Genomic DNA, 115,343 nt, shown 5'->3' with positions numbered 1-115,343 from the left:
AGCATGTATTTATTATTTAACATTAATTATCAGGTTGAAAGTAGTATACCTATAATGAATATAGTATAAATAATGTACTTAGGAGATTTTGTTACTGTAATAAGATTATGGCCAATATCCTATGATTTCTTTAATTTCTAATATGTGCTTGTTAGCAATAGATGCTGCTTTGTTGTTGCCTGATATGATGATGTTATAAAGTTGTTCTTTATCGTCAAGCAATTCTATTACTTTATTTCGTATTGGAGCAACGTTATGAATGAGTAATTCTGTTAAGTGTTCTTTGAATTGCTTTGTAGTAAAATTTTCGATATCAATACATGCTTGTTCTATATTAATGTTTAAAAGTGTAGCGTATATACTGACAAGGTTTTTTACTTCAGGTCTACTATCTAAACTAGTAAAATTGAACCCTATCACAGAATCAGTGGTTGCTTTGCTTATTTTTTTTGAAATCGTGTCATTGCTATCATATAAGTTAATGCGTGTATAGTCTGACAAATCAGATTTACTCATTTTTTTCTTCCCATTTCTTAAATTCATGATTTTTGCGGACTCTTGTATAATCAATGGTTCTGGGATTTGAAAGTATTGTGTATTGTATGTAGAGTTAAAGCTTATTGCAATGTCTTTAGTTAATTCTAAATGTTGCTTCTGATCAATACCTACCGGTACAACATTTGCTTTATATATTAATATATCAGCAGCCATTAATACTGGATAGCTGTATAAGCCTAAATAGGATGTTGATGCATTGTTGCGACTTTTTTCTTTAAATTGAGTCATTCTGTTCAATTGTCCCATTGGAGTTATACAACTAAATATCCAAAACAGTTCTACATGTGCATGTATGGATGATTGAGTAAATAAAACTGATTTATCTGGGTCAATACCACATGCTAAGTATGTTGCTAACGTATTTATAGTGTTTTGCTTTAATTCGGTTGGATTATAACTTTTAGATGTTAAAGTATGTAAATCAGCAAGAAAGAAAAAACACTGATACGAATTTTGCAAAGACACCCAATTACGTATAGAACCTAGATAATTTCCAAGATGTATACTACCACTGGGTTGTATACCAGATAAAACAACAGGCATAGACATTATCCTTTTAGTAACCGAATGTTATATTATATAGTAATTTATACAATTATGCATATATTATTTAATACATAGAAATGTGTAATTGATATGCGTTAGCACGGTAAGAATAGACGTACACCATGATAAATTATGGCTAGTCACCCTTCTTAGATATTATTACTGAAGCTGCACGTAATAGCTTATCTTTTATTATGTATCCAGGTTGTACTACATGTAGAATGGTATTATCATCTTTTTCATTATCAGTCATCTGGGATACGGCTTTATGAAACTGAGGATTAAATTTTTCTCCAATAGGATCTATTCTGGTAATATTATGACGTTCTAGAGTATTTAGTAATTCCTTATAAGTCATCAGTACCCCTGTATGGATACTATCATCTTCCTTTAAGTTTTTTAGAGATGTTTCTAAATTATCACAGGAACTTAATAAATCCCGAGCAAAGTTAGAAATTGCATATACCGATGTATCATCTATATGCTTTTGCATGATCCGTTTAACATTTTCTTTATCAGCAACCGCTAAACGAAATTGGTTTTGAAAATGTGCTAATTGCTGTCTTAATTTATCTAATTCCGATAAATCTTCATGCAATTTCTCTTTCTTCTTTAATCCCGCTGTGAATTTTCTTTGCGGATTTGCTTGAGTTTGATTAGATTGAACTTGCTCATCAGGTTTTTCATTAGGTTGAGGGTTGTTGTGTTGTGGACTTTTTGTATTGCTATCGCCGTTATCACTCATAATTCTAAACTTGTTTATAAACTCTAGGAAATATATAGTAACATTATAAGAAAATATCAAGAGTTATGAGTTTTATTAGTATGGTTTTTCTATGTTGTTAATATTTTATGATACATTGCGATAAGAAGTTTATGTCTTTGGCACTGAGGATTGCAAGACGTGGCCTTGGCAATGTATTTCCAAATCCAACAGTTGGATGTATAGTGGTGAATTGTGGAATAATAGTAGGGCGTGGATATACGCAGGTTGGTGGCAGACCGCATGCAGAAGTTATAGCATTGGATAATGCTGGACATCTAGCAAAAGGTTCTACTGTGTATGTAACTCTTGAACCATGTTCTCACTATGGGCAGACAGGACCTTGTGCATTGAAATTGATAGATGCTGGTGTAAAGCGAATGGTAATAGCTGCTATGGATCCTGATGTACGTGTATCTGGAAATGGTATAAAATTATTACGTGATGCAAATATAGATGTAAAGTGTGACGTCATGTATGAAGAAGCACGAGAATTAAATATTGGATTTTTCTATAGTAAAATCAAGAATAGGCCTTTTATTACAGTGAAGTTAGCATCTACTTTAGATGGGAAAATAGCATTAAAGAATGGTAATAGTAGATGGATTACAAATGAGCTAACTCGTAATTGGGTACATAAGCAACGGTCTATGTATGATGCGATTATGGTTGGTAGTAATACTATTGTTCAGGATAATCCAATGCTGAACACTAGAATTCCTGGTTTAGAGTGTTATTCCCCAATAAGAATAGTAATTGATCGTTTTGGGAAAGTTTGTGATTATCATAATATAATAAAAACTTCTGATGTTATTCCTACGTATATTTTGACAAATGACACTTCTAAAACAAAGTTGGGTAAAGCTAGTTATCTAATAGTTGAGAGTGGAGATAATTTCTTAAAAAGTGCAATGAAGATGCTTTCTATGAAGATAGGTATTACTCGATTGTTTGTTGAAGGAGGTGGTATTTTAATTACAGAATTGCTTAAAAATCAATTAATTGATAAAATTATATGGTGTAGATCAAATAAAATTTTTGGTAATGATGCGATATCATCTATTGGTGATCTGAATATATTGACGCTACAGCATGATTATAGTTATAGAAAAATAAATACATTGTATTTTGGGGATGATATCGTGGATATTTTAGAATGTTGTGAGTAAGTTAAAATCCTGAGATTAGTATAGTGTTGATAGTTGTTTGATTTCATAGGACACGAAATGTATCAAAATTTCAATACTTTGGTGGTTTTGTATGATTTCAAGAAAAGTATATATTATATTTTGAAAGTGATATTGTAGCTACTTAGAATGTTGTGAATGGGTAGTATTCTTTGCTCGTGATGTTAGTAGTTATATATTCAAGGTATACTTTAAATATATAAGAATTTCAAAGCTTAATATCTATAGTTCGTAACGGTATATTGTGATTCTTATTACTTTTTTAAAATACTTTTATAGAACTAATGCAGCGCGTATTTTTGATTATATCTTGGTATATGTGGTAAAAATGTTTGTGATCTTAAAGTAGGCGAAAATGTTATAGGAAATATGTTTTTTACTTTGTGTTTGTACGTTGTCTGGTGTATAGTTTATAATGTTATTATGATTATAGTTGGTATTTTATTAATTATATGCCACGTGTTATATTAAAATGAGGATAAATATGTCACAGATATCTAATGAGCTACCTAATTCTTCTCAAGAGGTTCAATTGCCTGATGTTGATGATGTAAAATCAATTAAAGTCAATATTGATCCGTATGAGTTAGGGTTACTATTAGCAGGTTTTTTTAGTGCAATGGATTCTTTCTCTTATGGTTGTCCGCAGTATCATCATTGCCATTATTATGATTGTTGTTATGATCCTGGTTATTATTTTGATTATGCTGCTGGTAGTTGTTGTGGGAATCCTAAAATGCAGGATAGTTTAGCATAAGAATATCCAGAGGTACAAGATAATTATTAGCTTCCTAAAGTCATAGGAAAGTAGCTCTTGTGTTGTATATAGTGAGTTGTTGGTTGAGCTTTACTATATGGTTATAACTTTCTTCGTATGAAGTTATTGTTCCTTGAGTTATTTGGTGGTTTTAGTCTTTAATTCTATAGTTATTTTTTGTTATGTATTTTATGCTGTTTTGGGTCTGTACGGTTCCTTTTTTACTGTTTTTTATAAGTTTAGTGATTGTAAGAGTAAAGCTTATGGTTTATATGTAATGCAGTATAAATATTTGAAGTGACTTTTTTAAATAATGCTGTGTTGTGTATGTAGTTTTTTAGTGCTTTAACATGTATGATATAGCTTCATGTGTGTGTGTTTTTTGAGTTGGCATTATTGTATTGTGGTTTGAAATCGTAATAAATTCCATAATATGAAGCTTATGTTATATGCTATTGTAACATTTATTGAAAGCTTTTTATAATTCTTTGGAGTACTTTTTTCTTAATTAATCAATGTAACTTTGATGTATGATGTAACCAACAGGTGAAGTAGTAGTAAACTTAAATTATAGCAGTCTTTGAATTTATTCTATTTTTAGTAATTCAATACAGTTTGGATAGGTAATATATAAATACTAAAGAAAAGACTTGGTTCAATTTTGGATGAAGTTGTATCCTGATATGATATAAATGTTTTTAGAGTTTGTGGATTTCTTGATGATTCGTATAGTGCTGATGTATTAGTATAAAAACAGTGAAAAAAAGGACTTACTTTTGATTTCTAAACTGTGCTCCAATTAATTATAAGTCTGTGAGTTTATTTTTTTCTTGGTGACTCAATGAAGCTTTGATGAACGATATAAATAATGGGTGAGAATGAAAAGGACTTGATTTAAATTCTGGATGAAATTGCACTCCTATAAACCATGGGTGATCTTTTAATTCTATAACTTCTATTAAACTGTCATTGTTATTGTTTGATTTACCTGTAAAAATTAGTCCATGCTGCTCTAATAAATCCTTATATTGTAAATTGAATGTGTACCTATGCCTTCTTCTTTCATTTATTACTGATTGTTGATATATTGAAAAAATTTTAGAGTTTGAATCTAAATAACATGGACATGAACCTAATTTCATGCTTCCGCCCAAGAAATTTTGCTGTAATTCTGGCAATTGATGTATTACAGGGTTTTTACAATATAGATTAAATTCTGTGGAGTTAGCATCTTCTAAATGAACTACATTATTTGCGAATTCAATTATAGCAAGCTGCATTCCCATACAGATACCTAAAAATGGGATCTTATTAACACGTGTATGAGTTATTGCTGTAATCTTTCCTTTAACTCCATCATCACCAAATCCTCCAGGTATTAATATGGAGTCAACATTATCGAATACATGTATTTCATCACTGTCTAATGAGCGTGAATCTATCCATTTAATGGATAGTTTTACCTTGTTGTGAATTGATGCGTGTTCTAGAGCTTCAATTAATGACTTATAAGCATCAAGTAGTTTGATGTACTTTCCTATTATTGCTACGTTTATTGTCTTTGTTAATGTATGTGAAATGTTTAATATATTTTCCCATTTTCTTAAGTCTGGTTCATGTGAATTAATATTAAAATGGGTTAGTATTTGTGTGTCTAAATTATAATTGTGATAAGAAATAGGTAGTTCATATATGTTTTTGACATCTAATGCAGGAATAATATTTGTTGGTGAAACGTTACATAGATTTGCTATCTTATCTCTTTGCTCTTTTGATAAAGGGATTTTACTACGGTAGAGTATTATATCTGGTTGTATACCTACAGAACTTAATTCTTTTACAGAGTGTTGGGTAGGCTTTGTTTTCAATTCCATTGCTGCATCAATATATGGAACCAAAGTCAAATGAACAAATACAGTATTATTTTTACTAAGTTTGTAGCCAATTTGTCTTATAGATTCAAGAAATGGTTGACTTTCAATATCTCCTACCGTACCGCCTATTTCACATATGACGAAATCTAATCCATCAACATTATGTAAAATAAAAGAATTAATAAGATCAGTAACATGTGGGATAATCTGTACTGTTTGTCCTAGATAATCCCCCCTTCTTTCTTTTTTTAATAAATTGTGATATACTTTACCAGTGGTTATATTGTCATTTTTTGTTGTTTTGACTCCAGTAAAACGTTCATAGTGCCCTAAGTCGAGATCTGTTTCCGCACCATCATCAGTTACAAAAACCTCACCATGTTGAATTGGACTCATTGTTCCAGGATCTATATTAAGATAGGGATCTAATTTTCGCAGGCAGACCTTAAATCCTCTGGCTTGTAATAATGCCCCTATGCTGGCTGCAGCTAACCCCTTACCTAGAGAAGATACGACACCTCCAGTAACAAAGATAAACCTAGTTGAAGTTTGATTCATATACCTTCATATCCCTTACTGATTAAATGGTATGCTATCCTCATTGTTATGTTCTGCAGCCGGTAGGTTATGTACCTTACCCATGTCAACGATTTTTCTGACAATAGATTCCTTATGTACGCTTTTAGCATTTATACCAACCAATAGGATTGTATTAATAATAAAAGCAGTAGCAATAATAACTGTAAGCTTAGTAATGAAGCTAGAGGATGACCCAGTTGTAAACATTGAATCTAAACTACCTTGTGCACTTCCAAATCCACCTAAATTATCAGATTCTGGTGGTTGTAATAATATTAAAATTACTAATAAAAATACTAATACTAATTGTATAACTGTAAAAACCATATAGAAACAATAACGATACTAAGTACATATATAATTGATTTATACATTGTTTATTATTTTGAGTCAAGGATTGCAGAGGTTATAGAAAATATAGTTTTGTATTAGTAATATTAATTTAGGAAGATACATTATGCATCGATGTGTATAAATTGGTGTTTTTTTAGTGTTTCAGTGAGATATTTTTATTGTATCAGATGGATAATATAGTATAGTCCTTAAAGGTTTTAGTGCTATATTAATGCATATTATAAAAAATTAATAATCATATAGTAGAGTTGCTTTATAAGTATTCTTGTTTGTTATTACAATAGATTTACTATGTGTTAGAATTCAAAGGTATGCAAATGGTTAGTTGATATGGATAACCAAAAATATGTAAATATTTTTCTTGAAGCAATAGCAGCGGAAAAACATATATCTCATAATACCTATCAGAGTTACAAAACTGATTTATTTGGGCTTTGTGAATTTATTGATAGAGATAACCTTCTGTTAACGAATACTGATATCAATGAATTACAAAATTATGTCAGGTTTTTACATAAGAAAGGATATAAAGCAAACACTGTATCGAGAAAAATATCTGCTATTAAAAATTTATATAGATTTTTATATAAAGATAATATAATTGAAAATGATCCTACTTTATATCTAGATTCTCCTAAATTATCTCGCTCTCTTCCAAAAGCTTTAAGTCTTGAAGAGGTCAGTATATTACTTGATGTTGCTGCTTTAGATGTCTCTCCTGATGGAAGAAGGGTCAATGCTATTATTAATATACTATATTCTTCAGGTGTGCGGATTTCTGAGTTAGTATGTTTAAAATTTCGTGAAGTAAAGGAAGCGTTAGATCATGGTAATTCAGAAATATGTCATATGAGGATTCAAGGTAAAGGAAAGAAAGAGAGGATGATATTACTAAATCTCGTTGCCGTGACAAGTATACAGAAATATATGGAGGTTTATGAATGTTTTGTTCCTAACAAATATAAACTATCACAGTGGTTATTTCCTGGAACAAAATTTGATAATCATGTAACAAGGCAAAGGGTAGGTCAACTACTGAAAGGTCTAGCCGTAAATGCTGGTATTGATGCTACTCGCATTTCTCCTCATAAGCTTCGACATTCTTTTGCAACCCATTTGTTAAATAATGGATCAAATATTATTTTTATACAAAAGATGTTAGGGCATGCTAATCTAGCAACTACGCAAATATATACTCATATTGCGAGTGAAAAGCTAAAAAATGTACTACTAGAATTTCATCCATTAAGTGATGGATAAAGGTTATATGTGTATTGAGAGGTAATGCTAAAAATTGTTTATATGGCTTGCCGGTGAAGTGGCTAGCCTTATTGAAGGTGACATATGACTTTAGAGCTAATATGTTCAATAAATTGAGCTATAGTATTATATATATTACATACTTTTGATATTTCTTGTCAGTAATAAGCAATTTTTAGGTTAATAATGAATATATTTTTTATTTAGGACTGCATTCTGTATTAAGATAGGAGATATTAGTATTGCTGTTTATTTTATTGTTAAGTTTAAGTTATTCTTGATAGTGGAAACACGTGATAAGATTTTCTAGGTTCAGTTTAATATTAATAATGTATAAATTCTAAAAGTTATAAAAATTGAAATGAATATTAAAATCATTATCTATTTTATTGCTGAAAATGTGACTGTATTTATTATGTTAAGTCTAACTAATTAATACTTTGGATTTTACTTTGTTGGAACTTTAGGTTTATGTAATGATGTATAAATTCTAAAAATCAGTAAAAGATTTAGATGAAGGAAGTTATAGAGATGTTGTCTTTTAGATGCATTGAAGCCCTAGTTTATTTTGTTAGAATCTGCTTAATTAGTATTATAAGTCCCTTAACATGCCTGAGCTTATCTCAACAACGCGACATGCTTTCTGGGCTAAACTGTGATTATGTGTAGCAAGAAATATGGCAATACTTTTTTCTTTTGCGTACTCTTGTAATAAAGAAAATATTTCAAGTGCAGTACTGTTGTCTAAACTACCAGTTGGTTCATCTGCTAGAATTATAAAGGGACAATTGATTAAACTTCTTGCTATTGCAACCCGTTGTCTTTCTCCGCCAGAAAGTTGTGATATTGACATTGAAAATTTATCTTGTAAGTTTACACGTTTCAAAATTTCCAGGGCATTTTTTTTTGCAATAGATCTACTTTGACCTATGATAATTTGTGGTAGCATCACGTTTTCTAGTACTGAAAACTCCTGTAGTAGATGATGAAATTGATAAATGAATCCTAAAAAATGACGACGTAAGTAAGTTTTATCTTTATCTGAGGTTTTGTTTATACACTCTATGTTGTTTATAAATATACTCCCTGAAGCTGGAGTGTCTAGTAATCCAGCAATGTGTAGCAATGTACTTTTGCCAGAACCTGATTTGCCTATTAAAGCAACAATTTCTCCCTTCTTTATTTGTAAAGTTGCATTTATTATAATGGGTATTTCATTATCTTTTCCAAAAGATTTGCTGATGTTAGATAAAGCAAATACTATAGACATGTCTTATCCTATTACAGTTCTATTTCATGATACTAACATGTATATATTGCTAAGACTATTAATAATACCATATATTCATAATGGTGTGGTTGGATTTGTGTTGATATTTATGATGTGGTAGTCTTAATTTAAATTACGCCTATGCTTATAGATTAGTTAATGTAATTTTAGATAATAAATAGCTTATTGATATGTAACGGCTTGATTACATTTAGTATGTTATGAAGAATATTAATTAAAGCAGTAATAGTGTTATTTTTAACTGTTGTAGTGCCAGTTTGCAAAGGAGTAACTTATAAAGTTTTTTGAAAATATGTAAGTATTGTATGTACCATTAATGAAAAGTTGCAATTGGTAAAATATTCATTTAATGAGTACGTGTCCTTGTATCTTAATATATGGTAGTATCAGTACATATCTGTTTATTACTTATTAAAGGCTTATTGATGTCAATGATGTTTTGTTAAAAGCTTGACATATTGTGTTGTCTATCAGTATACAGATAAGACTTTAGAAGAAGTGTTATTGAGTGTTTTTTATGGTAGATCTTAAAAATAGTGGCTTTGATGAAAAGAAAAAAGAAGCCCTTGAATTCCATTGTAAGGATTCAAAGCCTGGAAAAGTTTCCCTATTACCTACTAAACCTTTATTAACACAGAGGGATTTATCATTAGCATATTCTCCTGGTGTTGCAATACCTTGTTTAGAAATAGCTAGAGATCCTGATTTAGTATATGAGTATACTGCACGAGGAAATTATGTCGCTGTGATCTCAAATGGTACAGCTGTACTTGGATTAGGTAATATAGGACCTTTAGCATCAAAGCCTGTTATGGAAGGTAAAGCTGTTTTATTTAAGAGATTTGCTGATATTGATGCAGTGGATATAGAAGTTAACACTTCTGATGTAGATGAGTTTATTAATGCCGTAAAGTATTTAGGATTAAGCTGGGGAGGCATAAATTTAGAAGATATCAAGGCTCCTGAGTGTTTTATTATCGAAAAGAGATTAAATGAAATAATGGATATCCCAGTATTTCATGATGATCAACATGGTACTGCTATTATTGTAACTGCTGGACTTATTAATGCTCTTGATATTACAGGTAAGAGCTTTAAAGATATTAAAATAGTAATAAATGGTGCTGGTGCTGCAGGTATTGCATGTCTTGAAATGATAAAATTGATAGGTGTTCCTGCTGATAATATAACTTTGTGTGACCAAAATGGGGTGATATATAAAGGTAGACAGCTTGGAATGAATGAATGGAAAGAAAAGCATGCAATTGAAACAAAAGATAGGTCTTTGAAAGATGCATTAGTGATGGCTGATGTATTTCTTGGATTGTCAGTTAAGGATGTTTTAAGTAAGGATATGCTGCTGTCTATGAATAAAGATCCTGTCATTTTTGCTTTAGCAAATCCAGATCCTGAAATTAATCCTAATATTGCACGTAAGATTCGACCTGATGCCATTATAGCTACTGGAAGGTCGGATTATAATAATCAGATTAATAATGTAATGGGATTTCCTTATATATTTCGAGGGGCATTGGATGTGCGAGCTAAAGCGGTTAACAATGAAATGAAAGTAGCTGCAGCAAATGCAATTGCTATGTTAGCACGTGAATATGTTAGCGATGAAGTATCTGATGCTTATGGTGGTCGTAAAATGAATTATGGAAAGGATTACATTATACCTACTCCGTTTGATCCTAGATTGATCACTATAGTATCTCCTGCGGTTGCAAAAGCTGCTATTGATTCTGGAGTTGCTAGGAAAAACATAGAGAATTGGGATGATTATACTAAGCAACTAGCATCGAGATTGTCATTAACTTCTAATGTACTTAATATGATGTATAGTGCTGTTAAATGTGATCCTAAAAGGGTTATTTTTTCAGAAGGGGAAGAAGAAAAAATAATTAAGGCTGCTGTACAGTGGCGTAATCAAGGATACGGATTGCCTATACTTGTAGGGCGTATTGATAAAGTGCGAGAAGCATTTGACCGTTTGGGTATTAAAGATACAGAAGGTATAGAGATTGCAAATGCAGCAATTTCTCAACGAAATGATGAATATACAGACTATTTATATAAGAGATTACAACGTAAAGGGTATTTATATAGGAGTTGTGTCAGAGATGTAAAGACAGACCGTAATGTTTTTGCAGCCTGTATGCTTGCATGTGGTGATGGTGATGTGTTAATTACTGGGGTGACAAGAGGATATTCTGCTTCTATTAATGATGTACAAAAAGTAATAGGTTCTCAGGGTGTTGTATTTGGCTTGTCAATAATTGTGATGAAAGAACGTACTATATTTGTTGCAGATACTGCTATACATGAATCTCCAACTCCAGAGCAAATTGCTGAGATAGCAGTTCAAGCATCTATGCAAGCTAAGAAAATGGGATATGAACCTCGTGTTGGCTTTATTTCTTCCTCAAATTTTGGTAGTCATTCTCAGGAAGATGCTAAAAAGATGAGAAAAGCTATAAAAATTTTAGATAGTTACAATGTTGGTTTTGAGTATGATGGGGAAATGTCTGTTGATACTGCACTTAATTCAGAATTATTAACATTATATCCTTTTTGTAAGTTAACTGGTGAAGCGAATATTTTAGTGATGCCAACTCTTCATAGTGCTAGTATATCTTCCAAGCTATTACAAAGAGCTGCTGGAGTGTCTGTAATAGGCCCTATTTTAATTGGGTTGGAAAAGCCTGTACAAGTTGTACAAATGTCTTCTTCTGTTTCTGAAATTCTTAATCTTACTGTGCTCGCATCTTCAGTGAATAATACTGTAGGTATATGATATATAACTCTATTAATTATTTATTAAGTGTGGCTATTTATTAGATTATGCTTTTCCTGATATTTTTATACATGATTAATATTATTTGTGATAAACAAAGAGTAAATATTATTTTGGGTCGTTAATGAGATTTTTAATATATTCTGGTGGAGTTATTTTAATACTTCTGTTGTTTTTAATAATTTCTCCTTTCTTTATTAATTGGAATTCTTACTATACATCGCATGTGCTTAAACAAATAGAAGATATATCAAGTGATATAACTGTAAAAGGGGTAGGGGGCATTACCGGAAAATTGATTTCTCCTAAAATTGTAATTAATAATTTATATATAGAAGGTCATAACAAACTGTTAAATCAGAAATCAGCAATATTGGTTGATCAGCTTGAATTAAAAATATCATTGTTATCTTTATTACTATTTTCTCCTAAAGTTGATGCGATTACTATAGATGGATTAAATATTTCATTGGGAAATCTTATAGATCTATTTTCTTCATATCGACGTAAGAGTTTTAATGTAAAAGCATTTAATATTGTTAATAGTGTTGTTAATACAAACTATGATGGTACATCTTTTAATAGTAAATCTATATCAATTAAAAATGGTACTATAAAAACGGTTAGTGGTGTAGAGGTAGTGAGTGGTTTATTAGGTATTGGTAAAGGTGATTATAACTTAGTTGCTAAGATATCACGGGATGGGGAAGATAATAGGATTAATGTGAATGTTTATTCTCAATTAACGAAAGTAACGTTATCTGGTATGGCTAGTGATAATGAATTTGATGGTATGGTGTTAGCTCATGGGGATGACTTTTCACAGTTTATTAATGATATTTCGGAAACAAATAAGACTTCTATCTTTTCTTTTATTAATTCACATGAAAAATTCTCTTTGTCTAGTAATATTAAATTATCAGGTAAGGCTTTTGCATTAAATGATTTCAAAATATCTACTGACAGTGTAGAAGGTATAGGAAAAGTCATTTGTTCAAATTATGCATCGTGTGATGGTAACATTGATTTTGCAAGGATTGATATAGATCGTTTATATGGTTTTAATCGTGAAGATGATGTATATAAAAGAGATTCTCGTATCCTTGATTACTTCAGTACATTAGTATCTGAAAATTTAAACTATGGTATCAAAGCTAGTGCTAAAAAAATAAAATACCATGGCAAAATATCTACTAATTTAATAATAGACTTGGCGATATTACAAGGAAAAGTTAATATTAATAAAATGACAGCAATGTTACCTGGAAATAATAATGTATTATATATTGAAGGTAATGTTGGTAGTAATGGTTTAATTTCTAATTTTCATGGCAAACTTAAGATAATTGGAGATGACTTTTGCTCGTTTGCTAAGTGGTTATTTCCAATGCAGATTGATTCAAAGGCTAGTGGTGGATTTTCTATACAAAGTGATTTGTATATAGCTCCTAGGGTATTTTCTTTATCTCATGTTGAGATGTTAACTGAGAATTTTGGGGATGTGAAAGGACAATTAAAAATAAAATATGATAAGAAAAGTAGCTCTGTTATTGGTGATGTTGAGATACGTAATATTGATTTTGATCAATATACAATAGATGAGGAATTAAAGATAGAAAACTTTATGCCGATGAAATGGTTAAAGAACATAAAGTATAAAATAAATGTTGGTACTAGTATTAGTGATTTTGTTATTCAAAAACAGAAAGTTAATAATCTGAGCTTTTTAGTAAATGTAATGCAAGGTAAGTTTGGCATTGATAAAATACGCTTTCATGGTGCTGATGGATCTGATCTTAATGGATTTATTAAAGCTTCTATTGGACTTCAAGATTTAAAGCCAAAGATATTAGTTGATCTTAAAGGGAATAAATATAATGCTGCTTTTATAAAATTTCCTTCTTTGATACGCAATGTTTTTGATGAATCAAATAAAGTAACTAATATAAAATGGTCAAATGAAGATCTAAAATTCTATGGATTGGAGTATGTGGATGGCAATATTGATATCAATATTGAAAATCTTGTTTCTAGAGATAATACCTTAGTTGATTTTGTATTGTCATCTAGTTTGAAAGATAATTTGATGTCTATTAACAAGCTTATGTTTAAAGTAGATGACGGATTTGTGTCAGCTAGTGGTAAGGTAGGTATGGGATCTAATACTTCTTCATTATCTGCTGTTGTATCTATAGCTAATGTTGGAGTAAATAATTTGCTCAAGTATATAAATGTTAATGAAGTTACTGGAAATGTCAGTATAAGTGGTAGCATTCAAACTCAAGGGAGAACTTTAATTGATTGGATTAATGCCTTAGATGGTAAGATGGAAATAGTTGCTAAGGGTATAAATGTTACTGGAGTGGATTTCAACAAATTTATTGTAGAATTATTAGATGTTCAAAGTAAATCAGATATTGCTGCATTAACTCAGATTGGATTATACAGAAATAATACAGTATTTAATTTTATTAATGCTGGAGCCAATATAAAGAGGGGTAATATTTTATCTTCCTTGCAATTTGCAATTGATAATGCTAGTGGCGTAGCAGCTGCAAATATTTCTTTATTACAATTTGCTCTAATGTCTAAAGTTAGACTATCATTTATGCGTCCAGGTGTATCTTCTCCTTCTAATATAGATATGTCATTGCATGGTCAATTATGGCAACCTAAGATAAGTTTTAACGTTAATGCTCTATATGAAGAGATTGTGAAGGGGATTAGTCAATCTGTATCAACGTATGATGAAGCAATGTATAATGAAGACTGATTGCAGTTTCTAAGATTAGATTATCATTTATGTATCCAAGTGTATCTTTCTCCTTCTAATATAGATATGTCATTGCATGGTCAATTATGACAACCTTAAAATAAGTTTTAATGTTAATGCTCTATATGAAGAGATTGTGAAGGGGATTAGTCAATCTGTATCAACGCATGATGAAGCAATGTATAATGAAGACTGATTGCAGTTTCTAAGATTAGATTATCATTTATGTATCCAGGTGTATCTTTCTCCTTCTAATATAGATATGTCATTGCATGGTCAATTATGACAACTTTAACGTTAATGCTCTATTGAAGAGATTGTGAGTAGAGGTAATTAATGTGTACAATTGTAATGAAGAACTCATAAGTTAATAATTACTTTTGAAAAATACAAATATGGTTATTTCTATGTATGTGGTTAAATAATGTTAAGAATAATTTGTGTAGAATAAAGATTTGATCTAAGTTAAAAGGCTATTAAACTTTATAAGCTGAGTGTGAAAATTAGCCTTAGACTATCATATGTGATATTTTATGAAAAAGCAAAGTAAAATGAAATTGTTGGGATCATTACTTTTTCAGAAATTTTATTGATAGCGTTAATTAGGATAATGGTAGAACTATTTCTAGTACTATGTTTTAGGTAAATCTGCCACTTGTTTATTAATGTTAGGTAAACTGGACAATAATAAAAAAATGAATAAAATGATATGTTGACTGAATGTTAAGTTGTATTGTTAATATATATTTTTGTTGTTCTAATAATATTTTCCTGTAATTTTAGTACGATTTTATCGTGTAATAATATTATTATGTCTGTAACATTAATCTCGCATAGTATAATTATTTATAATATATATGTTTTTTATCATATCTCTGTGAAAGTAAAATTTGGAGTAAACTTTTGTTATAAGGTGATTGATTTTAGAGTATGAAAAGGTGATAAGTTCTAATGTTTGAGTTTCTATAATTCAATGCTTTCTAGTATTTTTAGTCTAATGTAAATCTCAACTGTTGATATAAGTAGGAAGATTTGAATACTATCAGCTTCTGTAAGTCTTAAATTTAGATAGTGTAAATCTTGACAGTACTAATATTAACATGATTAGTGTAGCAAATTGGATAGTAATGAATTTATTCAAATATTTAGAATATATAGTTCCTTCACTGATGTGGTAGGGTAAATATGAATCAATTATGCCTTCTGTCATTATAGGTAGAGAATCAATAATTCTTCCATAACTATCTATTACAGCAGAAATACCACTGTTTGCTGCTCTTATGGTAGGTAATCCATTTTCGATGCTTCTTACACGATTGATTTCTAAATGTTGATAAGGTTGAGAACTTATACCAAACCAACCATCATTTGTAATGTTAATAATCCATTGTCCCTTTGTACACCTACGTACAACCTCATTGCTAAAAATGGATTCATAACATATTAAAGGTATAAAAGGACTCTGATTATTTAACGATATAGATTTTTCTTTGTTTGTTCCTGGGCTATAATTAAGCTTGTCTGTGATGTCTTTAGGAATCAGATTTTTTAATATAGATGGTATGAATTCTCCAAATGGAACAAGGTGTAGTTTATCGTAATAGTTGATTATTTGTCCATTATCATTAATAACAAATAATGTGTTATAGAGTTTGTTGTTTGCAAATCTTGTGCCTCCAGCAATTAAGAATTTTGGGATGGTAAACTTAAGGTAGTTTTGTATTGAACTATTGTTTGTATCAGTTAAGAATGGAAAGGAATTTTCTCCCCAAACTACATGTGTTCTTGAATTTAGACCATATTTGCTGGTTAAGCGTAGATATGTTTGAAATATATCATATTCCAATTCTTCATTTCCATTCCAATGACTTTCAGTATTTCCTTGTACTATGCGTATGGCTATATCATGATTATATTTCTGTTCCTGATTGTTTAATAGTCGATTGCTTCCGTAAATAAACATGCTCACTAATGTTAGTAATGCAATGATGCATGAAGAAGTGCTTTTATCTCTTATACATACTCCAGCAGCTGTACTACAGAATATAGCAAGGAATTCCATACCATATGTTCCAAGTAATGAAGCAGTTTGCAACATTTCTATAGAGAAAGACCAAGAATAGGCAAACAAATTCCAAGGTACTATGTATCCTAATAACATTCCAGCAATAGTGAAAGATAACGAGAATGTTATTAATCCAAGTAATTTTTTGTAATTAACTATATAACTAATTGCTGCGGCTGTGGCAAACAATAATGATAGAGATGCTGAAAGGATAAGGGTAAAAGGTATCAATGGCCAAAAGATTTTGCTTTGAATAATTAATGGTACATTAACCCAATATGAACTGGCAGTAAAATATCCAAAACCAAACCACCACCCACAAAGAAAAGCTTGTTTTGTGCTTTGGGTTTGTGATAACACGATATAGAATCCAGAAAATGCTATAAGCAAAGCAATGAACATATGGAAAGGTGCCATAGATATAGCTCCCATCACTCCTAACATCATTGCTAGTGTATAGTTGTATTTTTGAAAATTACCTTTTATCAATTTGATTGCCCTGAATTAATACCTAAAGTATACTAAAAAAGACTAGTATACTGACTATTGTAAATATTTTTTATGTTATGTAAAGCATAAGACTTTATTTATGTTTATTGATAAATTGAAAAAATTAATGTGCACTTATTAAGTGTAGATGAGATAAATGGTATGTACAAATATGATACTAGTATTTAACTGTAGAAAATTTTTACTATGATTTAAATTTAGTTAATACTTAATACATCACTATACGTAAATTATATATTGTTATTTTTAATACTGTAAAATTGTTGGGTTGGATGCAGCAATTTACGATGTTGTAACATGGATTCTTTAAAATTTCATGCTGCTAAAAGACGAAATATCTCTACATGGTTTTGCTATAAGAAGTTTTACTTAGGTAAAAGTGTGGCTGTCGAGTAATAAGTATTTTGAATTGTAAATAATTTATATAAGGATGTTTTATAATGCTAATTTTTGTTTGTTAATTGTGTTGATAAATGAACATATTAAGGGTGAAACCCAACAATTTATTGTGTATCCTCATATAAATCAGTTAATTGTTATTATTTTACAATAAAGGCGCTTGCCTTTTTGATAATATTTTAGTAGGTTTGTCAATCATATATTATTGAATTTATGGGTATATGTGATGATTAGTTCGTTACCTGTTTTACAGGTTGTTATACCTTTACTTTCCGCAATAGGATGTGCGTTATTGAAAGATGCTAAATTAGTTAAGGTAGTATCCACTGTTGTAGTATTAATATCTTTCTCTATTGCAGTGATGCTGTTTTTTCAAGTATATCCTGGTGGCGTTATTAAGTATAGCATAGGTGGATGGGTAGTGCCTTATGGGATAGAACTTGAAGTAAATGTATTTAATTCGACAATGCTTCTTTTAGTTGGGTTTGTTGCTATGATGAGTATTCTATATAGCATATATCCTAATACCAAAGAAATAAACGTTAGCACTATACCGAGTTTTTATTCTATATTCTTGTTATGTTTTAGTGGCTTTTTAGGCATATTAGTTTCAAATGATGTTTTTAATATTTATGTTTTTCTAGAGATATCATCTATTTCTTCATATATTTTGGTTGCAATGGGTAAGGATAAGACAGCTTTAGTAGCTGCATTTGACTACTTGGTAATAGGTACTATTGGAGCAACGTTTTATTTAATAGGGGTAGGTTTTTTATATGCTATTACTGGAACCTTAAATGTTGGGGATTTATTTTTAATAATTCAAGATAAATCTTTGGCAACAAATAAAGGGATACAAGTTGGGTTGTTATTTATAGCAATAGGTTTGTTTATTAAAGCAGCTCTATTTCCGTTCCATAAATGGTTAATACAAGCTTACAGTTATGCTCCTACTTTTGTTTCGGTATTCTTTTCTGGTGTTTCTACTAAAGTAATAATCTACCTTATAATAAAAGTAATATATGATATTTTTAAAGCTCAATTGGTTCTATTAATTTTACCTTTTAATGTTGTGTTTATGGTTTTTGCTGTGTTATCAGTGATTTTTGCATCTATATTTGCAATGTTAAGTAATAATATGAAAAAAATTTTTGCATACTCTAGTGTAGCCCATTTAGGGTGCATTATATTTGCTGTAGGTTTGAATACTTACTATGGTTTAATAGCTGCTGTAACTTATATAATCAATCATAGTTTAGTGAAGTCAGCATTATTTATGGTCATGGGTAGTATTTCTTATAATTGTGGTAGTCTTGATCTTAAGGATTGTGTAAACGTGTGGAAAAATATGCCAAAGATTGCGTTGCCATTTGTTATTCTGTGTATAAGCCTTATTGGAATGCCAATAACTTCAGGGTTTATTTCTAAGTGGTATATTTTTGATGCAGCGATTAAATCTAATTTTTGGTTGGGTGTAGTTGTTTTGCTTGTAGGATCTGGCTTATCTGTGGTATATGTGTGGCATATAATTGAAGCAACATGTTTCAAGTCATCTGATAAACAAGTGAAGAAATTGTTTGAAATTCCTAATGTTATGGTGCTGTGTATTTGGGTAATGGCAATTTCTTCGATTATCCTGGGATTATATCCAGCACCTTTAATGCTAATTTCTAATAAAATAGCAGAATCACTGCTGTATTAAAATCTAATGTAATTCTAAAAAATAAAGCCTGCGCTTATATTTTAGCAATTTCTGAAAGTGTAGTACAAACAACGTTCTTTTTAATAAAATTTATTTTTTCTTTGTATGTATTTAAGGATCTGACAGATGTAATTGTTTAAAATTCCTGTTATTATGGATGCTTAAATAATGACAATTGCTTCTGTTATTCTTGTAGCATATATTAAATACCTTTAATGTGTATTCATGATAATACTCAAGAAAATCAAGCAGACCTAAATGTTGTATTTATTAATTAAAAAAATATACTAAAGCAGCATCTTTTATGAAAGGTAGCTATCTGTGCTTTCCTTGTGTTTTGGCTTCAAATACTTGAGATACTGATTCAACGATAAAAGAGCAACTTCCTTTACTATGTTCAGAACTATGTTCTACTACATAATTTCTTTTGTATGGTTTATAAGCGGATGATCCACTACTACTAGTGTTAGTATATGTTGATTTTTTGTATTTAGATTTATTTCTTGTTTTGCGTTTTAATAAATAAGCTGTACCTGCAAATAATATCAGTGCTAATAAAACAACATAACTTAGATTGTCAGTAATGTAAGACAACATATAATAAAAGTAACTCATAACCACTATACCTATTACACACTGCTTATATGATAGCATTAAGTGATTGTTTTGAATAGTGTTTAATAAGTGACACAACAAAAATTTATTGCATTATTGAGAGGAAGCTTTTTTTGTTGCATTCTTAATGCAAGCGATGTGCTGATTTAATATTTTTAACTTATAGCAGATTTTCTGCTGTTATTTAATAAATTGGGTAAATAATTTTGTAAGAATGACATTAAGATTTAAATCTGAATTTGTATGTTCAATAAATCCTCCAGTAGAGATGTAATCTTGATTTGAACCAAGTGCAATATCAATGTGTCTTTTTCCTAGGAGATTAGAGAGTGATAAAGATGCTGAACTGTCTGAAGGTAGTAGAATATTCTTTTGTATACACATTGTAACTGTAGGATTGTAGGTTGTATCAAGTGATATTGACGTTACTGTGCCTATTTTTACTCCAGATAATGTTATATCATCTCCCATGTCTAGACCATCTACACTTGGAAAATGTGCTTTTACTGTGTAACAGTTGTGTGAAATAGTATTATAAGATAACTTTTTGAATGCTATGATTCCAATAGATATTGCAGCTGCTAAAACAATAAGTCCTGCAAAAATTTCAATGACACTAGATCGATACATGAGACTACCAATAATATTTAACGTTATCTTGTATTATAGGGGCAAAAAATTTTGTTAGGATGATAAGCATAACGAGTACCAGTTAGATTTGGAAAGTGTAGATTTTTTGGAGATTTTGGTACCTGATTATCCGTATAATGCAACCACATATGCCATAGTGCAGGAACTTTTGTTGGATCTGCTTTACCATTATATATTACCCATCTTTTTTCAATTCCATTTGCTATTGTAATATAGTAGCTATTACCTAAAATATCCTTACCAATTAATTTCTTATTTCTTTTTATGAGGAACTGTAGATTATGGAGGAATTGCATGCCTTAACAATTGGTAATTTATTTTACATTAGTATAATAATTATGGTAATACAATACAACTATTAACTATGGTATTTAGTTAATGTTTTTATGTGATAATTAGCTTAAGAAGTAATAATATGTAAGTAATTATGAAATGTCCTTTCTGTAATAGTAATAATACTCAAGTTAAAGATTCAAGATCTATAGAAGATGACATGTTAATTAGAAGACGGAGATCTTGTATTGTATGTCACTCTAGGTTTACTACAACTGAAAAATTACTTCTTAGATCATTTATGGTTGTTAAAAAAAATGGCGAAACTGAATTATTCGATAAGCAAAAATTGCTTTCTTCGATTTTAATAGCTACGAAAAAGCGTCCTGTAAGTCATGAAGGGATAAATATGATGGTTAATAATATTCTTTATGAACTTGAAGGGAAAAAAGAGAATGCTATTCCGACTAATGTTATTGGGAAAATGGTTATGGATAATCTTTTTAAGTTAGATAAGGTAGCATATGTTAGATTTGCTTCTGTATATATGAATTTTAAAAATATAAATGATTTTAGCAATATAATTGCAAAAATAATTAATGAGAAAGCACCTTAATATAAATATATTCATAAGTAAAATTGTATTTATGATTAATTATTATTCTTGAATTGTTCATAAGCTTGTGTTATGTATTTTGAGCATTGTTTAATGATAACGTGTACTTTCACTGTAATTTAGGGGGTATAGCTCATTTGGTAGAGCACCTGCTTTGCACGCAGAAGGCGAGCGGTTCAAATCCGCTTACCTCCACATTCTGTTTCAAGCTTCTATGCTTAGTAGACTTACTCTTTCAGATTAATATAGCTACCTGTGAATTTTTAATCATATAACTTAATGAACTATATGAATTTGTTGTAGTAGTCCAAAATCATAGTTGTCGATGAATATATGGTCATTTTCATCAATATAAATGTTGTTGTTTTGTTGTTCTCTACCATAGTTTTTGAATATATTATTATATGCACTCCATACTTGGTCATAACTATAATTTTCTTTTACAGCTTGGTAAAAATTTACCAGCTCTTCATATGTAAGATCAAACGATATGGAATATTTACCGTCATCTATGGCATCACCTATATTTATATGTTCTCGTGATAGTGGGAAATATACAGTATCAATATCTTGTTCTATAGTAGGATTAGAAATATTATTAGTGTTGGTATCAGGTGTTTCATTTGTTGGGTTCTTTGATACTGCATTATCTTGTTCTATAGTAGGATTAGAAATATTATTAGTGTTGGTATCAGGTGTTTCATCTGTTGGGTTCTTTGATACTGCATTATCTTGTTCTATAGTAGGATTAGAAATATTATTGGTGTTGGTATCAGGTGTTTCATCTGTTGGGTTCTTTGATACTGCATTATCTTGTTCTATAGTAGGATTAGAAATATTATTAGTGTTGGTATCAGGTGTTTCATCTGTTGGGTTCTTTGATACTGCATTATCTTGTTCTATAGTAGGATTAGAAATATTATTAGTGTTGGTATCAGGTGTTTCATCTGTTGGGTTCTTTGATACTGCATTATCTTGTTCTATAGTAGGATTAGAAATATTATTAGTGTTGGTATCAGGTGTTTCATCTGTTGGGTTCTTTGATACTGCATTATCTTGTTCTATAGTAGGATTAGAAATATTATTAGTGTTGGTATCAGGTGTTTCATCTGTTGGGTTCTTTGATACTGCATTATCTTGTTCTATAGTAGGATTAGAAATATTATTGGTGTTGGTATCAGGTGTTTCATCTGTTGGGTTCTTTGATACTGCATTATCTTGTTCTATAGTAGGATTAGAAATATTATTAGTGTTGGTATCAGGTGTTTCATCTGTTGGGTTCTTTGATACTGCATTTTCATCTTGATGGTAATCTAATGGTAAGATGGTTGATAAGTATTCTGCTAGTTCTGTATTGGCTAAATCAAGGATATGATTTCCTTGTTTGTCAGATAAATATGTCTGAATGTGATTTTCTTTATCTAATTTCATAGTAATATACATATTGTTTGCATCTAATTTCTCTTGTACAATCTTAAAAAAGGATTTAGCGAATCCTGATATAGGTGCATCGTATCTGATCACTTCGTTAAGATTGTTACAATATTCAAAATAAGAATTTCCATCAAAGAAAATATCCGTATTGTCATCCTTGGCAATTAGTAATATTTCCTTATCTTCTAATATTATACTGGCATAATTTTTATTATCTTCTTTGTATAAATTACTTTTGCTGATTCTAAAAATAAATTTCTCATGCATATCTATATGATCATCATCATCATCATCATTTGGTTTATCCTTTATTATTATAAAGTTAGCAGCATCTAAAATGCTTGATGCTTTATTGTAGTTGGTTACTAGTGATCCCTCTTGTTGTATGTCTGTAAAAAAGTACTTTCTGTCTTGTACTATGAGAAAAACTGGACTATTTTCTATTTCTTCTTGCATGAGACTATATGAAATGTTGTATAAGTTAATACTACCATCATCATTAACTTGGTGCTTGTTGATGTCAGAATAATTTAATTCAAACCCATCATGTACTCGGGAGGAGTAATATCCGTATTGAAAGGATTCTGAACTTAGTTTTCCAAATTCTTGACCAGAATGTAAGTCTAAAAGTATAGCAGAAGATGTTTCTGTGTTTTTATCTGGTGTTTCTGATACTATTTTGAATAGTGGGCCATTTCCTCTTGTCTCTTGTATGTTATAATATTCTTTCAAGTCTATTTTTTCTGATGTTTTTAGTATATTTTCCAGGCTTATCTTGAGCTTATGATAACTCAGGTAATATGCTTTTCCGTCTTGATTACATATTACTAAGCGATAAAAATCTTTAGTTTCGTCGTTATAGTCAGTATGTTGTATGTGTTCTGCTTTAATATATTGGTATTCAGAAGGAATATTAAGGTAGTCGTCGTTGTGATAGCCATTGTATAGAACGTAAAATTTATCACCTACAAAGAAATAGCTTTTTGATGGCATAACTATTTCAGTATTATCTTTATCTATTACTTTGGCTTTATATATGTTGCCAGTGCAAAGATTGTTTAGATCTCCTCCTACTTCTAATTTGAAAGAAAATTCTTCATTTGTTGAAATTGGTGTATTGTTGTTCATATTTTCTCTTAATAATTATTACATTTTATAACAGTTATTATTAATTTTTATTACAAAAAAAGTATTAATTAATAAACTCATTAATATTTTCATGCAAAATATCAATGTATTATGCCTGGAGAGTAATTGATTAGTTAATTTATTAACTTTCTTATATTGACATTTTAATATATTACATGTATGATTCCGCTCTAAATTAATATTTTAATAAATGGATTTTATGACAGTTTTCTTAGAACATGACAATGGTCAAGTTAGTACTAGCAAAATGGTGGAACATAATGCTGTAAATAAAGCAGATCAAAATGGAAGTTCTTTTAATCATCAGTATGGTACTGGGATTGGTGATAAACATGTAATCTTACCTCTCATGAAGGATGGCATTAAGCATGGTAAGATGTATACGACTCTTCCTGATAGTGATAAAACTGGTAATCCTAAGGACTTTAAATCTAATGTTTTTTCTAATACACATACTATAAGGAACGATCAATTGAAACTAAACCTAGAGATACATACTTTAGGGAGTTTGCCTAGTAAAAGATTGTATGAGATTGAAAAGGGATTTGATGATGCAATAGCAAAATTTCAGTCTAGTTTTGGATTAGACCCTAATGAAAAAGAAACCACCTTTGAATTATATCTATTCGACGATAACGAACAATATGAACATTATGGACGACTTTATAACTTAGGGATAAATGGAGCCGGTGGTATGACTTTCTACGGGAATGCTGATATCCCATATCAAATTTATGTATATCAGTTTGGTAAAATATTAAATTTAAAACATGAATTAACTCATGCTTTGGAGAATTATGCATCTGGACATATGTTATCTAGTCTTAAAGTGGATCATTCTATATTTGCAGAAGGATTAGCTGATTACATACAGAATGATAGTAGTTTTATTATGAGAGGGTTAAGGGATAAAGAAATAACATCAAGTGTGTTACAAGAGGATTCTTCTGGTGATATAGGTCAAGCAACCGATACTGCAGTGACTAAGGATCGGGATCTGAAGTATAGTATAGGACATGCATTTGTAACATTTTTACAAGAGAATTATCCTGGAATAATTTCAGAGTATTTAAAAGCGTTAAGAGAAGGTGATGCTGTTCGTGCTGGAGAGATGATTAGTATGAATAAGTATGCAGATTTTGACCCGTGGGTGCAATCTAAAGACATTTCTTTATATCTAGAGAATATGAATATATTGAAAGTAGACTTAGGCAAAAAAGTATTTTCTGCTGAGAATGCTAGTGCTTTTAAAAATCAGGATGTGAAGAATGAATATTACTGTGAGAACATTTGTAATATGAATGGTGAAGTAGTAGGAGAAATATCACCTGTAGTACATTATGCTGCTAAAAATGTCATACGTACTTGGAATACTGCAAGTTCTGATATGATAGAAGTAGAGCCGGAATATAATTTTCTAAAGTTAGTTAGTACCACATCTGGTAAACCTGCATATGTGTATTGTGATGAAAATGGCAATGAATATTTCAATACTCAATCTTATATGGAATATGCATTCAACATACTGAAAAAATATGATGAAAATCTTCGTTCAAGTAGTGATATTTTTGATATTAGGGGATGTTATTCAGATGCTGATAAAGTATTTGATAAGCTTCCTAATGCAGATTTATTGTTACATCAGTTCTTAGATGAAGCAGGTTATAGTAATTATAAGCAAGTAATAATGAGTAATCCACAACAGGTTAGTATTATTAAAATGCATGTAGTCCAAAAAGCTTTTGAAGATTTTAGGGAAGCTGAAGTCAAAAAAGTGTTCAGTGGTGAATCTAGTGTTGATTCTACGATAAGGGATCTATTGATGGATCTAACTTATATTGATTTAAGTGATATTATAAAAGTAAATAATTCCGATATTGAAAGTATTGTGTCTAATCAAAATGTAATGTTACGTACTGCTGTGTTAGGTAAAGGAAACACGAGTGGAATATCTCTGTATGTAAATGATCAAAAAGTTGGTGAGTTATCAACTGAAGGAGGTTATTGTGTTAAGAATCTTGATACTGGTAGTATACAGTTTGTGTTCCGCAATGTTCTTGGGATGATAGCAAATAATTATCTAGATAGAGCCTATATGATTGTGCTTGAGAAAGATGGTGAATTTACTACTGCTTTAGTTGATGATATACAAAAAACAGAACATGGAAATGTTGTATTCGACAATCAGTTTAATCATCCTAATATTAATCATTTGTATCCAGATTATCAAAAATTATTGTTACATGATGCTTCAGTTAAAGATTATTCTCATCTTGCAAATACGGAGTTTCACCGTGATGATAAAGTAATAATTCGAGGAAATCTGTTAGATGATAAAGGTACTGTAACTACAAGTGACGATATTCATCAGGCAGTTATTAAGCATGATGATCAAATATTACATCAGTTTAAAAGTATTTCTTTTTACATTAGTGAGCCAGCAACTGATAGTATGGGAACTTATGGAAGTGATTTTTTCATTGCTGACGAAGGAAGAAATCTGAGATTTCAACTTCCTAAGACAATTACCCATTTGAAATTAGTTAATGTTGGTGGAAATCAGAAGTTAGTGCCATGTACTGCAGATGGTGATGAGCATCCTAATGGTATGCCGTCTGATTTAATAGATGAATATAGATATATCGATCCTATTTTTGCTCACACATTTGAGAAACAAAGTTACTCTAAAAACAGTGTTAGCATTGGTTTAGTAGATTTTGATAAATATCAGGAAGGATCGATGTTTAAGTTACAGTATTATTCTGATGATTATCATATTTATAAGGATGAACATGGAAATATAATTAGGCCTAATGGTATATCTTATACAACGAAAGTGGACCTAGTCTATGATGATCAAGTTATTGGAATGCTGTCTGATAATATAAATCAATTTCAGGGTGATATTTTTATTGCTGCGAGCCTTAACTATAGCCACAATGATTTCCTTTCATCTAAATATTTTCAGAAAGTCAATATTGAAGCACTAGAAAATGGGATATATAGTGGAAAATATGATGTAGGAATTGGTGATGAAGTAGCAAATCTTGGTACTGATACAGGTTATAGTGATAAAGCTATTTTTTATTTTAGGGGAAATAATTTGTCTACTGATGTATCGGATAATACTATGAATAGCTCTACTATTTCGCTTTATGTAAATGAATTTTAGGGAATTTTAAAAGAAGTGGTAGTTCATGTAACGCTGCTTTTTTATATTGTTTTATATTGTATAATGAAGTAATTGTTAAATTGAGGTGTTCTTTTGTCAGTTTCATGTATATAGATAATTAATAACGATATTTTTTCACAAATGATTGATTTGTAGTACACAAGATAACTTGGTATTACAAATAATTTTACTCCTTATACATTATATAAAAAAATTTTCAATAGATTTTTAAAGGCATTACATTTGTATGAATTCGATTTTATGCATGTTAAATTGATTCCTGGGTAGACATTATTTTTGTATGTGGAGTTTGGTGAGTGCTCTTTTATCAGTTTCATGTATATGGATAGTAATAACGATATTTTTTCACAAATGATTGATTTGTAGTACATAAAATAACTTGGTATTACAAATAATTCTACTGTATTTACATTAGATTTTTTAACAGCATTATCATTCATATAGGACTGCTTTTTTGTGATTATTTTTTAGGTCAACATTTTTTTTATTGTTGTAGAGTGCAATATTAATTTAGGTTTGCTTTTATTAATACTCAGTATCGGTGTTATAAAATATAGATTCTCAAAAAGTGCATAGCTTGAAATCTGAGCATAGGGGTACCAGATATATAATGCTAGTAGCTAACTAATATGTTAATATTTATAAATCTTTTTGTGGAAGTAAGATTGTAATTGTTCATTTAGTTTGTCTTAAAAACTGTATTTTAATTAGTGAAATAATATTAAATTGTGCTAATTATTTGTACTTTTTTATGATGGGGATATGTATTTGTAATGTATAAATATGGTTAAATTATTAATGTAATTGTATGTTATATCAAATATTGCATTTATTTTATGATGTTGTACAATTATGGGGCTTATAATATCTATGGATTAATAATATGATAAGATTGGTTACCTGTCTTGGTATCATTGCTGTTATTATGTTAGCTTTTAATTTCTTCACTAAAAGACAACAAGTTCAAAATCCAGGACAAGAGGTACGGGTATATTCATCTCGTAAGGAAGAATTGTTACATAGTTTGTTTGAGCAATTTACTAAAGAAACTGGTATAAATGTTCAGTATATTAATGATGAAGCTGCTCAACTTATTAATAGAATGGAAAATGAAGGTACTGCTACTTCAGCTGATGTATTTTTGACTGCAGATGCTGTTAATCTTATTCTTGCTAAGAAAAAGGGATTATTACAGCCTGTGCAATCTGAAGTACTAAATCAAGCGATTCCTAGCAAGTATAGAGATAGTGATGGATTTTGGTTTGGATTGACGAAGCGTGCAAGGGTGATAGTATATAACAAGGATGTAATTGAAGAGAATGAGTTGAGTACATATGAACACCTTGCAAATACGAAATGGAAAGATAAAATTTTAATAAGATCTTCCAGTAGCCCATATAATCAGTCGTTAATTGCTTTTATGATAGCAAATAATGGTATAGAGAATACTAAGATTTGGATTAAAGGTTTAGTTTCGAATATGGCTAGGAAACCTAGCGGTGGAGATATAGATCAAATTTATGCTGTTGCAGCAGATGAAGGTAGTATCGCTATAGTTAATAGTTATTATTTTGGAAGGATTGCAGCTTCTGATAAAAAAAGTGATCAAGCTGCAGTTAAAAAGCTTGGTATTTTTTTCCCTAATCAGGAAACTACGGGTACTATGATTAACATTAGTGGTGGTGCTGTTACAAAGAATGCGAAGAACAAGCAAAATGCTATAAGATTATTGGAGTTTTTAGCTAGTGTAAAGGCGCAGAGGGTTTATGCTCAAGTTAATCAAGAGTATCCTGTCGTAGAAGGGGTAGAAATTTCAGACGTTCTGAAAACTTTTGGTGTATTTAAGGAGAGTAATTTACCTTTACAGGAACTAGAGAAGCATTTAACTGAATCTGTTAAAATTGCAGATGAATGTGGTTGGAGGTAGTTGGTGTTTTCAGCTATAAGTTTTGCTATAGCCAAATTCATGATGTTTTTTTTCGAGAAGTTTATTAGCTTCTATTTAGGTAAGGAAAATCTCTTGGACCCTATGTTTAAGTAAGTAATCATAATATGTAACTATTAGCAGGGCTTTTAAGCTTACCTTTTCTGAGGTATAGCTGACTCATAGTTTTTATATTTTGTTATAAGTTATACTTCTTGTGCAATGCCTGGTTTGATAATAATAAAAGTGCTTTTTTATTTGTTCCTATAACTTAATTAAAAGTTGTTTTATTTTAAGTAGCAATTCTTTTAGTTGTTTTTATAGATTATAGCTTTTTTATGTTAAGTTAACTTGCACGAAAATCTTTTATACTATCTCTGTATTTACTGAAACTACCTGAGTTTCTAATAGCAAGCTTTTTGTTATTGTTAGAAACTATATGCTAGTATGCTTAAACTAAATACAAAAAACTTATGCTGACATCTCTTAGTATTTTAGGTGGTCAAATTTCAGTTTGAAACTATGATTCTTGTACATTGCCTTGTTAGGGGAATTTACATTATTTCTATTTTTGTGAATTGCTTGATTTAGCATTAAAAGATAGACTTAATTATCTTGCTGAAAGTTTTTGCATGCTTTGATATCAATTTTCTAAAATAGGCAAAAACCTACTGCAAGCAATACATAACACTAGTTTACTATGATAAAAAAACAGCAAAAACAATAATTCTTGCCAACCAATACATACACACCTGGATAACTGTAATATAGGTATATTTGTATCAAATAAAGGGTTTACAGGGTTTAAATACATTAAGCTGTTTCTATGTTAATAATGCCTTTCTTTATAAACCAAGATACTCTATCAGTTGCCTGTGCGCCAACACTTAACCAGTACTTTAGTCTATCAACCTTGACTTTAACAAATAGCTCATGTTCTTTAGGAAGCATTGGATTGTAGAAGCCCAAAGATTCAATAAATTTCCCATCTCTTGCAACTCTAGAATCAGCAACAACTACCCTATAAAAAGGACGCTTTTTAGCTCCAAATCTTGCTAACCTTATCTTTACAGACATGAGAATATAACCTTTAAAACATCTTAAACATTTTAAAATCATACACATAATAAAGTGGATAGTCAAATTGAAAAATGTGTTTTTAAGCATTTAAATTTTTTGATAAAAATAAGAAATTTGCAATATGTTGTTAAAAGCAATATTATAATTAATCAAGCTTGCTCAAGTTATTAAAAAAGTGTAAAGATGTTCTTTTTAAAGGAATGTGTAATAGGAGGACGTGTAGGTTATATGAATTTAAGAAGAGCTGTATTATCAACAATCATGTGTAATACGTTGGTATGGTATGATTATGTATTATTTGGAAATTTAGTAAGTGTAATCAGTAAATTATTTTTTCCAGCGGAAGATAGATATTTTAGTCTTATTATGACATTTAGCATTTTTGCAGTTGGATTTTTAATGCGTCCTTTTGGAGCAAGTATCTTTGGGTACATTGGGGATAAGTATGGAAGGAAAGCTGCATTGACTTTATCAATCATAGCTATATCTGTTCCTATTACTTTTATTTCAATATTACCAACCTATGAAAAGATAGGAATATTATCTCCCATATTACTTGTTGTTTGTAGATTGATGCAGGGGATATCTTTAGGTGGGGAGGCTGGTAATGCTACTTTCTTAATAGAGCATTCTAAAAAAGGAAAAAACATTGGCTTTTTTGGTAGTTTTGAGACTTTAAGTGCTGTACTTGGTTCTATTATTGCATTGTTTATGATCTTATTATCTCAGTATTTTACAGGAGAAAATTTTGAAGTATGGGGTTGGAGAATACCTTTTGTAATTGGTCTATTATTAGGTCTGGTTAGTGTTTATATTAGAAGTATTACTGGCGAAAGTCCTGCATATGATACTCATAAGGAAAGTAATAATCTTTCACAGTCTCCTTTCTTAGAGTTATTCAAAAAATATAAGCGTCCTTTAGTATTGGCAACATGTATTGACTGTATAGAAAATTGCTCATTTCATATTTTTATGGTATTTTTTATTACATTTATTAAAGAGTTCTCAAATATTCACCTAAGTTTCAACGCTAGTAGCGTAAGTATTATTGAAAGTTTTAATATAATGATTTGTGGTGTCTTGAATGTATTTTTTGGGTATATTTCGGATTATGTAGGACGTAGGAAAGTAATGTTAATTGCGTCTATATCGTTGTTTTGTGTTGCAATACCGGTATTTTGGTTATTAAGCCAAGATAGCTATGTTGCTTTAATTATAGCATATTTGGTTTTTGTAATTCCATTTGCTGCAACTTTAGGTCCAGCAAGTGGGGCAATGTCTGAGTTATTCCCTACAAAGGTTAGATATACTGGTTTTGGATTGTCGCGTAATATTGCTTCAGCTATATCTGGTGGTATGGCTCCTGTAGCATGTACATGGCTTATAAGAGCAACAGGACTCACATTTATTCCTGGGGTATATGTTATGTTTTGGGCAGTAGTTGCAATTGTGGCATTATGTCAGATTAGGAAAAAAGATGTGTATGCTGATTGGTAATCTACTACTTGATATGTGATAAAATTATGTCTCTGACTCTAAGAAAGCTATATGTATGTTGTCAAGTTTGTAACTTGTGGTATACTTTAGGATGTAATGTGGTAAGTCTGTATTTCTAATTAGTACTGAATTCGGTATAATATTAGTATAGCTGTCGTGTTAATAAGCTTATATTTGTAAAATAATGTCATTAATTTGGTGTATAGATAGAAAAATCTTCTAAAAATATAGAATTATTTTTCTAATTTTCTTGCTTCACTATTAGCATAATTGGGATGCCATCACGTATTGGAAATGCTAATTTAGCTTTTTGATTAATTAATTAATTGATATCCTTGTTGTATTGTAATTTGTAGGGTGTAACTTGTGGTGTACTTTAGAATGTAATGTGGTAAGTCTGTATTTCTAATTAATACTGAATTCGGTATAATATTAGTATAGCTGTCGTGTTAATAAGCTTACATTTGTAAAATATATCATTAATTTGGTGTATAGATAGAAAAAATCCTCTAAAAATATAGAATTATTCTTCTAATTTTCTTGCTTCACTTATTAGCATAATTGGGATGCCATCACGTATTGGAAATGCTAATTTGGCTTTTTGACTAATTAATTCATTGGTATCCTTGTTGTATTGTAACTTGTCTCTAGTTAGTGGACAGACAAGTATTTCAAGTATTTTATGGTCAAACATATTTAATAAGTAAGATTAGTTTATTATATTATAGCGTTTATTGTAAAAATATGAACTGTAGATTTTTTTGTATAAGAAATATGTATATTTTTGTGTTTTTATTCTTTAGTAGTAAATTGTTATGATTAATGTAGTCTTTACAGTTAATAAGATACAAATATATATATATGAGTATTTAGGAGTAGATTATTGTGAAGCAATTTTATTCTAAATGTGTGAAAAAAGTACTTTGTGCATGTAAATTTAAATAACTTAGGAATAATCTTCTTAGTGTGTTGCTATTTTGCTGTTATGTTTTCTTTATAATACATTGTATTATGTGGCCTAATAAAGACTAGTTGTACAGTTATTGTATGAAATTAATAGTGCCAGTTTCGTTATTATTAGTATCTAGTAGTTCTGCTATTCTGGTAAGAATAGTTTTAACTTCTGGATTATCTATTATATTATGATAATTAACGTTATCTAAGAAATCATTAGAAATCATTTTGGGGCCAATAGCATTAACTTTTATTTTTGGGAATAATTCTACTGCTGTAAATTTTGTTAAATCTAGTAGTGATTTTTTTGACATTGCATATATAAAATGTTTTGTGCTATCTTTTACGACCATTGCATCAATCATGTTAACAACATTTCCTATAGTAATGCATTTTTTTGCAAAGTATTGAGTTAAGAATAGGGGAGCGCGTATGTGGAGATTGTAGTGATTAGTAAAATCTTTAATAGAAGTATTCATTAACGTGTTTTTATAAAATACTGAAGCATTGTTAATAATACAATTACAATGAGGTATAAGTTGAAAAGTTTCTTCTATGAGGGAGTTTAACGAGTCAAATTCTGTTAAATCAGCTTGTATAAGGATACATCTTCTGTTACATAACTTTTCAATAATATCTTTTGTCTGTAATGCATGTTCTTTAGAAGTATTGTAGTGAATGGCTATGTCATATCCATTGGCAGCTAAAAATATTGATATTGCTCTGCCTAATCTACGTGCTCCACCTGTAATTAATGCTCCTTTTTGATAAGTTGTCTTCAACATGTTGTGATGAGATTAGAAAAACAGAACCCATGATGAATTAACCATTGTAATTTGTTATTATAGAATTTGCGCAAGTCACTAATGTTGTATTTGAGCATGGTAATTCTTTCAATTCCAATTCCAAATGCGAATCCACTGTATTGATCTGGATCAATATTTACATTTGTTAAGACATTACGGTGAACCATTCCACATCCTAAAATTTCAATCCAATCTCTGTTACTGCACTTTACATCAACTTCTGCCGATGGTTCAGTAAAGGGGAAATAACTATTACGGAATCTTATTTGGATATTTTCTCCAAAGAACTTTTTTAGAAAGTAATGTATACAATACTTTAAATGTCCCATATTAACATTTTTATCAATGTATAGCCCTTCAATTTGATGAAACATTGGACTATGAGTTGCATCCCAATCATTTCTGTAAACTTTTCCATGTGCAATAATCTTGATAGGATAATTTCCTTTATTGGATTCCATTACTCTAATTTGTACAGAGGACGTATGTGTACGTAATACAACTCTTTTTTGATTTAGTAATGTTTTTAGATAGAAAGTATCGTTCTCTTCTCTTGCGGGGTGGTATTTATGTGTATTAAGTGCATCAAAAACATGAAATTCATCTTCAAGTTCTGGTCCATCAGATAGTTTAAATCCTAAAGATGAAAAAATATGTCTAACTTCGTGTAAAGTTTTAGAAATAGGATGCAACTTAGCTATTTGTTTTGGACGGATTGGCAAACTAATATCAACAGTATCTTGTATTAGTTGAGTATTAACTTGTATTTTATGCAATTTTTCTTTTTGCGAATTAATTAGAGACTTTAGCTCAGCATATATAGCATTTATACTGCTTCCAACAGACTTCCTCTCTTCTATATTGCTAATTGCTGCAATATTTTTTAAACATGTAGTTATAATTCCTGATTTACCAAAGTAATGAAGCCTTATACTTTCTAATTCTTCAAGGGAAGAGCTAGACAATATCCTGCTGGTAGCCTCTTTTTGTAAGCTATGTATATTACTGTGCAACACGATGTTTAGTTAAAGCTTCTTTAATAAGATCCACAATTTGTTTGAAGTTATCCTGATGATTGACTGCCATATCTGCCAAAATTTTTCTGTTCAGTGTTATGTTCGTTAAGGATAGACCATGAATGAAATCTGAGTATAGGAGACCATGTTGTCTTGCAGCCGCATTAATGCGCATAATCCAAAGACTTCTGAAGAACCTCTTACGATTGCGTCTATCACGGTAAGCATATTGCAAAGCTTTTTCTACTCTTTGTAGAGCTATCCTGTAGCAATTCTTAGAGCGCCCCCTATAGCCTTTTGCTAGCTTGATAACTTTCTTATGCCGTGCTCTTGTAGTAACACCACGCTTAACTCTAGCCATTTTTAACCTCTATCTATTAATACCTCTATCTGTTATAAGGCATGAAAAGCTTGACTATACGTGCGTCAGAAGAATTCATTATAGCAGTACCACGCTGAACGCGAATGCTCCTTTTACTTCTTTTAGTCATACCATGCCTTTTTGCGGATTGAGTAGACTTTATCTTCCCTGTTGCTGTGACACTAAATCTCTTTTTGACAGAAGACTTAGTTTTTAATTTTGGCATCTTTATCCTAAAACCTTTGCAGAAAGCTATATCTTAATCTGTTTATTTCAGTAGTGTCAAGTACATTTTCTAAATTTTACTCTGATAATTTATACATTATCTATTAATAATTTTTTATGCTATTATGTATTAAAATCTATACGAGAATATCTCAGTCTAATTAAATCTACTGCATATTTTTAAGATATTACATAAGTTATTGCAAAACTTATGGTAATAATTTATAAGTGTATGTATTACATTAGTAGTAATGTATTATTAATATTTATGTCTTATTTATTTTTGTAAATAATATGGTTATTTAATTACATTGAGAATTTGGAGAAATTTGTATGTCAAATAGTAATGTTCCTTTAGCTCATAACCATAAGGAATCTTCTTCTACTTTAGAAGATTCTGGTCCTCTAATGCCTAGGGCTGTTGCGGTATGGTTAGTAGATAATACTATATTGACTTTTGAGCAAATAGCAAAATTTTGTAACTTACATCTATTAGAAGTTAAAGGTATTGCTGATGGTGAAGTTGCAAAAGGAGTAGTTGGATGTAATCCAATTACAATGGGACAAGTTACAAAAGAAGAAATTGAATGTTGTCAGAATGACCCTACGAGAATACCTAAGTTGATTAGCTATAGAAATTTTAAGAAAAACAAGAAAAGGGCTGTCAGATATACACCTGTAGCACGTCGTAGAGACAAGCCTGATGCTGTTGCATGGATTTTAAAATATTGTCCTGAAATGCAAGATGTGTGTATAGCTAAGTTGATAGGGACTACAAAATCAACTATTACGGCTATTAGAAATAAAGAACACTGGAACTCAGCTAATATTAAACCTAGGGATCCTGTATTGCTTGGTTTATGTGCTCAAGTGGATTTGGATGAAGCAATTATGAAAGCTCAGATAGTTGCTGAAAGAGAAAGAAGAGTAAAAAATATTAGGGCTAATGATTTTTCTGTGTCTGATTCAGTGTAAAGCTATTACGTTAATAGGTGTTTACTTAATGAGGGTAATTGCTTATAATTCTAACGATTTTTTCTTAAGTATTGCTATATATACTGTTGGATATTAAGTTTATTATATTTGCTAAAATACCAAAGTGTTATAGTTTTATAATCGGTATAGTTTATTAGGCTTTTTTGCCTGATGTTTTTATTAAGATATATTTCTGTTAATCTTATGTATTGCTAGGTAGTGTTAATTGTTGAATAGAATTACCATAGAATTTAGAGAATTAGTGTTGCATTTATTAGGATTCAAATGTTAGTTTTAATATTGCAATGAATAAGCGTATAGATAGTTTGTAGGTATATAGTGTTAAATGGGAAAAGGAAAAGAATAAAATATGTTAGTAGAAAGAGTGCTAATAAGAGTGCAGTGGTTCAGCTAGAAGCGGATGTTGTAAGTAAAGAAGAGGATAAAGTAGTAGAAGTGGGGGTACAAGAAGAAATAATAGAGGAGAGAACAGATGATCAGGTATCAGTACAAGAAGTAAAGGTATTGGATTTAAGTGAATTAAAAAAGAAAACTATAGAAGATCTGTTAAAAATAGCAGAAGATCTTGGAGTAGTAAGTAATGGTAGAATGCTGAAACAAGAGATAATCTTTCACTTGATGAAAAAAGTAGTAAGTGATGGAGGTGCAGCAATAGGAGGAGGGGTAGTAGAAATATTATCTGATGGTTTTGGATTCTTAAGATCTCCTGAAGCAAATTATGCTGCAAGTGGTGATGATGTATATATTTCTGCAGGACAGATAAAGAAGTTTAATTTAAGAACAGGTGATATAGTAAGTGGAGAAATAAGAGCTCCAAGCGAGAAAGAAAGATATTTTACATTAGTAAAAGCACACAGCATAAACTTTACGGATATGGCAAAATTACAAAGATATGTGCACTTTGATGATTTAATTCCTCTATATCCAGAAGAAAGAATATTATTAGAATGTAATGATCCTATTAGCTTAAGTAAAAAAGATATAAGCATGAGGGTGATAGATATAGTTGCTCCTTTAGGGAAAGGACAGAGAGCCCTGATAGTTGCGCCACCAAGAGCTGGAAAAACAATAATATTACAACAAATAGCACATTCAATATCTGTGAATCATCCAGATATAGAATTAATAGTTTTACTCATAGGTGAAAGACCAGAAGAAGTTACAGATATGTGTAGATCGGTAAAAGGCGAAGTAGTAAGCTCTACATTTGATGAACCTGGATATAGACATGTACAGCTTGCAGAAATTGTAATTGAAAAAGCAAAAAGGATGGTAGAACATAAAAAGAATGTTGTGATATTGCTTGATTCAATTACAAGATTAGCAAGAGCATATAACTCAGTGATACCATCCTCAGGAAAAGTATTAACTGGTGGAGTGGATTCTAATGCTTTACAGAGACCAAAAAGATTCTTTGGAGCAGCAAGAAATATAGAGAATGGAGGATCATTAACAATAATAGCGACAGCACTGGTTGAAACTGGGTCAAAAATGGATGAAGTGATATTTGAAGAGTTCAAAGGAACAGGAAATTGTGAAATAATATTAGACAGAAAAATATCTGATAAAAGAGTATATCCAGCAATAGACATTTCAAAATCTGGTACAAGAAAAGAAGATATGTTAATAGATAATGTATGTTTGAAGAAAGTATGGTTATTAAGAAGATTGCTATCATCAATGGGTTCTGTTGAAGCAATGGAGTTCTTGAGAGATAAATTATCCATAACTAAGGATAATAATGAGTTCTTTGATATGATGAATAGTTGATCTGTAATATGTCGGTATGTTAAGTGGAATGTAAGTAAGACTATGTTACAACAATGTAGCTAAAAAGTAAGCCTTGTATATAATTCTGCTATTTCAAATGTTGATTTAATTATGCGTTTTTAATACTGTAGTAATAGGTAAAATAAGTAAGACAGTTGTCGAATAAAATTGATACTATAAAAAAAGTTATTTACATTGATAAGAATTTTGTAATGTTACTACATGTCTTGTTAGTTTAATACTGTATTACGGTTTCATTTAGTTTTTGTGTTAAGTAAAAAGATCTTTCTTTATTGGTGTTAGATGTCGGTTGTAAAAGCTATGGTATGTGATGGTTGTTTATATTATTACAAAAAGTGCTGGTGTTCAGGCTGGTTTTATTAGTCTAATAATGTATTACGTGCTTCGTTTAGTTTTTGTGTTAAGTAAAAAGATCTTTCTTTATTGGTGTTAGATGTTGGCTGTAAAAGCTATGGTATATAATAGTTGTTATATTATTACAAAAAGTGTTGGTGTTCAGGCTGGTTTTATTAGTCTAATAATGTATCACGTGCTTCGTTTAGTTTTTGTGTTAAGTAAGAAGATCTTTCTTTATTGGTGTTGGATGTTGGCTGTAAAAGCTATGGTATGTAATAGTTGTTTATTATATTATTACAAAAGTTCTGGTGTTTAGGCTGGTTTTATTTACAATAAGAGGAAATATAAACTATTGTTAGTATTTTGTAATTATGGAATTATATTTTGTTCTAATAAGTAATAGGTGAGACAGATTGCGAATCTTTCTAGTTAAGCATTTTTGTATTTTATGTTGTGAAATTTATAAGAGTATAGAAGGTAATTCTAAGTATCATGTAATTTTCTTAATCTCACAAGCTTACCTCTAAATTAATGGGAAGCATGTATTTTTTTATAAGTTAAAAGACTTATCTTATTACGTATATACGATCAATAACCTTATGATTAAGGTATCAATGATTACATTTAGAATAATGTAAATCTAGCTATTAAGCGAACTGTTGTCGGATGATAATACTGCTTCATGTATCATTTCTGATAGTGTTGGATGGGGGAAGATAGACGATATAATGTCCTGATCGGTAGCTTCTACTTGTTTCCCAATAACATACCCATTGATTATTTCTGTAACTTCTGCTCCAATCATATGTGCGCCTAATAACTCCCCAGTAGATTTGTCTATAATGACTTTAACAAAACCTTCTGTTTCATCTATAGCTACTGCTTTTCCGCTGCAGTTTGCATTAAATTTCCCAATCTTAGTAGTATAACCCTGGTTTTGTGCTTGATTTTCAGTTAGTCCAACACTAGCTATCTGTGGTATTGAAAATATACAACTAGGTATGTTACTTTTGTTTATAGGATGTACTTTATGTTGAGAATTTGTGATTTTATTTTCTTTTACAGCAATACTTTCTACACATAGTACTGCTTCATGGCTTGCTTTATGAGCTAGACATGGAGGACCAGCAACATCACCTATAGCATAAACTCCTGGTTCATTTGTATAGCAATATTGATCAGTGATAATAAATCCAGCACTGTCTGTTTTAATTTGTGTATTCTCAAGACCAATATTATTGGAATTGGGCTGTACTCCTGCTGCCAATATAATTTTATCTACTTGTAAATGTATTCTATTTGAAACTTGAATTTTAGCATAATTGTTAAACTTTTCTAATTTTGTTACTGAACTTTTTGTGTGAATTTTAATTCCTTTGTTGCTTAAAATATTATGCATACATTCAGATATTTCATGATCTTCAAGTGGCAGTATATTATCTTTTAACTCTACCATTGTAACTTGAGTCCCAAATGTATTGTAAAAGCTTGCAAATTCTACTCCTATAGCTCCGCTGCCAATAATCAATAAAGATTCAGGGAGCTTATCCGGTATCATAGCATTTTTAGCATTCCAAACTATATTATTATCAAAATCTATACCCGGTATGCTCTTAGCCTTAGATCCTGTTGCAAGGATGATGTGAGTTGATGTAATGTTAATTGTTTTATTTGAGAGATCTGTAATGTTTACTGTGCTATTGCCGAGTAATTTTGCAGTTCCGTGATAAACTTTTATGTTGTTTTTTTTCATTAATACACTAATGCCGTTGGATAGCTTTTCGACAACATTGCGTGAACGTTCTATTACTTTACTAAAATCGAATTTTACATCTTTTATTGTAATGCCAAAAATATCTGCTTTTTTAATGTTATGGTAGATTGATGCAGATTGTAACAGTGACTTTGTTGGAATACATCCCCAATTTAAACAGATTCCACCTAATGTATTTTCTTGTTCGACTATTGCAACATCATATCCAAGTTGCGCGGCTCTTATAGCTGCTATATACCCTCCAGGTCCGCTTCCAATTATGAGAAATTCATGTTTAGTCATGCTTTTATTTTTTTAGATAATAGTAGGTAATAATAGTAGAGTGTTAGGATATTTGCAAGTTTAACATTTTGAGAGGGTACAAGGTTGTATTTATTAATAAGTCGTAATTTTTAATTAATGTTATGTTGATAATATTTTAATAAAAAATTAACTAAAGTTATTGATTTGTTAAATATTCATAATATTATTAAACATAATTAATTTTTACGTCCATTTATGAAAACTTTGCAGAAATCAATAGAAATGACTGTCAATGAAACATCTAGTAATCAGGAGGTTGCTCAGAATAAAATTAGCATTTTAAATGCATATAGTGTTAATTTTGTTCAGAGAGATAATACTATTTTTTCTGCATACTATGTAAAACGTGCTTTTGTAGGACATGATCTAATATGTGAAATTTATCATGGTAATTCTACCTATCATGTTAAGGTTAATGATAATTCTATATTAAGTCGTGCAGTAAAAGATTACTTGCCAGAAATGTTACTTGTGAAAGGTGTGGATAATGATTTTTTAATTATAGTACTTTCTGAAGGTGTACTTAGAGAATACAAGATAAAAAGCACCATATCATTAAAGATATATAAGGTGCGTTATTTGCCTAATATAACATTGTTTGATATGGGGAAAATACCTTTAAGTAGTTCTGTTAGATCTCTAAAAGAAGAAGTTAAGTATCCTGTTGTCTTATATCAAAATCAGGTAGATACTGTTGTTATTGTTGGAAGGGTTGATAGTGATGATAGAGCGAAATTGCCAGATAGATTTTATGTAATGTGGCGTATGCAATATCATGATAATAAGTTTCAACTTATTAAGCCTATAACTATAGGGGCCAAGTTTAATAGCAGATATTTGTTTAAATATTCTGGTTATATAGGATACGGTAAATATAGCGATAAGTTAATTATGGTGTCAGAGTTTAAAAGACGTCTGAGTTTACTCTATGTAGGAAAGTATCTTAGTAGTGATCACAAGTTTTTTTCCAGTATATACGAAATCTCAGTTGATTATAACTTAGATTTAAATATAGGAGGATGTCTTATAAATCATCGTTATGGGTGTAATTTGTCTGATGATGCTAGGTATCATATTCCAGTGAGTGGGATTGATGTAATTAGTGCTATTCGCAATGGAGAAGATACTTATGTAGCTTATGTTGGAGTAGTACCTGATGGTAAGTTCAAAGATAATGATCAGTTGGTTGTTGCTCATAGTAAGGCAGGTAATCAGCTTTCCATATATGACTTTATGCAGATGAAAGAACATATTACGTCATTATATTTAAAGCATATTGGAAATAGTATAGTAATCACGGTTGTAGGGTCAGACAATATGATCAAGTATGGGATACCAGAGTTACAATTAAAAAGTGGAAATATTACACATATTGATGTCATACAATTTTCACGTCATGAAGTTACAAATATTGCTGATTTTGTGAATGTTGTTACTCAGGATATGTTATTTGAAGATGCATATGCTAAAGTGAATACTGTAGAAGCTAAAAAGACTTATAATAATTATATGGTACATATGTCTTTCAGTATTAGGGAAGTGCAATCTAAAAATATTTTTACTACTATGCAGAGTCATATTTCTACTAATAGTGTTAATATGTCTGTGTACGAAGTTACTACACCTACTCCTTACATGACTGCATATGATTTGCTTAAAGAGTCTGAAGGGTTACAAGAAGTAACTTCAAATTTAAATAGTACTGCTAAAGTTAATGTAAAGCACATGACTACAGAATCATTATCATATGTATCTAGTGGTTCTAAAAAAGAAACTACATTATATTATGGCTCTCATGTGATACCTAGTACGACACAATCAATAATTTTGAATACTGATAGCACTAAGAGTTCTGTAGGAAATAATACTACGGATTTTGTGGATAGAGTATTAGTGTCAACTAATCGTAACCATAATGTGTCAAGTGTTACTAAAATTCCGGTACAGTCTACAACAGTTAAGAGAGCAAAATTCACAACAGGTAAGAAATATATAGGTAATGCTTCAGATGTTGAATATGGTATATCAAACAAAAAAGCAAAATATGGCATAAGAAGCACTACTCAATCTAGTTTTAGAAGCAAAAGTACTCTAAGAAGGCATGTATTTTATGATGAAGATTTTGAAACAACTAGTAATTATGCTGGAATAGATAGATTGAACCTTACAACTACTATAAGTAGATCAGACAGCTTTTCTTTGACAAATGATAGTATTAGTAGGAACAAAACATATTTTGTAGATTACAACTCTGGTAACCATGGATTATTGGTTGGAGCAATATTTATTGTAGGTTTTATTGTTATGCTTTTTGTTGGGATATTTTACAATAAATTTGGTTGTAATAGATTGAGACAGAGTTTGACAAGGTGTGTGGGTAGAAGTTCTAGAGGCAATACTTCAGAGTTACAAGTATTTGAATTGAGGGATAGGCAAGAGATTGCAGGGGTTCAAATCCCTAATAGAATGGCATATTGAAGTTGTTATAAATATATAGTACTACAAGTCACAAGAAAGATAAGATGGTAATATGTGATTGGTATAAGTATTTATAAGATATTTAGATAATGTAAATGATGTGTTTGATTTGAATATTAGGTGTTAGTATTGTTATGTTTTATATGTATATAAATAAGCTTTTTGTGAGAGGAAGATCATTTGGGAACATGATGTGACAAAGACTTGCAGATGAAAATTCAATATAAGGTAATTCTAGAGATGGTGTAGTCGATAAAGAATATATGTGAGTTGTGTTACTTACATAAAATATCCTAGTTGTAGTGGATTATATTATATTCTTTTTATTATATCATGTAAAAATAGTGTTAATTCAAAGGTCTGGTTATGGTTTTTCGCATTTTTTATTAATATATCTTTATTTATTACTGTTAATAGTAGAGAGAAGATTCTTCTTTAGTATGAATTATTAGTTAATGTTAGTACTATAAATTTTGTGTGAAAGTAATGTCATTTTTTTCTAAAGTGTCTAAGAATAAAGTAGTCATATCTGTAGGAGATAATGGAGCTGTAATTCTGAATATCGTTAATGGTGGAGTATGTGATAAGTATTTTATTGAAGACGAACAGGATATAGATTTCTCAAAAGTTGTATCATGTGTGGTTAAGTATAAAAAATCTCCAGTATATCTTGTATTAAATCATTCTGATCAAATTTATACTGAACATGTAATACCTACGTACAGTCGCATTGTTGCTAGGTCTTTAGTCAGAATGAATCTTAGTAAAGTTATGGGTGATTGTGAAGTAGGTTCTGCATTTTTATTAACAAAACCGGATGCTTTGAGTAAAAGCTGGCATTATATGGTTGCAACAAGTCGACTAAACAGCTTATCTAAGAAGCTATTGGAAATTATTACTGATAATTTATGTAATTTTTGTGGGATATTGTTATTACCCATAGAATTATCATATCTTTGTGATAAATTACTTAAACTTCAAGGTAAGGACGATGAAGGGTGGGCTATATTGATAGCCTATACCAAAACAAATGATTTTAGGCAAGTTGTTCTATATAAAGGTAAGATAGTACATGTAAGTACTATTGTTATGGCCGAAGATGAAATGTTGCCAAGTATTATTGCAGGCAAAGTTTATCAGGAGATATCTGATACGATTTTATATCTTGCTAAACTTGGGTATAGTAAAGAGTCAGTTATCAATTTGTACATTATAACTTCTAGTGATATCAAAACTAGTTTATTATTATTTGATTTTAAGAATATAAATAAGAGTATCTTTACTCCATATGAATTATCAAAAATTTTAATGTTGAAACAATCCTCAAGTGTTATGAGTGAATTTTGTGATACTGTAGTATTGTGCGCTATTACAGAAAAGAAACCATTGAAGATTTTGCATACGAAGAATACCAGCTTGTTCTGTAGAATTTTCTTCTTTAATAAGTATTTCATACCTTCTTTATTATGTTTTATTGTACTGATGTCTTTGCTAAATGTAGCTTATATGTTTAGTATAAATAATGGTTATGATGAGAAAATTGATCTACTACTTCATAAAGAAGAATTAGTGTCTCGAGTTGAAAGAATTAATCAAGATGCTCAAGTGAGACGAATTAGTGAAATGTATGAAACAATAGATGTGTATAAATTGCTTTTAGCAGATGATTTTTTTTCTTTTGACTTAATTTTGCAATTGCGAAAAATCGATTTAAAAGGCTTTAAAATCAATTACTTGTCATTCAATACAAACAGTAATGGTATAACAGTAAAACTATTATTGAAGTTTGTGGAGGACAAACAGTTTTTATATTATTTTAACGACTTAAAAGATAGAATGATAAAAGAATTTAAAGATTGTGAGGTAGAGGTAATAGATATTGCACCCAATATTTCAGATGGTCAAAAAATTGTTGTGGTGAAACTAGAGAAGTACCGTAATGAATAGTAAACTGTTAAAAAGATACTGTATAATAAAAGTATGGGTATGTATAATGTTGTTGGTTACCTTGTCTGTGACATTACATTATTTATATAGATCTAATACTTATATCGTGCAAAATAATTTACGTATTGCTGATGAAATTCAAAAATTGAGTTTCAAAGTCATGAACGTTCACAAGCACGAAGCAATGCTAAATGATAGTGGAATTTTATGGCAAGAGATATCAACTTCAAATATATATAGTACTTTCTACGAAGAAAATTTAGGAGCATTGATAAGCAATTTGTTTAAGAAGTATTATCTTTTTAATTTTCAGATAAACATATCTAGTCCTAAAGTAGTTAATGATATATATAATAAACAACATATAGATGTAATTAAGCGTCATATTGAAATTAGGTTTTCATCTATTAGTGATGAGCAGGTATTTTTATTCCTTAATGCGATATACAATGATATTTCTGGATATGTCAAAGTTATTAGTTTGAATATTGAGAAAAATACCGATATTACAAATGAAGTATTACAAGCTGCATTGAAAGGTGAAACTATACCTATTGTACGTGGTAGTATTTCATTTGAATTATATAATATAATAGCTAGGTTTATTAATGAAGGTTAGCGTAATACTATCAATAATGCTTTTATATATAATGTCTAGTACTCGATGTGAAGCTAATATGCATGGTTGTCTTGGATTAATATACGCATTAAATTATTGTACAAGTTATACTTGTGAGATGGATTTTTTGAATGATAAAATTCAGTATACAGTTTTTGGATTAAGAGATAATAGTTGTAAGTTAATGGAAAAAGATGATTCAGGACTTGCATTATGTTACATACCACAAGAAAAATTGAAAGCAATGTCTGAATATTTAGTAAGAGTCATTACTAGTAATTTGAGTGTTAATACTGATAAAATTGAAGATGTGTTGGTTGAAGTGTGTAACTTTTATTCTGTAATACAGGAAAGCTTGATACCAGAAAATGAAGAAGTTACTGAACAAAATGTATTGGAAGTAAAACGTGCTGCGGAATTAAAAAGAAGGAATATTAACATTAGTAAAATTAAGAGTATATTTTTTTCAGAAGAGGATGTTTTAAAATTGCGTACCATATATGCTCAAAGCCAAAATATGGAGTAGAATTTAATGTTCATGTATAAATTTGTACGAATTATGAAGTGCATTTAAAAATGTAATGGTCAATATAGAATAAAGTAAGTTATTTTGTATGTTAAGTTACAGCAAAATCAAGTAATCATTGTGTCATGTTTTGAAACTTGTCTATAATCTAGATATACGCTGTATATTTGGAATATGTTTATAATCTATAATAGTATTTGAAATAAACGGGAAAGTAATATTATAGGTATACTGATTAATAATCTAGTTTAATAAGGCTATATTTGAACTTGTCTTACTATCTATTATATATCTGAGATATATTTAGTCTATAATAGAACTTTGACATGAGTGAGTAGATAATACCACAGGTATAGGTAGTATATTAATTTTATGATCCTAATTTATATATGTGCATATAGTAGAGCAATAATTTATATGCTTGACTAGTAAAGCTACTAATGATATTGATCATACGTCAATATGTTGATTTTTTATGAGAATAACAATTCTTGGGTGTGGTTCATCTGGAGGTGTACCAATTGTAGGCTGTAAGTGTGATGCTTGTGGTTCAAGTGTAAGGTATAATAAACGGATGAGGTCTTCAATATTTGTTGAAAGCAAAGATACGCAGCTGCTTGTTGATACTACTCCTGACTTAAGATTTCAGGCATTACAAAATAATTTATCATCTGTTGATGCGGTATTGTATACTCATTTCCATTCGGATCATTGTGATGGTATTTCTGATCTTCAGCCATTTGTTCCTAAGCATGGTTTGAATAGCATACCTGTATACAGTGATATGGATACTTTATGTTTATTAACTGCTAGTAACTCATATTTCTTTATTCCTAGTGCATATACTTCTACCTGGAAGAGGTGCCATCATTTGACAGTGAATGTAATATATCACTATAAAGAATTTGCTATTAAAGATTTTCGTATATTAGCTATAAGACAGTTACATGGTATTAGTGAGTCTAATGGATTTATATTCAATGATAAAGTCGCTTATTGTACCGATGTCCAATCTTTTCCAGAAGAGTCTTGTAAATTTTTATATAACAAGAAAGTGTTGATATTAGGTTGCTTAAAGTATGATGCAAGTTTTGCACATTCTCATGTAGATTTATGTTTAGATTGGATAAAAGAGTTTAAGCCAGAAATTGCTGTTTTGACTCATATGAGTCATTATCTTGAGTACTATTCTTTGGTTGATTATGTAAGAAGTCATTCTAAAGATAATATAATAGTTGGTTATGATGGACTGCAACTTAATGTTTAATAGTGTAAGGTAAAGTAGAAATAAACTATACACGTATATGAGGTATATGATTAGATAATTGCATCAATCTAATAAATGAAAATTTTAGCTGTATGTTATACTTAGTCACTAGAATTGTATTTCTTTTTGATGTTTTTAGTTAATTTATAGTTTCATATAATATTGTAAATAAGCATTTTATATCACTTGATATGATATCCTTCTATCTATTTCATAATGCGAGTATATTAAAAGACAAATGTTATATACCTGATATAAAATCAGTCTTTGATTATCCAAGTAAAATATAGTTTATGTTACTTCATAACAAAGAAACTTCTTTTATATTTATAATTTTATCAGATTACAATAAACTTTATGATGTTAATGCTTATCATTATATTTGATTATTAACCTATGGCTAAAGGATTGTGTACATAAAGCTGATTTACTCATACTAAATGATACTTTATTGCTTTATTTAAACTTAGTGATAATTTTTCAAGTCTATATTGTATATCTGAGATATCCCATAAATTTTGAGTAGGGTTGTGTGTTTTTTTTATACAATTATTTTTAAAAGTTGTTAAGGCCTGTAGTTACATCTATGCAGGTGTTGAAGTCCTATTTATATGATACTTTACTGCTTCATTTAAACTTAGTGGTAATTTTTCAAGGTTATATTGTATATCTGAGATATCCCATAAATTTTGAGTAGGGTTGTGTGTTTTTTTTTATATAATTATTTTTAAAAGTTGTTAAGGTCTGTAGTTACATCTATGCAGGTGTTGAAGTCCTATTTATATGATACTTTATTGCTTCATTTAAACTTAGTGGTAATTTTTCAAGGTTATATTGTATATCTGACGATATTCCATGGATTTTTGGTGGTGGCTGTATTTTTTTCTCTATTCCGTAAATTATTCCTTGCAAAACTGATGTTATAGCTTGGTTATAATTACAGTCTGCTCCAGGTACTCTATGTTCTATTCTACATTTTGTTGGATCTGTGCTGGTGCTTGGTATACGGATGGAGGCACTTCTGTTATTTCCTCCCCAGCTTATAGTTGTTGGAGTATCTATATCAGCATGTATGTATCTTAAGTAGGAGTTGTTATTTGGAGCAAAGAAAATCATATGTTTTTTCATTAGAGAACATAACCCTCCTATGCTGTACGATAAATAATCACTCATTTTGTTATTTTGATTAAAAAATAAATTGTTGTTATTAGAATCAAGTAAATTTATGTGTATATGAAATGCGCTTCCTGGTTTGTCTAAATATGGTTTTGCAGAAAAATTAATACTTCCTCCAAAATGTTTTATACTGTCTGCTAAAATTTCTTTTATAAGATTAAGCTCAAGAATAAAATTAGAAATTTTGGTAGTTGTAGATGTTTGTATCTCATATTGTAAACTATCTTGTTCTTTTGTTATGTTACAGTTAAAAGGAGATATCCTCTCCTTAATATTGGTAACTAATGAGCTGATATTGTTTGAATTTATATTATCAAAATAGAATTCTAATTCTACTCCTATTAGAGGGGTAATGTTAAATTTAGTACTGAGATAATCTAACGTATAGTTTAACATATGAAGCTAGTGAATTTTAATAGATTTTGTTGCTTTTTTTGTAATGTGTAGTGCAAGTAAATTAAGAAGCCACGTTATTATAAATAGTGTAAGCCCTAAAGCATATGCTGATGAAGTTTGAATACTATTGAAGTTTTGATCTCCAGTTAGAATTGTAGCAATTTGCACTGTAATAGTAGTTACAGCATGTAATGGATTAAAACTTAAATGTGCTGTTATACCAGCTGCCATTAATACAATCATTGTTTCTCCAATTACTCTTGAAATTGATAATATAATTGAGCTAATGATATTGGGTAATGCATATGGGATTATAATATTCCAAATAGTATCTGCTCTTGATGCTCCAAGTGCCATGGATCCATATCGTAAAGTCTTGGGGACAGAATGTATAGCATTCTCTATCAGAGAAGTAATGAATGGGAGAATCATGATTCCTATTACTAGTCCAGCTACTAGTGCATTTTCCGATTGAGCATTAAGATTGTAATACTTTGCCAAACTTCTAATCGATGGTGATAAAAATACTACGGCAAAATATCCATACACTACTGTAGGAATACCTGCTAGTATTTCAAGTATTGTGTTGGTTATATATCTTATTTTCTTACTTGCATATTCACTTATATAAATTGCAGAAAATAATCCTAGAGGTGCGGCTATGGTTATTGCAACAATAACTATAAGGAGTGTACCGCTTAATAATGGTAATATTCCAAATGATCCGACTGGTTTTCCGTCTATGATGTCTGGATCAGGTTGCCAGTTAATTCCAAATAAAAAATCAGTTAATGGTATCTTACTGAAAAATAATGCTGATTCATAAGTTAAGCATAGTACTATACATATTACGATAATGGAGAGTAAGGCTACTGAAGAAAACATGATAAGCTTCAGTAGTAAGAATTCTTTATCTATGTATGCTGCTATTAATATTAAAATTAATACAATGAATGTTACTAAGATAAATGCTATATTCAGGTGCTGTGTATAAAATGAATAACAGACAATGAATGGATAGATAATATTTAGGTAAGTTATAATATTAAATTTATCTTCGAAAGTAAGTTTTACTTTATGATAATTTCCTATTAATAATGCTATAGACAATAGTATTGTAATGAATATCATGTTATTTATAAATAAAGTTCACAAATTTGTTATATGTATAATTTAATAATTATACCTTTGTTGTATAAGTCAATTTATTTTATCACTTTTATAGTGCTTTGTAATATCAAATGTATGCTTTTATGATGTAATTTATATTTTATGAAAGAATGAGTTTATGATAAAAAATAACTTAGTTAGCAATCTTCGAAAATTATTTATAGATTTTTTTGCAAAAAATAGTCACCAAGTTTTTCCATCTTCTCCACTAATGATAACAGATGATCCATCTTTGTTATTTACTAATGCTGGTATGGTGCAGTTTAAACAGATGTTTATTGATCCTAGTAATGCGAGTATAGATACAGCTGTATCAAGTCAAAAATGCTTAAGGGTAGGTGGTAAGCATAATGATTTAGAGAATGTTGGACATACAAATAGACATCATACTTTTTTTGAAATGCTTGGTAATTTTAGTTTTGGTCATTATTTTAAGGAAGGTGCTATAGAATTTGCTTGGAATTTTATTACTAAAGAGCTGTCTTTGAACAAGAATAAGCTATATTTTACAGTATATCATGATGATCAAGAAGCGTTTGATTTATGGAAAAAAATCAGTGGTGTTTCTGATAGTAAAATAATCAAAATAAAAACTAATGATAATTTTTGGAGTATGGGAAATACAGGACCATGTGGTCCTTGTTCAGAGATTTTCTATGATTATGGGGATAATGTAAAAGGAGGATTACCTGGTACTTTAGAAGAAGATGGTGCAAGGTTTACGGAGATCTGGAATTTAGTTTTTATGCAATATGATAGAAAGTTAGATGGTGAACTATGTGCATTACCAAAAAAATGTATAGATACTGGTATGGGACTTGAAAGAATTACAGCTGTTATGCAAGGGGTACATGATAACTATGATATAAGCTTGTTTAAAGATTTGATAGAGGTATCGAAAAAGCAATCAGGTGATAATACAAATGAACTTGCCCATAGAGTTATTGCAGATCATGTACGTTCAGCAGCATTTCTAATAGCAGAAGGCTTAACACCAGGTAATGAAGGAAGAGATTACATTTTACGTCGTATAATTAGAAGAGCAGCTCGATATGTATATATGTTAAAATATGATGGAGCTTTGATGTATCAAATCTTTCCGACTTTAATTGATGAAAAAAGTTGTGGATATATGGCGGATTATTATCCTGAATTATTTCATGCTAAAGATCTAATAGTATCAATTTTAAAGATAGAAGAAGAGAATTTTAGAGATACTTTAGTTAGGGCATTGCCATTACTTGAGAAAGAGTTAATGAACTTATCTTCAGGTGATGTTTTATCAGGTGATATTGCTTTTAAATTGTATGATACTTATGGGTTTCCGGTAGATGTCACTTTAGATGTTATAAAAGAAAAAGGAGTAAAATTTGATGAACAGGGCTTTTATGATAACATGAGCAAACAAAAAGAAAGATCTAGGCTTAACCATTCCATAAAATCTGATCAACAGTTAAAAGGAAAATTTTGGACAGATGTTAAACAGTATTGTGGTGATACAAAATTTATCGGGTATGAACATTGTAATGCTAAGGCTAAAGTTTTATCAATAGTCCATGGAAATGATAAGAGTATTGAAGTAGCTAATGTTGGAGATAAAGTTGATATATTGTTGGATATAACACCATTTTATGCTGAATCTGGAGGGCAAAAAGGAGATACAGGAATATTAAGTGTTATTGTGAGACAGGAAAAGGCGTTACTTGATGATAGTAATGTTGCTGAAGTGATAGACACAAAAAAGATATTAGATACTCTTTATGTTCATGAGTGTGTTATCAGAAAAGGCTCCGTAATGGTAGGGGATATAATTTCTGCAGAAGTAAATGATGAAAGAAGAAAAAATTTGTGTGCTAATCATTCAGCAACACATTTGTTACATTATGTCTTAAAGTCGGAAATAGATAATAGCATCATGCAAAAAGGATCATTGGTAAGTGATGATAAATTACGATTTGATTTTAGTTATGGTATGGCATTAACAAATGAGCAGCTTACTTTGATTGAAGATAAGATGTATTCTTTAATACGTGAGAATAGTCCTGTTATTACTGATATATGTAATTTAAAAGATGCAGTTGCTGAAGGGGCTGTTGCGTTGTTTATTGAAAAATATGAAGAACATGGAGTGAGAGTAGTTAATATAAAAGATTCGAAAGAATTATGTTGTGGTACTCATGTGAAATACACTGGCGAGATAGGGTGTTTTAGGATAATCTCAGAAGCTAGTGTTGCTTGTGGAATACGTAGAATAGAGGCTGTTACAGGTCAATATGCAATAAATTATTTCAGACAACAAGAGAAGATGTTGTATTCAATTGCTGAGCATATTAAGACTCCTATAGATAATGTATTACCACAAATAGATAAGCTTAATAAAAGTAATCAAGAACTAAAGCAGAAATTATCAGATGTCTATTTTAGTATGATTAAGCTACAAGGTGTTAGCGCTGAGAAAATAGGAAATATTGATTTCTTGTATAGTAATTTAAATGATGTACCGATTGATATAGTTAGGAAGTTTGTTAATAAGCATCTAACTGATAGTGGGATTATATTGTTTTCTAATGTTGTGGATCACAATGTGATATATACTGTAGGAGTTGGGAGTAGTTTACATAGCAAAGTTAAAGCTGCAGATTTTGTAAAAATAATAGGTAGCGTAATGAAAAGCAAAGGTGGAGGCAATGCTCAATTAGCGCAAATTAGTGGAGAATACGTTAAAGGAGTGGATATTATATCGCATGTAAAAACTAAATTAATTAGTATTTTTAATGATTAGATAATGCAAATTTTATATGATTTCATATTCTTTTTGTTGTAAAGATAGGCATATTGTTTATTGATTTTTGAGATAATTTGCTTGTATTGAAAATGAAATGGATATTGTGAGTATGATAAGGTTAATATTTTTTAAATAGTATGTTACGAATAAGAAATAGGGAGTGTGTATTATAAGGTTTTGAGATAGCAAAGCTCTGTAGGCGGCAAGTTAAAAATTTTTATAATATTTAATAGAGATAATATATATACTTTGTTAATGGAAAAATACTTGTATGTAAGATTTTTTTATAAATTATCTAAACATGATTTGTTGTGACAAGTATAAGTTTATAGAAGTATTGATAGTAAAAATTCAAATGAGTTGTTAAGACAATGTGCTTGCTTATAGTAAATGCTGGAAATACTTGGCTTTTTAATATCAATTATGTAAAAGTTAATTAATAACTGTATGCTAGCATCTTTTCGTTTTATCTACTCATCTTTATAGGATAATCCTCATTATAGCTACATGGAACAGCATAAAACAGTCAGTGCCAGAAAATGAGTATTGAGAAACCATAAAAAATGCATCCTGTTTTGCTTGTAACTTTACAAAATAAGCCTACCGCTTATCACTGGCCAAGAATTTTAACATAACAAGAAGCAAATGTTGATATCAACCCAGCATTTAAAAATATACAATATAGGCAAAAAAGTGTATTTAAACTTAGCTTTTTGTTTTATTATTCACAGCTTCTAACATTGTTCTTCCTATGACTGCTGGAGTTTCAGCAATAATAATACCTGCATTTTTCATGGCTGCTATTTTATTCTCAGCACTGCCTGAAATACCGGAGGAAATTGCTCCAGCATGACCCATGCGTTTCCCTGGAGGTGCAGTTTTTCCAGCGATGAATCCAACTATAGGTTTATTAGTTCTTGATAACTTTATAAATTCTGCAACCTCTTCCTCTTCTGACCCTCCAATCTCTCCAATCATGATAATACCATGTGTGTCTGGATCGCTTATGAATAGCTTCATGCAGTCTGTGAAAGACATTCCATGAATAGGATCTCCACCTATGCCAATACATGTTGATTGGCCTAATCCAACTTCTGTGGTTTGTGCTACTGCTTCATATGTAAGTGTTCCAGAGCGTGAAATAACACCTATATGACCACGTTTATGTATGTATCCAGGCATAATACCAATTTTACATTCTTCTGGAGTGATGATACCAGGACAATTAGGGCCTATTAATATACTTGCTGAGTTAAGTAAAGCACGTTTTACTTGTACCATATCTAAAATAGGTATGCCCTCTGTAATACAAATGATAAGCTCTATCTCAGCTTCAATTGCTTCTAATATTGCATCAGCTGCGTAAGGGGCTGGAACGTAAATAACAGTAGCATTAGCTCCTACCTCTAATTTAGCTTGCTTGACAGTGTTGAAAACTGGTAAGTTCAAATGATATGTCCCACCTTTTCCAGGAGTTACTCCACCTACCATGTTTGTTCCATAAGCAATAGCTTGTTCTGAATGGAATGTACCATGAGCACCAGTAAAACCCTGGCATATAACTTTTGTATTACTATCTACTAAAATGGACATATTGCCTCTATTTCTTTACTATATTAACTATATTGTATGCTGCTTCGCTTAAATCATTTGCTGTAATAATATTTAAATTTGAGTCATCTAGTAGTTTTTTTCCTAATTCAAAATTTGTTCCGGATAACCTTACAACTAATGGAACCTTTATCCCAATTTCTTGTATAGCAGCAATAATCCCACCAGCAATTATATCACAGCGCATTATACCACCAAATATATTAACTAATATTCCATCAACCTTACTATCTGCTAAAATGATCTTGAATGCTTCAGTAACAGTTTTTTGACTTGCTCCTCCACCCACATCTAAGAAATTTGCTGGTTCAGCACCATAGTATTTAATAATATCCATAGTTGCCATAGCAAGTCCTGCACCATTTACCATGCATCCAATATTACCATCCATCTTTATATAGCTTAAACCATACTTTGAGGCTTCTATCTCTTCTTTAATTTCTTCATCATAGTCGCGTAGTTCCTGTATGTCAGGATGACGATATAATGCATTATCATCAAAATTCATTTTTGCATCGAGAGCAATAAAATCTCCTGATGATGTTTCTACTAAAGGATTAATTTCTATTTGGCTTGCATCAGTGCTTAACATGGCTTTGTATATTTTTCCAGCTATATCGGAAATTTTTCTTGTTTGATCTAAACTTAGATTACTGTCAAAACATAAATTACGTCCGTGAAAGCTCTGGAATTCAAATATTGGGTCGATATCACATACAATAACTTTTTCTGGATAAGTCGAAGCTACTTCTTCTATGTCAACACCACCTTCAGTTGAAAATATTATGCTTACTTTACCTTGTTTACGATTTACAATAGCACTTATGTAATATTCTTTCTTGATATCACAGCCTGCCTCTAAGTAGACTTTTCTTACTTTTTGTCCATCTTTTGAAGTCTGATGAGTAACTAAAGTTGACCCTAACATATTTTTTACAGACATCTTAGCTTCGTCTAACGTACGAGATACTACAACCCCACCGGCTTTACCTCTACCACCAGCATGAATCTGAGCTTTTACAACAACTATCTTTGAATTTAACTGACTAATAGCACCATCAACTTCACTCAATGAATGTACTACAACTCCTTTCGGAATGTTAATCCCAAACTTACTTAGTATATGCTTTGCCTGATACTCATGAATATTCATATTAATACACCTTACTTGTACTATGACTATGATTTAGTATATAGAGAGAGCTATAATTATAACTCTATACTCATTTATTAGTGCTGTCATCAGCTTGAGAAGGCCTCTTCACCTGAAAATGTCTTGCACTAACTTGAAACTTAGTAAACTGTGGCTCGTAAGGTATCTTGTGCAATTTCTTCCTTCTTCTTTCACAATCATCCTTTTTCCTTGCACGTTTTTCTGATGGTTTTTCATGATGAGTAATCTTCATCTGTCTAGGCTTCCCCTCACGTTGTAATTTCTTTTTGAGGGTACGTATACCTTGTTCTATATCTCCATGGTAAACTATAACTTCAACCAAAGAAAGTCCTCCTATATAGATAAATCGAGCAGTAATGATACCAATAACAAATTAATTATGTCAAATTGTTTTTAAGAAATTATGATCATAAAAACATTATATATAACTTTAGATAGTAAATGAACCTATATTTATGATATTTGCTATTGTTTTTCCAATGTGTTGATAATGCGATTTTTAGTGTCTTCTAAATCTTTATCTGATAAAGGTATAAAGCCTAATCCAATTAGGTATCCATTCTTGCCAATAGAATCTTCTCTTAAGATTACCTTAATAAATTCTTTTAAGCCAGGAGAAAGGTTAATGTGCTCTTGTTTTATATATAAATATAGAGGTCTTGATAGAACATATTTTCCTGAGGAAATTGTCTCATAATTAGGTTCTATTCCTGCTATTTTGTTTGCGTGAATTTTATCTTGATTTTTAACTAAAAAACTAAAACTTAATATGCCGAAGGCATCATGGTTTTTCGCTATTTTTTGTATAATAATATTTTCATTTGCAGCAACTTCAATGTACTTACCATCATTACGCATGACACCACATATGCGTTGCCTTTTTGTAAGGTCAGGGTATACATCGATAAAGTTTTGGTTAGTTATACAAGCATCTTGCATTATTTCTTCTATTAGTATGTTGTAAGTTCCAGTGTTTTTGTATGGACCATAAACTTCAATATCAATATTAGGGAATCTGTTGTTAATTTCAGACCAATATCTAAAATTGTTTAATGGTATTGTTTCAATATATTCATTTGATGTAGAATATTTACTTAAAGCTTTAAATAGATCTTTTTTAGTAAAATCAAGCTTATCGCTGTCTTTAGAACTTGCGATTACTATGCCATCATAACCTATAATGAGTTCTATAATATTATTGATATTATTACTTTTACATAATTTAAGTTCTGCATCGTTGATCTTTCTGGATGACATTACTATATCCGGTGTATTTTTTCCTGCACCTTGACAAAACATACTGAATCCCATGCCACTACCGACTGACTCTATTATAGGGGTTCCATAATCTGAAAATCTTCCAAATTCTTCTGCTATGGCTGAGATAAATGGAAATGCTGTAGACGACCCAACAACTCGTATTTGTTGTGCATTAGAATTAAATACTAATATTATTAGCAATAAAAACAGTAAAAGAAATCTATCCATCACGCATATCCATAAATTCATATAAGAGTGTGTACTATTCTCTTTAATTAATTATTAAATTAGAGGTATTGTTTTATTATAGATAATAGCTCATCTGCTTGATTTGTTTCTTCTTGTAACTTTGGATAAAAGTATGTAAGATACTTCCCTTTTTTATCGAGAATATACATTATAGTAGAGTGAGAGATTTGATTATCTTTATCTGGTTGCCCCACATATATGTTATAATTTTGTATTATTTGCTTAATATCTTCAGTATTGCCTGTTAGCATTTGAATTCTTGAATCGAAATGGTCATGAAATTTTTTTAACTTTTCTACAGTATCATTTATTGGATCAACTGTGATAAAAATGACTTGTATTTTATCTGCATCATTACCAAGTCGTGAAAGAACTTCAGATGCTAATCCTAATTCTGCAGGGCATATACTTTCACATGAAGAAAATCCAAACAAAACTAACATGTATTTTCCTCGAAAGTCGTAACTATTTACTACATTCCCATCTTGATTCGTTAAAGTAAAACTAGTCTCAACATGAGATCCATCCGGTATTATGTTAGTAGAATCATGATGCTTTACTTGAAAGATACCTTGTTTTGTTATGTAAGAATATCCTAAAAAAACTGCTGCAACTAATAAACAGACATTAAGTATAAATTTGATGACTTTCATTATATGCTCCAATACATAATAAGTTTTGTTATAAAGTGTCGAGTCATATGCTATACCAAGGTGATATTATGTCAAGTTACTAAAAATCTTTTATGGTGTATTACTACTTTAACTTTGCTAATATTTTAGTTTCAATGAAGTATATGGATTGTTGTATTTTATATGGAATCACGGTGTAATTTGTAAATAATCTTTTTTATTTCTTTACATAAAAGATTAAAAAATAAAGATTTGTTGATATATAACATAAATAAGCTTTGCAAAAAATTTTTTATATTAGGCTTAAATTTACATGTTTCTTAGTTTGTTAAAATTGGTAAATATAGCAGTACTGCTGTGTCTATATATAAATTAGTTATTTAACAGGTCGTTAATTTTTGTACCGAAGTTATATAGTTACACGCTTGTAGTATGAGCCCTTGAATTACTTGTTCGGTAGTTTGTATTTCACGTATCATTCCTACACTTTGTCCGGCCATGAGAGATCCATTGGTGATATCCCCTTCTATTACTGCTTTTCGTAATGCTCCGGCCCAGAATTTTTCTATGGTAAGTTGCCCATCTTCTTTTGAAATTTTTCCTTGGTTATATAAATTAATGACATCTTTTTGTAATTCTAAAAATTTCATGCTAGCATCATTTGCTATAGCTCGTACTGGTATAACTGAAAAATCTTTACTTAATTGTGAAGATGATATTGCATCCCTAGAAGAAGATTTAATAAATATCTCCTTAAAGTTTTTATGTACACGTGATTCATGTGTGCACACAAAAAGCGTCCCAATCTGGCATCCACTTGCTCCCATTATTAAATAATGTGCTATCATTTCTCCTCTTCCAATCCCTCCGGCAATAAAAATAGGTACTTTTTTAAGGTGTTCTTCTTGTCTAAAATAGGGTAGTATTTCCTGTATCAGCACAGAAGTACTTACAGGGCCTATGTGTCCACCTGCTTCCATTCCCTCTACTATTAATGCATCTACTCCTGCTCTTACTAACCTTTTTGCAATTGATAAAGATGATGCAAAACACATGATTTTGATATTTGCATCTTTAATACGGTTTATAATTTTACTATTGGGTATACCACCTGCTAATACTATATGTGTGATGTTCTTTTCAATGCATACTTCAATTAATTCATTTAAAGTAGGATGCATTATAATTAAATTTACCCCAAAAGCATTGTCTGTTAACTGTTGAGTAAGTTCTATTTCTTTCCTTAGTTCTTCAGAACTAATAGAACCACACGCTAAAACACCAAACCCTCCAGCATTTGATATTGCAGATACTAGGTAAGGATCTGAGACCCAACTCATTGCTCCACCCATAATAGCAAATTTACTTCCTAGAAACTCTATACCTACTTTCCATAATTCTGATAGCATGACAACTCTTATATTATACGATTAAAAATATTATCCTTATCTATAAATTTATGCTTTAGTGCTGCTAGTATATGTACAATTATTAAAGTAGACAACATATATGCGCATATGTTATGGGCCTGTTGTGCAGCGTTAGCTATGTGTTTGTTGGAGTCAATTAATAATGGCACATTAAATGAAAAAATTTCTATTGCTTTTCCTGAGGCTGAGGACATAACATAACCAGATGTAGCCATTCCTATGACAGTAATATATAAACTTATATGTGTAATTTTAGAAATTAAAGCTAAGAAACATGAAAAGCTTTTAGGATATGAGGGGATAATTGAATTAAGCCTACATATTATGCGTAATATTAATAAAAATAACAATATTATCCCTGTTGATTTATGTAGGGAATAAAATTTCCCTATAGGATAATTGTCGGGGAATACCTCCATTTTCAAGCAAAACCCCATAATCAGCATTAATATGATTGGTATACCAGTTAACCAGTGCATTATCCTGAGAGAAATATGATATTGAGACTTTCTTGCCATTTTTTTATAAAAACGTTTAATGTCCCTATATATCACATACAGAGAAATTCTATCAATAAAATATTTTATAAGGTTTTAAGTGACTGATAGAGGTTGTTTATGTATAATAAATACATGACTGATCAATATAATTAACCTCAAAATAGTGTCGTTTCCAAATCTTTTAAAAAACGTTTTTCTGTGTGTATTGGTTGGGATGTTTATAGCCCCAATATTTTCATTGATTTCTATTATATTTACTGAAGATAAAACAATAGATCTATTAACATCTGTTTTGCCTGAATATGCTTTTAATACTATTATTTTGATGATAGGAGTGGGAATAATAGCGCTTGTTATTGGTATATCAGCAGCTTGGTTTGTAACTTATTATTCATTTTTTGGACGTAGATTTTTTGAAATAGCTCTTTTTTTACCACTTTCGATACCAGGGTATATAGTTGCATATGTTTATGTAAATATTTTTGAATTTTCGGGTCCTTTGCAAATCTTTTTGCGAGAAACTTTTCATTGGAGTAAAGGAGATTATTATTTTCCTAATGTTAAATCCTTGGGATGGGGGATTATTATTATAGGATTTAATCTGTATCCCTATGTATATATGTTAGTGAGAACAAGTTTAATAGCTATTCGTAGTACTATTGCAGTTGCTACCACGTTATGTCCTTTTAGGGGTAAAATTTTAACTTCCATTGCTTTGCCCGTAGTTCGTCCAGCTATTGCTGCTGGTGTATCATTTGTATTAATGGAAGTAATATCTGATTTTGGTACACCACAATTTCTTGCAATAGATACTTTTACTAGAGGAATATATAGGAATTGGTTTTTATTATATGATAAATATTCTGCTTGTTTATTTGCTTTTATTGCATTGTTTTTTATATTTTTGCTTATCATATTAGAAAAGTTATTTCGTGGTAAAGGGATATCTTATTCAACAATAAAGATGAATACAGAATATTATCATACTTGGAAGGTTGAGAATAAATTGAAACTTGTATTAATATATTGTGTTTGTTTAGTGCCAGTGTTAATAGGTTTTGTAATACCTATTGTACCTTTATTGTATTGGACTATTGAGAGAGTTGGAACATTAGTAGCTAATAGTAGATTCTATATATCTATATTCAATAGTGTTAGTATAGCATTTATAACAGCTATTATTACTGTTGTGATATCAGTTATTATGTCATACATAATCAGAAAAAGGGAATCGTTATCTTATATAATAAAATTTATTGTGATGGGTTATGCTGTCCCTAATACTATTGTTGCTGTAAGTGTTATGGTATTACTAGGAAGTCTATCACATTTTGTTACCTCATATTTTTCATTTGCTCTGATAGGAACAACATTTGGGTTAATATATTCTTATGTATTTAGGTTTCTTGCTATATCTTTAGGCCCTATAGAATCTGGATTAAATAAGATTCCAAAAGAAATAGATTGGTCATCTTTGTTAATGGGACATAATGTAATTTCTACGTGCTTTAATATTCATATTCCAATGATTAAGAAGAGTATATTAGTTGGGTTTTTATTAGTATTTGTTGATGTTATAAAGGAACTAGCAGCAACACTAATTATTAGGCCTTTTAACTTTGATACTATGGCTACTACAATGTATGAACTTATCAGTGATGAAAGATACACTGATGCAGCTCCATATGCTCTGGTTATAGTACTTATTGGGCTAATATCAGTAATTATATTATGTAGAATGTTTCAATATGATAGATCTAAATATAATAAAATTATGTAATAAATAATATTGTACAAGTATGTAACATGTAGGTTCTGTTTTTCTATATCTTGTAAAGTCTAGAAAATCTATCTATTACAATTGAAATGTTAAGTTATTTTTAGATAACTGCTGCATGTTTATAAGTTTACAATTTTGCACTATAAAATTTTATATTGAAAATGAATGTAGCTTTTAATATTTTCTATTGTTTTTTAATACTTTTTCTTTAATTGTACTTAGGCATGCTCTGTAAATATATAGTAATATTCTATATAAATGCGTTTGTATAATCTCTCAACTAGAAGTACCTTAAGTTTAGCATGTTTATCACCTTTCATTAAAAGCTTTTTCAAAAGTGCTGGTTATTGGAGTAAATAAGTAGTTAAGCAAAGTACGGGACTGGGTAATTATAAAAACTTCTACTGGCATTCCAGGATACAACTTTAAATTTTTTAGCTTTGTAGATTGTTTTTTTGGTATTATTACCTGTATCTTATAGTAACGCATTCCATTGACTTCACTTAAAGCATCAGCTGATACTTGTACTACTATTCCATTAATTAATCCAATTTTACGTATATTATAAGCACTAAGGCGTATTTTTGCCTTTAGTCCACGATAATCTTCATATGATACCATATTTTTATCTTTCATCTGTGCTGATAAAATCTGTTCAATATGTTTTGTTTGTATTTTTGCATCTATAATTAAATCGTCGTTTAATGGAACAACATTTGTAATAGGCGCTCCAGGAGTTATGACTCCACCTTCTGTGTGATATTTTAATCCTGTTATAATGCCTGTTTGAGGAGATCTTATTATAGTTCTGTCTAATATATCTTGGGCAGTTTTCATCTTTTCTTTTAAGTCTGTGATAGCAGATGTTACATCTTTAAGTTCAAAATTAATTTTATTTTGTACGTTGTTAGTGATGTTGATTATTTCTAATTTATTTTCTCCGATTTTTTGATTTACTGATGCAATAGCAGATTTAATTTGACCGATTTTTCCTTTAGATTCAGCATATTGACGTTTAAGTGCAATAATATGTGGTTTACTAATGTATCCGTCCTCTAAAAGACTTTTTTTTGTTTCTAGTTCTTCTTTGATCAATTTATGTTGAGTTATTGCTGAAGTTAATTGAGCAGATAATCCTGATAATTCTTGATGTAGCTGTTTTATGCGTTGTTGTAGAATATCTATTTGTCCGGATACGTTTTTTTTATGTGATTCAAATAATTGTTGCTGATTTTCTATTATTTGCATTCTTGTTTTTTCATCTGATAGATCCTTTATAGTATCTGGAAAGGTTAGAGATTGATTATTATATTTTATGGCGACTAACCTAGCTTCTGTTGCCAGTAAATCAAGCATCCGCTCTTTTATGATATCTAGATTAGCTTTGGCTGTAGTGTTGTGTAAATATATTATAGGCTGATCTTTTTGGACTAATTCCCCTTCTTTTACTAGGATTTTATTAATGATACCACCTTCTAAGTGCTGTATAATTTGTTTTTCTGATGAAGGGACTACTTCGCCTTGTGCAATTACTGAACCATCGAGTGGTGCTACTGCAGACCATATTCCAAATATGCCAAAGAATAGTAAGATAATGATAAAGCCAGTGAATAGTGGTCCCCACGATATTTTTAGTACTTCATTTATTGAATCTTTCTTATTGTACTTGAATAAAAGGTTTACCATGTTGTCTATGATAAGTAGTGATTTGGTCAATATATTTGATCCTTGTTCTTTTTTGTTATTCTCTAGATGTAGTGTGTGATGACCTAAAAGTTTTGGTAGTGATAACCCTACTTTTATGAAATTTCTGAATTTTTGATACATAATATATAATACGATAAGTGTAACATTTAGTTTATAACATATTTGGTGAATATTATAATGCACTATTTATCAGATAAATATCTTAAAATATCTTTACTTGTTCTAATATTTTACATTGCGTATATGAGGTTATTTATAATATTATCTGTTGTACAGTATTTCTAAATTAATATTTTTCTCTATTATAGTCTGTTAGCATTAATTATTGATAAGTTTAATATAAAATATTATTGGTTCTGTCAAAATATAGTGTAACACTGTGATGTAGTAAAAAATCGATGGTAGTTTTCTTAGTAATGAGTACTCTAGAAACGCGTTTTTATCATTAATAATTAACTATGTTTTTTGAGATTTTTTGTTGTAGATGAAATTCTTATACCTTTACACATTATGTAATGTAGCTATTTCTTCGATAATATTAACATTATTTATTGAAGAGATGTGGCTATAATAACTAATATAGTTTTTATTCATTGTCAAATTTGATTTTGAATATATTAAATTTTTCAGTCTTATTGGATACATAGGATTTTAATCTATGTATCTGTATTACATTATTAATCCGTCTTTCTAAAAAAAGAATAGTATCAGCGTGATTATTAGAGAAATCATTGATAAAATACATAATAGTACTTGTGTATACAACAGCTAATGTAATTCTTTTAGTATAATAATTAAAGTCAGTTGATTTATCACCAATTAGATACCAAATGTGGTCTACTAATTTATATAAAGATTTAGAAAAAAAACACATGTTATATAATGCTTCATACGATATGTTTTTTAGTAATTCTCTATAATTTGGTAATGAAGTATAATATATTAAGCATAGATGAACTGTATATTGTATTTTTTCACGTATTTTCAAATTATTAACGGTTTCTGTTTCATGGAATTTTGTACTTATAAAGTTCATCAAATCCTCATTTATGCTATTTAGTACATCATATATTCCATTATGAAATTTGCAAAATTCTTCACTTAAATTGAGATCAATACAAGCTTTTAATAGTGTATCATCGGATATCCCATGAAATGGTATTAACGCTATTGTTGCTTTTATTATTGATGATTGATTATCCATTATATTTTAATTGAAGAAGAACCACATCATACATATACAATGTTAAGATTATTGTGACAAGCTTAGAGTTTATATTATTGTAATATTAGAAACACTTATTGTTGGTAGTGTTATTACTGATAAGTAGTAAGTTGTCCAATGTATTGTTTATATAATTAGAAATGGTCTTGTGTCATAGGAATTAATTATTAATGAAATAGACAAGCTTTAATGTGTGTGTTTTTCTATTTTGATTATATCGCTAGTTTTATGGTATTGAAGTTATTTTTAACAAATACTTGATGGTTATGGAATATACAAGATATAGTTGTGTATTCTAAGTGTACTTCATAAATAAGTTGTTTTTTTATTATATCTTAGAGCATTGAAACCTATATTGTCTGTACATTATTGAATTATAGGGGGGCTGTGCAAATTGTTACTAAGTAAATATTTGTGCTAGTATAAGGGGTACTAGTTTATGTATTCTAGCTGTACTTCAACGAATGGTTTGTTTTTAACATTGTGTTTTAAAGCATTAAAAACTATATTTTCCACATGTTGTCGTATATTGTTTATTTTTTTAGAATAAAGTTCACTGCTTATTTTAGATGAGATTTTTTTGATAATTGCTCCACTATCAAAATGGTCTAACACCCCTGGAGCAAAAATTCTTGGCTCTTTTAATAGTTCTTTTTTATTATTTAAAACTAGTGTTATTACAATTATTCCTGAATCTTTCATCCTTTTCCTCATGGATATGACGCTACCTTGAGGGTGGTGTAAGAAATTACCATCAACACCAAAATAACCAGCTTTCACAGAATTAATCTTTTGTTTTTTTGTGAGGCTTATTACATCTCCTGGATGAACTATTATTGCTTTATCTACGTTACACTGCTTTGCAATTTTGGCATGTTCGTACATATGTATGTATTCCCCGTGCACAGGAATAGATAGTTTAGGCCTTACTAATGAATACATAGTAGCTACTTCATTTTTGGAAGGGTGTCCTGATACATGTACATGTTCCATAAATTCTGTAATAACATTAATTCCCATATTGACGAATTTATTGAATACACTATATATGCGCTTTTCATTTCCTGGAATTATTTTGGAAGAAAAGATGATTGTATCTCCATCTTCTAATTTGGTTAATGCATGAGAATTGTTAGCAAGTTTAGCAGTTGCTGCTAACGCTTCACCTTGACAACCAGTACAAAGTAGTAAAACTTGATTCCTTGGAAGTTTATTTGCTTGGTTGATGTTAATGAATTCTGGTATGTCTTGTAGATACCCGCTGTCTTGTGCAGCCTGTGTAATTCTTATAAGAGATTTTCCTAGTATTACTACTTTTCTATCTAATCTTTCTGCAATGTGTGTTATGGTATGGATTCGTGCAATGTTGGAAGCAAATAAAGATACGGCAACTTTTTGATTGCAGTTTTTTATTATATTGAACAAACTTTCTTCTAAGTCACCTTCGGATCCTGATTTGTTTTTAGTAAATATGTTGGTTGAATCGCATACAAGTGCTAAAACTCCTTCATCTCCTAATTCTTTTAACCTTTGTGTGTTCGATACAGGGCCAATCATTGGGTTATCATCTAACTTCCAATCTCCTGTGTGTACTACTATTCCTTTGTCAGTATGTAATGCAATTGCATTCATTTCTGGTATCGAGTGTGTCAAATTTATAAATTCAAGAGTAAAAGGACCAAGATTTAATCTTTTTGTAGTATCAATTTCTGTTATGTTGACTTCAAATGAATATTCTTTTAATTTTGCTTGCAGTAAAGCAGCGGTAAATTTCGTTGCATATATTGGACATTGTAAATCATTCCAGAGATACTGTATACCTCCTATATGGTCTTCATGAGCATGTGTTAATACTATACCAAGTAGATTCTTTTTATTTTTTTTTATAAAGCTGATATCAGCAACAATCATGTCTATTCCTGGCATATTGTCATCAGCAAAACCTGCTCCGAAATCAATGATTATCCATTTACCATTCAAATGATATAAATTGACATTCATGCCTATCTGTCCGACCCCACCTAAGGGTACAAACAATAAATCATCAGTATTCATTTATTAAGTACATTCTAAAAACTTAAGTAACAGCATATCTTATTTGTTGGTTAAAGGAAAGCATTAGAATAATTAATTATTATTAAATGATAAATTATTGTATATTTTAGGTCATTAATCACATCTAGAAAGGGATATTTAAGTTAATAAAGATAAATTTTAGGAAAATATATTAATGTATTTACAAATTAAAAACAAGAAACTTACTAATACATTAGAGCAGGTACGTATGGTTTGCTTGTTAATATATATTATAGGAGCAGTCTTGTTTTTATTAAAACATTATAATGTGATAGATAGCAATTTAAATACAATATCTAATTGGTTAGTTGGTTTATCAGTAATCATGTTTTTGGTATTATCTTGCATTAAATTTATTAATTGTGTTAAAAAACCCGAAAGTAATGAAGTGCAATTATTAAAAAATGATCGTAATTCTTGTTTTGTACAGGATACAAAAAATGGTAAAGGAATTAATAACATAACAATATTTAGGTACATGAGTAATATAATATTTGCTGGTGTTTGTGTTGTTACTTGTAATTTTTTGTTGCTATCTAATCTGTATGTTCAAGAAATATTGTTTTTAAATGTGTACAGTGTAGTGTTAATGACTGGTGCGTTTTTGGCAGGGTTATATTTTATTACTAGGTTTTTAGGCGCAGGTTTGGGTGTATGTAGTCACGTTATTGATAATATGAATACTCGACGTGCTAAATGTGAAGCTATTGATTTTGTTGTTAGTGAAGTTTGTGGGCAATTATCGATACCATCGTCTAAAAGTTATGTAAATGAGATTGTGCTCAGCTAGTTTTTTGTAATGTTAACTTGATTATCTATATCTCTAATGCTGACCCATTATTTACTCAGTCTAAATTATAAAATGTTTGATTGTGTGTTAACTTCTTGTTTAGAAGATGTGCATGCTTTATAGTATATCATCAAAATTTGGAATAGATATTAGGGTGTTCCTACAGTGGAGGGAGTCTTTGATGATATCTGTAGCAAGATTAGAGAAATAGCAATTTGGAGTCTACTGGATATATATAGTACGTTTTGTAGTCGGAAATTGAAGCCGCAACGTTCTAGATGTTTAGAGTGGTGTTTGTAATAAATACTATCTAATATTAAAACATGATCCTGATTTAGTAATACATGTTGATGATTACTTGAACTTAGGACAATTCAGTGTGTTGACATTAGAAGATGTAGAATGTTTATGGAGATAATAATGGCATGGAAAGCAATGGGTTAGAGATATCAGTCTTGTGCTGATAAAGGTACATTTTGTTTATTTGAGGCAATCATGGAAATTGTGAAAAAACACATATAGTATTGGTTAGGTCTTTATCAATATCTACCTTTTTTAGATGTGTGTAAAAACTGATTTGTCGAGATTTAATGCTAGAAGGTTAAGTAGCAAGGTATAGATTTTTATGTTTTTGGGGTCATCTGTATGAAAATAAAAAAATGTTCTTGATTCGTAGATTGAGCATTTAGAAAAGAATTTTACTGCTGTTAAAGAATAAACTTATTCTAATGATTTTGACGCATAATCTTTGTGGTCATATGCTATAAAAAGAGAAGACATCATGTTATTGTAATCTAAGAAGAAATTTTTGGTAATTTTTTTCTGATGGCGTTTTTATCATTTTGTCAAAGCATGTGAATCTGTTTCAAGTATTAGAAAGATCTAAGAGAAGGGAAAGCATGTTCTTATGCAAATAATATTGCTAATAGTGGGGTTGTACTTCATGCTGTTCCTGAGAATGTGGGATTATTCAAAAAATATAAGAGAGGTAATTGTAAGTATAGCAAAGAGTAAATTCAGTTTTGATGTTATAAGAATTTAAAGGTATCAAAACACCATAATTATGCCTGCTAATCATATAGCGAAAAAAGTCAAACAATTTTATATTTATTATTAAGTAGTAATAAAATTGGATGTAAACAAGCGTTGCTACAACTGTATTTGCTATGTTATTTGAAACATAGATAAGGAATGAATATAATGGTTGCAAATAATTTTTAATAGTATATCTATAAAGAGTACTTGAGTTGTTGGTGATATCTTGTTCTATTAAGTTTATTAGTTTTTGAAAAATCGTTAAATTTCTATTGACTAAGGTTCGTGATTCTTTTATAAGTAACGCATGCTCCTATTAAAGCTAAGATATATGGTGCTACTTGTATCTGTATTATTAATAATAAACTGTAAGGTTGTTACATTATGCCAACAATAAATCAATTAGTTCGCAAGCCTAGGAAGTCTCGTCCTTCGTTAAATAAGGCGCCTGCACTTCAGCATAATCCGCAAAAAAGAGCAGTATGCGTAAAGGTATATACTACTACTCCTAAGAAGCCAAATTCAGCTTTACGTAAAATTGCTCGTGTAAAAATTGCTGGTTATGGTAGTGAAGTTATAGCTTATATACCTGGTGAAGGACATAATTTACAGGAGCATTCAGTTGTCTTAATTAGAGGTGGGCGTGTAAAAGATTTACCTGGGGTCCGGTATCATATTATACGTGGAGCATTGGATTCTCGAGGAGTGCAAAATAGGAAAAAAGCACGTTCAAAATATGGTGTAAAGAAAAGTTAATTAATGTGGTAATATATGTCTCGTCGTCGTAGAGCAAGTAAAAGAGTTATTTCTCCTGATTCAAAGTATAATAGTGTGTTACTAGCACGTTTCATTAATGTTATTATGCGTTCTGGCGAAAGATCTATAGCTGAGAAGATAGTATACGGGGCTTTGGGTAAAGCGGAATCTCATCTTGGTGAGAATGCTATGTCGATTTTTAGTGCTGCTCTAAACAATGTGATGCCACAGATGGAAGTTCGTTCTCGTAGAATAGGTGGTGTAACGTATCAAGTGCCTGTAGAAGTAAAGGAAGACAGGGCAGTTTCATTAGCCTTACGTTGGATTTTTAAAGCAACAACAGCAGCGAGGAAACGTAGTAATAAGATGTATATGGATTGTTTGTGTAATGAGTTATTAGAAGCTTATAATAAACGTGGTGGTGCGTATAAAATGAGAGAAGAAAAATATAAGATGGCAGAAGCAAACAAGGCGTTTTCTCATTTTCGCTTTAATTAATATGTAATTTTTGGAGATAAGTTTGTGAGCATAGATAACGAGTTATCTAAGTGTAGGAATATAGGAATTATGGCGCATATAGATGCCGGAAAGACTACTACTACCGAGCGTATACTTTTTTATACTGGAAAACAAAATAGGATTGGTGAAGTTCATGAAGGTGCTGCGTCTATGGATTGGATGGAGCAAGAAAAAGAAAGAGGAATTACAATAACTTCTGCGGCTACTACATGTTTTTGGAATGGTCATAGGATTAATATTATTGATACTCCTGGTCACGTTGATTTTACTATAGAGGTAGAGAGATCTTTGCGTGTTTTAGATGGTGCTGTTGCTGTTTTTGATGGAGTTGCAGGTGTTGAACCTCAATCAGAAACAGTATGGCGTCAAGCTGATAAATATAATGTACCAAGGATTTGTTTTATGAACAAAATGGATAGAATGGGGGCAGATTTTTATCGGTGTGTTGATATGGTTGTTGAGCGTCTTGGTGCTACCCCGTTAGTGTTGCAATTGCCAATAGGAATTGAAAAGGATTTTGTTGGAGTTGTTGATTTATTAGAAATGAGATCAGTTATATGGGATGAAGATTCTTTGGGAGCAAGTTTTTACTATGGAGAAATTCCTAAAGATATGCTTGATAAAGCTCATGAATATAGGAACAAACTCTTGGAAAGTGCAGTTGAGCTTAATGATGAGGCAATGAATTTGTATTTTGAAGGTAAAGAAATATCTGTCTCTTTGTTAAAAAAGTGTATTCGTGCAGGAGTAATTCAGTCAAAATTCGTACCTGTTTTGTGTGGTTCTGCTTTTAAAAATAGAGGGGTACAGCCTTTATTAGATGCTGTTGTTGATTTTTTGCCTGCGCCTAATGATATTTCTATGATGGAAGCTATTGATGTAAAGACTTCTAATACTATAAATATAAAATCTTCTATTAGTGGCAAATTTGTTGCATTGGCTTTCAAAGTAATGACTGATAAATTTGTTGGTAGTTTAACTTTTATAAGAATTTACTCAGGTAAATTGTCAAGTAAGACTACAGTGCTAAATGCAGTTAAAAATTCTACAGAATCTATAGGTAGAATTTTGTTAATGCATGCTAATAATAGAGAAGATATAACTGAAGCAAGGGCTGGTGATATTGTTGCTTTAGCTGGGCTTAAAAAAACAGTGACTGGCGATACATTGTGTGCATTGGATCAGCCTGTTATTTTAGAACGCATGGAATTTCCTGAACCGGTTATGGAAATTGCAGTAGAACCAAAATCTACGGCAGACCAAGAGAAAATGGGTATAGCTTTAAGTAGATTAATTGCAGAAGATCCATCACTTGGTATGTGTGTGAATCCTGAAAGTGGGCAAACTATTTTAAAGGGAATGGGTGAATTGCATCTTGAAGTTATTGTAGATAGGATGCGTCGTGAATTTAATGTTGAAGCCAATATAGGTGCTCCACAGGTTGCTTATAGAGAAACCATTACTAAATCTGTTGAAATTGAGTATATTCACAAAAAGCAAACAGGTGGTGCTGGACAATTTGCAAAGGTCAATATATTATTTGAACCATTGCCTCCTGGTTCTGGGTTCCAATTTGAAAGTAAAATTACTGGTGGCGCAATACCTAAAGAATATATACCTGGTGTTCAAAATGGATTAGAGAATATTAGGGGAAGTGGTATGTTGGCAGGGTTTCCTGTTATTGATTTTAAAGCAATTTTAGTTGATGGTGCATTTCATGAAGTAGATTCTAGTCCTTTAGCATTTGAATTAGCTGCGAAAGGTGCTTTTAGAGATATGGTAAATAAAGCTGGCGCAGTATTGCTTGAGCCTATTATGAAGGTTGAAATAATCACTCCTGATGAGTATATGGGGGATGTTATAGGTGATATTAACAGTAGGAGAGGTAGAGTGGCTGAAATGCAAGATCGTCACAATACTAAGGTAATATTGGCATTTATTCCTTTAGCAAAAATGTTTGGGTATGTTAAGGATTTACGCTCTATGTCTCAGGGTAGAGCGCAGTATAGCATGTATTTTTCTTGTTATGAGCAAGTACCTGATAATATAGTAGCGAATGAAATAAAAATTAAATAATGGGTGTAATGTTATGGTAGAAGAAAGGAAACCACATATAAATGTAGGGACAATAGGGCATGTTGATCATGGTAAGACAACATTAACAGCAGCGTTAACAACAGTGTTAGCGAAGAGATTAAGTGGAGAAGGTAATAAAAGTGTAAAATATGATGAAATAGATAAAGCACCAGAAGAGAAAGCAAGAGGTATAACCATTTCAACAGCACACGTAGAATATGAAACAGAGAATAGACATTATGCGCATGTAGATTGTCCGGGACATGCTGATTATATAAAAAACATGATAACAGGTGCTGCGCAAATGGATGCAGCAATATTAGTAGTCTCTGCAACTGATGGAGCAATGCCTCAAACAAGAGAACATATACTATTAGCAAAGCAAGTTGGAGTAAAAGATATAGTAGTATGGATGAATAAATGTGATGTTGTAGATGATGAAGAAATGTTGTCATTGGTTGAGATGGAGATAAGGGAATTATTATCAAAATATGGATATCCAGGGGATGATATAGATGTTGTCAGGGGATCTGCAGTTAAGGCATTAGAAGAAGAAACAGGCTCAGGTGTGTGGAGTGAAAAGATTATGGAATTGATGAATGCCTTAGAGAAAATAAATTTACCGACAAGAGAAAAAGACAAGCCATTTTTAATGTCGATAGAAGATGTATTTTCAATACCTGGAAGGGGTACAGTAGTAACAGGAAGGATAGAAAGAGGAGTAATCAAAGTAGGGGATAAAATAGAGATAGTAGGGTTACGTGATGTGCAAAGCACAGTATGTACAGGAGTTGAAATGTTCCATAAGGCATTAGATGCGGGTGAAGCAGGGGATAATGCTGGTATATTATTAAGAGGGATAAAGAAGGAAGATGTAGAAAGGGGGCAAGTATTAAGTGCGCCTGGTCAAATACATTCATATAAGAAATTCAAAGCAGAGGTATATATATTAAAGAAAGAAGAAGGTGGAAGACACACTCCATTTTTCTCAAATTATCAGCCACAATTTTATGTTAGGACGACTGATGTAACAGGGAATATAAAATTACCTGATGGAGTTGAGATGGTAATGCCTGGAGATAATATAAATATCGAAGTAAGTTTAGATAAGCCTGTTGCTATTGACAAGGGATTGAGGTTTGCAATTCGTGAAGGCGGTAGAACTGTAGGCTCTGGTATTATTACTGAAATTTTGGAGTAGTAATACATTGTATATAGGAGTGTAGCTCAATTGGCTAGAGCGTCAGTCTCCAAAACTGAAGGTTATGGGTTCGATTCCTATCACTCCTGCCATTTGATTTAAGTAATATGACATGTAGGTGATTTTATAATGAGTAATATTGCTAAGTTTTTACTTGGGGTAAAGCAGGAAGCTTTGCAAGTTTCTTGGGCTTCTAAAAATGAGGTTGTGGGATTTTTGTTTATAGTAATATTAATAATTACTTTTATGTCTATTTTATTTTGTTGTGTAGATTTTTTATTTTTGAAATTGATCAAGATAGTACTTGGGGTAATTTATGAAATATGAGTGGTATATTATTCAGGTATCATCTGGTAGCGAAGAGAAAGTTTGTCAAACTATTTTAGAAAATTCTCGAGTGTTAGGTCTAGAGGAAAGTTTTCGTGAAGTATTTATTCCGTATGAAGAAGTTACTCGAGTAAAACACAATAAAAAGGTATTGGTAAAAAGGAAATTGTCACCGGGGTATGTGTTTTTGTATATGAGTTTACATGAAAATTCAATTAATTTTGTTAGGAATATACCTAGGGTGTTGAATTTTTTAAATAATGATTTTGGTGTTCCTAAAGTTATTTCTGAAAGTGAAATGGAGTCTATGCGTAAGAGAATGTGTCAGAGTGTAGTAGATGATGTTAGTGTTATTAATTTTGAAATTGGTGATGAAGTTGTGATTAATGATGGGTTATTCCAAGATTTTAATGGCAAAGTTGAATACATTAATGATGATAAAAAGATAGCAGGGGTCAGTGTAATGATATTTGGTAGACTGACTAAGATAGAATTTAAGTTAGAGCATATACAAAAAGTGGAGGGGTAATTGTGAGTGCTGTTTTAGTATCTAAGATAAATTTGATGATAGAGGCTGGAAAAGCTAATCCTGGACCTAAAATTGCTTCTGTCTTAGGGCCTCGTGGTATACCGATGCCTAAATTTTGTAAAGAGTTCAATGACATTACAAGTGGTGAAGGTAAACAATATAAAGTTGGTGATCCGGTTACTGCTAGAATATCTATTTATAATGATAAATCTTACAGTTTTACAATAAGCGATTCTCCTGTGTCCTATTTATTAAAGAAAGCTGCTGCAATTGAAAAAGGTTCAGTGAATCCTGGAAAGGATAATATTGGAAAGGTTAAGATGTCAGATGTTTATGAGATAGCTAGGCGTAAAATGTCTGATATGAATGCTGATACTATAGAAGCTGCAGCTAAAATGGTTATTGGTACAGCATCTTCTATGGGTATTATTGTAGTAGAAGAGTAAATTATAAATAATAGTGGATATAGTAGAGGAATTATATGAATTCATTGATTAGTGATGAGGTTTATGATATTGAGTCAGGTTTAAAGAAGGTTATAGGGTCTGCTAAAGCTAATTTTTGTGAATCTGTGGATGTTGCAATAAATCTTAATATTAATAATTCAAAGTCTGATGAGCAAGTTAGGGGATGTGTTGTATTGCCTAAAGGATTAGGAAGAGAAATAAAAGTTGCAGTGTTTACTAAAGGTGGATATTTAGAAATGGCTAGAGAAGCTATGGCTGATGTTGTAGGTGATGAAGAATTGATTGAAGAAATAAAGAAAAAACAATGTAAATTAGATGTAGATTGGTGTCTTGCTACTCCAGATTTTATGGCGTCGGTTTCTTCTATCGCTAAAATTTTAGGTCCTAGGGGGTTAATGCCAAATCCTAAGTTTAATACGGTAACTTTTGAGCTTGCTAAGGCCATTAAAGTAATAAAATCTGGTCAAATTAAATTTAAGTCTGATAAGACTGGTATTGTTCATGCAAAGATTGGGAATATTAAATTTTCTATAGAAGATTTATTGGAAAATTTTAATGCAGTAATTAATGCAGTAAAGCAATGTAAGCCTGCGTCTATTAAGGGTTTATACTTTAAAGATGTGTTTGTTATTTCAACTATGGGGAAATCTGTTAAAGTAGAAAATTTAAATAATTAGTATTGGAGTGGAGACAGTGAAGCGTAGCGATAAAGAATTGTATTTAAACAAAGTAGAAGGCTTATTTGTTAAATTTAAATATTTTATAGTTGCTAATTTTCAAGGTATGGTGGCTGATGATTTCTTTTCTCTGAGGAGAGAATTAAAAATGGCTAATAGTGGTTTAATGGTAGTAAAAAATAGTTTATCTCGTATTGCCTTAAAAAAAATGGGTAAAGAAGAATTAGCTGCTAGGTTTTTAGGCCCTGTATTTATTGTTTATTCAGATGATATAATAGTAATTTCAAAAATTCTTGCAAAATTTATAAAAAACAATAAAAGCAAGATAAGTTTATTATGTGCGTACGATAGCAATGAAGTATTAGATAGCGAAAAAGTTTTATACTTTGCTAGTTTACCATCTCTAAGAGAATTACATGCACAAATAATGAGCATGATATCTTATAATATTCCGGTAAGATTGGCTTTGTGTTTAAAAGTTCTTGGTGATAAAGAGTGATACTATATTTTAAATTTTATACTTTTTTATTTTTTATGATTGGGGTTAATTATTATGAGTAGTGTTGATATAGATAGTTTAGTAGAGCAAATTTGTAGCTTAGATTTGTGTAAGGCAGCAGAATTAGTAGATAAGATGGAACAGAAATTAGGGTTTCCTAAAGGTGGTTTGTTAACAGCTGTTCCAGCTGCAGGTGGTAGTCAAGCTGAAGGTGGTGCTGCAGCGGAAGAAAAGACAGATTTTTCTGTAATTTTTGATAGTTATGCTGCAGATAAGAAAATTGCTGTTATAAAAGCGGTAAGGGAATGTACTAGTTTAGGATTAAAAGAAGCAAAAGAATTTGTTGAAAAAGAAGGTTCAAAAGAATTGATAGAAGGTAAAAAATATAAGAAAGAAGAAGCTGAAGAAATCAAGAAAAAACTTGAGGATGCTGGAGCAAAAATTAGTATCAAATAGTTTTTCATATAGCTTTTGTTTGTAATTTATTAATCTTGAGGGATTTTAATGTCTTCTTCTGTAACTTCTACTAAATATGTATTAAATTCTTTTAGTTCAGTACCTAGATTGTCTTATGCAAAGTCGATAGATATAAAAGATTCTTTAACTGATTTAATAAAAATACAGAGAGATTCATACAATGCATTTATTGGGGTAGATCAAAGTACTGAAAGTGGAATAAAGAATATTTTTCAATCTATGTTTCCTATACAAGATTTATTGGGTCGAGCTGTTCTTGAATTTGTAAGTTATAGTATTGGTGAGCCACAGTATGATGAGTATGAATGTATAAAAAGAGGTATTACCTTTTCTGTTCCTATACGTATAGTTTTGCGTTTTATAGTATGGAAAGTACAGGAGGTATCTTTTAAAGAAGTAAAATATGTAGTAGATGAAGAAACTTCAGAAAAAAGTATAAAGTACATAAAAGAGCAGGAAGTTTCCATAGGTGATCTTCCTACTATGACTTCTCATGGAACATTTATCATAAATGGGATAGAGAGAGTAATAGTATCACAAATGCATCGTTCTCCAGGTGTATTTTTTGATAGTGATAAAGGAAAAACTTATAGTTCTGGAAAATTAATTTATTCAGCTAGAATTATTCCTTATAGAGGTTCATGGCTAGATTTCGAATTTGATATAAAAGATATACTTTATTTTCGTATTGATAGAAAGAGGAAATTACCAGTTTCTTTGCTTTTAAGAGCTTTAGGTTTATCTAATAATGATATTTTAGATACTTTCTATGATAAAGTACGTTATGTAAGATGTGAAAAAGGATGGATAGTTCCATTTGTTGCTGATAGGTTCAGGGGTGTTAGGTTGTCTCATGATCTTATGAGTTCAGATGGTAATGTACTAGTAAAGGCTAATACGAGAATTACTTTAAGGATGGCTAAAAAATTAGCTAATGATGGACTTACAGAGTATTTGGTTCCATTTGATGAAATTCAAGGATTATTTATTGCTAATGACTTGTTAGATCCAAGTAGTAATGCTTTGATTATATCTGCGGGAGAGAATATTACTAGTGAGCATATAAATAAGTTAGAATTGTTTAATATAGATGAGATTTTTGTTCTAAATATAGATTTTTTAACGGTTGGTCCATATGTTTTAAATACGTTATTTTTGGATAAGAATGTATCTTATGAAGAGGCGCTTTTTGAAATATATAAAGTTTTGCGTTCTGGTGAGTCGCCTAGTTTAGATGTTATAAAAGCTTTTTTTGATGGGTTGTTTTTTGAAAAGGAAAGGTATGATCTATCTACGGTTGGAAGAATAAAGTTAAATGATCATCTTGGATTAGATATTAGTGAAGATATTACGGTATTAACTAAAGATGATATAATTCATGTTATAAAGAAGCTGGTATTGTTAAGGGATGGTGAAGGTTCTGTTGATGATATAGACCATCTTGGTAATCGTAGGGTAAGGTCTGTTGGTGAGTTTATTGAAAATCAATTTAGAATTGGGATATTGAGACTTGAAAGAATGATCATGGATTACATGTCTTCGGTAAATTTTGATAATGCAATGCCATGTGATTTTGTAAATCCTAAGGTTTTAGCTACGGTTTTAAAAGATTTCTTTAGTTCTTCTCAGCTTTCTCAGTTTATGGATCAAACTAATCCATTGTCTGAGGTTACTCATAAACGTAGGTTATCTGCTTTAGGCCCAGGTGGTTTAACCAGAGAAAGGGCAGGATTTGAGGTGAGAGACGTACATCCGACACATTATGGAAGAATTTGTCCAATTGAAACTCCAGAAGGTCAAAATATTGGGTTGATCAGTAGTTTAGCTATTTACGCTCGTATTAATAAGCATGGATTTATTGAAAGTCCTTATCGAAAGGTAGATAAAGGGGTTGTTACTGATAAGGTGGAGTATCTGTTGGCTATGCAGGAAAGTAATTATTATATAGCTGATGCTAGTGCTACTCTTGATGAAAACAACCAATTCGTTGATGATATGCTTTACTGTAGGCATGATGGAAATTTTGTTATGGTTAAGAGGGAGGAAGTTGATTATATAGATGTTTCTCCAAAACAAATTGTTTCAGTTGCTGCATCTTTGATACCTTTCTTGGAAAATAATGATGCGAACCGTGCTTTGATGGGTTCTAATATGCAACGTCAGGCAGTGCCACTATTAAAAGCAGATGCTCCTTTGATTGGTACTGGTATGGAATTAATAGTTGCTGCTGGATCAGGAACAGTTGTTTTAGCTAAACGTGGGGGTATTGTTCATAGGGTAGATGGGTTATATATAGTTATTCGTGCGTTTGATCAGGAGAAAAATGAGTATTTGGGTGTTGATATTTATAATTTAAGAAAGTTTCAGCGTTCTAATCATAATACTTGTATTAATCAACGACCTTTAGTTAAACCTGGAGATTATGTAAAAGCAAATGATGTTATAGCTGATGGATCAGCAATTGATCAAGGTGAGCTTGCTTTGGGTAAGAATGTGTTAGTTGCTTTCATGTCTTGGCAAGGGTATAACTTTGAAGATTCAATAGTTATTTCAAGTGAAGTTGTAAAAAAAGATGTATTTACTTCTATACATATAGAGGAGTTTGAATGTGTAGTTAGAGATACAACACTTGGTCCAGAAAAGATTATGAGGTCTGTCCCTGATATCAATGAAGATAGTTTATCTCATTTGGATGATGTTGGAATTGTTAATGTTGGTGCTGAAGTTTCTGCTGGGGATATTTTGGTTGGTAAAGTTACTCCTAGACCGCCAGTTTCTTTGCCTCCAGAGACAAAATTATTAGTTACTATTTTTGGTGAAAAAGTATTTGATTGTGTAGATTCTTCACTATATTTGCCACTTGATGTTGAGGGCACAGTAGTTGATGTGCATGTTTTTGTACGTCGTGGTGTTGAAGAAAATGATAGATCTCTCCTAATTAAGCAAAATGAGATTAATGGCTTTATAAAAGAAAGGGATTATGAAATTGATGTAGTTAGTGAATATTTTTATGATGAATTGAAGAGAGTTTTAGTAAATTCTGGTATGCAGTATGATAATCAGGATATGGATGATTATTTAACATCTACTCCAAAAAAGGATTGGTGGGATATTAATTTGTCTGATGAGTCTGTATTATCTCAAGTTAAGGGCTTGAAGGAAAAATTTGATTCGATGATTCAAAATGCTCATAGTAAATTCGATCAAAAGATAGACAAGTTAAATTATGGGTATGATTTACCACAAGGTGTTTTATGTATAGTTAAAGTTTTTGTTGCAGTAAAACATAATCTACAACCAGGAGATAAAATGGCTGGTAGACATGGTAATAAAGGGGTGATTTCCCGCATCGTGCCTGTTGAAGATATGCCATACTTAGAAGATGGAACTCCTGTTGATATTATACTTAACTCTTTAGGCGTCCCTTCTCGTATGAATGTTGGACAGATTTTAGAGACACATTTAGGGTGGGCTTCTGTTAATCTAGGGAAAAAGATAGGACATATATTGGATAATATTGATGAATTGACAATATCTCATTTGAGAAATTTTTTAGATCAGGTGTATGATGGACAAGATTTAAAATATAATATTCAATCTATGAGCGATGATGATCTTTTGGTGTTTGCAGAAAGGTTGCGTGATGGTGTACCAATGGCTGCTCCGGTATTTGAAGGGCCAAAAGATAGTCAAATTTCTAACTTATTAAAGTTAGCTGATTTAGATGTTTCAGGGCAGGTAGATCTTTATGATGGAAGAATTGGTGAAAAATTTGATCGTAAAGTTACTGTGGGATATATATACATGTTGAAATTGCATCACTTAGTAGATGATAAGATACATGCAAGGTCTGTTGGTCCATATGGATTGGTAACTCAGCAGCCATTAGGTGGGAAATCTCATTTTGGTGGTCAGCGTTTTGGAGAAATGGAATGTTGGGCATTACAGGCTTATGGAGCTGCTTATACTTTACAAGAAATGCTTACAGTAAAGTCTGATGATATTGTTGGAAGAGTTAAGATTTACGAGTCTATAATTAAAGGTGATAGTAATTTTGAATGCGGAATACCAGAGTCCTTTAATGTCATGGTGAAAGAGTTAAGGTCGTTGTGTTTAGATGTTGCTTTAAAGCAAGATAAGGATTTCTTAAATAGTGAAGTGAAAGATTAATAATTAAAGGGTAGTAGTATATGAAGATGTTGGATTTGTATGGCTATACTAGTATTGCACAGTCGTTTGATAAGATTTGCATATCTATAGCTAGCCCTGAAAGTATTAGAGCAATGTCGTATGGTGAAATTAAAGATATTTCTACTACTAATTATCGTACTTTTAAAGTGGAAAAAGGAGGGCTTTTTTGTCCTAAGATTTTTGGGCCAGTTAATGATGATGAATGCTTGTGCGGTAAGTATCGAAAAAAACGTTATAGAGGCGTCATTTGTGAAAAATGTGGAGTTGAAGTTACTTCATCAAAGGTACGTAGAGAAAGGATGGGGCATATAGAACTTGTATCTCCTGTAGCGCATGTTTGGTTCCTAAAGTCTCTGCCTTCTCGTATAGGAGCATTACTTGATATGCCGCTTAAGTTGATAGAAAATATTTTATATAGCGGTGATTTTGTAGTTATTGATCCAATTGCAACTCCATTATCTAAAGGTGAAGTTATTAGTGAAAGTGCTTACAATCAAGCAAAGGATAATTACGGAGAAGATAGTTTTCTTGCATTAACTGGAGCTGAGGCTATTAGGGAATTATTAGTCCGGTTGGATTTGCATGCAATTAATGCAAGTCTTAGAGTAGAATTAGAATCTACAACTTCAGAGATGAAGCGAAAGAAAATAGTAAAAAGATTGCGTATTGTTGAAAATTTTATAAATTCTGGGAATAAACCTGAATGGATGATATTAACAGTTATACCAATTTTACCGCCTGATTTAAGGCCGCTTGTTTCTTTGGAAAATGGAAGGCCAGCAGTTTCTGATTTAAACCATCATTATCGGACAATTATTAATCGTAATAATAGATTGGGTAAATTGTTAAAATTGAATCCACCTGCGATTATGATTCGCAATGAGAAGAGAATGCTGCAAGAAGCAGTAGATGCTCTTTTTGATAGTACACGTCGTAGCTATATTTCTAATAAAGCAGGAAGTGTAGGGTACAAGAAGTCATTAAGTGATATGTTGAAAGGTAAGCAAGGGCGTTTTAGACAGAACTTGCTGGGAAAAAGGGTAGATTATTCTGGTAGATCAGTAATAGTTGTTGGTCCTAACTTAAAATTACACCAATGTGGATTACCTAAAAAAATGGCTCTAGAATTATTTAAGCCGTTTATTTGTTCGAAGTTAAAAATGTATGGTATTGTGCCAACAGTAAAGTTAGCAAATAAGATGATACAAAATGAAAAGCCAGAAGTTTGGGATATTTTGGATGAAGTGATACATGAGCATCCAATATTGTTAAATAGAGCACCTACTTTACATAGATTAGGCATACAGGCGTTTGATCCAGTTCTAATAGAAGGTAAGGCAATACAGTTACACCCTTTAGTATGTAGTGCTTTTAATGCTGATTTTGATGGAGATCAAATGGCGGTGCATATTCCATTATCATTAGAAGCTCAGCTTGAGGCTAGAATATTGATGATGTCTACTAATAATATTTTGAGTCCTTCTAATGGTAAGCCGATAATTGTTCCTTCAAAAGATATAGTACTTGGAATATATTACTTAACATTACAAGATCAGGTTCAATCTGAAGATGAAGTTTTATTATTTGCTGATTTTAGTCATGTGGAATACGCTTTACATAATAAGGATGTACATATATGTAGTAAAATTAAGTATAGAATGACTTATTGTAATTATGATGCATCAGATGAAGAGCCTTCATATTATTCTAAACTAATTGAAACAACTCCTGGCAGATTGATATTGTGGCAGATATTTCCGCAACATAAAAATTTAACTTTTGATTTAGTAAATCAGGTTTTAACTGTAAAGGAAATTACAGCTATAGTTGATTTAGTGTATCGAAGTTGTGGTCAAAGTGAAACTGTTGAATTTTCAGATAAATTCATGTCTCTTGGATTTAAATATGCTTCACAGTCTGGTATTTCATTTGGATGCAAGGATATGATTATCCCAGATACAAAGACAATGCATGTAGATAATGCTAGTGAAAAAATTAAAGAATTTGCTGTGCAGTATCAAGATGGCTTGATCACAAGGAGTGAAAGATATAATAAAGTAATAGATGAATGGTCTAAGTGTACTGATTTGATAGCTAAGGATATGATGAAAGCTATTTCTGTATATGATGTAGAAAGTAAATTAAATTCTATTTATATGATGGCTCATTCTGGTGCTAGGGGATCTGCGTCACAGATGAAACAATTAGCAGGAATGAGAGGGTTAATGGCTAAACCTTCAGGTGAAATTATTGAAACTCCTATAATATCTAACTTCCGTGAAGGGTTGAATGTATTTGAGTATTTTAATTCAACTCATGGAGCAAGAAAAGGTTTAGCAGATACCGCTTTAAAAACTGCGAATTCTGGGTATTTAACTCGTAGGCTTGTTGATGTTGCTCAAGATTGTATAGTTGTTGAATATGATTGTAAAACACACAATGGATTTGCCATAAGATCTGTTATTGAAGGTGGAACTGTAGTTGAGACATTAGATAATATTATACTTGGAAGAGTTGCTGCTGTTGATGTTTATAATCCTATTACTGAAGAATTGCTTGTTAAAGCTGGAGAGTTAATAGATGAAGCTAAAGTTGAGAAAATAAAAATAGCTGGGTTAGATGCTGTGAAAGTGAGATCTCCTCTTACTTGTGAAGCTAAAAAAGGTATTTGTGCTTTATGTTATGGTAGAGATCTTGCTATTGGTGATATTGTATCAATAGGTGAAGCTGTTGGTGTAATAGCAGCTCAATCTGTTGGCGAACCTGGTACTCAATTAACTATGCGTACTTTCCATGTAGGTGGTACTGCCATGAGAGGTGTTGAAACTTCAAACTTAATAGCATTATTGGATGCTAAGGTGAAACTAGTAAACAGTAATGTTGTTGAGGATAAGTATGGTAATAAGATTGTTATGAGTAGGTCTTGTGAAGTAGTATTGCTTGATAGTGTGGGTAATGAAAAGATGCGTAATACTATACCTTACGGTGCAAGACTTTATGTTAATGATGGTCAATTAGTAAAAATTACAGAAAAAATTGCTGAGTGGGATCCTTATACAATGCCTATTATTACAGAAAAAACAGGTATCATTAAGTATATGGATTTAATAGATGGTGTGTCTATTAATGAAGTATTAGATGAATCTACTGGTATTTCTAATAGGGTAGTAGTTGATTGGAAGTTACATTTGCAAGGTGCTAACCTCAGGCCTAGATTAGTTTTAATTGATGACAATGGTAATGTAATAACGCTATCTAATGGATTGGAAGCAAATTATTTCATACCGATAGGGGCAGTACTGAATGTTCAAGATGGGCAGAAAGTTCATGCTGGGGATGTAATAACAAGAATTCCGAGAGAATCTATAAAAACTAGAGATATTACAGGTGGGTTACCGAGGGTAATTGAGTTGTTTGAAGCGCGGCGTCCAAAAGAACATGCTATAGTAAGTGATATTGATGGTTATGTTGAATTTGGAAAAGATTATTATAGGTCTAAAAGACGTATATTTATTAAACCAGTAGATGTTAGTTTGGTGCCTGTTGAATATTTAGTGCCTAAAGGTAAACATACTATTGTAAATGAAGGGGATTTTGTACACAAAGGAGATTTGTTGATGGATGGTGATCCTGATCCTCATGATATATTACGTGTTTTAGGGGTTGAAGCACTAGCAAATTATATGATCTCTGAGATTCAGCAAGTTTATAGGTTACAGGGTGTACGTATTGATAATAAGCACATAGAGATAATCTTAAGACAGATGTTGCAAAAAGTTGAGATATTTGAACCAGGAGATACTATGTATTTAGTTGGGGAGAATGTAGATATGGAAGAAATCATAAAGACTAATAATAATATGATAAAAATGGGTAAATCTCCTGCTAAGTATGCTCCAATACTTCAAGGGATTACTAGAGCAAGTCTTGATACTAATTCATTTGTTTCTGCTGCATCATTCCAGGAGACTACGAAAGTATTAACAGAAGCGGCATTTTCTGGTAAGGAAGACTCTTTATATGGATTAAAGGAGAATGTGATAGTGGGTCGACTGATACCTGCAGGTACAGGATTCTTAATGAATAAAATTAAGAAGTTATCCTTATTAAATAAAGAAGATTATTCTATGTATTATAATAGTGAATATCAGGATCCAGCATTACTCCAACGTGATGATAATGCTTTGGGTCAGGGGTTGCCTAAAGATACAAATAGTATTGTTGACTATTAAAGAATATGAAAGTACTTATGTTTAGCTAGATGATACTTCTTCCTAGATGCAGAGGTTTTAAGCCTCATTTTTATGGTGTAGTTTTTTAATTGAAAAATGATGTGTAGAGTAAGTTGATTTAATTTTTCTATGCTTCTCTAGAGTTTGTGTTTTATATTACAATTTTACATTTAAGTGTAGCTTTACCAAAAGGCATAGTCAGTTTATTTGTAAGTGTTAAATGTTAGATAGCATATTAAGTCAAGAGCTCATTAAGTTGAGGATTGATAATCTATATAGAGAACCTTCTGCTATAACTAGATCTGAAGCAGGTAATGTGATTTATCAAAATGATAAAAAATTAATTTCTTTCTCTTGCAATGATTATTTAGGTTTAATAAGGCATCCTTTATTGAAAGAATCGGCTATAAATGCAATAAATAACTATGGTGTAGGAGCTGGTGCTTCACGTATGATTACAGGTGATAATGTCATTTATCAATGCTTAGAAAATAAATTAGCAAAATTGTATCATACAGAAATGTCTTTGGTATTTAGTAGTGGTTATTTGACAAATGTAGGAGTTATTTCTGCTTTGGTACATAGGCATGATATGGTTATTGCTGACAAATTAGTGCATTCTTCTATTATTGATGGTATTAAGCTTTCCTCTGCCAAGCATTATAGGTTTGAGCATAATGATTATAAACATTGTGAAGATATATTAAAGGAATATAGAGGCTTACATAAGCACTGTTTTATTGTGGTTGAGCAAGTGTATAGTATGAATGGTGATATTGCTCCAATTGGTCAGTTAAAAAAATTAGCGGAGGAGTATAATGCATGGCTTATTACAGATTGTGCTCATGGGTTTGGATTAATACCTTGTGCTAATTCAGATATATATATTGGTACTTTATCCAAGGCAATTGGTGTTTTAGGTGGATATGTATGCGCATCGAAAGTTGTTATAAGGTATATACAGAATAAAGCTAGACCTTTTATATATACAACTGCTCTACCTCCAATGGTGATTGCAGCTGCAAGCTCTGCATTGGATATTATAGGCGAATCTGTTAATGATACTCCTATTAAGCTAGCTAAATTTTTTTGTAAGAATCTAAATCTTACTGAGCCTAATAGCCATATAGTGCCATTGATTATGAAAGATATAGATAGTGCTTTACATGCACAACAAGTTTTAAGAGAAGAGGGGTTTCTTGTTGTGGCGATACGTCCTCCTACTGTACCCACTCCAAGGCTTAGGTTTGTATTTAGTGTGAATCATAGCTCATCAGATATAGAAAAATTGTGTGAAGTTATAAAACGAAATGGGTTAGTATAAACATTGTTATATGTAAATATTAGATTGTGGGGACATAATTGTTTGATGTATAATGTCTCCTTATATCTAGATTCTATTGTATAGCCTATTGGTACTACTATCTAATGTTAGAAACTTTAGTTAACATTATCCATGAATTATAACATGAATGATAAGTGAAGGCGGATTAAAATGCCTATTATATAAAATGTCTGCTCTAGATTTGAATTAGAGAGCTCTGTATAACGTATGTGTATTCTTATTTGTTAATGTTAAGAATATTTGGAATATTATCCATGAATTTATCTTGTGGGGATAATAGGTAAAAAGAAATAGAAGTATCTATTATAGTAGAATATTTCCTGCAAGGTGAAAATAGAGTGTTGAAAATTTGTTTACATTGTATGGATAATCTATATGATTGAAAGTGTATTGGGGCCGTAGCTCAGTAGGATAGAGCATTAGATTCCTAATCTGGAGGTCGTGCGTTCAAATCGCACCGGTCCCATGAAGTGTATAATGGTATGTCTATAGATGATAGAAGTTTATAGTTTGTTATTTGTTGATAGTTTAGTAGCTGCTCTTATTTTACCCTTAAATAAAATATTTGTATTTAAAGTAATGGCTTATTTTGGGGGATATAGTTATGTTTTGATGCTTTTAATATCGGCATTAGGAGCAGTTGTAGGAGGAATTATTAATTGGATATTAGGTAGGATGATAATTTTTGCGCGTGTAGAGTATCATAAGACGCAGGATGATTATGGAAAATTAGGTGTTTATATAAAATTGATCTTGATGTTGTTAACGTTGCTATGTTCTTGGATTCCAGTATGGGGGGGCATAATTAATATATTGTCTGGATATTTTAGAATAAAAATATTAAACCTCGTAGTATTGCTTTTTTTTTCTTATTTTGTATATCTTACTTATTATATAATAGTATTATAGACAAACCAATGTATGAAATTCAATCAGAATTGAAGGTTTTACTTAGTGGTGTTATGAAAAAAAGCTTATATTAGATTGAACTCGGTAGGGTTTTATATGGCTTCAAGTTTTCTTTTACATAGTTTTTAGAAAGTGTTCTATAGTATCACAATACTGTTGACTTAAAATTAAAACTCTAGCTAATCTGTGGTGAATATCATTTATGCATGTTTGATTGCATTTCTGATGTTTTCTCTTCATCTTCTAATAACATTATGGCCAATATGCTGTCCAGTTTTTTTTAAGGTCCTTAAACATACTACTACCCAACAATATTTTTAAATTATGTACTCCTGTTTCTATAGCATTAAACTGTCCAAAGGGGAAAATCAATTTAATCAACCTAATCTATTACAAATTGGTCGAGCTGTAATTGCGGATTCTGTCTGTTAACAATATATCATTATTTTAAGCAATACTAAAATTACTATCTATGTTGGGTACTTTAAGATTTATTTTTTTAAACGTAGTGATCTTAGCTATATTTTTTATGCCTTGTTTTAAAGAAACAGTTACATCTGGTTTATATTACCATTAGTATTCAGGTTCATACAAAGTCTTTTAATGATTTACATAGTATTCATAACTGTACTATATTAGGTATCTGTTTAATAGATGTGTTTAATATTCAACAAGAATCTTAAGTTATGCTGAAAGTAGGGCTTAAGTCATAAAAAAAACTATCATACAAGAAAAATATAAAGTCTTTAATAAGAACTCTTTATTATCTTTCTCAAATAAATTGATTAATAGGATCACGTATTGCGGCATATGTATGCTTCTGTAATTTAAATCTTTGACAATATCTTTATGGAAAGAAAATACCTTTTTATTATGTGTGATTTTTTGATTGTTATAACTTTTAAGAATATGACTTCTTTTTACAATTGAAACTCATATTACCATTAAATTTAACAGGATACTAATTTAACATTGGGATAAAACTACTAATAAACAATTTATTCGGTAGGAATATTCAATTGATCTGCATTTGTATTTTTTATCTCTGATATATTGATACATATATTTTCAATTGAGAATTTTCAGTTCTACTATCACTTACATAAATCTTTAATTACTTAATCCTGTTGTAACTTAACTCTTACATTACCATTATTATAATCTTGTGATGAATAAATTGTGTTATAAATTTTAGTCACCAGATCTGATTGCTATGTTTACCTAGTTGTGTGTTAATACAGTGTTGATGGGACGACATGTACTTGAATATAGGAAAGTCTTAAAGATTTGTTTCACTAGTGTATCAATAATATTGTTTCTATATATTTATTATTCATTATAAAGTTTAGTAATCTCTGATACTGGAGCAAATGTATTTCTATGGTGTATAGTTTTGCCATATTTATATAAGGATTCTAAGTGATGTTTAGTTCCATATCCTTTATTTTTGTTCCAGTCATATTGTGGGTACTGTACATGCAATGTTTCCATTAATCTATCTCTCGTAACTTTTGCAATTATAGATGCTGCAGCAATTGATACACTGATATTATCTCCGTCTATAATAGCTTTTGTATTCCATGGTAGATCTGGAGCTTTATTTCCGTCTACTATTACGTAGTCTATATTAGAATTTAACCCGCTAAGTGCTCTTTGCATTGCAATATGTGTGGCATTTAGTATGTTGTACTGATCAATTTCATGTATGTCAGCAAGTCCTATACTCCATTTTGTTATAGGGGTGATTATGTTGTAAATTTCTAGCCTTTTTTTTGGAGTAAGCTTTTTTGAGTCCTTGATATTATATGTGATATGATTGTCGTGTTTCAGAAAAAAAACAGCAGCTGATACTACAGGACCGGCCAATGAACCGTATCCTACTTCATCAACTCCTACTATAATGCAATTCTTGTTGTTTATTGATTTTGATATTTCATTTTCTATAGAAAAATCTGGCATAGGCTTATTTTATAATTTATCTAAGGATTAGTTATATTTTGAATTAAAATAATAAGTATGCTTATACTTGAAATTTATTGATAAAGAAAGTTTTTTAACATAGGGAAATTATATGAGTAAGGGGTGTATTAGGGAGAAATTTAATCCAGGAAGTATGTATTGTGAAGGATAGGAACTTTGTTATAACAAAATAAATGATAATGGATCTTATCATTACAGCATAATATAAATACCTTATAAAATCAAAAATTTCTATTGGTCTTTTTTGGGCATAGGTAAACATTTATTAATTTAATTTTGATAAATTTTATGCCTAGTTTAATGGGAGTACTAGGGGAGTCTACAACTTCTAGTAGAGTAAATCCTGCAGTAAACAAATATAAAGGTAATCTTACTGTTGTTTGGGTGATGATATGTTGTTGATTAGTAAACAGATGGGTAATATTATGTGTAATAAAAATAAGCACAGCTAAGATTGCAATAGAGAAATCATGGCCTAACCAATGTGTAGTATAGTATATTAGGTTAATTAAATCAATTTTCTTTTTAGACAGTTTGGTGCTGTGCAGATAAGAGTATGTGATTAAAAAAATATTTTTGGATAGTGCGTTGAAATCTTGAAAAGACTGAACAGTGTATTGTGCATAGTGTTATTAGAAGAGAAAATGGAATCTTTATTGTTAAATACAGAATCAAGCATTTGTTAATATAGGACTGATCATGTATTAGCTAAAGTTTGGGTTGAAATCGCATATTAAATCAGGGAAAACTTAAACTTAAGGTATCTAAAGTAAGTTCTCAAAATATTGTTTGAGATATAAGGGAGGAATTTTGTGATTTTATGAATATGCGTTACAAAGTAAATATTGAACATATAGTGTCAATTAAGGTAATGCTCAGTTTTCAGAAAATCAATGATAGTAAGTATGAATATTTTGAAAGACTATAGATAACAAAGCACAGGTAGTATAAGCAGTGATTCAAATGTTTATATGTTCCTTTAGAATTCTATGTCTATGAATATTATTGACTGAGTGATAAGTAATATAAATGTTTCGTCAAATAGCGAAAAGGTAATGCTCAGTTTTCAGAAAATCAATGATAGTAAGTATGAATATTTTGAAAGATTATAGATAACAAAGCACAGGTAGTATAAGCAGTGATTCAAATGTTATATGTTCCTTTAGAGTTCTATGTCTATAAATATTATTGACTGAGTGATAAGTAATATAAATGTTCCGTCAAATAGCAAAAAGGTAATGTTCAGTTTTCAAAAATCAATTATAATGATAACGGGTATTTTAAGAAAAATGAATCAAAAAGTACAAGTTATAATAGTAATTCAAAATATAATGCTCCTGAAAAAATCCTGCCCTTGTAAATATTATTAGTCAAGTGATAACTTAGTATCAACGTTCTATTAACTAAGCAGAGAGAAACTAATACTAATCTGCATAGGTAGAGATCCTTCTACTACTGGAAGTGATGTTACTAGGTAGTGATTTGTAATTATCTATGTCTGTAGGTATTTTGTAGTTTTGTATTATAAGTTTATTTCATGGGTTAATGCTTTGCGTTTGTGACATTTTTATCTTTGATATAGCTTAGAATAAGGAAACATATTGTATATTTGTTATGGTAGTAGTTTTTTATGGAAAATTTATTATTATATATCTGCAATTTTATTGTCGATAGCTTTTGCACCAGAGATTGAATCTTCATTTATAGCTAGAATTCTTATTTTATATGGGCTAGAAGATACTATGGTATTTATGCTTACTGTACCAGGGGTAAGTGTGATAGAATTTACTACTATTGATATGCCTAAGTCAGTAGTTTGTTTGGTCTGTATGACTCTAAAAATTGCTGAATCTATTTTTGACCTAAAATTCCATACTTTTTTTATTATACATATGTTAGATAGTATAACCTGTTGTATGATCCAAAAGAAGTAACGTAAAAAATTAAGCATACAAGGAAAGAATTGTTTTTTTGTATAGTAAATGTTATTATCATTTAATGGTATAACATTCTTCAACATTCTTGATATGACTAATGTAGTTATACAACTTACAATACCTAATGTTATAAAAAATAAATCAAAGTATCCCGATAAGGCAAACCAAAATGTGAACAATGTAAAAAATGCCTTCACTGTTTTATATTATTAAAGTACTTTAAGCTATAAGCAATGTTAGTATAAAAACTATAATTATTTATTGCTAAATCACGATAGTGTTTTATTATAACATAACTTGATTCTAAGGTTCATTGTATAATAGTTTTTTGATAGTATGCAAGTGATTTATGTTATTAATATAATATTAATGTTCTGTATGACTGGGGTTTTATTACATCATTTTTATGATATTAATGATGATAAAGTTGTAGAGTTCGACTTGTTAGACAATGTTAAATTTGTGAAAAATAGTAGTTATTTTTCTAGAGATTCAAAGCAAAAGATAAAATTGCTTCCAATAGATGATGGGTCTATATCTGTTATAGATTTACAAGATTGGTATTATCGTTTATTGGAACAAGAAGATAGTTTAAAAAATAAAGAGATTTTATTGAGAACTGTTGAGCAACACAATAATGAGCAGGTGTTGTATTTAGAAGAGATACAAAGAAAGTTAGTATCATTAATTAATATTGATGATCAAAATTATGATGAAAAAGTACATAGCTTAGTGAAAATATATGAAAGCATGCCTGTAAAATTGGCTGCTGAAGTATTTGGATTGTTAGATACGAATTCACTCATGTTAATAACTAATTATATTGATAAGAGTGCCTTATCAGATATATTATTACATGTTGATCCAAATATGATTAGAAAGATTAAAGAACTATCTACAGATATATCTAAGCAATGTGATTGTAATAGTGATATTATTAAGAGTAGAGGTTAATGTTGCTGCTATATGAATTAACATATGATTTATGATAACTAGTAAGTTGTTTATGTAATGCTTATAAATTAATACTAACTTGTATCTTTAATTAAAATGTATCTACAGATATATCTAAGCAATGTGCTTATAAGCGGTATTATTAAGAATGGGTGTTGTAATTATATTAATTAACATGTGATTTGCTTCTTGTATGAAGGATATATAAGTAAAGGTTACTTATATATATTCATTATTGAAATGTCATTTTATTGTACTTCACAAAAGTTTTTTGTATGGTCAACTGGATATTAAACTTGGGATAGTTTCATAAATAATGTTGTGTATAAGAAATGTAGTTGTGGAATATAGAATGTGTTGGGTTATAGAACTTTTTACATAGTTTGTTATTGATATGTGTTACATATCTTAAGATATAAAGATTTATTATTTTGATAAGTGTTGTTTTCGTGTTTATGAGAGTAATGGTGTCTATAGCTCTATTAGATTAATTTATGTGCTTTATAGATATATTAGCTTTGTGCTTGAATTTTATCATAGATAAGATATTTCACTTTAAGAATTGGAGTAATGTTAATACGTGTTTTTAATTCTTAAAGTACTAGTAGTAGTGTATAAAATTTATAAGAAAAGTTTATAGCGCTAATAATCATTGATTCTTGATATAAGCACTTATTGGTTAATCCTTAGCGGCAATAATACATTGATTTTGTGTAGGTTACACAACTAGATATAATGAGTAAAACATGAAGAACATTGTAATTGTGTTCTACTATATCAGAGATTACTGTAGTAAAGTATTTATTGTTTGTTATCGAGCATATTATGCAATTGTATTAGACCTCTTATGGTCAGGTCTACTTCAATATTGTTAATAGCAGTTTTATGTTCAAAAAATAAATGGGAGTTTCCTCCTGTTGCTATTACGTGTAATCCTTTTTCTTCTTCCTTGATTATTTTTTCAATCATTCCATTAATCATGCTAATGTATCCCCAATATATTCCTGATTCCATTGCATGGTATATGTTGTTTTGTATTACTTTATCTTGTTTTGATACTAATACCTCTGGTAATAATGCAGTATATTGTCGCATACTTTTCGCTAAAATATGTGCTCCAGGTGCTATGACTTGTCCATATATGCATTTGTCATTGTTTAATAAATTAAATACTGTTGCAGTTCCCATACCTATTATTAGTAAGTCTTGATTGGGATACAAGTTACTTGCTGCGATGATACTTGCTAATCTGTCTGAGCCTAGTGTTTTGTTTTGTAGGTTTATCTTAATGTTAAAAAGGTCTGCATGATGATTATTCAAGATTATAGGATCTGTATTAAAGTAATCTTTGCTTAATTCTATAATTGGTGTTGTTATGCTTGGAACCACACTTGATATAATAATGTTATTGATATTCTGATAGTCAATATTTAGCTGGTTCATTGTGGAATTTAAATAGATGAAATACTCATCAGCTGTTCTTCTTGGTTGAGAAGAGATAGTTATTTTTTTCACTATTTTATTGTTTACACAGATTGCGAATTTTATATTTGTATTACCTACATCTATTGCTACAAACATGTTTAAACCTATTAGTGATTATAACCTATTGCATGGCGTACTGTTGGAAATCCATCTGCAGCTAGAAGATCAGCTAATTCTAAACTTATCTTGTTGGCTATATTGAGTCCGTTATAAACTATGGCAGTGTATAACTGTATTAGTGATGCACCTGCTTTTATTTTTTCATATGCATGATATCCAGTACTTACCCCACCACAGCCTATTAGTAGGAGTTTTCCTTGGGAAACTTGATATATTTCAGACAGTACTTGTGTTGATAGATCAAATAGTGGTTTTCCACTTAATCCGCCATGTATTTTTATATTTGTATTTAGTAGTTTATTGTGTTGTGATGAAGTGTTACTTATTATTAAGCCACTGATTTTATATTTTATTGCTAGATCTACAATATCCTGTTTTTTATTATCGCTGATATCTGGTGAAATTTTTAACATTATAGGAACAGATTCTGCATAATCTGCTAGCCTTCGAATTTGAGATATAGCTATCAATAATTCTGATAAAAGTTCTTTTTTTTGAAATTCATGTAATCTTGGAGTGTTAGGAGATGATATGTTGATTGTAATGTAATTACTTAGACCATATACCTTCTTCACTATGTCGAAATAGTCTTGAATGGGATCACGGGATTTCTTATTAAACCCTATATTAATCCCAAATATGCAATGATTAAACTTAATGTTGTTTACTTTGTTGATTAAGAAATCTACTCCTTTATTATTAAATCCTAAACTATTAATTATTGCTTTTTCACTGATTAATCTATGTACACGTGGTTTTTTATTTCCACTTTGAGGATATTTTGTTACTGTCCCTACTTCGACGAATCCAAAACCAGCGGATAGTAAGGGTTGTATTACTTCTGCGTTTTTATCAAATCCAGCTGCAACTCCTATGGGGGTTCTTAAAAGCTTATTGAAGACTTGTATATTAAGAGATCTTGGGATTTCGATTTTTTTTACAGGGATAAAGTTATTTTTTAATGCAAAAATTACTAATTTATGTGCAATTTCTGGTGGTATACAGAATAATGGATTAGTGAATATCTGTTGTAATAACACAGTATTTAATGATTAATTTACATGCATATGTATTGATTATATCAGTTTTTTATAAAAATACTACTTGTATAACTAATAAATGTGTATAACAACTGTTAAGATAATAAAACATATAGAATTATAGTGTAAATTGCTTATACTAAAAGTTGAGAGGAATATAATATGAATATCTTATCTGTTGATAATGTTCAAGATTTACGAAATTTGCATGCTATATCTCATCCTATTGAAAAGATAGATCAAGAAGTTATAGCACTAGCTAATGACATGATGAAAGTTATGGAACATAGTAAGACTGTAGGTTTATCTGCAGTTCAACTTGGTAATCATAGTAGAATGTTTATCATCAATATGTTTAGTGGATTGTTTGATGTCGCACAGGATATGAAGGTTTTGTCTGGGAATCATTCATTACATGGTAAAAATATGATATGTATAAATCCTGAAGTCCTCAGCTTTTCTGCTGAAACTGTTGATTTGTTTGAGGGTTGTTCGTCTGCTAAAGCATATGGACTAATTAATATTACAAGACCAAAACATATGGATTTAAGGTATACAGATTTATTGGGGAATGAATGTATAGTAAGAGTCTATGGTTGGCTTTCTAGATGCATGCAGCATGAACTTGATCATTTGAATGGAATATTATTAGCTAATGTTGTAGATAATATAAAAAATAACTGTGTACATAGTATTTCTCAGGAGGATCATAGTGTAGTACATATAATGCTTGTAAATAAACAATAATGTTCTTGGATTCATAAAGAGTACTATGTTTAACAGAAACAATGAGTTATTTAAAATACATTATGATTACAATGTTGAGATGTAGTTAATAGAATACTGATGTATGTACAGTCAAAGTAAGATTAGCGGATATGGTTAATCTTATAATAGGTATTGATCTAGTTAATTAGATTATCGTTTTATACTAACATAGAGTCTATGTTAATTATGGTTTTTAATGTTGCATAGACTTCTAGTTGAGAGGGTATACTTGGTTGTTTATTATGATTTGTAAAGTCAGTATTCAAATGTAGTTTGCATTTGTTTATATATAAAAATGTGTTCTGTAAATTAATTTTGTAAAATGAAAAATACTTAATGTGTATAATATTGTTGTACATTATGAGGATAATTGTCTGCTTTCTTAAAATATTACAGTGTTAAAATCTATTAGTTGTTTTTTTATGAGTACTGTACTAAGTTCTACTAATAACACATAATCTTGATGCATTAAAAAATGGGATTCTAGTGCATTAACTAAGGTTATGTTATTGATTATAATAACTCTTTTGTTATATCATGAGAAAATGATTCTTATAAAGATAAATATTATTTGGTTGTTAATAAAGTATTAGATGAATTTGCTAGTAGTATAGTAATTCGTAGAACATTACATCTACAAATTGTTAATTTCGGAGTTTTAGTTAATGATACTATCTAGTAATATTAATCAAGTTATTTTGTACTAGTGAAGCTTCAAGCTGATAAAAAATTAATACTTGAAATGTATCATTATTTTTCTTGTTAATTGTTTATATTAAAAGTTGGGTAGGAATATAATTGAACATCTTATCTGTTTGATGTTTTGTTTAATATTAATAATTCCAAGAGGTGTATAGACAAATGATGATTCATATTATCCAAATTGCAACTTAATTATTTGTTACAATATGGTTATCTTAAAATGTGGTAGTATTCATATTATTCATTACTTTTATTTTCTGAGTGTAAAGGAATAATATTGCTAAGGTATGATTTACCTTTTTTTATTGCCTCCATTACATTAGCAGGAGCAGTTCCTCCATAGCTAGTTTTACTAGCTACTGAATTTTCTACTGATAATATTGAAAGGACATCTTCAGTTATAGAAGGAATGATTGTTTGCATTTGTTCTAAAGTTAATTCATCTAATTTACAGTGATTTTGTTCGGCTAACTTAACTATTTGGCCGGTAATTTGATGAGATTCTCTAAATGAAAGATGAAGATTTTTTACTAACCAATCTGCGAGATCTGTTGCTGTTGAATAGTCATGTTCTGCAGCTTTTAGCATATTGTTTTTATTAATGGTTATGTTATTTAACATACTATTCATTGCTTCTATACACAGCATTAAGTTATGTGCTGCGTCAAATAAAGGTTCTTTATCTTCTTGCATGTCTTTGCTATATGCTAGTGGGAGTCCTTTCATAACAACTAGTACTTGGCTTAGTGATGCGAAAATCCTGCCTGTCTTTCCTCTAATAAGTTCTGCTGCATCGGGATTTTTCTTTTGTGGCATTATTGAACTTCCGGTCGTGATGTCATCAGAAAGTGTTATAAATTTAAAATTATAACTGCACCAGAGTATAATCTCTTCCGCTAATCTTGATAAATGCATTATGCATATTGAAGCATTTGATAAAAATTCAATAACATAATCTCTATCTGATACTGTGTCTATAGAATTATCTGTTGGACTATCGAACCTTAATTCTTGTGAAATAAAATATCTATCTATTGGAAAAGATGTTCCTGCTAATGCTGCAGATCCAGCAGGACATTGGTTCATACGTTTATATAGATCTTGCCAGCGTGAGCGATCTCTTTTTAACATTTCAAAATATGCCATTAAATGATGACCTAACGTTACAGGTTGAGCAATTTGTAGATGTGTAAATCCTGGCATAATAGTATTATAATTAGCTTCGGCTATATTAAGTATAGTTTGTTGTAATCCATGTAACTGAGTCTCTAATCTTACTATTGATTTCCGTATCCAAAGTTTAAAATCTGTTGCAACTTGGTCATTGCGGGATCTTGCAGTGTGCAATTTTCCTGCAATACTACCTATCATTTTTTGTAGGTTATATTCTATATTCATGTGTATATCTTCTAGATCTGTACTAAACTCAAAAGTACCAGATGAGATTTGGTTGAGTATTACCTCTAATCCATGAATAATAAGTTGTCCTTCATATTTGCTAATAATTTTTTGGTTAACTAACATTTTGCAGTGTGCTATTGATCCAGCTATATCCTCTTCATACAGCGTTTTATCGAACGATATTGATTCGTTAATCTTTTTCATAATATCACTAGGGGATGTACTAAATCTTCCTCCCCATAAAGGATTTTTCATATGATTGCTTTTTGTTATGACTTATTGTGATATTATCTTGTAAACAACTAAAAATTACAATGATATTTAGCTTTTTTATGTGATTAATGTGTATTTTGTTATAGAAACATTGTTATAAAAAAGAATTTAGTAATGTATTCGATGCATATAATAATTAAATAATGATTTTAATATCCTTAATATTTAATATTTTTACATTGAGAAGAGTAATATTGCCCATAAATTTTGTTTGTGCATATGTAAGGTATCGTATTATGCAGGCGAAGTAGGTGGAATGGTTCTCTTAGCTCTTTAAATGTGGTAAATATTAAAGCTAATTGCTGGATTGAAAAATTTACGTATGATGTTGAGTACAAATGTTTTAATTTATATGTGTTGTTATGACTGCAGTTTGATATAAGAGTTTTCTTATTGGTAATTCTATTACTATTGTTTATACATATTTAGTGTTTTTTGTTTGGTAAATAGTGATATATATTTACGGTTATTAATATGTAGGAGAGATGTTGTGAGTGTAATTATTAATGGACCTAGTTTTAGTTCTGGTAGTTCTGCTAATATTTTAGTTGTACTACTTCATGGAAGAGGAGCAACTGGTAATAGTATACTATCAGTAGGGCATTTAATGGGTAAACTCTTACCTGACGCTTACTTTATAGCTCCTAATGCTCATATAAAATATGGAGATACAGGATATGCATGGTTCAACGGACGTGATTTTTCGGAAGATGTAATATTTTCTGATATGGAAAAGGCAGCCTTGATTGTAAATAATTTTATAGATCTACAATTAAAAAATATTGGGTTAAATAACGATAAATTAGTTTTAGTTGGATTTTCCCAGGGGGCAATGTTAGCAGTACATATAGCATTATTAAGGAAGAAAAAATGTGCTTCTGTAATATCTTATTCAGGAGCTATAATATGTCCAAGTTACTTAAAACATAGAATAAATGTGAAACCTGATATTTGTGTAATTCACGGGACACAAGACGAAGTAGTACCATTTTCATTTTTTGATGGTGCTGTTGAGTTTTTATTGAATAATGATGTACCTTTGGAAAGTCATGCAATTTCTGGATTAGATCATAGTATCAATAGTACTGGTATAGAGATAGGTGCAAGATTTATAGCAAATAGGCTTTCTTCCTGATTAATCTTCAGGTAAGTTTTTCAGATATGCAGATTCGTATACCTTAATTACTGTGTGAGATTTATGTTAATAGTGATGTTTCTTTGTAGTTCTATATAGAACTATACTATGTGTTGTTAGTTTTTCAATAAAAGCAATAAGTAAGTAATGCTAATATATTAAAAATACAAGAAAGACAGAGTATATTGTTGCTAATGAAAACATATTATAACCTTATTTTATGTGTTAAGAGATATATTAATAATCTGTAAAAAAGAATTATTATACTGATATGCTGAGAAAAGAGTTATGGATATCAGATACATTGTTTTGTATTATTGTAAATCTAGTATAATATCAGTTTATATTTTTAAATAGAGTTAAATAATGAAGTACGTGAGGTATAGTTATGACTAAATATATTTTATCAATAGATGGGGGTGGAGTTAGAGGTATAGTAGCAGCAACTATACTGCAGGAAATAGAGAAAAGAATAAATAAACCATTATGTCAGGTGTTTGACTTGGTATCAGGTAGTTCAGTTGGTAGTCTTATAGGTGGTGCACTGTGCCTTAAGAATGTTGATGGTACACCTAAGTACAATACAAGTGATTTGTTAGATTTGATGTTAAAATATTCTGGGAAGATTTTCTCTAACTCGAGTATTTTTTCGTTAATTGTTGGGCCTAAATATTCCGATAAAAATTTGAATTCAGTGCTAAAAGAAATATTTGGAGATGTTGTAATGAAAGACTTGATAACAAATTTTATTGTTCCAAGTTATGATTTGTATGCTAGTCAAACAGTAATGTTTAGAAGTTGGACAGATAAATATCGTGATATAAAAGTGTCTGATATTACAAGAGGTGCTGTAGCTGCTCCTACTTATTTTACTCCTAAAAAGATAGTTGTAGATAATAAAAAGAAATTGTTGGTTGATAGTTCTATTGTATGTAATAATCCTATTATAGCAGCATATGCTGCAGCGCAAGTGTTGTATCCAAATGAAAAATTATGTTGTTTGTCTGTGGGATGTGGTACTGTAAATAAAGATTTTTCAGGTTTGCAAAATTCGTTATTGTATTGGGCTGATAAGATACTGTTTGTTATCATTGATGCTGGCTTGGATGCTATAGATTATCAAATGTCTAGAATTATAAAAGAAGATGATACATATTGTAGAATTTCCGGTAATATAACATATTCTAAATGTGATTTTAGCGATGCTTCTCCAGGAAATATACAAAATGTTAAGAGAGATGCTCAAAAGATTGTACAGGAGAATGAAAATAATATAAATGATTTTTGTAACATGCTTTTAAGTGATGAGGGGATTAACCGTCTATAGTTTTATGTATTAGAGATTAAGTGAAAGTGTGTGTTATATGGTTTTAACTTGTAGTGCATATGTTATATTAGGGTATATTTTCAATAGGGTTTTGTATACTAAAAATATTTATCTAATTAAGAGTTTACTGTTTAGTAAATAGGTAATGTAGCCAATGATTGATGAATGAAGGACATATTTTACTATGAAGTAACTTCGCTTGTTCAGAATTTTTTATTTTTATTCCGAAGAAATACTGTTAATTCTGCTATAAATTAGGAAATACAAGATAGATAATCTGAAAGATATATAGCAGGTATGATTTAGTTGAATATTCTTATTATATACTGTAAAGAACTATTGTATTGTTTTTTTATGAATATTACCGATTTATGATAAGAATATTATACAATAATTTGGGTAATTTGATTGAATAAAGTAAGAAGCCTTATTATATGGATTGTGTGAATGTAGTGGTAGTCTGTTAGTTAATATTAAAGGTAAAATATGATTAATAAGGATCCTATTGAATTGTTTGATTTATGGTACAATGAGGTATTAGAAGTTTCTTCTGAACATAAAGATCCTACAGCAATGGTACTTGCTACATGTAGTGAAGCTTTAAAACCTTCAGCAAGGGTTGTGTTATTAAAAAAATATAGTGATCAAGGTTTTGTATTTTTTACAAATATGAATAGCCGTAAAGGGAAAGAAATGACAGCAAATCCTCTTGTTGCTCTTGTTTTTGATTGGAGTCATATTTCTAAGCAAGTTAGGATTGAAGGTGAAATAAAAATGCTATCTTGTCAAGATGCAGATGCATATTATGCATCTAGGCCTCGTGGTAGTCAAATAGGTGCTTGGTGTTCCAAGCAGTCAAGCATTTTAGAGAATAGGGAAGATTTTATTGCGTTAATGGAAAGAATGAAGATAGAGTTTCATGAAAAACCAATACCTAGACCAGATTATTGGGTTGGGGTAGTAGTAGTTCCAGTATTAATGGAATTTTGGCAAGAAGGGTTAGATAGAATTCACACTAGGTATCAGTATACTAGAGATAATAGTATGTGTGAATGGAATGTTGTAGAGCTATATCCGTAGAGAAACTAATATTTATATGATTTGTATTTGTAAGATAATAATGTGAGATAATAAAATCTATACATGATGATTAATTACTTTTTCTTTAGTGACACTTTGGATATAAATAGGATTTACACTAAATATCAGTTTATTGGGTTAAAGTTATATAAGCTGTGGCTATGATTATAGAATTGATGATAATGTGATCTCATATGATGTGATAATCTGTTAGTATTAATGCTGCTTTTGGTTTATTTTGGAAGACTTAAATAGTAGAATTTTATGTTAATGTACAGAATAGTTTGTTGTACTTCATAGGAGGTGGATTAAGTAATGGTTTGTTAATATCTTTTCCAATGTTTGTTTATTAATATTGGTTATTTAACTGTGTTATTGGATATAGTAGTACTTAGTTACTTTCTTCTAAAAGAGTGTTGTACTCTGCTTTTGTATAAAGTGAAAACGAAATTGAGTGTATCAGTTTTATTTCGTCCTCTAAAATCTTATACAATAATTTGTGTCTGTTGATTATACTTATTTCTAAAAAATCGTTAGATACTATTTGTACTTTTAAATGTGAAGTACTATAAATAGATTGAAAAACATGATCTCTATGCTTAAAAGATTCATCTATTATTTCAATCTTGAATACATTTAACGCTGATGTAATTTTACTTTTTATTTTTTGAATGACATCCATTGACTTTTGTACTATGTATCATGTCATTGTAATGTTTTTAGTTTACTTGACAATGCTTTTTTACGTGGAAAAAAATCTAAAAAATAGTACAATCATCTTGACGTTAAATAAGTTAATTTTTTTATTATTTGAGGAAATAATGTTATGAGATTTTATAAATATATATATTTCTGCTTTTTTCTGTTGCCATTCTGTCTGATATTATCTGTAACTGCAGTTGATATATCCAATCAATGTGCTAATAACCCGTCTGGTATAAATCCTTTTTTTAGAACAGGGGAATATCATAAATGTGATGATTTGCTTGATCCTCCTGTGCTTAATGAATTTGACAAAGCTGTCTTGGATATTTGTGGTGATTGGGGTAGTACTCCAAAACTAAAAGACTTTAAAGATATGTTAAATAAAAAAGAGTATAAAAAATATGTTGATGAGATATATCAAGGATTGAATCATCAAGTGGTTACTCCAAATGCAGATCTTGATAAGTTTAAAAATGAACTAGCAGAGTTATGGTTTAATAGGGATGGATTCACTCATATAATGTGTGGGCAACCTAGACGAGGTAGGTTAAGTGGTATGCATTTCTTTGGACGTTACATACAAGCTCAAGAAAATAGATGGGCTGGTAGACATTATGGTAGTGTATCCGATGAAATTAGTGATAAAGTATTTACTATTGGAGTTGTATTTAAAAATCGTAGTGGAAAATTAGTAGTTGACCATAGAAAGGGTTATGATTTTTTACATGCTAATGAGATTATACTGCATGCTACAAATGCTTATAAAGCATTTTCTTCACGATTAGAGTCAAGGAGATCTAAACACTGTCTTTATGATAGTGAAGGTATTACTTATGTAGTTGTAGCTCGTAAAGGCTCCATTGTTACATTTTTTGCAGATTTAACACCAAATTGTGCAAGAGGTGAAACAGAGTGTAGCTGTATACAATAGGGATCAATTTGTTGTGTGCTACTATGCATGTTAATGTATCAATATAGTTACATATAACTGTGTAGTAGCACATTATTATTAAATTTTTTTATACGAATTGTTTTTATATTGCTTAGAAAACGTGAATATTTTAAACTCTTAACTATGCTAAAATAAACTATTGTAATTTTTTTGTATGTATCAAATATTTAACCTTAGGCATTTTGTTTATTGAGTTTTTGTTGTTTTTACTAAATGGTAATAATTTTTGTGTGATAATGGATTATATTCTGTTTCTTAATGTTAGTTTGTTATCTAAGATCTTGTACAATAGCCTTATTATTTAGAAATTATTGGATATGACTTGTACTATTAAATAAAACATTGTGATTTCTTATGTTGTACGATTGAACACATTGATAGATAAATATTTTTATTGTACGGATTTTGTGAATGTTATGTATTTTTAAGTTAAAAGGATGATTATCTCGAAATATAACGATATTGATTATTAATTTACATGCTAAATTTTGTATTTTTGAAGTAATTTGAGAGATGGTGTTATGAGAATTTGTAAGTATGTATGGTTTTGGGTTATTTTTTTTCCAGTTAGCTTGATTGCTTGTTCATGTCTTCATGTTTCTGATGAGATTGTAAAAAAACAAGTAGATTCTACCGGATGTCTCATGAATAAATCTATCATGAATCCTTTTTTTAAAGTTACTGAAGATAGTGACTGTGAATTGCCTGTTGCTCCTGAAATGAATAAATTTGATAGGGCTGTACTAAATGTTTGTGGAAACTGGGGTAATGCTCCTAGAGCAAGCTTTTTTAAACTTATGTTGGATAATACAGAATATAAAGAATATGTTGATAAACTTTATGAAGGCTTAAATCATCAAGTATTTACTCCGAATGCAGATCTGGCACAGTTTAAAGATGAACTAACGGAGTTATGGTTTAATCAACAAGCTTTTGCTCATATTATGTGTGGGCAGCCTGAAACGCTTAAATTAGGTGGTATGCATTTTTTTGGTCGTTATGTTCAGGCTCAGGAAAATCATTGGGCTGGTCGGCACTATGATAGTGCTGTTGTTGATGAAGTAAGTGATAAAGTTTATACAATTGGGGTAATATTTAGAAATTCTAACAATCAATTAACTATTGACCATAGAAAAGGTTGTGATTTTACACATGCTGATGAAATTATATTGAATGCAACAAAAGCATACAAAGAATTTTCTAAGCATACAAAGTTAAGTGATGATGTTACAAAAAAATGTCTTTATAATAATAATGGTGTGGCTTATACATTTGTAGCGAAGAAAGATGCTATTTTTACTTTCTATTCGACTTTGGCACCAGAATGTGATCCTGGGGAAACAGAATGTAATTGTGTAAAATAAAGAAATTTTGCTGCTATATAATAAAGTGTACTATTATCACTAAAATAATAAATCGCATGTGTAGAATGATATTATTAGGTAATTTTCTGAACTTTAATTGTATAACTTAGGTTATTTTTTTAAATGTTCAGTAGTTTTTTTTAATGGTATGTACTGAGTATTTTGATACTCACAGGTGGGGTGTGAATGCTGTGTTTTTTATTCAGTAATTACTATAGAGTGTACATAAGTTGCTTAATGAATGACAGATAATGTGTGTATAACCATTTAATTTTTAGTCATTTAAATTGTATGGTAGCATATTATTGTCAAATCTTAATATAGTGATTTGATTTATTATCTTTATAGGTGTTCGCAATTTTGAAATATAGATCTGAGTATGCTTAGTAAAAAACGTAGTAAGTGTGTAAGTACTATATATTAATTTTAATAATTACTATAGGTGTACATAGGTTGCTTAATAATGGATAACGTATATAACTTGTTTAATTTTTAGTCATTCAAATTGTGTATCAGTATGTTGTTGTCAAATTTTAATATTATGACCTGAGTTAGTATTTTTATAAGTATTCGTGATTTTGAAATATAGATCTGAGTATTCCTAATGAAAAACATAGTAAGTGTGTAAAAGTGCTATTACTATAAAATGTACATAGATTATCTACTGTGGGTTAATTATATCTATTTGATTTCTTGCTTATTTTAAATAAGCATAAAACCATTTTATAACGTTCTGATTACAATAACTTTTATTACTACAATTTTGCTTTTTGATTTGTTGTTATAAATTATTATTGTATATCTATTTATTAAATATAAATTAAGTATTGGGTAGGATACTCTAGTTTTAGAGATGGTTAAATGTTTGATAACTCTTACTAAAAACATATTTGTATTATTTGATAGATTAACTGTGAAAATTGCTTATTAATTGGTAATTATGAGTCAAATATTTGTTCATCTTAGGTCTCATAGTGATTACTCTTTACTTCATGGGATGATAAAAATAGATTCTTTAGTGAACTTATGTGTTCAATATAATATGCCTGCGTTGGCATTGACAGATTCAGGGAATCTGTTTGGATCTTTAGAATTTTCTTATTGTGCATCTAGTTCAGGTGTGCAGCCTATAATAGGCTGCAACATAATGATAAGTTATGGTGATGATAATATTGGAGAACTGGTATTATTGGTAAAAGATCAAGTAGGATATAATAATATTGTTAATCTTGTTAGTAATTCATTTAAAGATAATCAATCTAACAAAATTAATAGAATAGATTTAGAAGAACTTATTGAGCTGAAAGATGGCATTATTGTTCTAACAGGAGGTCATGATGGATTTTTGGCTCAACTTTTGTTAGGGAATGTAATTGACTATGGCATTATAGATAAGTTATTGCTTGCTTTTAAGGAAAATCTTTATGTTGAACTTCAGCGTCATGGAGTAGAAGAAGAACGATTTATAGAGAGAACACTTATTAGTTTTGCTTATGAAAAAGATCTACCATTGGTTGCTACAAATGATGTGTTGTTTGCAGAGAGAAATGATTTTTTAGCACATGATGTTTTATCTTGCATATCAGATGGTAATTATATTGCTCAGGAAGATAGAAAGATGTTTACGGAAGAGCATTATTTTAAGTCTTCTGATGAGATGTATGAATTGTTCAAGGATATTCCTGAAGCAGTTTCCAATACTGTGTTAATAGCACAGCGTTGTTCTTTTATGCCAGAAACTAGAAAGCCTATGTTACCTCATTTTCCGTGTTCGGGTGGTAAAAATGAAAGTCAGGAATTAGTAAGTCAGGCCATTGATGGTTTGAACAATCGTTTAACAGGTAAAAATTTATCTGAAGAGCAAGTTTCTAAGTATTATGAAAGATTGCATTATGAATTGGATATTATTATTTCGATGGATTATGCTGGATATTTTTTAATAGTATCCGATTTTATATGTTGGAGTAAAAGAAATGATATAATGGTGGGTCCTGGTAGAGGATCTGGAGCTGGTTCTCTTGTTGCTTGGTCTTTGCAAATTACTGATCTTGATCCTATAGAATTTGGGTTAATTTTTGAAAGATTTTTAAACCCTGATCGTATTTCGATGCCGGATTTTGATATTGATTTTTGTCAAGAAAAGAGAGATTACGTTATAGAGTATGTAAGGAAAAAATATGGTTATGTTGCTCACATCATAACTTTTGGTAAGTTACAAGCTAAAGCTGTACTTCGTGATGTAGGTAGAGTTATGCAGATGCCTTATTTTCAGGTAGACCGAATCTGTAAAATGATTCCTCATAATCCAGTTAGGCCTGTTACTTTATCCGAAGCGATAGAAATGGATAAAAATTTACAGAAAGAACGAGATGATGATGAAACAGTTGCTAAATTGTTAGAAATATCATTGAAGCTTGAAGGACTTTATAGGCATGTTTCAATACATGCTGCAGGTATTGTAATTTGTGATAGAAAATTAGAAGAGTTACTGCCTTTGTATTATGATAGCACATCTTTTCTTCCTATTACTCAGTATAATATGAAATATACTGAGAAAGCAGGATTAGTGAAATTTGATTTTTTGGGGTTGCGGACGTTAACTGTAATAAATCAGATTTGTCATTTAGTTAATAGAAGGGGTAAGAGTGTTAATATATCATGTATTCCTTTAAATGATAAAAAAACATATGAAATGTTGTCTACAGGTGATTCTGTTGGGGTATTCCAGCTTGAAAGTTCAGGCATGAGAGAAGTAATTAGTAAACTAAAGCCAGATAGTATAAACGACATTATAGCATTAATTTCTCTGTATAGACCAGGTCCTATGGATAACATATCTATATACATAGCACGTAAGCATGGGCTTGAGAGGCCGGATTATATACACCCAATTTTAGAAGATGTTCTTAAAGAGACTTTTGGAGTTATAATTTACCAAGAGCAAGTAATGGAAATTGCTAAGATAATGGCAGGATATAGTTTGGGTGAAGCAGATTTGTTAAGACGTGCAATGGGAAAGAAGATCAAAGAGGAAATGGATAATCAACGCAGAGCTTTTATAAATGGTGCTGTTAACAATGGGATAGAGGAAGAAAAAGCGAGCTATATTTTTGATTTAGTAGCGAAGTTTGCAGGTTATGGATTTAATAAATCGCATGCTGCAGCTTATGCTTTAATTAGTTATCAAACAGCTTATTTAAAAGCTAATTATACACTAGAATTTTTTACTGCTTCTATGAATTTGGATATAGCAGATAAAGATAAGTTAGAGATGTTGTGTCATCAAGCAAAGTTGCATGGTATTGAAATATTGCCTCCGGATATTAACTTTTCTAAGGTATTCTTTACTATTGAAGGAACATCATCTATTAGATATGCTCTTGGAGCTCTTAAAAATGTAGGACAGCACTCAGCAAAGGAAATAGTAGATGATGTTGCTTATAAAGATATATGGGATTTTATTGATAGAGTAAGTACCAAGTGTGTACATAAGAGAATATTGGAAAGTATTATTAAGGCAGGAGTTCTAGATAGTATTCATAGCAATAGAAAACAGCTTTTTGAATCAGTTTTTTTATTTTTGGATATTATTGAGTATAATAAATACAATTCTAATTTTAATCAGTTTAGTTTATTTAATGATAGGAATCATTATAAGCTATCAGAAACTGATGATTGGACTAAGGAGGAAAAATTAAATAATGAATTTTCCTCTATAGGCTTTTATCTGAATCATCATCCTATGGAGAATTATAAATATCTTTTAAAAAAATTAAATATAGGGTTTATTAATTATGATGATGTATCTTTTTATAATAATAAAATTGCAGGCATAATTTCTAATGTTAAAGTTCGTTCTACGAATAAAGATAAATTTGCAGTTGTAACTCTTTCTGATCCTTATAACATTCATGAAATAGTTTTTTATAATGGTAGTATAATAGAAGACAACAAAGATTTATTTACTAGTGGTGCATCTGTAATTATTGAAATGGATAATGCTTTTTATAGTACTTCAGTGAGATTGCTTGGTAAGAATATTCATAGTTTTGAAAGCAAAATTTCTTCTATTATAAAAAATATGGTTATATATGCTAATGCTGAGGATAGTATTGTAATAAAAGAGCTATCCAGTTTATTAAAAGATAGGGGGCCCACTGTTGTATTAATTGATCTAGTCCTTGTAAGTAATCATGTTACAATTCGGTTGCCAAATAGCTTTTTAATTACTCCTTTAGTCTTTGTAGAAATTTTTAAGTTAAATTGGGTAAGAGATATTGAGATTAATAGTGTTTTAATTTAATGTTATCTCATATTTTATGGTAGTCATATATTAAGGAGTAGTATGTAATTGTTCTTTTTTTTATTCTTAAGTGTATTTATGGTTTTGCGAAGGAGCTACATTTTTAAAAGTAGTGTATTTTAATTAAGTAATAGAAAAGAAAAATATATTAGTTGATAATTGTAATGTTTAGAAATGTGTTATATTATCCAAATATATAGCTGGTGGTACTTCTTGTTGATGATTGGGTAAGTATATAAGGTATAGTGTTGTATTTATATGTATCTTAAATTTTTAATAATGTTTAGATACTTTTATATGTAATGAATATCTGGTCATGTTGAAATATGTCTAATGCTATTGTAAGCCTTTTTTGATAATGTGGTTTATAGAAATAGGGATTGATAAGTTTGATGATAATTATGTTCTGCTAGCGTTGTGTTACTATAGTAGGAGTAGTGGTTATGGTGATCATATCTGAGAGAACATATCATATATGTGGTCATGTGAATATAGTAAAGGATAGTTTACTTTCGCATGTAGCATTAATTTTAGCATCTCAGGTAGTAGGGGTGACTAAGATTTATGATATTGCCTTTAATAGTGATATAATACTAACTATCAAATCTTTGAATTTGCTTGGTGTTAAAGTTAGATATAATAAAAATAATAGAATTTGCACTATAGAAGGAATGGGTGTAGGAGGTTTCCTTTGTCCAAAAGATGTGTTGTATTTTAATGATCCATCTATTTATATGATGATGGGGTGTTTATCTAATTGTCCTTTTACGTCTTTTTTATGTGGATATACTAATTTAAATATTGGTAATGTAATGAAGCCATTATTGTTAATGGGGGCTAGATTTGTTTCGAATGACAATAAATTACCAGCTGCTTTAGTAGGCTGTATAGACATGTTACCTATAAAATATGAGACTAAAGAGGATGAGGTAAAAACAGCAATAATGTTTGCTTCATTGAATACGTACGGTACTACAACTATAGTTAGTACTCCTAGTCAGGGTCAAGCTAGTATTATACATATGCTACGATATTTTAACGTTGAAGTAGAATGTTTTATAGATAAGGATTTGATAAACACAGTTAATATATCTGGTCAACGTGAATTATATTCCAAGGATGTATGTATTCCTAATGATTTTTTTTGTATGTTATCTTTTATAATTGTCGCTTTAATTTCAAATGGATCAGAAATCACCATATTGAATGTTTTATTGAACGATAGAATGAAAAATCTTCATAAAATTTTGGTAAAAATGGGTGCAAATCTTTTCTTTATCAATGAGAGAAGAAATGCAGTTGGAGAAGAGGTTGTGGATCTTGTGGTTAAAGGTAGTGTCTTGCAAGGAATCGAGTGTTTATCGAGTGAAAATTTTGATATCGATGAATACTTATTTATGGTGATACTGGCTGCATATTCTGATGGTATGACGGTTTTGAATGGGGTGTTAAATGTAGCGTTTATGGATAAGAGATTGAGAGCTGTTATCGATGAACTAATAAAATGTGGGGTAAGGATAGAGGTAGGAGTAAATTACTTAATTATTTATGGCTGTTCTAGTAATATTCTCGATTGGGATTCAGTAGATGCATGTTACGATTTTAAAATGACAGTATTATTTTTGGTTATAGGTATAATTTCTAATAGTTTTTTTGAAATAAAAAATGTTAGAAAAACAAGTGATTTACTTACAATAATTGGATTATTTAATAAACATGGAGCTAAGATTAGAATTGCCTAATTTATCATTTTAAAATTAATGTTAAAAAATGTATTGACATTAATCATATATTAATGGATAATCCAACCCATGGCTAAGTGTCATAAATGATGAAGTTGTTTGAATAGTTTAAAGTTTATAGAATAGAAATAAAGGCGGCGATGCATAATAGCTATATTTATTTATCATGCATTGACGTATTTATGTTTGTTTGCATGAGTCCAAGCCATATGTATATATGGCTTGTCAAACTTGAGAGTTTGATCCTGGCTCAGAACGAACGCTGGCGGCAAGCCTAACACATGCAAGTCGAACGGACAATTACCTATAGCCTTTTTGGTTATAGGTAGTTGTTAGTGGCAGACGGGTGAGTAATGCATAGGAATCTACCTAGTAGTATGGAATAGCCATTAGAAATGATGGGTAATACTGTATAATCCCTGCGGGGGAAAGATTTATCGCTATTAGATGAGCCTATGTTAGATTAGCTAGTTGGTAAGGTAATGGCTTACCAAGGCTATGATCTATAGCTGGTCTGAGAGGACGATCAGCCACACTGGAACTGAGATACGGTCCAGACTCCTACGGGAGGCAGCAGTGGGGAATATTGGACAATGGGCGAAAGCCTGATCCAGCTATGCCGCGTGAGTGAAGAAGGCCTTCGGGTTGTAAAGCTCTTTCAATAGGGAAGATAATGACGGTACCTATAGAAGAAGTCCCGGCAAACTCCGTGCCAGCAGCCGCGGTAATACGGAGGGGGCAAGCGTTGTTCGGAATTATTGGGCGTAAAGGGCACGTAGGTGGACTAGTAAGTTAAAAGTGAAATACCAAAGCTTAACTTTGGAGCGGCTTTTAATACTGCTAGACTAGAGGTCGAAAGAGGATAGCGGAATTCCTAGTGTAGAGGTGAAATTCGTAGATATTAGGAGGAACACCAGTGGCGAAAGCGGCTATCTGGTTCGATACTGACACTGAGGTGCGAAAGCGTGGGGAGCAAACAGGATTAGATACCCTGGTAGTCCACGCTGTAAACGATGAGTGCTAAATGTGAGGATTTTATCTTTGTATTGTAGCTAACGCGTTAAGCACTCCGCCTGGGGACTACGGTCGCAAGACTAAAACTCAAAGGAATTGACGGGGACCCGCACAAGCGGTGGAGCATGTGGTTTAATTCGATGCAACGCGAAAAACCTTACCACTTTTTGACATGAAGGTCGTATCCCCCCTAACAGGGGGAGTCAGTTCGGCTGGACCTTACACAGGTGCTGCATGGCTGTCGTCAGCTCGTGTCGTGAGATGTTGGGTTAAGTCCCGCAACGAGCGCAACCCTCATCCTTAGTTACCAACAGGTAATGCTGGGCACTCTAAGGAAACTGCCAGTGATAAACTGGAGGAAGGTGGGGATGATGTCAAGTCAGCACGGCCCTTATAAGGTGGGCTACACACGTGCTACAATGGCAACTACAATAGGTCGCGAGGCCGCAAGGTTTAGCTAATCCATAAAAGTTGTCTCAGTTCGGATTGTTCTCTGCAACTCGAGAGCATGAAGTCGGAATCGCTAGTAATCGTGGATCATCATGCCACGGTGAATACGTTCTCGGGTCTTGTACACACTGCCCGTCATGCCCTGGGAATTGGCTTAACTCGAAGCTGGTGTGCTAACCGAAAGGAAGCAGCCATTTAAGGTTGGGTTGGTGACTATGGTGAAGTCGTAACAAGGTAGCTGTAGGTGAACCTGCGGCTGGATTACCTCCTTTTAGGCTTTCTTATCTGATGTTATTTTTTAGTAATGTTTTGATAAGGTGCTACGCCGTCTTTATTTCTATTTTGTCTGATTGTTTTATCTGAATGATTGAAATTTATAGTTGATCTTTATAGTTAGGCATAGATTTCTTTAAAATTTGTTTTATTTTTGTGAAATTTGATAATGTCAAAAATTAGGCCTTTATCACCGCATTTACAGATATACAAGGTTGTATATAAGCTTTCTATTATGCACCGGTTTAGTGGTATAATACTATTTTTAGGTTTATTAATTCTTTCTTGGTGCTTTATTGCTTCTTTCTTGTGTCCCCAGATGGTTTATGGGGTTTATAGTTTTCTTTGTAGTTCTTATATTTCATTATATTGCTTTAAATTGTTAGCTTTTGTTTGGTTAAATGTACTGTGTTACCATTATTTAAATGGTATAAGGCACATTTTATGGGATTTAGGGTTTGGTTTAACTAAATCTGCAGTGAAAATTACAGGGATAGTAGTTGTTTGTTTATGTCTATTCTCATCTTTTGTACTTTATAGTTTTTTCCTAAGTTAATGGTATAAAATTATGGTTAGTCATTCAGTTTATCATTGGTTGAGTCAAAGAGTTACAGCTTGTATTTTGCTTCCTTTTTCCCTGTGGTTTTTATTTAAGTTTCTTAGTGTTATTTCTTTAATACTTAAGTCTTTTCCAGAGCTTCACTTATCTATTTCAGATGTAAGTAGTACTGATCTTATTGTTTTGTTATGCTTTTTTGTGTTTGCATTTTATCATGCAGTTTTAGGTGTACAGGTCATATTAGAAGATTATATACACTCTCTTGTATTAAGGATATCTGTATTTCTTGTTATTAAGGGGATTGTGATTTTAACTACATTATTTTTAGCATTTGTAATTTTATATAATATCTTAATAAGATATTAATGCCTTTTATTTTCTGTATCTTTAATAAATAAGAAAATTTCTAGTTAATAATTTTCTATATATAGGCTGAGGTATTTTTCAATCAATAAATCTGTGTTTGTATAGGGTACTTGTATTTCTACTTCCTTTGTTAAATGTTTTTGATATTAATTTTTTTACTATTATATAATATGATATATTTAGATGTATAATTATTGTAATAGTATTAATTGAGGAATATGTTAAATAATTTTTTTCGTGCTCTTAGGGGTGGTACTAGATATATACCGTTTTCTCCTTCGAAGGTGTTTGGTGTTGTACGCAAAGCATATAGTTATTTTGGCGTTGTACCACTTCTTAGAATATTGCCTGACTTTGGAATTAATCAAAAAGTTGTATGTAGAGCGCAACTTCCAGTTCTGCATAGAAATCAAACATGTAAATATGTGTCAAGTAAATGTCATAATTTAGGTTTAGAAATTCAGGGAAACTATTTAATATTTAAGGGAAAAAGATATCCAGTTGTTCCATTAATAAGCCCTGATAAAGGACCAGTTGTAAATGTGCAAGGACATAGGTTATATGCTATAAATACTGCTGGAACTAATTATTATAAGGATTTTGAATCTAAATCAGAAGAGAATAAAGTGTTAGTTGTGGCTTATGATGGTAGAAAATGTGTTGATCCTGTTGTGAAAGGTGGTAACAGAGATGTTTTCTTAAGTACAGAACAGCAAGTATATCCTTTTTCTTTTTCTGTTAGATCTTATGAGACTGGGCAGACAGACTTGCTTCTTTCTTTCCTTATGTTACCATTAAATGTAGCTGGATTAGCTGTTGGATGTGTATGTAGGTTAAGTTCTTCAGTATTACTTGGTATAGCACATTGTGCTAATAGCTTGAGCGGATATCTTGCTGAAAAAGTAGATAAGAAAATAATGCGGACAAGTTCTGGGGTTTTATCAGGTACTAAAAAGCCGTATTTTCTCACATCATTAATATTTTTATTATCTATTGTTGGAAATTGTTTAACATGTTGTTCTACTGTTCTCAAAGGTGCCGGTAATTTTGCTGAAGCTGTAATAAGATTCCCTAGTTCAATAACAAATGCTATACATAATAGTAATATGAGATGTTTAGCAATGACGGCAGGGGTGGCTGCTGTTAATCAGTCAGCAAAGTCATTGTTTTTAGGCCTTAAAGATTCAGGTGTAGATCTGGTTAAAACATGTGTACTATGTAAAGCTAGATTGTGTGGAGATGAAGGAACTTTGAGAAAGCATGTAAGTGAGAAATATGGATTTATCCTGAATCAGAAAGGCAATAGAGAAGAATCAATGCAGGAAGACGAACAGAGTCAGCAGAGGAGAAAAATTAGTCGTAAAGATTTGAATCAAATCACTCAACTTGGTGGTGAATTAAGTAAGGAGATTTTATGTGGCACAAAACAAGATATCAGTCGAGAGATAAGTAAGCAAAGAAAAACATCTACTAAAGCTGTATAGTAATCACATATTATGTAAGAATTGAGGGAAAGCTGAGTTTGTGGATATTGTTTGCTATCACTGATTACAAGAATAAATTTATTGTGTATATGATTGTTAGAGAATATTTATAAGTGAGATATTATCAGATAAAATATTTTATTAAAATGGATAGTATGCAATATTGACACTATAATAAAATATTCTCACTTTCTAAAACTTAGAATATGTTTATTGCTTTATATCTGCGAGAGTAAAACTGTCTTATAATTATCAACCTAGAATGTGTAAAATTAGGGTATATAATTGTTTAATTTAGATTGAGAATTAGTAACGTAAAAATGAAATCTTTGAAACTAAAGATTTTTTATTAGGGATCAGTGCTTATGATGTTGTAGTTATGAAATACAGGGTTGTTACCTTTTCCTATTTGTGGTACTGTCTTTATAGTATTGAGGATATATTGAATAGCTAGATTTACACTCTCTTGTATTGAAATTTTTTGTGATATAAAACTTGCAATGGCTGAGGATAAGGTACAGCCTGTACCGTGTAACTCATCATTAAAGGTTCTTTTATGTGAGAAGTTCAAAATTTGATTTTCTTCTGTAAGTAAAATATTATTTATAATTTCTTGATTTATATGTCCACCTTTAATCAAAACATATTTTGCCCCTAATGATTTTATTATTTGACTTGCTTTTATCATATCATTTTGATCTTTTATATCGATTTGAGCTAAGGTTTCTGCTTCTAGTATATTTGGGGTAATTATTGTTGTTCTTGGAATTATATGTTCTATAAAATCAGAAATTGCATTATTATCCATTAATCTGAAATTTGATGCTGATACCATTACTGGATCTACAACAATAGGGATATCTGGTAAAGATAGTGCTACTGTCTTTATTACTTCATAAGATGGTAACATACCAATTTTTATGGTATCTATATTGATATCAGATAAAACAGCCTCTATTTGTTGCTGAATAATATGTTGTGGTATGTTATATATACTGTAAACTTGGATTGTGTTTTGTGCTGTTACTGATGTAATGCAGCTTGCAGCATAACACCCTAGTGCAGATATAGTTTTTATATCTGCTTGAATACCAGCACCACCCCCTGAATCAGAACCAGCTATGGTTAATACTTTACCTTTATATTGATACTCGGTCATTTTTCTCTATTATGGACTTTACAAATGGTATTGTAACACCATTGTTATAATAAGGTAAATCCCTAACTATGCATTTTACTATATTACTTAAATTTTGAAAGGACCGTTCTGTGTTGTTGAGAATATAGTTTATAACTTTTAGCTCTATGTGTATTTGTTTATCAGCAAATAATTTTATAAGCATAATTTTTAATAATTCTTCATCTGGATTGGCTAATTTTGCACTCATAGTGTGTAATATACGAGATTTTAGATCTTTTATATGATAATTGAGTAATTTTGGAGCCATGGAGGAAGTCATGAGTAATAACTTTTTGTTTTCT

At 30.5% G+C, this 115,343-nt stretch carries 86 protein-coding genes, 3 tRNA genes, 1 rRNA gene and 1 pseudogene (1 of these 91 cut by a window edge); 52 read left to right on the top strand and 39 right to left on the bottom strand.

Annotation, left to right across the window (positions count from 1 at the left end; translation table 11 throughout):
• Window positions 1-105: 105 nt before the first annotated feature.
• The gene (gene trpS, locus EHF_RS04030) at window positions 106-1,107 is read right to left on the bottom strand and encodes a tryptophan--tRNA ligase (protein ID WP_044195506.1); all 1,002 of its coding nucleotides are present in this window, start codon (window positions 1,105-1,107) and stop codon (window positions 106-108) included.
• A gap of 133 nt (window positions 1,108-1,240) precedes the next feature.
• Complete coding sequence (locus EHF_RS04025; RefSeq protein WP_044195504.1) at window positions 1,241-1,849, bottom strand: nucleotide exchange factor GrpE; 609 nt, start codon at window positions 1,847-1,849, stop codon at window positions 1,241-1,243.
• Between the two features lie 107 nt (window positions 1,850-1,956).
• Here EHF_RS04025 and ribD point away from each other — a divergent pair, with 107 nt between their 5' ends.
• Together ribD and EHF_RS04015 are read left to right on the top strand one after the other, a co-directional pair.
• Complete coding sequence (ribD, locus tag EHF_RS04020) at window positions 1,957-3,036, top strand: bifunctional diaminohydroxyphosphoribosylaminopyrimidine deaminase/5-amino-6-(5-phosphoribosylamino)uracil reductase RibD (RefSeq protein WP_044195501.1); 1,080 nt, start codon at window positions 1,957-1,959, stop codon at window positions 3,034-3,036.
• A gap of 502 nt (window positions 3,037-3,538) precedes the next feature.
• A complete protein-coding gene (locus EHF_RS04015) occupies window positions 3,539-3,811 on the top strand; it encodes a hypothetical protein (protein WP_156928272.1) in 273 nt (90 codons plus the stop codon).
• A gap of 803 nt (window positions 3,812-4,614) precedes the next feature.
• On the opposite strand, the gene EHF_RS04010 is transcribed toward EHF_RS04015, so the two are convergent.
• Together EHF_RS04010 and secG are read right to left on the bottom strand one after the other, a co-directional pair.
• A complete protein-coding gene (locus EHF_RS04010) occupies window positions 4,615-6,243 on the bottom strand; it encodes a CTP synthase (protein WP_044195498.1) in 1,629 nt (542 codons plus the stop codon).
• Window positions 6,244-6,258: 15 nt separating this feature from the next.
• The gene (gene secG, locus EHF_RS04005) at window positions 6,259-6,591 is read right to left on the bottom strand and encodes a preprotein translocase subunit SecG (protein ID WP_044195494.1); all 333 of its coding nucleotides are present in this window, start codon (window positions 6,589-6,591) and stop codon (window positions 6,259-6,261) included.
• A gap of 357 nt (window positions 6,592-6,948) precedes the next feature.
• Between secG and EHF_RS04000 the strand changes: the two genes are divergently transcribed.
• Complete coding sequence (locus tag EHF_RS04000; RefSeq protein WP_044195491.1) at window positions 6,949-7,878, top strand: tyrosine recombinase; 930 nt, start codon at window positions 6,949-6,951, stop codon at window positions 7,876-7,878.
• Between the two features lie 592 nt (window positions 7,879-8,470).
• On the opposite strand, the gene EHF_RS03995 is transcribed toward EHF_RS04000, so the two are convergent.
• Window positions 8,471-9,148, bottom strand: a complete 678-nt coding sequence (locus EHF_RS03995; protein ID WP_044195490.1) for an ABC transporter ATP-binding protein — start codon at window positions 9,146-9,148, stop codon at window positions 8,471-8,473.
• 538 nt (window positions 9,149-9,686) lie between these two features.
• On the opposite strand from EHF_RS03995, the gene EHF_RS03990 reads away from it, so the two are divergent.
• Both EHF_RS03990 and EHF_RS03985 read left to right on the top strand, forming a co-directional pair.
• Window positions 9,687-11,966, top strand: a complete 2,280-nt coding sequence (locus tag EHF_RS03990) for an NADP-dependent malic enzyme (RefSeq protein WP_044195487.1) — start codon at window positions 9,687-9,689, stop codon at window positions 11,964-11,966.
• A 124-nt stretch (window positions 11,967-12,090) separates the two neighbouring features.
• Window positions 12,091-14,739, top strand: a complete 2,649-nt coding sequence (locus EHF_RS03985; protein WP_044195485.1) for an AsmA family protein — start codon at window positions 12,091-12,093, stop codon at window positions 14,737-14,739.
• Between the two features lie 1,042 nt (window positions 14,740-15,781).
• Here the strand turns inward: EHF_RS03985 and lnt are convergent.
• The gene (gene lnt, locus EHF_RS03980) at window positions 15,782-17,293 is read right to left on the bottom strand and encodes an apolipoprotein N-acyltransferase (protein WP_044195482.1); all 1,512 of its coding nucleotides are present in this window, start codon (window positions 17,291-17,293) and stop codon (window positions 15,782-15,784) included.
• Window positions 17,294-17,939: 646 nt separating this feature from the next.
• On the opposite strand from lnt, the gene EHF_RS03975 reads away from it, so the two are divergent.
• Complete coding sequence (locus EHF_RS03975) at window positions 17,940-19,415, top strand: proton-conducting transporter transmembrane domain-containing protein (RefSeq protein ID WP_044195478.1); 1,476 nt, start codon at window positions 17,940-17,942, stop codon at window positions 19,413-19,415.
• A gap of 315 nt (window positions 19,416-19,730) precedes the next feature.
• Here the strand turns inward: EHF_RS03975 and EHF_RS03970 are convergent, their stop codons facing one another.
• From EHF_RS03970 to EHF_RS03960, 3 genes are all read right to left on the bottom strand, one after another.
• Window positions 19,731-20,030 (bottom strand): hypothetical protein, encoded by a 300-nt coding sequence (locus tag EHF_RS03970; RefSeq protein WP_232228937.1) that lies wholly within the window; start codon window positions 20,028-20,030, stop codon window positions 19,731-19,733.
• 180 nt (window positions 20,031-20,210) lie between these two features.
• On the bottom strand, window positions 20,211-20,660 hold the full coding sequence (mlaD, locus tag EHF_RS03965) for an outer membrane lipid asymmetry maintenance protein MlaD (protein ID WP_044195475.1): 450 nt from the start codon (window positions 20,658-20,660) through the stop codon (window positions 20,211-20,213).
• Window positions 20,661-20,683: 23 nt separating this feature from the next.
• Window positions 20,684-20,977, bottom strand: a complete 294-nt coding sequence (locus tag EHF_RS03960; protein WP_044195473.1) for an NADH-ubiquinone oxidoreductase subunit NDUFA12 family protein — start codon at window positions 20,975-20,977, stop codon at window positions 20,684-20,686.
• 131 nt (window positions 20,978-21,108) lie between these two features.
• On the opposite strand from EHF_RS03960, the gene nrdR reads away from it, so the two are divergent.
• Window positions 21,109-21,570: a transcriptional regulator NrdR gene (gene nrdR / locus EHF_RS03955; RefSeq protein ID WP_044195470.1), complete on the top strand. Its 462-nt coding sequence runs from the start codon at window positions 21,109-21,111 to the stop codon at window positions 21,568-21,570.
• A gap of 122 nt (window positions 21,571-21,692) precedes the next feature.
• Window positions 21,693-21,765: transfer RNA gene (locus EHF_RS03950), tRNA-Ala, on the top strand.
• A gap of 81 nt (window positions 21,766-21,846) precedes the next feature.
• Here the strand turns inward: EHF_RS03950 and EHF_RS04530 are convergent.
• The gene (locus EHF_RS04530) at window positions 21,847-24,132 is read right to left on the bottom strand and encodes a hypothetical protein (RefSeq protein WP_052349283.1); all 2,286 of its coding nucleotides are present in this window, start codon (window positions 24,130-24,132) and stop codon (window positions 21,847-21,849) included.
• 220 nt (window positions 24,133-24,352) lie between these two features.
• On the opposite strand from EHF_RS04530, the gene EHF_RS03940 reads away from it, so the two are divergent.
• Together EHF_RS03940 and EHF_RS03935 are read left to right on the top strand one after the other, a co-directional pair.
• Window positions 24,353-27,325 carry a collagenase gene (locus tag EHF_RS03940; protein ID WP_156928271.1) on the top strand — a complete coding sequence of 991 codons (2,973 nt, stop codon included), beginning with the start codon at window positions 24,353-24,355 and terminating at the stop codon, window positions 27,323-27,325.
• 904 nt (window positions 27,326-28,229) lie between these two features.
• Window positions 28,230-29,273 (top strand): Fe(3+) ABC transporter substrate-binding protein, encoded by a 1,044-nt coding sequence (locus EHF_RS03935; RefSeq protein ID WP_044195463.1) that lies wholly within the window; start codon window positions 28,230-28,232, stop codon window positions 29,271-29,273.
• Window positions 29,274-30,083: 810 nt separating this feature from the next.
• On the opposite strand, the gene rpsP is transcribed toward EHF_RS03935, so the two are convergent.
• A complete protein-coding gene (gene rpsP / locus EHF_RS03930) occupies window positions 30,084-30,347 on the bottom strand; it encodes a 30S ribosomal protein S16 (protein WP_044195461.1) in 264 nt (87 codons plus the stop codon).
• Window positions 30,348-30,578: 231 nt separating this feature from the next.
• Between rpsP and EHF_RS03925 the strand changes: the two genes are divergently transcribed.
• Window positions 30,579-31,847, top strand: coding sequence for an MFS transporter (locus tag EHF_RS03925; protein ID WP_044195926.1), 1,269 nt, complete (start codon window positions 30,579-30,581; stop codon window positions 31,845-31,847).
• A 233-nt stretch (window positions 31,848-32,080) separates the two neighbouring features.
• Here the strand turns inward: EHF_RS03925 and EHF_RS04765 are convergent.
• The 6 genes and pseudogenes from EHF_RS04765 to rpmI form a co-directional block, all read right to left on the bottom strand.
• A pseudogene (locus EHF_RS04765) lies at window positions 32,081-32,211 on the bottom strand (Trm112 family protein); the annotation flags it as partial.
• A 159-nt stretch (window positions 32,212-32,370) separates the two neighbouring features.
• Window positions 32,371-32,541, bottom strand: coding sequence for a Trm112 family protein (locus EHF_RS04620; RefSeq protein WP_084475743.1), 171 nt, complete (start codon window positions 32,539-32,541; stop codon window positions 32,371-32,373).
• 346 nt (window positions 32,542-32,887) lie between these two features.
• Window positions 32,888-33,586 carry an SDR family NAD(P)-dependent oxidoreductase gene (locus tag EHF_RS03920; RefSeq protein WP_044195459.1) on the bottom strand — a complete coding sequence of 233 codons (699 nt, stop codon included), beginning with the start codon at window positions 33,584-33,586 and terminating at the stop codon, window positions 32,888-32,890.
• Window positions 33,580-34,623, bottom strand: a complete 1,044-nt coding sequence (pheS, locus tag EHF_RS03915; protein ID WP_044195458.1) for a phenylalanine--tRNA ligase subunit alpha — start codon at window positions 34,621-34,623, stop codon at window positions 33,580-33,582. Before pheS ends, EHF_RS03920 begins: the two co-directional genes overlap by 7 nt.
• Window positions 34,610-34,984, bottom strand: coding sequence for a 50S ribosomal protein L20 (rplT, locus tag EHF_RS03910; RefSeq protein WP_044195456.1), 375 nt, complete (start codon window positions 34,982-34,984; stop codon window positions 34,610-34,612). The genes pheS and rplT overlap by 14 nt, the downstream gene beginning before the upstream one ends.
• 25 nt (window positions 34,985-35,009) lie before the next feature.
• Window positions 35,010-35,210, bottom strand: a complete 201-nt coding sequence (gene rpmI / locus EHF_RS03905) for a 50S ribosomal protein L35 (protein WP_044195454.1) — start codon at window positions 35,208-35,210, stop codon at window positions 35,010-35,012.
• 332 nt (window positions 35,211-35,542) lie between these two features.
• Here rpmI and EHF_RS03900 point away from each other — a divergent pair, with 332 nt between their 5' ends.
• The 4 genes from EHF_RS03900 (at window position 35,543) to EHF_RS03890 (ending at window position 38,648) form a co-directional block, all read left to right on the top strand.
• Entirely contained in the window at window positions 35,543-36,184 is a 642-nt protein-coding gene (locus EHF_RS03900) for a cell cycle transcriptional regulator TrcR (RefSeq protein ID WP_044195452.1), read from the top strand.
• A gap of 474 nt (window positions 36,185-36,658) precedes the next feature.
• Entirely contained in the window at window positions 36,659-37,975 is a 1,317-nt protein-coding gene (gene rho / locus EHF_RS03895) for a transcription termination factor Rho (protein ID WP_232228984.1), read from the top strand.
• Window positions 37,976-38,306: 331 nt separating this feature from the next.
• Complete coding sequence (locus tag EHF_RS04900) at window positions 38,307-38,429, top strand: hypothetical protein (protein ID WP_269493460.1); 123 nt, start codon at window positions 38,307-38,309, stop codon at window positions 38,427-38,429.
• Complete coding sequence (locus EHF_RS03890; protein WP_044195448.1) at window positions 38,430-38,648, top strand: hypothetical protein; 219 nt, start codon at window positions 38,430-38,432, stop codon at window positions 38,646-38,648.
• A 324-nt stretch (window positions 38,649-38,972) separates the two neighbouring features.
• Here EHF_RS03890 and lpdA read toward each other — a convergent pair whose 3' ends face one another.
• Window positions 38,973-40,388, bottom strand: a complete 1,416-nt coding sequence (lpdA, locus tag EHF_RS03885) for a dihydrolipoyl dehydrogenase (RefSeq protein ID WP_044195447.1) — start codon at window positions 40,386-40,388, stop codon at window positions 38,973-38,975.
• A 216-nt stretch (window positions 40,389-40,604) separates the two neighbouring features.
• Here lpdA and EHF_RS03880 point away from each other — a divergent pair, with 216 nt between their 5' ends.
• From EHF_RS03880 to EHF_RS03860, 5 genes are all read left to right on the top strand, one after another.
• Complete coding sequence (locus EHF_RS03880) at window positions 40,605-42,887, top strand: hypothetical protein (RefSeq protein WP_044195444.1); 2,283 nt, start codon at window positions 40,605-40,607, stop codon at window positions 42,885-42,887.
• Between the two features lie 486 nt (window positions 42,888-43,373).
• A complete protein-coding gene (locus tag EHF_RS03875) occupies window positions 43,374-44,834 on the top strand; it encodes a hypothetical protein (RefSeq protein WP_044195441.1) in 1,461 nt (486 codons plus the stop codon).
• Between the two features lie 160 nt (window positions 44,835-44,994).
• Window positions 44,995-45,453: a hypothetical protein gene (locus EHF_RS03870; RefSeq protein WP_232228936.1), complete on the top strand. Its 459-nt coding sequence runs from the start codon at window positions 44,995-44,997 to the stop codon at window positions 45,451-45,453.
• On the top strand, window positions 45,443-45,979 hold the full coding sequence (locus tag EHF_RS03865) for a hypothetical protein (protein WP_044195434.1): 537 nt from the start codon (window positions 45,443-45,445) through the stop codon (window positions 45,977-45,979). The genes EHF_RS03870 and EHF_RS03865 overlap by 11 nt, the downstream gene beginning before the upstream one ends.
• Before the next feature lie 475 nt (window positions 45,980-46,454).
• The gene (locus EHF_RS03860) at window positions 46,455-47,246 is read left to right on the top strand and encodes an MBL fold metallo-hydrolase (RefSeq protein WP_044195432.1); all 792 of its coding nucleotides are present in this window, start codon (window positions 46,455-46,457) and stop codon (window positions 47,244-47,246) included.
• Between the two features lie 756 nt (window positions 47,247-48,002).
• Here EHF_RS03860 and EHF_RS03855 read toward each other — a convergent pair.
• Window positions 48,003-48,818, bottom strand: coding sequence for a type I glutamate--ammonia ligase (locus EHF_RS03855; protein ID WP_044195429.1), 816 nt, complete (start codon window positions 48,816-48,818; stop codon window positions 48,003-48,005).
• Window positions 48,819-48,824: 6 nt separating this feature from the next.
• Window positions 48,825-49,949 carry a phosphate ABC transporter permease subunit PstC gene (gene pstC / locus EHF_RS03850; protein ID WP_044195427.1) on the bottom strand — a complete coding sequence of 375 codons (1,125 nt, stop codon included), beginning with the start codon at window positions 49,947-49,949 and terminating at the stop codon, window positions 48,825-48,827.
• Window positions 49,950-50,106: 157 nt separating this feature from the next.
• Here pstC and alaS point away from each other — a divergent pair, with 157 nt between their 5' ends.
• Window positions 50,107-52,770, top strand: coding sequence for an alanine--tRNA ligase (gene alaS / locus EHF_RS03845; RefSeq protein ID WP_044195424.1), 2,664 nt, complete (start codon window positions 50,107-50,109; stop codon window positions 52,768-52,770).
• Window positions 52,771-53,478: 708 nt separating this feature from the next.
• On the opposite strand, the gene sucD is transcribed toward alaS, so the two are convergent.
• The 7 genes from sucD to EHF_RS03810 all read right to left on the bottom strand — a co-directional run bounded on the left by sucD (window position 53,479) and on the right by EHF_RS03810 (window position 59,647).
• Window positions 53,479-54,366, bottom strand: coding sequence for a succinate--CoA ligase subunit alpha (sucD, locus tag EHF_RS03840; RefSeq protein ID WP_044195422.1), 888 nt, complete (start codon window positions 54,364-54,366; stop codon window positions 53,479-53,481).
• Window positions 54,367-54,373: 7 nt separating this feature from the next.
• Window positions 54,374-55,537 (bottom strand): ADP-forming succinate--CoA ligase subunit beta, encoded by a 1,164-nt coding sequence (gene sucC / locus EHF_RS03835; RefSeq protein ID WP_044195420.1) that lies wholly within the window; start codon window positions 55,535-55,537, stop codon window positions 54,374-54,376.
• A 70-nt stretch (window positions 55,538-55,607) separates the two neighbouring features.
• The gene (gene rpsU, locus EHF_RS03830; protein WP_024071783.1) at window positions 55,608-55,880 is read right to left on the bottom strand and encodes a 30S ribosomal protein S21; all 273 of its coding nucleotides are present in this window, start codon (window positions 55,878-55,880) and stop codon (window positions 55,608-55,610) included.
• 143 nt (window positions 55,881-56,023) lie between these two features.
• A complete protein-coding gene (locus tag EHF_RS03825) occupies window positions 56,024-57,046 on the bottom strand; it encodes a substrate-binding domain-containing protein (RefSeq protein WP_044195417.1) in 1,023 nt (340 codons plus the stop codon).
• Between the two features lie 59 nt (window positions 57,047-57,105).
• Window positions 57,106-57,720: an SCO family protein gene (locus EHF_RS03820; RefSeq protein ID WP_044195415.1), complete on the bottom strand. Its 615-nt coding sequence runs from the start codon at window positions 57,718-57,720 to the stop codon at window positions 57,106-57,108.
• Between the two features lie 359 nt (window positions 57,721-58,079).
• Complete coding sequence (locus EHF_RS03815; RefSeq protein WP_044195412.1) at window positions 58,080-59,108, bottom strand: NAD(P)H-dependent flavin oxidoreductase; 1,029 nt, start codon at window positions 59,106-59,108, stop codon at window positions 58,080-58,082.
• Between the two features lie 8 nt (window positions 59,109-59,116).
• On the bottom strand, window positions 59,117-59,647 hold the full coding sequence (locus tag EHF_RS03810; RefSeq protein ID WP_044195409.1) for a cytochrome b: 531 nt from the start codon (window positions 59,645-59,647) through the stop codon (window positions 59,117-59,119).
• 196 nt (window positions 59,648-59,843) lie between these two features.
• On the opposite strand from EHF_RS03810, the gene EHF_RS03805 reads away from it, so the two are divergent.
• On the top strand, window positions 59,844-61,409 hold the full coding sequence (locus EHF_RS03805; protein WP_044195407.1) for an ABC transporter permease: 1,566 nt from the start codon (window positions 59,844-59,846) through the stop codon (window positions 61,407-61,409).
• 309 nt (window positions 61,410-61,718) lie between these two features.
• Here the strand turns inward: EHF_RS03805 and EHF_RS03800 are convergent, their stop codons facing one another.
• The 3 genes from EHF_RS03800 to EHF_RS03790 form a co-directional block, all read right to left on the bottom strand.
• Window positions 61,719-63,236: an HlyD family type I secretion periplasmic adaptor subunit gene (locus tag EHF_RS03800; RefSeq protein ID WP_044195404.1), complete on the bottom strand. Its 1,518-nt coding sequence runs from the start codon at window positions 63,234-63,236 to the stop codon at window positions 61,719-61,721.
• 466 nt (window positions 63,237-63,702) lie between these two features.
• Complete coding sequence (locus EHF_RS03795) at window positions 63,703-64,320, bottom strand: COQ9 family protein (protein ID WP_044195402.1); 618 nt, start codon at window positions 64,318-64,320, stop codon at window positions 63,703-63,705.
• A gap of 453 nt (window positions 64,321-64,773) precedes the next feature.
• Window positions 64,774-66,396, bottom strand: a complete 1,623-nt coding sequence (locus tag EHF_RS03790; RefSeq protein ID WP_044195398.1) for a ribonuclease J — start codon at window positions 66,394-66,396, stop codon at window positions 64,774-64,776.
• A 229-nt stretch (window positions 66,397-66,625) separates the two neighbouring features.
• Between EHF_RS03790 and EHF_RS03785 the strand changes: the two genes are divergently transcribed.
• From EHF_RS03785 to EHF_RS03705, 17 genes are all read left to right on the top strand, one after another.
• Window positions 66,626-67,207: a hypothetical protein gene (locus EHF_RS03785; protein ID WP_232228935.1), complete on the top strand. Its 582-nt coding sequence runs from the start codon at window positions 66,626-66,628 to the stop codon at window positions 67,205-67,207.
• A gap of 1,419 nt (window positions 67,208-68,626) precedes the next feature.
• A complete protein-coding gene (gene rpsL, locus EHF_RS03780; protein ID WP_044195393.1) occupies window positions 68,627-68,998 on the top strand; it encodes a 30S ribosomal protein S12 in 372 nt (123 codons plus the stop codon).
• A 15-nt stretch (window positions 68,999-69,013) separates the two neighbouring features.
• The gene (gene rpsG, locus EHF_RS03775; RefSeq protein WP_044195389.1) at window positions 69,014-69,496 is read left to right on the top strand and encodes a 30S ribosomal protein S7; all 483 of its coding nucleotides are present in this window, start codon (window positions 69,014-69,016) and stop codon (window positions 69,494-69,496) included.
• 24 nt (window positions 69,497-69,520) lie between these two features.
• The gene (gene fusA, locus EHF_RS03770) at window positions 69,521-71,593 is read left to right on the top strand and encodes an elongation factor G (RefSeq protein ID WP_084475742.1); all 2,073 of its coding nucleotides are present in this window, start codon (window positions 69,521-69,523) and stop codon (window positions 71,591-71,593) included.
• 13 nt (window positions 71,594-71,606) lie between these two features.
• On the top strand, window positions 71,607-72,794 hold the full coding sequence (gene tuf, locus EHF_RS03765; protein ID WP_044194392.1) for an elongation factor Tu: 1,188 nt from the start codon (window positions 71,607-71,609) through the stop codon (window positions 72,792-72,794).
• Between the two features lie 15 nt (window positions 72,795-72,809).
• Window positions 72,810-72,886 (top strand) — tRNA-Trp (locus EHF_RS03760).
• A gap of 37 nt (window positions 72,887-72,923) precedes the next feature.
• Window positions 72,924-73,121: a preprotein translocase subunit SecE gene (secE, locus tag EHF_RS03755; protein ID WP_044195386.1), complete on the top strand. Its 198-nt coding sequence runs from the start codon at window positions 72,924-72,926 to the stop codon at window positions 73,119-73,121.
• Complete coding sequence (nusG, locus tag EHF_RS03750) at window positions 73,111-73,650, top strand: transcription termination/antitermination protein NusG (RefSeq protein WP_044195384.1); 540 nt, start codon at window positions 73,111-73,113, stop codon at window positions 73,648-73,650. The genes secE and nusG overlap by 11 nt, the downstream gene beginning before the upstream one ends.
• 35 nt (window positions 73,651-73,685) lie before the next feature.
• Entirely contained in the window at window positions 73,686-74,096 is a 411-nt protein-coding gene (gene rplK, locus EHF_RS03745; protein WP_044195921.1) for a 50S ribosomal protein L11, read from the top strand.
• Window positions 74,097-74,131: 35 nt separating this feature from the next.
• Window positions 74,132-74,794, top strand: coding sequence for a 50S ribosomal protein L1 (gene rplA, locus EHF_RS03740; RefSeq protein WP_044195381.1), 663 nt, complete (start codon window positions 74,132-74,134; stop codon window positions 74,792-74,794).
• A gap of 16 nt (window positions 74,795-74,810) precedes the next feature.
• Entirely contained in the window at window positions 74,811-75,293 is a 483-nt protein-coding gene (rplJ, locus tag EHF_RS03735) for a 50S ribosomal protein L10 (RefSeq protein WP_044195919.1), read from the top strand.
• A gap of 54 nt (window positions 75,294-75,347) precedes the next feature.
• Window positions 75,348-75,749 (top strand): 50S ribosomal protein L7/L12, encoded by a 402-nt coding sequence (gene rplL, locus EHF_RS03730; RefSeq protein ID WP_044195379.1) that lies wholly within the window; start codon window positions 75,348-75,350, stop codon window positions 75,747-75,749.
• Between the two features lie 48 nt (window positions 75,750-75,797).
• Window positions 75,798-79,940: a DNA-directed RNA polymerase subunit beta gene (gene rpoB / locus EHF_RS03725; protein WP_044195376.1), complete on the top strand. Its 4,143-nt coding sequence runs from the start codon at window positions 75,798-75,800 to the stop codon at window positions 79,938-79,940.
• 20 nt (window positions 79,941-79,960) lie between these two features.
• Window positions 79,961-84,193 carry a DNA-directed RNA polymerase subunit beta' gene (rpoC, locus tag EHF_RS03720; RefSeq protein ID WP_044195374.1) on the top strand — a complete coding sequence of 1,411 codons (4,233 nt, stop codon included), beginning with the start codon at window positions 79,961-79,963 and terminating at the stop codon, window positions 84,191-84,193.
• A 220-nt stretch (window positions 84,194-84,413) separates the two neighbouring features.
• A complete protein-coding gene (locus EHF_RS03715; protein WP_044195372.1) occupies window positions 84,414-85,517 on the top strand; it encodes an aminotransferase class I/II-fold pyridoxal phosphate-dependent enzyme in 1,104 nt (367 codons plus the stop codon).
• Window positions 85,518-85,930: 413 nt separating this feature from the next.
• Window positions 85,931-86,004, top strand: a tRNA-Arg gene (locus tag EHF_RS03710).
• Between the two features lie 26 nt (window positions 86,005-86,030).
• The gene (locus EHF_RS03705; protein ID WP_044195368.1) at window positions 86,031-86,447 is read left to right on the top strand and encodes a YqaA family protein; all 417 of its coding nucleotides are present in this window, start codon (window positions 86,031-86,033) and stop codon (window positions 86,445-86,447) included.
• Between the two features lie 252 nt (window positions 86,448-86,699).
• Here EHF_RS03705 and EHF_RS04895 read toward each other — a convergent pair whose 3' ends face one another.
• The 3 genes from EHF_RS04895 to EHF_RS03695 form a co-directional block, all read right to left on the bottom strand.
• Window positions 86,700-86,828 (bottom strand): hypothetical protein, encoded by a 129-nt coding sequence (locus tag EHF_RS04895; RefSeq protein ID WP_269493457.1) that lies wholly within the window; start codon window positions 86,826-86,828, stop codon window positions 86,700-86,702.
• Window positions 86,829-87,776: 948 nt separating this feature from the next.
• Window positions 87,777-88,406: a ribonuclease HII gene (locus EHF_RS03700; protein WP_044195365.1), complete on the bottom strand. Its 630-nt coding sequence runs from the start codon at window positions 88,404-88,406 to the stop codon at window positions 87,777-87,779.
• Between the two features lie 1,666 nt (window positions 88,407-90,072).
• A complete protein-coding gene (locus EHF_RS03695; RefSeq protein WP_044195363.1) occupies window positions 90,073-90,561 on the bottom strand; it encodes a Na+/H+ antiporter subunit E in 489 nt (162 codons plus the stop codon).
• 181 nt (window positions 90,562-90,742) lie between these two features.
• Between EHF_RS03695 and EHF_RS03690 the strand changes: the two genes are divergently transcribed.
• Window positions 90,743-91,318 carry a MotE family protein gene (locus tag EHF_RS03690; protein WP_232228934.1) on the top strand — a complete coding sequence of 192 codons (576 nt, stop codon included), beginning with the start codon at window positions 90,743-90,745 and terminating at the stop codon, window positions 91,316-91,318.
• Between the two features lie 801 nt (window positions 91,319-92,119).
• Here EHF_RS03690 and EHF_RS03685 read toward each other — a convergent pair.
• Together EHF_RS03685 and EHF_RS03680 are read right to left on the bottom strand one after the other, a co-directional pair.
• On the bottom strand, window positions 92,120-92,899 hold the full coding sequence (locus EHF_RS03685) for a type III pantothenate kinase (protein ID WP_044195357.1): 780 nt from the start codon (window positions 92,897-92,899) through the stop codon (window positions 92,120-92,122).
• Between the two features lie 11 nt (window positions 92,900-92,910).
• Window positions 92,911-93,963: a quinone-dependent dihydroorotate dehydrogenase gene (locus EHF_RS03680; protein ID WP_232228933.1), complete on the bottom strand. Its 1,053-nt coding sequence runs from the start codon at window positions 93,961-93,963 to the stop codon at window positions 92,911-92,913.
• Between the two features lie 162 nt (window positions 93,964-94,125).
• Between EHF_RS03680 and EHF_RS03675 the strand changes: the two genes are divergently transcribed.
• Window positions 94,126-94,710, top strand: a complete 585-nt coding sequence (locus EHF_RS03675) for a peptide deformylase (protein WP_044195356.1) — start codon at window positions 94,126-94,128, stop codon at window positions 94,708-94,710.
• A gap of 960 nt (window positions 94,711-95,670) precedes the next feature.
• Here EHF_RS03675 and argH read toward each other — a convergent pair.
• Window positions 95,671-97,089 (bottom strand): argininosuccinate lyase, encoded by a 1,419-nt coding sequence (argH, locus tag EHF_RS03670; protein ID WP_044195352.1) that lies wholly within the window; start codon window positions 97,087-97,089, stop codon window positions 95,671-95,673.
• Window positions 97,090-97,597: 508 nt separating this feature from the next.
• Between argH and EHF_RS03665 the strand changes: the two genes are divergently transcribed.
• The 3 genes from EHF_RS03665 (at window position 97,598) to pdxH (ending at window position 100,649) form a co-directional block, all read left to right on the top strand.
• Entirely contained in the window at window positions 97,598-98,242 is a 645-nt protein-coding gene (locus EHF_RS03665; protein WP_052349294.1) for an alpha/beta hydrolase, read from the top strand.
• A 388-nt stretch (window positions 98,243-98,630) separates the two neighbouring features.
• The gene (locus tag EHF_RS03660; protein ID WP_044195349.1) at window positions 98,631-99,569 is read left to right on the top strand and encodes a patatin-like phospholipase family protein; all 939 of its coding nucleotides are present in this window, start codon (window positions 98,631-98,633) and stop codon (window positions 99,567-99,569) included.
• 486 nt (window positions 99,570-100,055) lie between these two features.
• The gene (pdxH, locus tag EHF_RS03655; protein ID WP_044195346.1) at window positions 100,056-100,649 is read left to right on the top strand and encodes a pyridoxamine 5'-phosphate oxidase; all 594 of its coding nucleotides are present in this window, start codon (window positions 100,056-100,058) and stop codon (window positions 100,647-100,649) included.
• Between the two features lie 391 nt (window positions 100,650-101,040).
• On the opposite strand, the gene EHF_RS03650 is transcribed toward pdxH, so the two are convergent.
• Entirely contained in the window at window positions 101,041-101,331 is a 291-nt protein-coding gene (locus tag EHF_RS03650) for a BolA family protein (RefSeq protein ID WP_044195344.1), read from the bottom strand.
• Window positions 101,332-101,475: 144 nt separating this feature from the next.
• On the opposite strand from EHF_RS03650, the gene EHF_RS03645 reads away from it, so the two are divergent.
• From EHF_RS03645 to EHF_RS03615, 8 genes are all read left to right on the top strand, one after another.
• Window positions 101,476-102,285 (top strand): EndoU domain-containing protein, encoded by an 810-nt coding sequence (locus tag EHF_RS03645; protein ID WP_044195341.1) that lies wholly within the window; start codon window positions 101,476-101,478, stop codon window positions 102,283-102,285.
• Window positions 102,286-102,827: 542 nt separating this feature from the next.
• Window positions 102,828-103,670: an EndoU domain-containing protein gene (locus EHF_RS03640; protein WP_044195338.1), complete on the top strand. Its 843-nt coding sequence runs from the start codon at window positions 102,828-102,830 to the stop codon at window positions 103,668-103,670.
• A gap of 940 nt (window positions 103,671-104,610) precedes the next feature.
• Window positions 104,611-107,973 carry a DNA polymerase III subunit alpha gene (gene dnaE, locus EHF_RS03635; protein ID WP_198015090.1) on the top strand — a complete coding sequence of 1,121 codons (3,363 nt, stop codon included), beginning with the start codon at window positions 104,611-104,613 and terminating at the stop codon, window positions 107,971-107,973.
• A gap of 443 nt (window positions 107,974-108,416) precedes the next feature.
• Window positions 108,417-109,715 (top strand): 3-phosphoshikimate 1-carboxyvinyltransferase, encoded by a 1,299-nt coding sequence (locus EHF_RS03630; protein WP_198015089.1) that lies wholly within the window; start codon window positions 108,417-108,419, stop codon window positions 109,713-109,715.
• Window positions 109,716-109,942: 227 nt separating this feature from the next.
• Window positions 109,943-111,451: ribosomal RNA gene (locus EHF_RS03625) — 16S ribosomal RNA — on the top strand.
• 170 nt (window positions 111,452-111,621) lie between these two features.
• On the top strand, window positions 111,622-112,008 hold the full coding sequence (gene sdhC, locus EHF_RS04615) for a succinate dehydrogenase, cytochrome b556 subunit (RefSeq protein ID WP_084475740.1): 387 nt from the start codon (window positions 111,622-111,624) through the stop codon (window positions 112,006-112,008).
• Window positions 112,009-112,020: 12 nt separating this feature from the next.
• The gene (gene sdhD, locus EHF_RS03620; protein WP_044195329.1) at window positions 112,021-112,377 is read left to right on the top strand and encodes a succinate dehydrogenase, hydrophobic membrane anchor protein; all 357 of its coding nucleotides are present in this window, start codon (window positions 112,021-112,023) and stop codon (window positions 112,375-112,377) included.
• Window positions 112,378-112,595: 218 nt separating this feature from the next.
• Entirely contained in the window at window positions 112,596-113,861 is a 1,266-nt protein-coding gene (locus EHF_RS03615) for a hypothetical protein (protein WP_044195326.1), read from the top strand.
• Window positions 113,862-114,210: 349 nt separating this feature from the next.
• On the opposite strand, the gene thiD is transcribed toward EHF_RS03615, so the two are convergent.
• Complete coding sequence (gene thiD, locus EHF_RS03610; protein ID WP_044195324.1) at window positions 114,211-115,020, bottom strand: bifunctional hydroxymethylpyrimidine kinase/phosphomethylpyrimidine kinase; 810 nt, start codon at window positions 115,018-115,020, stop codon at window positions 114,211-114,213.
• Window positions 115,001-115,343 carry the 3' portion of a P-loop NTPase family protein gene (locus EHF_RS03605; RefSeq protein WP_044195321.1) on the bottom strand. Its footprint extends 326 nt past the window's final position, so the window shows 343 of its 669 coding nt (coding positions 327-669); its start codon lies beyond the right edge, outside the window; its stop codon occupies window positions 115,001-115,003. Before EHF_RS03605 ends, thiD begins: the two co-directional genes overlap by 20 nt.

The sequence above is a fragment of the Ehrlichia japonica genome (genome assembly GCF_000632845.1).
Classification (GTDB): domain Bacteria; phylum Pseudomonadota; class Alphaproteobacteria; order Rickettsiales; family Anaplasmataceae; genus Ehrlichia; species Ehrlichia japonica.
The sequence above is the reverse complement of the archived record's forward strand: the minus strand, read 5'-3'. Positions and strand labels throughout refer to the sequence as shown.

Excerpts from the sequence above, each read along its gene's own strand:
- trpS (WP_044195506.1), bottom strand. The coding sequence starts at position 1,107 with ATGTCTATGCCTGTTGTTTTATCTGGTATACAACCCAGTGGTAGTATA.
- EHF_RS04025 (WP_044195504.1), bottom strand. The coding sequence starts at position 1,849 with ATGAGTGATAACGGCGATAGCAATACAAAAAGTCCACAACACAACAAC.
- ribD (WP_044195501.1), top strand. The coding sequence starts at position 1,957 with ATGATACATTGCGATAAGAAGTTTATGTCTTTGGCACTGAGGATTGCA.
- EHF_RS04015 (WP_156928272.1), top strand. The coding sequence starts at position 3,539 with ATGTCACAGATATCTAATGAGCTACCTAATTCTTCTCAAGAGGTTCAA.
- EHF_RS04010 (WP_044195498.1), bottom strand. The coding sequence starts at position 6,243 with ATGAATCAAACTTCAACTAGGTTTATCTTTGTTACTGGAGGTGTCGTA.
- secG (WP_044195494.1), bottom strand. The coding sequence starts at position 6,591 with ATGGTTTTTACAGTTATACAATTAGTATTAGTATTTTTATTAGTAATT.
- EHF_RS04000 (WP_044195491.1), top strand. The coding sequence starts at position 6,949 with ATGGATAACCAAAAATATGTAAATATTTTTCTTGAAGCAATAGCAGCG.
- EHF_RS03995 (WP_044195490.1), bottom strand. The coding sequence starts at position 9,148 with ATGTCTATAGTATTTGCTTTATCTAACATCAGCAAATCTTTTGGAAAA.
- EHF_RS03990 (WP_044195487.1), top strand. The coding sequence starts at position 9,687 with ATGGTAGATCTTAAAAATAGTGGCTTTGATGAAAAGAAAAAAGAAGCC.
- EHF_RS03985 (WP_044195485.1), top strand. The coding sequence starts at position 12,091 with ATGAGATTTTTAATATATTCTGGTGGAGTTATTTTAATACTTCTGTTG.
- EHF_RS03975 (WP_044195478.1), top strand. The coding sequence starts at position 17,940 with ATGATTAGTTCGTTACCTGTTTTACAGGTTGTTATACCTTTACTTTCC.
- EHF_RS03970 (WP_232228937.1), bottom strand. The coding sequence starts at position 20,030 with ATGAGTTACTTTTATTATATGTTGTCTTACATTACTGACAATCTAAGT.
- mlaD (WP_044195475.1), bottom strand. The coding sequence starts at position 20,660 with ATGTATCGATCTAGTGTCATTGAAATTTTTGCAGGACTTATTGTTTTA.
- EHF_RS03960 (WP_044195473.1), bottom strand. The coding sequence starts at position 20,977 with ATGCAATTCCTCCATAATCTACAGTTCCTCATAAAAAGAAATAAGAAA.
- nrdR (WP_044195470.1), top strand. The coding sequence starts at position 21,109 with ATGAAATGTCCTTTCTGTAATAGTAATAATACTCAAGTTAAAGATTCA.
- EHF_RS04530 (WP_052349283.1), bottom strand. The coding sequence starts at position 24,132 with ATGAACAACAATACACCAATTTCAACAAATGAAGAATTTTCTTTCAAA.
- EHF_RS03940 (WP_156928271.1), top strand. The coding sequence starts at position 24,353 with ATGACAGTTTTCTTAGAACATGACAATGGTCAAGTTAGTACTAGCAAA.
- EHF_RS03935 (WP_044195463.1), top strand. The coding sequence starts at position 28,230 with ATGATAAGATTGGTTACCTGTCTTGGTATCATTGCTGTTATTATGTTA.
- rpsP (WP_044195461.1), bottom strand. The coding sequence starts at position 30,347 with ATGTCTGTAAAGATAAGGTTAGCAAGATTTGGAGCTAAAAAGCGTCCT.
- EHF_RS03925 (WP_044195926.1), top strand. The coding sequence starts at position 30,579 with ATGAATTTAAGAAGAGCTGTATTATCAACAATCATGTGTAATACGTTG.
- EHF_RS04620 (WP_084475743.1), bottom strand. The coding sequence starts at position 32,541 with ATGTTTGACCATAAAATACTTGAAATACTTGTCTGTCCACTAACTAGA.
- EHF_RS03920 (WP_044195459.1), bottom strand. The coding sequence starts at position 33,586 with ATGTTGAAGACAACTTATCAAAAAGGAGCATTAATTACAGGTGGAGCA.
- rplT (WP_044195456.1), bottom strand. The coding sequence starts at position 34,984 with ATGGCTAGAGTTAAGCGTGGTGTTACTACAAGAGCACGGCATAAGAAA.
- rpmI (WP_044195454.1), bottom strand. The coding sequence starts at position 35,210 with ATGCCAAAATTAAAAACTAAGTCTTCTGTCAAAAAGAGATTTAGTGTC.
- EHF_RS03900 (WP_044195452.1), top strand. The coding sequence starts at position 35,543 with ATGTCAAATAGTAATGTTCCTTTAGCTCATAACCATAAGGAATCTTCT.
- EHF_RS04900 (WP_269493460.1), top strand. The coding sequence starts at position 38,307 with ATGGTTGTTTATATTATTACAAAAAGTGCTGGTGTTCAGGCTGGTTTT.
- EHF_RS03890 (WP_044195448.1), top strand. The coding sequence starts at position 38,430 with ATGTTGGCTGTAAAAGCTATGGTATATAATAGTTGTTATATTATTACA.
- lpdA (WP_044195447.1), bottom strand. The coding sequence starts at position 40,388 with ATGACTAAACATGAATTTCTCATAATTGGAAGCGGACCTGGAGGGTAT.
- EHF_RS03880 (WP_044195444.1), top strand. The coding sequence starts at position 40,605 with ATGAAAACTTTGCAGAAATCAATAGAAATGACTGTCAATGAAACATCT.
- EHF_RS03875 (WP_044195441.1), top strand. The coding sequence starts at position 43,374 with ATGTCATTTTTTTCTAAAGTGTCTAAGAATAAAGTAGTCATATCTGTA.
- EHF_RS03870 (WP_232228936.1), top strand. The coding sequence starts at position 44,995 with ATGAACGTTCACAAGCACGAAGCAATGCTAAATGATAGTGGAATTTTA.
- EHF_RS03865 (WP_044195434.1), top strand. The coding sequence starts at position 45,443 with ATGAAGGTTAGCGTAATACTATCAATAATGCTTTTATATATAATGTCT.
- EHF_RS03860 (WP_044195432.1), top strand. The coding sequence starts at position 46,455 with ATGAGAATAACAATTCTTGGGTGTGGTTCATCTGGAGGTGTACCAATT.
- EHF_RS03855 (WP_044195429.1), bottom strand. The coding sequence starts at position 48,818 with ATGTTAAACTATACGTTAGATTATCTCAGTACTAAATTTAACATTACC.
- pstC (WP_044195427.1), bottom strand. The coding sequence starts at position 49,949 with ATGATATTCATTACAATACTATTGTCTATAGCATTATTAATAGGAAAT.
- alaS (WP_044195424.1), top strand. The coding sequence starts at position 50,107 with ATGATAAAAAATAACTTAGTTAGCAATCTTCGAAAATTATTTATAGAT.
- sucD (WP_044195422.1), bottom strand. The coding sequence starts at position 54,366 with ATGTCCATTTTAGTAGATAGTAATACAAAAGTTATATGCCAGGGTTTT.
- sucC (WP_044195420.1), bottom strand. The coding sequence starts at position 55,537 with ATGAATATTCATGAGTATCAGGCAAAGCATATACTAAGTAAGTTTGGG.
- EHF_RS03825 (WP_044195417.1), bottom strand. The coding sequence starts at position 57,046 with ATGGATAGATTTCTTTTACTGTTTTTATTGCTAATAATATTAGTATTT.
- EHF_RS03820 (WP_044195415.1), bottom strand. The coding sequence starts at position 57,720 with ATGAAAGTCATCAAATTTATACTTAATGTCTGTTTATTAGTTGCAGCA.
- EHF_RS03815 (WP_044195412.1), bottom strand. The coding sequence starts at position 59,108 with ATGCTATCAGAATTATGGAAAGTAGGTATAGAGTTTCTAGGAAGTAAA.
- EHF_RS03810 (WP_044195409.1), bottom strand. The coding sequence starts at position 59,647 with ATGGCAAGAAAGTCTCAATATCATATTTCTCTCAGGATAATGCACTGG.
- EHF_RS03805 (WP_044195407.1), top strand. The coding sequence starts at position 59,844 with ATGTTTATAGCCCCAATATTTTCATTGATTTCTATTATATTTACTGAA.
- EHF_RS03800 (WP_044195404.1), bottom strand. The coding sequence starts at position 63,236 with ATGTATCAAAAATTCAGAAATTTCATAAAAGTAGGGTTATCACTACCA.
- EHF_RS03795 (WP_044195402.1), bottom strand. The coding sequence starts at position 64,320 with ATGGATAATCAATCATCAATAATAAAAGCAACAATAGCGTTAATACCA.
- EHF_RS03790 (WP_044195398.1), bottom strand. The coding sequence starts at position 66,396 with ATGAATACTGATGATTTATTGTTTGTACCCTTAGGTGGGGTCGGACAG.
- EHF_RS03785 (WP_232228935.1), top strand. The coding sequence starts at position 66,626 with ATGGTTTGCTTGTTAATATATATTATAGGAGCAGTCTTGTTTTTATTA.
- rpsL (WP_044195393.1), top strand. The coding sequence starts at position 68,627 with ATGCCAACAATAAATCAATTAGTTCGCAAGCCTAGGAAGTCTCGTCCT.
- rpsG (WP_044195389.1), top strand. The coding sequence starts at position 69,014 with ATGTCTCGTCGTCGTAGAGCAAGTAAAAGAGTTATTTCTCCTGATTCA.
- tuf (WP_044194392.1), top strand. The coding sequence starts at position 71,607 with ATGGTAGAAGAAAGGAAACCACATATAAATGTAGGGACAATAGGGCAT.
- secE (WP_044195386.1), top strand. The coding sequence starts at position 72,924 with ATGAGTAATATTGCTAAGTTTTTACTTGGGGTAAAGCAGGAAGCTTTG.
- nusG (WP_044195384.1), top strand. The coding sequence starts at position 73,111 with ATGAAATATGAGTGGTATATTATTCAGGTATCATCTGGTAGCGAAGAG.
- rplK (WP_044195921.1), top strand. The coding sequence starts at position 73,686 with ATGATAGAGGCTGGAAAAGCTAATCCTGGACCTAAAATTGCTTCTGTC.
- rplA (WP_044195381.1), top strand. The coding sequence starts at position 74,132 with ATGAATTCATTGATTAGTGATGAGGTTTATGATATTGAGTCAGGTTTA.
- rplL (WP_044195379.1), top strand. The coding sequence starts at position 75,348 with ATGAGTAGTGTTGATATAGATAGTTTAGTAGAGCAAATTTGTAGCTTA.
- rpoB (WP_044195376.1), top strand. The coding sequence starts at position 75,798 with ATGTCTTCTTCTGTAACTTCTACTAAATATGTATTAAATTCTTTTAGT.
- rpoC (WP_044195374.1), top strand. The coding sequence starts at position 79,961 with ATGAAGATGTTGGATTTGTATGGCTATACTAGTATTGCACAGTCGTTT.
- EHF_RS03715 (WP_044195372.1), top strand. The coding sequence starts at position 84,414 with ATGTTAGATAGCATATTAAGTCAAGAGCTCATTAAGTTGAGGATTGAT.
- EHF_RS03705 (WP_044195368.1), top strand. The coding sequence starts at position 86,031 with ATGATAGAAGTTTATAGTTTGTTATTTGTTGATAGTTTAGTAGCTGCT.
- EHF_RS03700 (WP_044195365.1), bottom strand. The coding sequence starts at position 88,406 with ATGCCAGATTTTTCTATAGAAAATGAAATATCAAAATCAATAAACAAC.
- EHF_RS03690 (WP_232228934.1), top strand. The coding sequence starts at position 90,743 with ATGACTGGGGTTTTATTACATCATTTTTATGATATTAATGATGATAAA.
- EHF_RS03685 (WP_044195357.1), bottom strand. The coding sequence starts at position 92,899 with ATGTTTGTAGCAATAGATGTAGGTAATACAAATATAAAATTCGCAATC.
- EHF_RS03675 (WP_044195356.1), top strand. The coding sequence starts at position 94,126 with ATGAATATCTTATCTGTTGATAATGTTCAAGATTTACGAAATTTGCAT.
- argH (WP_044195352.1), bottom strand. The coding sequence starts at position 97,089 with ATGAAAAATCCTTTATGGGGAGGAAGATTTAGTACATCCCCTAGTGAT.
- EHF_RS03660 (WP_044195349.1), top strand. The coding sequence starts at position 98,631 with ATGACTAAATATATTTTATCAATAGATGGGGGTGGAGTTAGAGGTATA.
- pdxH (WP_044195346.1), top strand. The coding sequence starts at position 100,056 with ATGATTAATAAGGATCCTATTGAATTGTTTGATTTATGGTACAATGAG.
- EHF_RS03650 (WP_044195344.1), bottom strand. The coding sequence starts at position 101,331 with ATGGATGTCATTCAAAAAATAAAAAGTAAAATTACATCAGCGTTAAAT.
- EHF_RS03645 (WP_044195341.1), top strand. The coding sequence starts at position 101,476 with ATGAGATTTTATAAATATATATATTTCTGCTTTTTTCTGTTGCCATTC.
- EHF_RS03640 (WP_044195338.1), top strand. The coding sequence starts at position 102,828 with ATGAGAATTTGTAAGTATGTATGGTTTTGGGTTATTTTTTTTCCAGTT.
- dnaE (WP_198015090.1), top strand. The coding sequence starts at position 104,611 with ATGAGTCAAATATTTGTTCATCTTAGGTCTCATAGTGATTACTCTTTA.
- EHF_RS03630 (WP_198015089.1), top strand. The coding sequence starts at position 108,417 with ATGGTGATCATATCTGAGAGAACATATCATATATGTGGTCATGTGAAT.
- sdhC (WP_084475740.1), top strand. The coding sequence starts at position 111,622 with ATGTCAAAAATTAGGCCTTTATCACCGCATTTACAGATATACAAGGTT.
- sdhD (WP_044195329.1), top strand. The coding sequence starts at position 112,021 with ATGGTTAGTCATTCAGTTTATCATTGGTTGAGTCAAAGAGTTACAGCT.
- EHF_RS03615 (WP_044195326.1), top strand. The coding sequence starts at position 112,596 with ATGTTAAATAATTTTTTTCGTGCTCTTAGGGGTGGTACTAGATATATA.
- thiD (WP_044195324.1), bottom strand. The coding sequence starts at position 115,020 with ATGACCGAGTATCAATATAAAGGTAAAGTATTAACCATAGCTGGTTCT.